Source organism: Jonesia quinghaiensis DSM 15701, assembly GCF_000423205.1.
Classification (GTDB): domain Bacteria; phylum Actinomycetota; class Actinomycetes; order Actinomycetales; family Cellulomonadaceae; genus Jonesia; species Jonesia quinghaiensis.
Genome location: NZ_AUHN01000004.1, coordinates 576,716 through 667,219, shown reverse-complemented (window position 1 = coordinate 667,219; position 90,504 = coordinate 576,716). Strand labels below are relative to the sequence as shown.

Sequence of the window (90,504 nt, the reverse complement as noted above, 5' to 3'; positions counted from 1 at the left end):
CCCGGCCAATCCCGCCGCTAAGGCAACTTCTCAACCCTACCAGAACCACCACCAGAAACAAACCCCGGCGGCGACCCCGTCGCGCTGACAAAAGAAAACATTACCCACCCCCACCACCGAAATCAAACCACAAACAGGTGACCCCGCACACAGAGTCGCAGGTCACGCTGGTGGATCACATTCAGCGGGGTGTCGCATCCGGAAGAGAAAGCAACACGGCATTACGCCGTAAGGGCCACGCTTTGCAGCGGCAACCAAAAGAACAATGACGTCTCGAACTGCTTGTTAAAGCCGTAAGGCTCCAGCGGGAGATACCCCGCCGAACGATAGAGCGCCACCGACTCAGGTTGCATCGTGCCGCTCACCAAAACCAGTTGTTCCATATCCGCAGCACGCGCCTCGTCATGAAGCGCATCAAGAAGCGCCCGCCCAAGACCATGCCCACGAAATTGCGGATCAACATAAACCCGACGCACCTCAGCAGTACGCCCCTCACCAAACTCAGGTTCCAGGCCAGTCACCTCAACCACCGCAGCACACCCAGCAGGCTGACCATCAACAGTCGCCACCAACATGGCAATGAGCCCCTCGGGCTCAGGGCCCGAACCAGTCACAGGCGCAGAGTACCTGCGGGCCACTTCAGCTTCTTGGGCATCGCGCAGTGCCGTTGCATCAGCATCGGACCAGGTGACCTTGTGGATCGTCATCGTCATACACATCCTCATGGGCAGGTGAGTGGGTCTCACTCAACCTGAAACGTCTCGGCGGGAAACCACTCCACCGTAAGAGATATATCGACGTGAACACCAGATTCTGTAGGTGTGATGTCAAGCGGTTGACCGTAAAACAATGGTGGGGGTGCGACCACTTAGCGTGATCGCACCCCCACCAAACAGTCCCGGACCACACCTCACGGTGTCGTCACGTAACCAACGTTATGCAGAAACCAAGGTGTTCAACACCGAGGTGAAGAAACCCAACCCGTCAGTGCCGTCACGGTGGGCAGTGCCATTATCGGGGCCAAAGCCCTTCTCTACAGCGTGCTCTGGGTGAGGCATCAACCCCACAACATTGCCACGCTCATTGCTGATACCAGCAATGTTGCGGCGTGAACCGTTCGGGTTCCACCCCTCATAGCGGAAGACAACCCTGCCCTCAGCCTCCAACATGTCCAGCGTGTGCTCATCAGCAACATACTGGCCATCTTGGTTTTTCAACGGAATGACGATGCGCTGATCCTGCTGGTAGGAGTTCGTCCACGCAGTGGCGTTGTTCTCCACAACAAGGGTTTGCTCCCGGCACACAAAGTGCAAGTGATCGTTTTTGATCATCGAGCCCGGAAGCAGGTGTGACTCCGTCAGCACCTGGAACCCATTACAGATTCCCAGCACCGGTAGACCGCCGTTCGCGGCATCCACAAGCTTGTCCATGACCGGAGCGAAACGGCTAATTGCACCAGCACGCAAGTAGTCGCCGTAGGAAAACCCACCCGGCAAGACCACAGCATCGACCCCGTGAAGGTCAGCGTCGCCGTGCCACAAAGAAACAGCTTCCCCACCAGCGAGACGCACCGCGCGCGCCGCATCACGGTCATCAAGGGTTCCGGGGAAAGTGATCACGCCAATGCGAGCGCCAGACATTCCTGACATCAGTGACCCTCACCTGACGCATCCGTGACTGCAACAACATCTTCGATGACAGGGTTCGACAGCAGAGTGAGGGCTGCTTCCCGAGCTTTTTCTAAGACTTCAGGGGTAACGTCCCCTTCAACCTCAAGTTCAAAGCGCTTACCTTGGCGGACAGAAACAAACCCGTCAAAACCCAAACGAGGAAGAGCGCCGGCAACGGCCTTTCCCTGTGGGTCAAGAATCTCGGGCTTGGGCATGACGTCGACGACTACGCGTCCCACGGGCACTCCTGAAGTAGAGGGGTTCGCACGGATTGCCTTCCCAGTCTACTGGGCACCGAGCGGATGGTAACCAACCGCCCGGCATGTGGCCCAGTGACTGTGCGGCGTTAGGTTAAAGCTCGATGACCTGACCAGTGAGGCGCGTATACGCCTCGATGTAACGTTCCTGGGTGGCTGTAATGACATGCTCGGGTAGCAGTGGTGGCTGTGCACCGCTGGCCCGGTCCCACCCGGATTCAGGTGAGGTCAACCAGTCGCGGATGAACTGCTTGTCGAAGCTTGGTTGTGCCCCGCCTGGACGCCACTGGCGGGCGTCCCAGAAACGGGAAGAGTCCGGTGTAAGGACCTCATCGCCGAGGAGGATTTCCCCGGTAGCTGGGTCGGTTCCAAATTCGAGTTTGGTGTCAGCCAAGATGACTCCGCGCGAACGGGCGATCTCCTCCGCGCGGGCATAAATAGTGATGGTGTGGTCACGCAGTAGTTCTGCGGCAGCTAAACCGACCTGCTGCGCCACATCAGAGTAGGTGATGTTCTCGTCGTGTTCCCCAACCTCCGCTTTCGCGGCAGGGGTGAAGATCGGCCCTTCTAGGCGGGAACCGTCTTCTAAGCCCTCGGGCAGGTAGACCCCACACACGGCGCCGTCTTGCTGGTACTCAACAAGGCCTGAACCAGTGAGGTACCCGCGCACAACACATTCGATGGGGAACATGTTCAGGCGTCGGCAAATCATGGCGCGGCCATGTACTTCTTCAGGGATCAGCCCGTCACCTGGAGTCGATGACATGTCCGTCGACACCACGTGGTTGCCGACAACATCATCTAGTTGGTCAAACCACCAGAGGCTGAGTTGGGTGAGAACTTTTCCTTTACCCGGGATTCCTGGGGACAGCACGTGGTCATACGCGCTCACACGGTCCGATGCGACCACCAGCACGACGTCACCGTGCGGGTGTGGGCCGCCGAGGGCATCGGTATCTGGCTCGTAAAGATCGCGGACCTTACCCGAATACACATGACGCCAGTCGGGTAGGTTTTGTGTGGGGATGTTTAGGCCGGTCATCGGGTCACCGTAATCTCGTTGCGTGCAGCTTTCAGGGCAATGTCCGTGCGGTAGTGCGAACCATCGAGGACGATGCGCACTATCGCTTCATAGGCGCGGGCTCGCGCTTCGTCGAGGTCGGCGCCGACAGCAACAACGGACAGGACCCGCCCACCGCTCGACACGATGGCCCCTGACTCATCACGGCGGGTACCGGCGTGCAGGACGTGGACGCCGGGCACTTTTTCTGCCTCGTCGACACCGGTGATTACATCGCCCACTGCTGGGGTGTTTGGGTAGTCACGAGCGGCGAGGACAACCGTCACTGAGGTTTCGTCTCGCCACTGGAGTTCAGGGAGTTGCGCTAACGTGCCGTGCGCTCCGGCCCACAGCACCTGTGACAGTGGTGTTTCTAGGCGGGCAAGAACGGATTGGGTTTCGGGGTCACCAAAGCGGACATTAAATTCCACGACACGCGTGCCCGCGGAGGTCAATGCCAACCCAACATAGAGGATGCCGACAAACGGTGTGCCGCGGCGAGCCATCTCGTCAATAGTGGGTTGAGCAATCGTGGTGATGACTTCTTCAGTGAGCCCTTGGGGTGCCCAGGTCAGCGGAGTGTAGGCACCCATGCCACCAGTGTTGGGGCCGGCATCGTCATTGCCGACTCGTTTGAAGTCTTGCGCTGGGCTGAGCGCGCGAACCGTTGTGCCGTCGCTGACAACAAAAACGGAAACCTCTGGGCCGTCGAGATACTCCTCGATAACAACTTTGGCGGCGTCTGGGGTGCGCGCTTCGAGGCACGCCTGGGCGTGGGCAAGGGCTTCGTCACGGTCGGTGGTGACTACCACGCCCTTTCCGGCAGCCAGCCCGTCGTCTTTAACAACATAAGGGTTGGTTTCCCCGACCGCTGCGAGCGCTTCTTCGACCTGGTCGAGGGTGGTGCACACGTATGGGCGTGCTGTGGGTACGCCGGCAGCTGCCATGATTTCTTTAGCGAACGCCTTGGACCCTTCGAGCCGTGCGGCCTGGGCTGATGGGCCGAATGTGGCGATGCCTGCGGCGCGGGCGGCGTCGGCGACGCCTGCTACGAGGGGTGCTTCGGGGCCGATCATCAGTAGATCAATGTCTAGTTGCTGGGCAAGGGTGACCACGGCGTCTGGGTCGTTCGCGTCCACTGCGTGGAGTTGCGCTAACGCGCCGATTCCGGGGTTTCCTGGCGCGACATGCAGTTCATGCTGCGCCTGACCAGACGATGCGTGTTCGTGGGCGAGGGAATGGACAATGGCGTGTTCGCGGGCACCTGAGCCAAGGACAAGGATCTTCACACCGCGATTCTAGTCGCTTGGCTCACACAGTTGCTGACCTGTCTTGCTTTGACTTATGTGCAGCGCTGACGTGCCGAATGTGAAGAAAACGAGACGGCCCTATCCCTCTAACCTACGGTACCGTAGGCTTGGGGAGGACAACACGTCGTGGTCGCCGTAGACCCCCGGCGATCCGCTCCCCACACATTGGAGTCCCCATTACTCTCTCACCAGCGCAGGACGTGCGCACTAAGCCAACCCGCCAACGCGGCACTGCCGGTTCAGCGAACTTTTCCCGTGTCCTTGGCACCGTCAAAGAAGCCGGATTACTAGGGCGCCAGCGTGGTTTTTACATCACGATGCTCGCTGTCCTTGGTGTGGCTCTTGGTGGCATCATCGTTGGGTCAATTTTTCTGGGCGAAAGCTGGTTCCAGCTGCTGCTCGCCGCTGCCCTCGGTGTTGTGCTCACACAAATTTCGTTCATCACCCATGAGGCTGCGCACCGGCAGATTTTCGTTTCCGGTCCCGCTAACGACCGCACCGGGCGGTTTCTCGCCAACGCGATCGTGGGCATCAGCTACCAGTGGTGGATGAACAAGCACACCCGCCACCACGCGAACCCCAACACCATTGGCAAGGACCCCGACATTGAGCGGGACACCATTTCCTTCACCCCTGAAGACGCAAGCGTGCAACGTGGCATCTCCGGGTGGATCACCCGCCGTCAAGGGTACCTTTTCTTCCCGCTGCTGACCCTGGAGGGTATTAACCTCCACTGGCTGTCGCTGCGTTACCTCTTCACTGCCCCCAAGGTGAAAAACCGGGTGTCAGAGATCGTCACTATTGCCCTGCGCATCAGCATCTACCTCACCGCAGTGTTTATGTTCCTGCCAGTGGGTATGGCATTTGCGTTTGTTGGCGTCCAGCTCGCCGTGTTTGGAGTGTACATGGGTGGCTCATTCGCCCCCAACCACAAGGGCATGCCACTCATTGACCGGGTAACAACCGTTGACTTCTTGTCCCGTCAGGTCTTGACCTCACGAAACATTATGGGTTCAACGCGCGCCGGTAACCTGTGGCTCACGATGTTCTACGGTGGTTTGAACTACCAGGTTGAGCACCACTTGTTCCCCAACATGCCGCGTCTGCACCTGATGAAGGCATCGGAAATTGTTCGCAAACACTGCGCTGAGATCGGTGTTCCTTACACTGTGGCTACAGTGCGTGAATCGTACTCCCAAGTCATTGCGTATCTGAACCGTGTGGGAATCTCAGGGCGCGACCCATTTGACTGCCCCATGGTCAGCCAGTTCCGGCCATCAGGCGTGTAATCGTCACCACGAGTTCTGCGCCGCGTAGGTCTACGTGCGGTGGGAGATAAAACAGTTCAGGGCTTGTGCCATGGTTTCCGTGGCACAAGCCCTGAGTCATATGCGTTCAGGAGAGCGCACGAGGTAGCAGCACAAGAATTCGTCATCGCAAGGGTGCCTGTCACAGATGCGCCACCGGCGGGGCTTAAGTTAGTTTCCACTCCCCGTGTAGCTGAAGTTCTGGAATGAGACCTCACCACTTTCGCAGTACACGCCAATGACCCGGCCAGTAAATGAGCAGGTGGACTCAGCACTGAGGAAACGGCCATCTACCACTGCCAGTTCGATAGGCCCGTGTGGCCCATCAACACCAAGAATGACCTCATCGCAGCTCATCGCCGCGAACCCGGGTGTCACAGCGCGAGTTGTCATCCACACTCGGGTAGTTCCCGCGGGACGCTCGATGCTCCATTCCTGGGACAAAGTTGCCACACAGGCTCGGGCGATCACCTGGTTGCCGCGCGCCTCCACACTGTAGTGGTGGGCTTCGTCGTAACGCATCGACAAACCCCCAATACCAGCTGAGGTGTCAACCTCGACGGAAGTGTGAGTGTCCAAGTGCATGAGGCGGATGCCCACAAAAGTTGCGTGTGCATCTGACATACCCGCTCCATCACCTCGCAAGGTGAGGTGCCCGGCACTTCGGTGCGCAAGGTCTGCGGGTAGTGCGCGCAACCCTAGCCACTGCAACGGGAATGTTGGGGACATAAAGTCATCACTGAAAGCCCCTGATTGGGGGTCGGTCAGTTCAACGGGGTCAACCTCAAGCCACCCGTCAACCCACCGGGCTGTTGTCACAAATGTTTCCCGTCCGCGAGGAGAAAATGACCGGGTGCCACCGTGCGTACGCATCCCCAACAAGTAGAACAACCATTGACCGTCAGGGCCAAGGACCAGATCACCATGACCTGTGTTCTGCACGGGACGGGCTGTGGAGCGCGCCGACAAAATGGGGTTAGTGGGCGCTCCCTCAAAAGGACCAGCGGGGCTGGTTCCACGAGAAATACTGACACTGTGGCCTCGTTCTGTCCCGCCCTCCGCGATGAGGAGATACCACCACCCCTCGTGCTGGTACAGGTGAGGGGCCTCGGGGAACATTAATCCGGTGCCGGACCATACGGGGTAGGGGTCGCATAGTGTTTCACCAGTTGTGGGGTTAATGCGTACCTGTTCAATGCCATCGTGGCTGCCCACCCCGTCACCGGTGAGGCGCAGCGCGGAATACGTCATATAGCATGTGCCGTCGCTGTCCCACGCAAGATCGGGGTCGATACCGTTAACCCCAGGAACTGGGGTTCCTGCACTCCACGGCCCGCTGGGGTGCCCGGCAGTGAAAATGAGTGTGCCGCGACCCATCGCATCAGTGACGGCAAGCCAAAACTGCTGGTTGTGGTAGCGCAGGGTCGGAGCCCAAGCACCGCCACCGGTAGGAACATCGTGCACTGCAAGGTGATCAGGCGTCACCGCCACATGCCCGATGAGGTTCCACTCAACCAGGTCAGTGGAATGGTAGATCGGCAACCCTGGAAGGTACTCAAATGTTGAGGTAGCCAGGTAGTAATCGTCCCCCACCCGCACGATGCTCGGGTCAGGGTTAAACCCAGACAAGACAGGGTTACGCAATTGTGCAGTCATGAGGTTCCTTCAGTGGGTGACGTGCAGGATGCGCACATCCCACGGTGTCAGGCGGATGGTGTCACCCGTGGTGTATGGTGCCTCGTCGCTGAGGTCTACACACGGGGTCGCGGCAGTGACAGTGGCGGGAGTGTCAGCCCAGTTATGCACAACAACAAGACCAGACCCATCAGGGCGGGTCATTGACGTTGCCCGCACTGAGGCTTGCGACCCTACCCACCCGTCGGTGCGAGGCACGGGAACAGCCCACCGCATCAGGTCTGCAGCGAGTTGCTGATCGGGGACTGTGCCAACTGTGGTAATACGGCCAGCCCCGTGACGTGCCGTGACCACCGCGGACCACTGGCCAAAATGTGGGTGATTGTATTCGGCGAGAGTGGTTGCTCCCTCCGGGCGCAGGAAATCAATCCACTCGTGGGCGGCGCTGTGACCACTCAGAGTGAACCCCTCCGCCTGGGTGGATGTCACCGGAACTGGCTGATGTAGGTTCGCTGATTCTTGGTAACTCACCCCTGCCGGGCGGGCAAGGAAAGCAGGTTTCACCTCGTGGCGGGCCCGACCTTCATGGTCAGCGTATGCGGTACGTGGCCCCACAATCAGGTGCCCACCAGCCTCCACATACTGGGTCAACCACTGCAGGTGCGCATCGGTAGCGGTGTACAGGGCCACCGCAATGAGCACCGGCCGGCGGCGGGCAAACTCAACCGGGTCCTCACCCGATGCGGCGGCATCGTGATGGGTGGCATCGTGATGGGCGGCATCACGGAGAGAGTCTGGTGTTGTTGCGCAGTGGTCCTCGCTCAGAGCCCCAAACAGTTGGTGCGGGCGCACTGTGTTGATCTGGACACCAGCGTCAAAGGCGCCACGGTAAAACGGCAATGCGATGCGCCGGTAAGAATCAGTGTCCCCCATGCCCTGCACGCCATTCGATGGCAATGGTGCTGTGATGGGGAAGCTCAGCGCCCACTTAGCATCGGAATCGTAGAGGAACGCAACGTCCGCATCAGGTGTGGCGCCACCTACGTGTGGTGAGAGTTTTTGGATTTCTTGGCCGAGTTCAGCGATGTTGTTATACGCCCGCCCGGGGATGCCGTCATGAGGAAGCACCCCACCCCAGAAGGTTTCTGTGCCGTAGTGCAACGTGTGCCAGTGCCAGTATTCGATCATGGTCGCCCCGCGAGACATCAACGCCCATGCCACTTGGCGCCACTGACCGTCAAAAGCAACAGAGTTGATGGACCCAAAGCCAATAGAGCCAGCGTTTGTTTCCGTGACAAGGAACGGTGCTTGTTTCGAGGAATACATCAGGTCAGCAAGTTGATACACCGCCCACGGGCCGCGCACAATCCACCCAGCTGACATGGGTTCAGTGAAGGGGTGAGCAAGGGTTTCGGCCATGTCATAGTAGGCGTTACCTGCTGCGACAGTTAACGCACGGCTAAGTTGCTCATCTTCTACCCCAACTTGGTCATAGGAAATACACGTCGTGATGGGCATCTCCTTATTGGCTGAAGAAAGCTTTGAGCGCACGACGTCGGTTTGCCACGCGATGTAGTCCGTGACGAGGCTGGCTTGGAAGCGCCGCCAGGCGAGGTCGTACTGGGGTTGAGTGTTGCCGTCGGGGAGCCAGAGATCTTCCCAGGTGGAGAGTCGATGCGACCAGTACACCAGCCCCCATTCTTCGTTGAGGCGTTCTACGGTGCCATAGGTGTGGCGTAGGTGGTCCAGGAACCGTTGGAAAACGCTGTGGTTGTAGAGCAGGCGGATTCCGGGTTCGTTATCCACTTGGTACCCGATGATTGCAGGGTGTTCTTGGTACCGGTCAACGATCTTGTGGATGATTCGTTCGGCATGGTGGAGAAAAGCTGGGTGGGTGAAATCTGCTTCTTGGCGCATTCCCCATGGCATGCGAACACCTGTGGCTGTTTCACCGGCGATTTCCGGGTGCTTGCGGGCGAGCCACGGCGGTACCGCGTATGTGGGGGTGCCGAGGATCACTCCGATTCCGCGGGCGTGGGCGCCGTCGAGGACGGGTTCTAGCCAGTCGAGGTTGAACACACCGTCTTGTGGTTCCCAGGTTGACCAGACTGATTCTCCGACCCTGATCACGGTGAAGCCAGCCTGTTTCATGAGGTCAAGGTCATGATCGAGGCGATCTCCGCGACCGTATTCGTGATAGTAGGCGGCACCGATGCGAAGTTGTGGTGGAGCGTTGTGCTCTGTGTCCCCCATAGCGGGTGTCCTTTTCATCCGTCTGGTTGTCCGCGGGATGTACCGCGCGCGTGTGGTGTCGATACCCTCTGCGTTGAGGGCGCCTGTGGAAGGCCTGACGGTGGCGGGGGGTGACCTGTCACCGCTGACGGGGTTTCCCAGACCGTTACTGATACGTTAAAGCAACCGTGATCGGAGCGCAATAGCCTATACCCCTCCTCTACGATGAATCCAGCAGGGGATACCGACGACAGGAGGGAGCGGTGTGAATATACAGAGACGTGTCACCGCTAAAGATGTCGCTAGGCTCGCCGGAGTCTCGCAAAGCACAGTGAGCTACGTGATCAACAATGCGACAAACCAGTCCATCTCTGAACGCACCAAAATTAAGGTCCGTCAAGCGGCAGAGGAACTGAACTACACCCCCTCAGCGGCGGCGAGGACCCTGCGCAAAGGCACCAGCGACACGATCCTCATTATTTTGCGCGACGCACAAATTGGCGAACTGACAGCCCAAGCTATTGAGGGGATTGTGCGAACCCTTGAACCGCATGGTTACTCCGTGGTGTACCGCAGGCAACGTGAAGGCGCCAGCGCATTAGAGTTGTGCCGCGAATTGATGCCTGCTGCTGTTGCCAGCATCACAGCGTTAACACGCCAAGAAGCGTACGACATTCAACGCACTGGAGTGCCAGTTGTCAGCACTGAGTTCGAAGACGACAATGGCGAAGCAGATAACTCCATTATCTTGTCGCAAACCGCTATTGGCCGTTTGCATATTAGTTACCTCCACAGCAAAGGCCACCAACATATCGCCTTTGCGGCACCGGACATTCCAAACGTTGAGGAATACTACGCACGCCGGTTAGCCGGAGCCCGCGATGAGTGCACAAAGTTGGGCATTGATGCACCACCTGTGGTGGATATTCCTTTCAACCTTGAGGGCGCCATAAGCGCAGCTCAAGAGATTCTTGCACTAACCCCTCGGGTGACCGCAGTGTCGGCATACAACGACGAGGTGGCTGCCATATTGCTCGCTGCATTGTTACGCCTTGACGTGAAGGTGCCAGCCGACATTGCCGTGATTGGGGTGGACAACCTTCCCCTCTCTCCCTTCACCTACCCAGCACTGACGACGGTCAATATTTATGCCTTTGAAGTGGGCAGCGGTATGGGGTCGCTCATTTTGCGCGCAATTCGCCCTGATTTGGACATCCCATTACCTGCGGCAACGAGTAGCATCGATCTCATTGAACGGGACTCCACATAAAGAAGCGATAACAACTGTTTTCGTATTAAGCGTTCTCAACTCCCCCAGCGTTCTGAGCATTGTCGCAGGTGACCCTCCTATGGCAGCGATCCCACCCCACCACAGACCTACGACGCGCACGTGGGGCGAATCCATCGCCCCCTCTTGCCAGCACAAACACAGCAGATGTACGTTACTGATACGTCACAGTACTGATTCGATTAAGTACAGCAGGCACAAAGGTTCCCGTGACTCACTGGACCCTGAGAGCAAGATTCATCAAAGGAGATGACATGCGACGACACATTGCTGCGCTCAGCATTCTGAGTGCACTACTTTTCACCGCAGCGTGCGGTGGAGGCGCCACAAACGAGAACACCCCTGGGACATCAGGAAGCGACACCCCAAACACCGAAGCACTCACCCTTGCCCAAACTGATATTCCCGCAGCATGGGACATTAGCGGGTACGCATCAGGCACGAAAACCCAATACTTTACCGCTGTGTACGACACCATCCTGCGGCAAGACGGCGACGGAAACATCGTTGCCGGAGTCGCCACCGACTGGTCATACAACGACGAACGCACCGAACTCACCCTCACCGTACGCGAAGGAATCACCTTCACCGACGGCGAACCACTCAACGCGCAAGCCATCGTTGACAACATTGAACACTTCCGCGCCTCGTCCACCCCAGACCTCTCCAACGCGCAATTCATCGACACAGCCACCGCACCAGACGCAACAACAGTCATCATCACCCTCACCGAACCAGACCCCATGATGCTGAACTGGCTCACCCAACCACTGGGATACCTCTCCTCCCCTGCTTCATGGGACAGCGAAGACGCCACCACAACCCCCGTTGGCTCAGGCCCATACATCCTTGACACCGGCGCCACCGTATCCGGCTCAACCTACGTCTTCACCAAAAATGACGAGTACTGGGACGACTCCATCCAACAATGGGACACCCTGACCTTCCAGTACTACGCCGACCAAACAGCGCTCCTCAACGCCCTCCAAGGTGGCCAAGTTGACGGCGCATCGTTCACCAACGTGTCCTCACTGCCACAAGTAGAAGCAGCAGGCTACACCGTGAACACCTCACAACTCGACTGGTCCGGCCTGATGCTCCTCGACCGCGACGGCGCCATCGACGAACCCCTCGCCGATGTCCGCGTGCGGCAAGCCATCAACTACGCACTGGACCGCGATGGCATGCTCAACGCCCTCCAACTGGGATACGGGTCAGTGACCAACCAAATCTTTGGTCCCGCAACCTCCGGATACGACGAAGCGCTGAACAGCCACTACAGCTACGACCCAGACAAAGCCCGCGAGCTTCTCACTGAAGCAGGCTACGGCGACGGCATCACACTCGACATGCCCTCAACAAGCGTCATCGACTCTGCGCTACTCACCCAAGTACAACAGCAGCTCTCTGACGTAGGCATCACCGTGAACTACACCGACGTCGGCACAAACTTCATCTCCGACCTCATGGGCGCCAAATACGGGTCCTCCTGGATGCAACTGGCAGCAGCAAGCGACTGGCAAATCGCTACCTTCGCGATCACCCCCACCGCACTGTTCAACCCATTCGGTACCGAAGACCCCCAAGTGTCCCAGTACCTCGACACAATCCAAACAGGAAGCGAAGCCGACGCCGCCCAGGCAGCGCAAGAACTCAACACGTACATCGTCGATCAAGCATGGTTCGCACCGTTCTACTTCATCGACAATCTGTACGTAGCCAAGCCCGGCATTGACGTCACCATGGCAGCCGACATGGTCGTGCCATACATGTACCTCATCCAACCAGCGCAATGACCCACCCCGGTGGGGGCGCAACCCACACCGCGCCCCCACCGGCACCACAGCTTGGATTCACGATGCCTGCCTTCCTCATCAGACGACTCCTCACCGGCCTCGCAATGCTCCTCATCATCAGCGCGTTGGCTTACCTCTTGCTCTACCTCACCGGCTCAGACATAGCCCGCAACCTCCTCGGAGACAATGCCTCCCAAGAAGCAGTGGACCTCCGCGCAGCCGAACTTGGACTCGACCAACCACTACACACCCGATACCTCAGTTGGCTTGGCGGGGCAATCACCGGCAACCTCGGCCGCTCCTGGTTCGGTGGTTCCGATGTCACCTCTTTGCTGATGTCACGCCTCGGCGTGACTCTGACACTCGTGGTGACCTCCACCGTCATTTCCGCCATCATCGCCATTGCCCTGGGTGTCTGGGCCGCAGTCCGCGGCGGTTGGATCGACAAAACCATCCAAGTGTTCTCCCTGACCGGTGCGGCAATCCCGAACTACCTCATCGCTCTGGGGCTAGTCGCCCTCTTCGCCATCAACCTCGCCTGGTTTGCCCCCACCGGCTACACCCAACCGGGCGCCTCGCTCGGCGGGTGGATAGCATCAGTGACACTCCCTGTTGCCGCGCTAACAATCGGGTGCATTGCAGGGACCGCACAACAAGTGCGTTCCTCCATGCTGGACGTTATGCGCCAGGACTACATTCGCACTCTGCGTAGCCGCGGGTTAGGCCCAGGACGCATCATCTACCGGCACGCACTACGCAACGCCGCCGGACCAGGACTATCCGTACTGGGCTTACAGTTTGTAGGCCTACTCGGTGGGGCAGTTGTGATTGAACAAATGTTTGCCATCCCAGGCCTTGGGTCACTGTCAGTGTCGAGCACCACCCAGGGTGACATTCCTGTGGTGATGGGGGTTGTCATCCTCATTGCCGCGATTGTGATCACCGTGAACCTCCTGATCGACATAGCCCAAGGCATCCTCAACCCAAAGGTGCGACTCTCATGACCGCCCCCGTACTCACCCCAGCACCAGGCGCCGTTGATGCCGCCGCCAATAATCACAGCGCATCGCTAGCCCGGCGTTTCGCCAAAGACCCCATTGGCATGGCGGCGCTCATATTCCTCAGTATCGTTGTTCTCGCCTGCGCTTTTGCCCCACTACTAACCACCAACGCCCCTGATAAAGCAGTACTTGGAAACATTCTCGCTGACCCTGGAAACGGTTTACTCCTCGGCGGCGATAGCGCGGGGCGTGACGTCTTTTCTCGACTGCTCTACGGCGGCCAATTTTCGCTCCTCGGGGCGCTGTTGGCTTTGTCCATCGCTGTTGTCCTCGGCGGAGTATCTGGACTAGTTGCCGGGTATTTTGGGAAATGGTTCGACACCCTCTCCTCCGCAGCGGCCGCAATCCTCATGGCATTGCCCGGCATGGTTGTGCTCCTCGCAGCGCGGTCAGTGTTAGGGAGCTCCGCATGGTGGGCTATGTCAATCTTCGGGGTCTTGCTCTCCGCGTCAGTGTTCCGGCTCGTGCGCCAAACCGTGCAAAACGTGCGCAACGAACTGTATGTTGATGCCGCCCGCGTCGCAGGGCTTTCCGATGCTCGCATCATTTTCCGCCACGTATTGCGGGTAGTGCGTGCCCCCTTCATCATCCAAGCGGCCTCCATTGGATCCGTAGCAATCGCCATTCAAGCTGGGCTAGAATTCCTCGGCCTTGGAGACATGACCATCCCCACCTGGGGCAGCATGCTCAACGACGGCTTCGCACGCATCTACCAGCAGCCCCTGCTTGTTATTTGGCCAGCGCTCATGATCGCCCTCGTGTGTTTGTCACTGACGTTGATCGCTAACTCCGTGCGCGACGCCCTCGAAAATACTGGTTCACGCCACCGCACCCGCCGTACCCGCACGGGGCGCGGAGCCGCCGCGAAAACAACAACACACAGCAGCAACCCAACTGTGGCCCCCGCCGCAGCCCAAAACACTGGCACACACAACAGTGAAACCCCGCTACTTTCCGTGAGAAACCTTCACGTCGGCTACCACCAAGCGGACGGGTCAACAACGCACATCGTCCACGGAATCAACCTCGACGTCCACGCCGGTGAAGTACTAGGACTCATCGGCGAATCAGGATCAGGGAAAACCCAAACCGCGTTCTCCATCATGCGCCTGCTCCCGGCAGGCGGAGCAATCACCGACGGACAAGTGCTCTGGGGCGGGCGTAACCTCGCAGAACTCAGCGAACGTGAACTCACCGCCCTACGTGGCAAAGAGATCGCTTACATCCCGCAAGAACCCATGAGCAACCTCGACCCCAGTTTCACCATTGGCTCCCAACTCGTTGAACCCATGCGCCTACACCTAGGACTCAACAAAGCCGATGCAAAAACCCGCGCCCTAGACCTCCTCACCCGGGTAGGCATCGTCAATCCAGAGCGGGTATACAGCTCCTACCCACACCAAGTATCTGGCGGGATGGCACAACGCGTACTGATCGCTGGGGCGATCAGTTGCAACCCCCGACTCCTGATCGCCGACGAACCAACCACCGCACTCGACGTCACCGTACAAGCTGAAATTCTTGACCTCCTGCGCAGCATCCAACAAGAACACGGCATGGGCGTCATCATGGTGACCCACAACTTTGGGGTTGTCGCAGATATTTGCGACCGTGTGGCAGTCATGCGCAACGGAGAAATCGTCGAAACCGGCCCAGCATCAACAATCTTCAGCGAACACACCCACCCCTACACCACGCAACTCTTCGACGCGATCCTCACCCCCGACAACATCCGTGAACCCTACCGCGCACCAAACACCATGAAAGGTGAGGTGACTACGCCATGAACACTCCCCTCCTCGACATCCGTAACCTTGTGGTCGACTACCCCGGCAAAGGCCTGCGAGCGCAACCTTTCCGTGCGTTGGACTCGGTCAGCATTGATGTGCGCCCTGGGGAATGTGTGGGGCTCGTCGGTGAGTCAGGTTCCGGGAAAACTACTCTGGGTCGCGCGGTTCTTGGGCTTGCGCCGGTCACGAGAGGAGCTATTGATTTTAAGGGGCAGAACATTTCTGTTCTGTCGACGCGGGAGCGTCGGCGGCTTAGTAGTGATATTCAGGTAGTTTTTCAGGACCCGTACACGTCGTTGAACCCGTCAATGACGATTGGGGAGATTCTTGCTGAGCCGCTTATTGCGCAGCACACTGCTCAGAGTGCAGCGCGCAAACGTATTGCCGAGTTGTTGGATCAGGTGAAGTTACCCAGTGACGCGGTGAAGCGGTTGCCACGGGACTTCAGTGGTGGGCAGCGTCAGCGTATTGCTATTGCTCGGGCTTTGGCGTTGCGCCCGCAACTGGTGATTTGTGATGAACCGGTTTCTGCTCTTGATTTGTCGACTCAGGCGCGTGTGCTTGATTTGTTCACTGAGATTCAGCGGGACACGGGGGTGGCGTACCTGTTTATTACCCACGATTTGGATGTGGTGCGGTATGTCAGTCACCGGGTTGCGGTGATGTATCACGGGAAAATTGTGGAGCGCGGTGACACTGCGCAAGTCACGACGGCACCTACACACCCCTACACTCAGCGTTTGTGGATGGCGGCCCCTATTGCTGAGCCTGTGGCTCAGCGTGAGCGCCGAGAACGCCGGTTAGCGATGGCGGCTGACTTGTAGGAGAGGCTCTATACGCCGCAGGGCGGTTCCCTCCGTGGTGATGCGGAGGGAACCGCCCTGCGTGTGTGCTGCCGGTGGCCCAGTTGTGTGGTGAGTGATCAACTGGTGACCGGTTGTGGTGCTGTGTTAGTCGACGAGTTCGTGACGCACGATAGTGTGTTCACGCCCTGGGCCGGTTCCGATGGAGGAGATCCGGCAGCCGGACATTTCTTCGAGCGCGAGCACATACTTTTGTGCGTTGAGTGGCAGTTCCTCAAAGGTTTGCACGCCGTAGATGTCTTCGGTCCACCCGTCAAAGTATTCCAAGATGGGTTTAGCGTGGTGGAATGCCGACTGGTCGGTGGGCATTTCGTCGTGGCGGACTCCGTCAACGTCGTAGGCCACGCAGACGGGGATTTTTTCGATGCCGGTGAGGACATCGAGTTTGGTCAGCACGAGGTCGGTGAGGCCATTGACGCGTGATGCGTACCGGGCGATGACGGCGTCGTACCAGCCACAGCGGCGGGCGCGGCCTGTGGTGACTCCGAACTCTCCACCCTTGGTTTGTAGGTAGATGCCCATGTCATCGAACAGTTCGGTGGGGAATGGGCCTTCACCTACACGGGTTGTGTAGGCCTTGATGACACCAATCACTCGGTCGATGCGGGTTGGGCCTACGCCTGATCCGGTGCACACTCCACCTGAGGTTGCGCTGGATGAGGTGACGAACGGGTAGGTGCCGTGGTCGATGTCGAGCATCGTGGCTTGTCCGCCTTCAAACAGCACGGTTTTCCCGGCGTCGAGTGCGTTGTTGAGTTCGAGGGAGGTGTCGCACACCATGGGGCGCAGACGTTCAGCCAGTGTGAGGAGTTCAGTGACGATGTCCTCGATGAGGACCTCGCGGCGGTTATACACCTTGACGAAGAGCTGGTTTTTTTGTTGCAGGGCGCCTTCGATTTTTGCGCGCAGGATCTTCTCGTCGAAGAGGTCCCACACTCGGATACCTACTCGGTTGATTTTGTCTGAGTAGGACGGTCCGATTCCGCGGCCGGTGGTCCCGATGCGCCGCTTACCTAAGAAGCGTTCGGTGACTTTGTCCATGGTGCGGTTGTAGGACGGGATGATGTGCGCAGACCCGGAAACAAGCAGTTTCGAGGTGTCGACGCCTCGTGATTCGAGGGCGTCTAGTTCTTGGTAGAGAACTTCGATGTCAATGACAACACCGTTACCGATGACTGGCGTGACCCCTGGTGACAGAATGCCGGAAGGCAGCAGGTGCAAGGCGTATTTCTCACCGTCAATCACCACGGTGTGCCCGGCGTTGTTTCCGCCGTTGAACTTCACAACGTAATCAACCTGCGATCCGAGTTGATCGGTGGCCTTGCCTTTGCCCTCGTCCCCCCATTGGGCTCCGACGACTACTACGGCTGGCATGGAATCCCCACTTTCAGCTGCCGGGTGTGAGCGTAAGCCGCATTTCAGCGACATGGCGGGAAGATGAGCGGCAGCCACCCGATCTCCCATAAGAGTTTACCGATCTTTTGCCTGAGTTCCAGTGCTTCTCACCGAGACATGTCACCGGTTCCGTCCAGCGACGATGCGTGTCGATGGATTGTGCACCCCATGCGTGTGGTTTCCAGGTGGGTAGTTTGCGGATGCGGCGGGTGAAGGACGGGCCTATGATCTAGCCATGTTTGAGATCGCCACCACCCCCATGGCCACAACCGTTGCGATCTCTGGCGACCTCGATTTATCTGCCCGTGACCAGTTCCTTGAGGTTGCGGCACGCTTAACGTCGTTGCGTAGGTCTTTGCTGACTATTGACCTGTGCGATGTTCGTTTTATGGATTCCACAGGTGCGGCTTTTCTGATTTCTTTGGCGGAGACAGGCCAGCGGCGGGGTTGGCTGACGGTGCTGCGCGGCTGCTCTGAAGCGAACCGTTTTGTCCTTGATGTTTGCGGGGCTACCCACCTCTTCCGGTTTGATAACGAGCACATCTGCCGTCACACCAAGTCACCGGCGTAACACCGCTGATGCGATAGGCACTGCAAGCCCTGCACGAGGTACCGGTCAGTCTTGCGCGTCGTCAAAGCGGACGCGCGCTTGGTTTACATCACTGGAATGCTGTGCTGTCCAGTCCAGTAGTGCGTCAATAGGTTCCCGAAGGGTTTTACCAAGCGAAGTTATCTGATATTGGATCGCAACAGGACGGGTTGATATGACGATCCGCTCGACGATGCCGTTGCGTTCTAGGCGTCTCAATGTCGTGGTGAGCGACTTTTGGGTGACGGCAGGTATGGCACGTCGCAATTCGTTGAAGCGCATCGGGCGTTCGCAGAGTAGTTCAAGTACCGGCACTGACCAGGTGTCCAGTAGTTGGCTGAGAAGGTCACGGTGCTGGTCCGTGATGCCTAGGGCGGTTGGCGTGGTCGGGGTTTCCACGCAGATACCTCGTTTCGTTGAAGTTACTTTTTAATACGTGGTATCAAATATATACCTTATTGATTCCAGAGAAAGAAGGGCCTTATGGCTGTGCACCTGCTCTCCCCCACCGGACTAGCTACCCCCGTTCCGTATCACCATGTCTCAGTAGCCACAGGGACAAAAACGATTTCCGTGGCCGGGCAAACTGGGGGAAGCATCGGTAACCGCACGCCCGAACCAGGCGACCTCGCGACACAGGTCGCCGAAGCACTGCGCAACGTTGCCATCGCTTTAGCAGGCGCAGGGGCAACATTCGCTGACACTACTCGACTAACCTTCTACGTCACTGCGTGGGAGCAGTCGAAGATGTCAGAGTTTCTAGAAGGCATCGAGGCGGTACGAAACGAACTTAAAATCCCCGACCTCCTTCCTCCAGCATCACTCATCGGCGTGCAAATACTCTTCGAACCGGGAGTTCTTGTCGAAATTGAGGCGACCGCCGTTGTGAACTAGATTCACGAGGGCAGCGTCAACACATGCGGTGCCACTACCCCACAGGAACGTGAGCCCACACAACCTTGCCGGCCCCCTTGGGGCTCCACCCCCACGTGGCGAGGCGGTCAATGATTTTCACGCCATACCCGCCATACCGATCGCTATGCCCATCAAGTTGGATGGGGCCTTCCGGGTTTTGATCCTCAACCTCAATACGAATGTCATCCCCCAGGTCAAACACGCGCAACGCAAATTGTCCGTATCCGTGCAGCACAGCGTTGGCTGCAAGCTCGGACATCACAAGTTCAGCGTAGGTGGCCTGGGGTTTGTCCCACTCTTGGCACAAACGCACCATGAGGTGGCGGGCCCGCGAAACCGACGATGCCTCACCGGGGAAAGTCGCCCGGTAGGAGCGGGTGGTATCAATACCCTGGACAGCAAGTTCGTCACGGACAGGAATGCGCACCACGACAAGAGCCACGTCATCCTCTGGTGCGTCGGCAAGCGCATGAAGGAGGAGTTCACCCCACTGTGATGCGGCACTGCGGGGCACTGTTTCTGCGAAGTCTTGAAGTTCTTGGAGTCCTGCCTGCATAGAACGGTCGCGGCGTTCAATGAGACCGTCGGTGTAGAACAACACAACATCCCCCGGGCGCAAGCGGACCGTTGCTGATTCACGTGCCCGCGGCACAAAACCGATCAGCCCACCACCTGCATCGTTAAGGAGCAGTGCTTTACCATCCCTGACAACAATAGGTGGCAGGTGACCGGCTCGAGCGTACTCCAAGGTCCAACTACCGTTATCCTTCCCTTCACGCAACCGTCCGTACACCATTGATGCTTGGCGGGAAATGTCGAGACCATCCACCAGACGGTCAACCCGTTCGAGCACTTTGGAGGCGCTGACCCGGTCGAACGCGTAGGAGCGGGTAATGGAGCGGAGTTGCCCCATGGCAGCGGCGGCTTCGAGGTCGTGACCAACAACGTCCCCCACCACCACGCCGACGGTGTGGTCATCAACGTAGAGAATGTCATACCAGTCACCGCCAACCCTGGCATGTTCATTGGAGGGCGCGTAGTAAGTCCACACGTCAAGGCCTGCAACATCTACCTGGGTGGGGACCATGGACTGCTGCAAGGCTTCAGCGAGTTCGTGTTCCCGCTCATAGAGGCGAGCATTGTCGAGGGTTGTGCCGATCCGGCGGGCAATGGCACTAATGACTTTGAGGTTCTCTGGACCAAGGTCCTGAACATCAAACGGTTCGCCCAACTCGTTATATTCAGGGCAAGCTAAAACAATTAATCCTAAAACACCTGAACGACCTGCTATTGCTTGCATGAGAACTGGGCCTTTGGGAGTGAACCCGTGAACATTCCAGATCTCTTCAAGGTGCTCACACAGCTCTCGGGTCCTGGTTCCGGGGTCATTAGTTGCTGCGAGATCCACGATGATCGGCGCACTATGTTGGCCAACAAGCATCTGCAAAACAGGGTCTTGCCCGCCGGTCATTTCTGCATCGAGCCCAGGGTACTCGGTGCGGTGACGACCCCTGCGCGGTGCACGAATGCTTTCGGAATACTCCAACCCCCGGTTCTCTAAAAAGAACCCAGCCCAATCAACTGGACATGTCTCTTCGATGATGGAAGCAATGGACGCAAGCGGGGATGGCTGATCTTCAATGGCCAAAAGTTCAGATATTTGCGACAGCGCATCAAGTGCCCGTTGCGCGGGCGGTGCAGCAAACCCAAAAGCCTCATCAAACCCGGTGAGGGGGAGAAATTGCACGATCCACACTGGCTTTGTACGCCCAGCAGGGTAGTGCGTTGCCACCACCGCTTGGAGGATCCCCCACGTGCCATCGTGGCGCACAAGATCGCACGTCCACGTCTCCCCGGTCAAGACACTGCAGGCGTCGATTTCCTCACCATGGCGCCAATTTCCGTGTGTTTGGCGCTCAGGCTGGTCCTGCAGTGGAGGCGTCCCCTGGGGGTTGGGGTCCCAAGTCTCTATGTTTCCTGAGGTTTTGTCTTGTCGACGCAGGGTGATTTTCACGTCATTGAATGTTTGACCAGTCAGATCTTCTAATACCCCGACCATGCGGTGAAACGCCTGGTTGCCGTACTCAATGACCGGGGGGTGAAAATCCCCAGTGAGCAGGACGAATGGTACAGGTGAATGCTCCATGACGTGCGAAGCCCAACTCATGTCTGCCTGAGGTTCACGAGTAGATTTGCGGGGCCCGGTCATATAGGTATTCTGCCTGAACTGCGCCGACGTAGCATTTCCTCACGCCAAACCCCTCCCGTCAGGAGCAGTGTTCAACGTACGATGGGCACACACCACCAGTGGTGAGATATCCGCTCACGTTGACTTAGGGGGAATACGTGACACAGATGCACAAGCACAACTCATTAAGAAGTTGTGACGAGGTGTCCTACACCGTGGATGGCGACCATGCCATCATCATGCTGCGGGGCGAGATCGACATAGAGATCCAACCTTGTTTTGCGCGAGCCGCAGAACTTTTACACACCCACACCAACGATATTTTCGTCGATGCGCAGCAAGTGGAGTTCATTGACTCTTCTGGCATCGCGGTATTGGGACAACTAGCTCACGACCACCCGGGGCGGGTCACACTCTTTAATGCCCCACCAACCATGCTTTTCATACTTGAAGTTACTCAACTGATCGATGTGATCCGCTTGGAATCTGGCCGACTCGATGAATACATTCCCGTCGCGGTGGCCACAGTAGCCTCCGAGTAACAACAATGAGGTGGCATCACTATCCAGCCACCAATCCACGACCTTAAGAACAACCTTGTGATAGTAAAAAGGCCGGTGGCCCATCCCGATAGGGACAGGCCACCGGCCTTAAGTTATGCCGTGCAATCAGCAGATGCTGATCACTTCATGGCGTTGCCAGCAGAACGCAGCTGCTGTGACGCCTCGATGATGCGGGCAGCCATACCAGCTTCAGCTGACTTGTACCATGCGCGTGGGTCGTAAGCCTTCTTGTTTCCGACCTCGCCGTCAACCTTCAGCACACCGTCGTAGTTCTTGAAGAAGTGGTCTGCTACTGGGCGCGAGTAGGCGTACTGGGTGTCGGTATCGATGTTCATCTTGATAACACCGTTGTCGACAGCCTCAGCAATTTCCTCAGCAGTTGACCCTGAACCACCGTGGAACACGAGGTCGAATGGGTTTTCCTTGCCAAGCTTTGCGCCAACCTCACGCTGAATGTCAGCAAGAAGTGATGGGCGCAACTTCACAGCACCTGGCTTGTACACACCGTGCACGTTACCGAAGGTCAGGGCGGTCAGGTAACGGCCCTTTTCACCTGCACCGAGAGCTTCGATGGTCTTGAAACCGTCTTCAGCGGTGGTGTAAAGCTTCTCGTTGATCTCTGCTTCGTGACCGTCTTCTTCACCACCGACAACACCAACCTCAATTTCGAGGAGGGTGCGTGCAGCCTGAGAAAGCTCAAGCAGTTCAGCGGCGATGATGAGGTTTTCCTCGAGAGGAATGTTCGAGCCATCGAACATGTGGGACTGGAATGTTGGGTTCTTGCCAGCCTTGACCTGCTCTGCTTCAAGAGCAAGAAGTGGGCGGACCCAAGAGTCAAGGTTCTGCTTGGTGCAGTGGTCAGTGTGGATCGCGATGTTCACGGAGTAGCTCTTCGCAACCTCAGCAGCGTATGCGGCAAGTGCGAGGGAACCGGAAACGCGGTCCTTGATGGTTGAGCCAGAAGCAAACTCTGCGCCACCAACGGAAACCTGGATGATGCCGTCAGACTCTGCCTCAGCGAAACCCTGAAGTGCAGCGGTGATGGTGGAAGAGGAGGTGATGTTGACCGCTGGGTAGGCAAATTTGCCTTCCTTGGCGCGGTCGATCATCTCTGCGTATACCTCTGGGGTTGCGATGGGCATCAAAAACTCCTGAAAGAGAGGGGATTGAAACGATGTTCGCCACTATTTTGTCACAAACAGTCGCTTCCCAGCGTAGGACGTTCGGACTGCGGGCACCACCCCGTGAGGATAGTGCCCGCAGTTACCGTGCTTTCAGGAGTGTTTTCCCCGTCAGTCGGCCAATGACATCATGCCTTGCAAGTCTTTAGAGGACCATAGTGATGGGTCGTCCAGTGAGAGATATTGGGTATCGATGTTGGCTACCTTGAAGTTCTTACCCACTTTGGAGATGTTGAACGTCATCATGTCGAGGTTGTCGTCGCTCAGATAACCGATGGTGCACACCCCACGGTTGGCTGTAACTGTCACACAGTTCGTCCACCTTTGGCCGCTACGATCTGCTTTCTTATTGAAAGCACGGACCTTTTTTTGAGCTGCTTTGGTCAACTTAGTGGACGTGAAAGTTTTACCTGTTCGCACCTGTTTCGCGAAGGTATCTACTGGCTTGACGTACCCTGGCACTGCTGCTTTCTTCAACGTGAATTTCTTAGCTGACTTGCTCCATTTAGCCGTGAACTTACGCTCGTAGTACGTAAAGTCACGGTGCGCTTGGGTCGAGTAGAAAGTAACTCCTTGGCGAGCGCTGGCGCCAACAACTTCACTATACAAATCGTACGATTGCGTCATGCGCTGGCTGTGAATAATGCTGCCCTTAGCGTTTGTTACAACGAGGTGCGTAAAGTACCGCCCGCCTGTTTCACAATCGACCGTGAAGACATATTCGCTACCGCTGCGAGGGTGGACGTTCGCTTTGACGATTGCTCCCACTTCACTGGCAGATACCTTTGTTGCGTCGTACGTACTCGCGCAAGCCTTTGGTAGTTGCACGGAACTCGGAGCGGCGGACGCTGGTGCGGCCACACCTCCGGCAACCATCAGCACGGAAGCCACCGCGGCAACAACGATCCGTCGAATATTCATTCCATCCCCCTAATTTGGCGTTCATCGGAAACGCACGTATGACGTGGAATAATCATCCCTTATTGCGGAAATACTCGCACTGATCTCACATAACAGTGTGATCACAGATCCACCCCACAAAGCCACATGGCTTAAACGTGCTGCACAATCCACGAGTGCATCGCAATGGCGGCGGCGGCGCCAGCATTAATGGACCTCGTTGACCCGTACTGCGTAATGTGCACGATGTCCGTCACCGCCTGCTGCATTTCAGGCGTCAGACCCGTCTTTTCCTGCCCAAAAACGAGCACACAATCGCGAGGAAACTCAAAACCCTCGATCGGAACAGAACCATCAATATTGTCAATCCCGATTACCCGAACGCCCTCAGAATGCGCCCACTGGGCAAAAGCCTGCGCATCCTCGTGATGCCGCACATGCTGGTAACGGTCCGTCACCATCGCACCACGCCGGTTCCACCTCCGGCGCCCCACAATGTGAACCTGCGCCACCGCAAACGCGTTCGCGGTGCGCACGACCGACCCAATATTGAGGTCATGGTGCCAATTCTCAATGGCAATATGCAACGGGTGACGCCGAGAATCAAGGTCGGCAACAATGGCTTCCATCGTCCAATACCGGTACTCATCCACCACATTGCGCCGATCCCCATGCTCAAGCAGCTGCGGATCAAACCGAGGATCAACGGCCCCACCCTCAACGCGGGGCCAACTCTGTGGCCCGCCAGGCCACGGACCGACCCCCACCTCCCCCTCATGCATCAAGTCAGCATCGTGCTGGGTTGTTGGCATCAGGTCACCATCAGTGTCACCGGTAGACGGTGAAAGCGGAACAGACATGGTCAATATTGTCCCCCACCAAGAACCAGCAAACTGTGCCAAGGAAGCCACCAACAATGAGAAATCTTCCGCGATATCGTGATGATCAGCAGGTTTCCTGTGATCATGGATACATGACGTCGATGCGTCTGACCCAGGGAGCGTGAAACACCGCTCCCCCTGTACCGAAGGAGTTTCCCGTGACACGAACGATTGAATCTTGGCTAACAGACATGGACGGCGTACTCGTCCACGAAGGGCACGCAATACCTGGAGCTGCAGAGTTCATCACCACATTGCGCGAGAAGGAACGCCCCTTCCTCATTCTCACCAACAACTCAATCTTCACACCACGCGACCTGCGGGCGCGCCTCTCCTTCGCAGGAATTGAGGTAGATGAAAAGAACATCTGGACTTCAGCGCTCGCGACCGCGAAGTTCTGCGCAGACCAAATCCCCGGCGGTTCCGCGTACACCATCGGTGAAGCAGGGCTCACCACCGCTCTCTACGAAGCCGGGTACACCCTCACCGACTCAAGCCCCGACTACGTGGTGCTCGGCGAAACCCGCTCCTACTCATTTGAAGCCATCACCAAAGCTGTGCGCCTCATCCTCGACGGTGCCCGTTTCATCTGCACCAACCCTGACCCAACAGGCCCCTCCCAAGAAGGCCCCCTGCCTGCAACCGGTGCCGTCGCTGCGATGATCACCAAAGCCACCAAACGCGAACCCTACTTTGTGGGTAAGCCCAACCCCATGATGTTCCGGTCAGCGCTCAACCGCATCGACGCGCACTCCGAAACCACAGCCATGATCGGCGACCGCATGGACACCGACGTTGTGGCAGGCATCGAAGCTGGTCTGCAAACCTACCTCGTACTCACCGGCTCCACCGCACCACACGAAGTAGACGGGTACCCCTTCCGCCCCTCCGAGGTGCGCAACTCGATCGCTGACCTGATCGAACTCATCTAACCAAACGGTCCACTCCGCGTCTGGCGAGGGCTGCACATGAGTGGGGTGAGAACCTGACATGGTTCTCACCCCACTCATGTGCTAAGACGCCCTCTTCTTACTGGTGCAATAAATGTCGCATTTGCGAGGGCGTTATGGCATTCTCAGTTCATGACAACAGGACAACCTCCCCGAGACAGGTCAAAAAACCGCCTCCTGCTCGTTGCCATCGTTGCTATCGCTGTGCTCACCGTCGCGGGCATCGTGTATGCATTCCTTCAAGGCCGTGACAATGCGCCTTCCGCCGAAGAAACACCCCCAACGGCATCCGAGCCGACCACTAGCCAAGCGGACGGCACAACAGCAACCTGCCCTCCCTCTGAGTCGTCCACCGACACAGAACTCACCCAAGCGCCTGACACCACATGGGTCGCGTACGACAACATCACCTACCCGTCCTCACCCATATACGGGCCCACGAGCATCGCCCCCGACGGATTCCGGTACTGCTTCCAGCAGTCGCCTGAAGGCGCGCTCTTCGCAGCAGCGAACATGCTGACCGAACTCCACACTGACAGCGACGAGGACCGGTGGTTCAACTACGTGCTCTCCCAAGAGATCTTTGGGCGACAGGGGATCCTTGATGCGATTTCTGCAGAGGCAAATGACCAGGTAACCGATCTGCCAACCCTGGAAATTCTTGGTTTTGCAATGAAGGACTACACGCCCGAACGGGCAACAGTCACTGTTGCTGCGCAAGCAACCTATGACGACATCTCCCCCACACATTCAGCCACCTTCACCCTGGTGTGGGAAAACAACGACTGGAAGTGGCTGGTCAACAACACCAGCAATGCCTTAGATATCACCGAAATCTCCAACACCGACGGGCTCATCGACTGGGCCCCATAAAATACAGAAGTGCCCCCAGGACGCGCATCCTGGGGGCACTTCATGTGACGCTGAGTGAGATTACTTCTTTTTCACCGTCACCGTGAGCCTGTCCATGACCTGGCCCTTTGTGTAAAAACCACCCAACGCTTTGGCCCCAGCAGCGGTCAACTTCACACCCTTCGCCGAGGACTTGATCGTTACCGTTTTTCCCTTGGTGGTGTAGTTCAGACCTGTGACCGTAGCGATCTTGATCTGCTTGTTTTTATACAACCACGTACCATCTGTCTTTTTGGTGCTTACCGTGGCGTACATCGTGCCTGTGGAGCCGTTGACAACAAGTTTTGGGGATTTCACGGTGAGGTCCAACTTGCCGCTGTGACCAGTGAATCGTGCAGACCCCGAGTAGCGAACAGTTCCCTTCCCGTTCTTCACTGACCCCGATGCCCCCGTGAAACGCAGCGTGCCATTGGACAGTTTCTTGGCCTTGCCACTCGCGGTGTACTTTCCCTTGGCAATTGGGCCAGTGACATAGTTACGGAACGAGCTTTTCACTCCCCACGTGTACGTCCCACCAGAGGCCACATAGGTGCCCTTTGGCGCGGACGCCGCATGCGCCGATGACGGTTGGGCCACAAACGCAAGCATGACGAGCAAAGCCGCGAGCGCAAGGCTCATAACGGCCCTCACGCTCAGTGTTGAGTATGGTTGGCGTGTTGTTGTCATTGTTCACTTCCTGATGAGGCTGGCTCCGAGCACCGTGCGGTACTCGGAGCCTTTGTGTTTAGTTACCTAGCGCGCTGCCTACAGGGTTGCGCTTTTACGGCGGCTGAAGACAGCGATTGCGCCGATGAGTAGCAACCCAAGGGCTGTTGGCAATGCCCACATCACAGCGTCGTCGGCGCCAGTTGCGGCAAGTGATCCCCCGGCTGCGCCTGCGAGTGTTCCCGATGCTTCATCACAGTTCGCGTCAGCGCCAAGGGGCACGGTCATAGACAGGGCGTCCATTGTTTGGCCAGCCTCGTAGAACCCACCAAATGCGCTGGCGCCGCTGGTGGTGAGGGTCACGGGTGCGTTGGTGACAGTGAGTGTGTTCCCGCTGATGGTGCTTGCGCCTGACAGGGCGATGGTGGCGAGGTTGACCCCGTTGCGTGATGAGCTCACACCGTCAGTGTCGTTTGCTGTGACGTCAGCGAATAGTGCCGCTGTGGTGGGGCTGGTGAAGCGGACGCGCAGGTTGGAGAACTGGGTGTCCATAATGTCTCCGTGCCCGGTGAATTGAACTGAACCGGTGTAGGACACTGTTCCTTGGCGGGCATCGGTGTTGTATTTGCCGGTGCCACCGCTCCATGTGAAGTTCCCGCCCGTAGACGACACCCCAGCGGTGTTGATGTTTCCGTCAGCGAGACGGTTGACATAGGTGACGAAGGAATCTTTCACGCCCCATGTCAGCTTTGCCCCGGACACGGCCTGCGCCACGCATTGTGCTGCTTCTTCAGTGATAGGCGCTGCACCCTCCGACACGGTGATCCCTACCTGCACTTTTACCCCGTTTGGGCCTTCCAGTGACAGGGTGTGGTTCCCGGCAGGGAGGTCTTGCGGGAGGCTCGCCGTTGCGGTTGCAACACCTTGGGCGTTTGCTGTGATGTCACTGGCCAACAGGTGGGGTTCAGAGTACACAAACAGTTCGATGCCCGTGGTGCCAGACCCAAACCCGGGGCCGCTGATGGTGAATTCGTCACCGGGGGTGAGTTCTGGTGAACTCACGGTGGCGTTGGTGTAGGTACCTGGGGTTTTTGGGGCAACTACTTGACCGTCGGTGCTGCCATCGCCTGCTGAGCCGTCAGAGCCATCTGTACCCCCGTCAGTACCGCTATTGGGTGGGGTGGTGACGTCTGCCCCAACGGTGAAGGTGATGTTGTCGAGTTTTTCACCAGCGGTGTAGAACTCACCGAAAGCTTTCACTCCCGCTGGGGTGAGTGTGACGGATGTGGATGTGTAGGTGACTGAACCGTCAACTGCAGTAGTTGCTTTCCCCAAGGCAAGGTCTGCGAAGTCAACTGTTTTGGCTTCAGTGGTGCCGTCCATTTGGAGGGAGCGGTAGGTCAGCGCCAAGGTGCCCTTTGTCGCTGAGGTGACGGTGACCTTTGGGTTGGAGAAGGTGATATCCAGAGCACCACTGTGGGCGGTGAAGTTCACGCTTCCACTGAACGCTGCAGTCCCTGTGCCGTCCTTGAAGGCGGAGGATTTTTGTGGGAATGCGTAGGCGTTACCACCATTGGCGTTGCTTGCCCCGTTGGACAGAGTTGTTTTACCGCCAGCCATGGAACCGCCAAGGTATGTGCGGAAGCTTTGCTTCACTCCCCACACGAGTGAACCATCTGTTGTGGGTGTGGTGGGGGCGGGTTCCTCGGAGTCGCCTGGGTCGGTTGTCCCGTCCCCTGGAGTGGCGCCACCATCGTCGGGTTCTTCGGTATTGTCGTCTGAGGGCACTGAAACGCTGACGGTTGTCGATGCGTCCAGCGTACGGTCTGTTTGCGATAGTGCTGCTGCGGAACTGGAAATGACTTGGTAGTCAGTGGATTCTTGGAGTTTTCCGGCTGGGACAGCAAGCGTGGTGGTAAATGAGCCGTTGTCCATTTGGTCGGTGCGCACCCAGGTGCTGGAAATCCACCCACGGCTGGGCAAAGCGCTGCTCCCTGGTGTCCACACGTCTTTGGTGCCGAGAGCTACATACACTCCGCTTGCTGCTCCGGCGCCTAGGTAGCCGGTGCCTGAGATTGTGAAGGTGTTGTCCACTGAGGGGTCGATGCCTGTGGCAGGTGACACTGTGAGTTGTGGGTCAGCGACCGGAGCGGGTTCGGGTTCCGGTTCCGGTTCCGGCTCGGGTTCCGGTTCCGGCTCGGGTTCCGGTTCGGGTGTCGCAAGGCTCAGAGCGGTTGCTGTTTCGAAGTCGGGAACAACAGCGCCACTCCCGGCGAATGTGTAGACACCAAGGTTCCGAGTGGCCGTTTCCGCGCCTTCTGGGATGGTGAATTGGATGCTGAAGGTTCCGTCTGGCCCAATGGCAACTGCGCCAGCGTTTGCTCCACCGATTGTTGCGGTGTCTTCCTCGTTGACAACCCACTTTTGCGACAGTGACGTGCGTGCGGCTGACGATGCGCCTGCGGATGGGCGCCACACGTCTGCGTAGTCACCGATGACCACGTAGGTTCCGCCGAATTTTCCAGCGAGTGGTGGGCGTGTGCCGTTGGTGGAGGTTGTTTCGGTGAAGCCTGTTCCGGTCACGGTGATGGTGTCACCAACGGCCAGGTCGGATGTTTTTGATACGGAGATAGCAGGGCTACCTGCCGCGTAGGCGGGGCTAATGGCACCGACGAGCGCCGTGCCGGCGATGAGGACCCCTGCAGTAAGCGCAGAGAGCGCCCTGCGGGTGGGGGTGGTGATGCGTCTGAGCACAAGTTCTCCAGTTATCGACGTTCGTGGGGCTGTGTGTGGTGCTCACAGCCCAATTGAAGATATGAGGAGAGGCTTACCTAAGCAAGAGTGAGTCCAGTCTTGCCGCTCAGTGATATGCCAGCTTTCGTTGATAAATCAACGATCTAAAGTTTATCTGACAAAGTGTTGTGATTAATATCGCCACAAAGGCGTTGCGTAAATGTCTTATGGACAACAAAAGGGTCTGCCCATCACGGGCAGACCCTCAGGTCACACAACGCAAAAGTTACTTAAGAAAGATCAAGGTCAGCCAATCCAAACAAGGACAGGTACTCCACACCCAACTCTTCGATCTTTTCTTGCGCACCAGTTGCTCGATCAACAATCGTCGCCACGGCAACAACCTCAGCACCCGCCGCGCGGCACGCCTCAATCGCGGCAATCGGCGAACCACCCGTGGTTGTTGTGTCTTCGACAACAACGACCCGGCGGCCCGCAATATCAGGCCCTTCAATCTGGCGCTGCATGCCATGAGCCTTCGCTGCCTTACGCACAACAAAAGCATCCACATCAAGACCACGTGACGCCGATGCGTGAAGAAGTGCCGTGGCAATAGGGTCCGCACCCAGCGTCAACCCACCAACAGCATCAATCTCACCAGGCCCATACCCGGCTTCTTCTAACGCATCAAGCAACACGTGGCCGATCAACGGCGCTGCACGGTGGTGCAACGTCACTCGCCGCAAATCTACGTAATAGTCTGCCTGCTTACCGGAGGACAACGTCACCGCACCGTGGACAACCGCAAGATCTTTAATGAGGTCTCGGAGTTGCTCACGGGGAGTTGGGGAAAAAGTCTCAGTCACCCTTCAAGGGTACGGGAGATTCTGCGTCCTGCGCTGGGCGCTGCGGAGAGCGTCGACCAGCAGCCGTACTGGCTGCCGCCCCGTTGGCCTGCAAAGCTCGCACTGCGAAGCGCGGCAAGGTTTGCAGCAAACCTGCCGCTGCCTTGTACCGCAAAGACGGGGTCGAAATGACTGCGCCACGGCGCGCATCGGCCAATGCTTGACGCACAACCTCCTCCGCCGACAACCACACAGCCTCCGGGAACCCCGAATAATCAATACCAGCGCGCTCGTGGAACTCTGTGTGCACAAACCCCGGGCACAGCGCCATTGCAGAGGCACCAGAACCACGCAACTCCACAGCAAGCCCCTCGGTAAAGGAACGCACCCACGCTTTATGCGCAGAATACGTACCCGATGCCGTCAAAGCAGCAACTGAGGAGACATTGATGATCATGCCGCGCCCACGTTGACGCATCGACCGTGCTGCCGCAAAGGACAAGCGCATCACCGAGTCAACCATGACCGTCAAAGCCGTTGCTTGCTCCTCAATATCAGAATCAAGGAATCGATCACTCACCGCATAACCAGCGTTGTTAATCAGCAGGTTAATCGGGTGGTCAGCGTCCTCAAGAAGCGCCGCAACTCGAGCGACGTGCTGTGCGACACCAAGATCAGCTTCCACTACCTCGACATGCACGCCAGCAACCGAACGAAGTTGCTGAGCGACTTCCCCCAGACGCTGCCCATTGCGTGCCACGAGGACAAGATTGTGTCTGCTTGCGGCGAGCTGCCAGGCGAACTCCAGCCCGATGCCCGCGGTTGCTCCTGTGATGAGTGCGGTTGCCATACCACCAGCCTAGTCGCAGAGCCTACCTTGCGGGTGAGGGTCGTGTGGGCAAACCACGAAAGAACCGCATGATTCGCTCACCATGCACCAAGAGTGCCCACGCAATACCCGAAATATGTCCCACAATCGTCATTCGGCGATTCACTGCCCCGGGAATAATGGTGTCCTCTGGCGGAACAATGGCATCACCTACCGCTCGCAGAGACAACACCCGAGCGAGGTCCCCCGCTGTCAACGACTCCACGTGGTCATCAATAGCTTCTAACGCTTCTTCAAACACCTCATTGATGTCCAATACAGGCCCAGGAATAATGTGCGGGCGGTGGATCTTTCCGCAGATCACAGCAACCCCAACAACGTCCTCGCGGCGGTGAGCAAACGCCCCCAGCACAGCGCTCGCCCCTGCCGAAGCACCCACAAGCACTACTTCACGGCCCTGCGAGCGGTGCGCATCGACTCGGGCAATGAGGCTATCCAACCGGTCCTCATATTCAGCGTCGTCAGCCCACCCCACCACAAAAAAATCCACCCGAGCACCCCACGGGCGCCAAAGCCGCAGCGCGGCACGTTGTAGTGCAAGTAACGCGCGTGTCCGGTCAAACAACCCAGGCACGTAAATCACCGTGAAACTGCGCATAGATGTGGTGCCTTGCTGTCTTCGAATGATGGATGTATCTCCGTGAGTATAGGCGTTCAGGTTAGGGTGGTTGTTATGCGATTGGCCTTTTGGAACATCAACTCGATCCGTGCCCGCCTCGACCGCGCTCTAGCCTTTTTGGAACGGGAGAACATTGACGTTCTCGCACTCCAGGAAACCAAATGCAAGGACGGACAGTTCCCCTTTTCCGCCTTTGAAGAAGCCGGCTACGAGGTAGCGCACTTTGGGTTAAGCCAGTGGAACGGCGTGGCGATCATCTCTCGCGTGGGCCTCGCCGATGTTGAACGTGGCTTCCCTGGGCAGCCTCAGTTTGGTGACGAGCCAGTCACCGAAGCGCGAGCTATCGCAGCAACGTGTGGCGGGGTGCGCGTGTGGTCGCTTTACGTGCCGAATGGTCGAGAAATTGATCACCCGCACTACACATACAAACTCGCTTGGCTTTCCACCTTGAAGGACAACGCCATCGGTTGGTCTGCCGCGAACCCGGATCAGCCCATCGCTCTTGTCGGCGACTGGAATGTTGTCCCGTTGGACACTGACGTGTGGGACATCGAATTCTTTGCTGGAAAAACCCACGTCACACCGCCGGAAAGGAAAGCGTTCGCCTCTTTCTCTGAGGCTGGGTTCACCGAGGTGTCTCGCACTTTCCTTCCCGCCGAGAACACCTACACCTACTGGGATTACCAGCAACTGCGTTTCCCAAAGAACCAGGGAATGCGCATTGACTACGCCTGGTGTTCCCCTGCACTCACTGATCGGGTTGCGGGCGTAACCATTGACCGCAATGAACGTAAAGGCAAAGGCGCTTCCGACCACGTACCCGTCATTCTCGACATCCGTGACTAGGAGTTCTTAACAGCCTTCCAGGTCATTCCCTTAAGCAAAAAAGTGGGTGAAGATTCCCCTGCGGGTGAAAACCGCCCAAGTGGAAACCTTAAAAGCTACGCCTTGATCTGCATAAACGCTAACTGATACGTTCCATCACCCAGAATGTGGCGTTACCCTCTCGTGACATTCGGGCAACCTCTGTTTAATGTTTTATTGTCTCGACACAGCAAAGCACGATTGACCGCGTCGAGATGCCAGATGAACGCCTAGCGCTGCCGGCATCTGGTTCCCTGGACTTACGGCAGCGGTGGGGGAACCACTTATGGTCAGGAAACTGACCTTGGGGTGAAGCCGCATAAAGCGGCCGGGGCATACCTCGCTCCGAATCCGACAGCTCACTTCATAGGCGTCCGAGGTAAAAAATATGACACGCACAGCTCGCGTGGCGCTCGAACGCGCCCACACAACCACACGCAGCACCCGGTCAGGACGTCGACCACGATTCGCCGCAGCCACACTCGCTGCCTCCGTCATCATGGCGGGTCTCGCAGTACCTTCAGTTGCCTCAGCAACACCACAGGCAACCACCACCGTTGCTTCTCCCGCTCTCACCACAGCGCACATCGGTGCAACAGCGCCTGCCGCCGCAACACTTGCCACCGCAAAGATCGCTAAAACCAAGCCCTCCGTGTCGGTGAAAATCACCAAAAAGAAGTGGACACGTGGGACGACCGCTGGCAAAGTCACCGCATCAGTAAAGGCTCAAGGCACTGCCGCCAAAGGCAAAGCAGTCTTCTACGTTGGCAAGAAAAAAGTTGCCACCAAGACGCTGAAAAACGGTAAGGCAACTTACCGCCTCTCCTCAAAGTTGTCCTCCAAAAAACACACCGTCAAGGTTGTGTTTCGCCCTTCCAAGGCTCAGGCAAAAACAGCAACCAGCGCACAGCGTTCATTCCGCGTCCTGGTCCGCAAATCTGAGTCCGAAAAGGTCTTGGCAATCGCCAAGAAGCAGGTCGGCGTCAAGTACCGTTCCGGTGGCACCAGCCCACGTGGCGGCTTCGACTGCTCAGGCTTCACCCAGTACGTCTACAAAAAAGCGGGCGTGAAAAAGCTCCCACGCACATCAAGCGCACAAAAGTCAGCTGGCAAACGGGTGTCCCGATCAAAGGCCCAGCCTGGTGACCTCGTGTGGTCACCTGGACACGTTGCCATCTACGCAGGCAACGGCAAGATCATTGACGCACCTCGCCCCGGCAAAAAGATCGCCGTACGCAAGATGTGGCAAAAGAACGCGGTCTTCATCCGCTTGTAAATCTCGGAGTAACGGCATGCCAACCCTGCGAAAACCATCCTTCATGGAGAGATCTCTCCATAACGGCGAAAACCGGCTTGAGACACAGCGGATTCACAGGATTATGGTGTTTACTCTGTAGTACCTGATGTCATCAAAAACATCAGGAGTTAGGGCAGAAGGTGCGCGCACACCTTCTGCCCTAAATTGTTTCTGGGATGACCTGCAACGTTGTTAAAAAACGGCGAACGATCTGTGGCATGTCCACTCTGCGATCCGGGTCACCCGACCGCCACGAGTACAACCACAGCACTTGCAAACCATCTAGCAATGCAACAAAAGTCTTAGCTGCTTCGGTCGGATCAACAGACGGTGACAGCAGGCCCTGCCGGTTCAACTCCATAAAATACAACGTGTAGCCTTCCAAGACCTTTTCATACCGCCGCGCAAAGTACTCATGCGCCGGGTGCTGTGGATCCGTAGCCTCTGCACTCAACTTGGAAAACAAACTCACCATTCCGGGGCGTTCCATGTTGTGCTCTACCAGTTTGACTACCGCATCAATGTAGTCGTGCCCGCTCTCCAGCATCGGCATGAGTATCGCCGTGTCCTCGGCGTCACGCGCATCAAGCACAGCCTGTAACAGGTGCCCTTTTGATGGGAAGTGATGCAGCAACCCGGGGTGAGATATTCCTACACGTGCTGAAATGTCGCGCAGTGATGCCTCGTAATACCCATGCTTGGCAAAGACGGCCATCGCCTCACGAACGATTTCATCTTTTTTTGCTTTGCCCCGTGCATACTGAGCCATCAGTGCACCTCACTTCGAATACCGCTCAGATGGAAAGATGCTCCTCCCATTTAAGCATGACGTTTTGTGATGCGCGCCACTTTGAATGTGGGGTGTGGGAATGCCACACCCCACTGCAGGTCACAGCCATACGGCGACATAGAGACAGTGCGCCACGGTTCTTACTGACCCACCGATACTGCCAACCCGTTGTCCCCCGCAGACACCACCACGCGCGAGCCTTCCACGGCATCGCCAGACAAAATGAGCCGAGCCAGCCGGTCACCAATCTCACGCTGCACCAACCGACGCAACGGTCGGGCACCATAGATGGGGTCAAACCCTGTCTCTGCGAGCCAGCGGCGCGCATCATCTGAGACCTCAACCGACATTCGCCGGTCCGCAACCCGTTGCGCGATCTCGGCAACCTGAAGATCCACAATCTCCGTGAGTTGTGGCAACGTCAACGGATCAAACATCACGACATCGTCCAGGCGGTTCAAAAACTCCGGCTTGAAATGGCCCCGCACAGCCGCCATCACCGAATCCCGCTTAGCAACACTGTCAGTGAGCGGGTCAATCAAAAACTGCGATCCGATGTTCGAGGTGAGCACCAAAATGGTGTTCCGGAAATCGACTGTGCGCCCCTGCCCATCAGTGAGCCGGCCATCATCAAGGACCTGGAGGAGGATGTCAAAAACCTCCGGGTGGGCCTTTTCCACCTCATCCAGCAGAATCACCGAGTAAGGCCTACGCCGCACCGCTTCAGTGAGTTGACCACCCTCGTCATAACCCACATAGCCTGGAGGAGACCCAACAAGCCGGGCAACAGAGTGCTTCTCTCCGTACTCCGACATGTCAATGCGGACCATCGAACGCTCATCATCGAAGAGAAACTCCGCGAGAGCCTTGGCCAACTCAGTTTTTCCCACACCTGTTGGACCAAGGAACAAGAACGATCCGGTGGGCCGGTTCGGGTCACTGACCCCAGCCCGGGAACGCCGCACAGCATCGGACACTGTTGCTACTGCTGGTTCTTGACCGATGAGACGTTCGCCAATGCGTGTCTCCATGTGCAAAAGCTTTTCCGATTCACCTTGCAAGAGACGCCCCACTGGGATACCCGTCCACGCCTCAACAACCTCAGCGATTTCGTGAGCATCAACGCGTTCACCCACAAGTTTCTCGTGAGCAGGCACGTTCGAAGAGGCCCCTTCCGCGTTGACAGCTTCCTCAAGCTCGCGCTGGGCAGCAGGGATCTCTCCGTACAGGAGGCGCGATGCCGTTTCCAGGTCACCCTCAAGTTGGGCTCGCTCCGCCTGGGCGTGGAGTTCTTCGAGGTGTTTCCTCAGGTCACCGGCACGATTGAGGCCGCCGCGTTCGCGTTCCCACCGTGCGTTGAGGGCCGCGAGGCGCTCACCGGCATCGGCAAGCAATGCCTGGACCTCTTCCAACCGGGACGGCGCGGAGGTTGCGTCAGACTCCCGCAACGCGATCTCTTCCATTTTGAGGCGCTCGATTGTGCGCTCAAGGGTGTCAATTTCCACTGGCGAGGAATCCATCTCCATCCGCAAGCGAGACGCAGCTTCGTCAATGAGGTCGATCGCTTTGTCGGGCATGCGGCGCCCTGTGATGTACCGGTGTGACAGTGTTGCGGCAGCAATAAGCGCACCGTCTGAAATTTCCACACCATGGTGTGCTTCGTAGCGCGGCTTGAGGCCACGCAAAATCGCCACAGTGTCATCCACGGAGGGCTCATCAACAAAAACCTGTTGGAAACGCCGTTCCAGGGCAGGATCTTTTTCGATGTTTTCGCGATACTCATCCAGTGTTGTCGCGCCGATGAGCCGCAGTTCCCCGCGGGCCAGCATGGGTTTGAGCATGTTACCCGCGTCCATTGCCCCCTCTGACCCGCCGCCTGCACCAACAACGGTGTGGATTTCGTCAATGAAGGTGATGACTTCCCCGTCTGATCCCTTGATTTCGTCAAGAACAGACTTGAGGCGTTCTTCAAAGTCGCCGCGGTATTTAGCTCCAGCAACCATGGCAGTGAGGTCAAGGGAGATGAGGCGTTTGTTGCGCAATGAAGCAGGCACATCATTCTTCACGATGCGCTGGGCAAGGCCCTCCACAACAGCGGTTTTTCCTACACCTGGTTCACCAATGAGTACCGGGTTGTTTTTGGTGCGCCGGGACAGCACTTGGATGACCCTGCGGATCTCGCTGTCTCGTCCGATAACGGGGTCGAGGGAGGATTCTCGGGCTGCCGCGGTGAGGTCGATACCGTATTTTTCGAGTGCTTTGTAGCTGCCCTCGGGATTAGCGGACTGGGAGTCTTTGGCTGCCCGGAGCTGCGGTAGGTGTTCGGTTAGGCGCTCATAGGTTGCCCCGGCGCGGGTGAGGATGTCTGCAGCGGATGACCCGGCTTGGACAATTCCGAGCAGAAGGTGCTCAGTGGAGACATAGGTGTCCCCTGCTTTGTCGGCTTCTTGGCGTGCACGCTGTAGTGCAATACCTAGGCTGTGTGCTGCGGTTGGTTCTGACACACTGGCGCCGCTGGCACTGGGCAAGTTGGTTAGTGCGCGTCGCGTCTCAGCACCAATTGCTTGCACGTCCACTCCGGCGAAACGCAAGAGTTCAACGGCGAATCCTTCTTGCTGTTGCAGGAGCGCGTTCAGCAAGTGGAGGGTTTCAACCTGTGGGTTGGTGGCAGCTGAGGCGCTCTGAATGGCGTCGCTCAGTGCTTGTTGGGACATTGATGTGTTTTTCGGTTCCATAGCTTTCTCTTTCCCTGCGGTGTTTCTGCATCTATAGAGAAGAACTGCTTCAAAGTTGAGTCTATTCCACTCAACTTTACGATGCCAAAGGTAGAGTCGCGGGAAATTCCGCACCCCTCAGCAGGTGAACTTCGGAGAAACACAGAATCGCACGCCCACCGGGCGGCACAACAGGAACAGTATCGCTAGCCTGAAAAGAGAACACCTCACCCCACAGCACCAGCCAGAAGATAGGCGTAGCCATGAAGAACACCCTGCGAATAGCACTAGTTGGCATACTCGCTTTTGCCCTATCAGGGTGCGTACGCATGCAGGTCAATATGGAAATCCACGAAGATGACACAGCATCAGGCAATGTTGTGTTCGCGGTGTCCGATCAACTCGCTGAAATGCTAGGCATGACCACGGAAGAACTCCTCGAAGCCATGGAACTTGAAGACGGTTCCAACGCAGACGGCAGTGGAAGCGGGGGTAACAACTTCAACAACGCCTCATCCCAAGAGGCCTACCAAGAAGACGGGTACACCGGCACTCGCTACTTTTACGATGCCACTCCGCTCAACGACACCCTCAACAACCCCACCATGTCGGTTATCCGTGACGGCGACACGTATGTGGTTGACGGCATCTTTGAAGACATCCTCCCAGACGCTGAAGCCCAAGGCCTGGACCAGGCAATCATTGACAGTGCAGACGTCAGCTTCACCTTCACCTTCCCCGGTGAAGTTGTAGAATCCAACGGAACCGTCAACGGCAACACTGTCACCTGGAACTACACACCAGGCGAAGATCTCATCATGACCGCGCGAGCAAGCGCACTGCCCAACGGCGCGGCCCCAGAGCCCACAGAAGAACCCACCGAAGAACCAGCAGAACCAACCGACGACCCCACCGAAGAACCAGCAACAACGCCCAACGCTGACATCGATGACACGACCGATGACGACAGTGGTGTCCCCACCTGGTTGATCGTTTTGTTAGTGACATTGCTGATTCTTCTCGCAGTGCTCATCGGGATTATTGTGGCAGTTGTATCACGCAGTCGTAAAAAAGACACTGAACAGCAGACTCGCAACTCCGAAACAGGACCACACCGCGGTTCCGGCCCCGGAACGCCCTTACCGTACGCACCTGCGCCACCGGCGCAGACTGGGCACAGTGCCCCGCCACCAGCACCTCAGCAACAACAATCTCCGTACCAGCCACCCGCACCCCCGCAAAACCCGCCCGCGCCACCAGCCCCACCTGAAGAAACAGGACGATGACCTCACCCAGCACATCTGACACCTCACCCAAAACGTGGCACCGCGACATCCTCGGTGATGCTTGGCAAGCACAAGACCTTGACCTCGGCCACGACGACGAAGGCCCAGTCACCGCAACACTGGTGCGCCGCTCTTCTGGGCCACAACATGGGCGAGCAGTGCTCTACATACACGGGTTTGTGGACTACTTCTTCCAAGAACACCAAGCCGAAGCTTTCGAAAATTTAGGCTTCGATTTCTACGCCATCGACCTGCGCAAATACGGTCGGTCCCTGCGCGAAGGGCAAACCCCAAACTACGTCACAGAACTCGCCCAACACCGCACAGAACTGGAGATGGCAAAAACCATCATCCGCGACGTCGACAACCATGACGAGCTCATCGTGCTGGGGCATTCAACTGGAGGACTTATCGCGGCGCTGTGGGCCAACGCAACCACCGGCATCGACGGTCTGATCCTCAACTCGCCCTGGTTCGACCTCAACAAACCGTGGTTCTTGCGCACCATTGGCACCACGCTTGTGAGCGCATTGGGGAAAATTGCGCCGCACCTGCCAGTCGGTTCTCTCGCACCGCACTACGGTGCTGCCCTGCACATCGACACCGGTGGCCAGTGGACCTACGATCTTGACCTCAAACCTCACGAGGGCTTTCCCGTACGCGCCGGATGGTTCAGTGCGATTCGGCGAGGCCACGCCGCAATACGGCACGGCCTTACCCTCCCGATGCCCGTGCTTGTGCTGTGCTCCACCCGCAGTGGGGACGCGACCCGGTTCCACAATGAACTACTCACCACAGATTCTGTGTTGAACATTGACCACATTGTCACCGGTGCTCAGCGTCTCGGAGAAGACGTCACTATCGCCCAAATAGAGGGTGGCACACACGATTTGTCGCTGTCCGGGCCAACCGCCAGAGCTGAATACTTTCACCACATCGGTGCGTGGCTCCGTGAAAAAGAACTAGCCGCCCCCACGGGAGAATAACGCTACGGCGAGGACTTTCTGTTCTGTACATCTTTCGATGCTTGCTGCAGATCATCATGTAACTCATCGCGTTCCAGCAGGTCACGGTTGTACTGGCCCGTGCGGTACCCCGCACGCCCCACCATGTGAGCAGCCACGGGCGCTGTGAACAACTGGAAAATGATGATCAGTGCAAGCAACCCCACTACTCCCCAACTCCTGACACGCAACGCCTCGGCGGTCAGCATAAGGATCAGCCCCAACACTTGAGGCTTCGTTGCTGCGTGCATTCTCATCAGAAGGTCTGGGAATCGGAGCACACCTATCCCCGCTGCGAAGGTCAAAAAGGCACCGAGTAAGAGGCACACAACTGCAAGAACATCAGCAACGAGTCCTAGCATCATGACTGCTCCTCCTGTTCTTGTCGTTTACGCCGCAATTCCTCATCACGAGCAATTTCCGCCGCGGTGAGGACCCGGCGTTCCTCCACTGGTTCACGTGATGCGAAACGAGCGATCGTCACGGACCCGACAAACCCGACGAGCGACAGCACCACAAGAATCGGCAACGTATCTGTACGGCGAGAATACGCCGCTTCCAACGCAATGCCCCCAATGATGACTGTGGCAAAAACATCCAAAGCAAGTGTTCGATTCAGCATCGTTGGGCCCTTTTCAGCCCGAAGCAACGCCATAATCCCTGCCGCCGCAAGCATCAGAGCGCACACAGCAAAAACAATGTTCATCACAAGTGTGATCATGACGCCTCCCCCTCATTCAACGCTGGATCAGCACCCCGACGCCGCCGAAGTGACACCCCAGCATCGGCAAGTTCCTGGTCTGAAGCCAAAGCTTTCAGTACGCGTTCCTCAAGAACCAACACGTGATCTCGCACAGCATCAGCCCCACCAGAATGATCAATATCAAGCACATGCAAGTACAGAGTCGACGTCAGACGGTGCGCTTCAATGACCAGGGACCCTGGGACAAGGCTGCTCATCTCAGCTGTGAGAGTCAGGTACAAATCAGAGGTAGACCGGAGCTTGACCCGCACCACCGCACTCCTGGGCTGGTGGTTCACCCGCAACGCCAACCACGCCACCTGAAAAGAAGCCACCACCAATTCCCGAAGGAACGACACAAACAACGCAATCACATAGACGGGACGGAACCGGCCCGCATAATCGATGCTCGGCAACGGGAAAACCACCATGATGAGGATCCCCAGTGCGGCACCACCCAACACATTGGCCGCCGAGAGGTCACCCCACAACAAGACCCACACAATCGTCAGCCAGAAAACCGCTGGCCATTGAATCGACCGGAATGATCGTTTCACCGGACCACCCCTTCCTGACCATCATCGCTGAGCTCAGAGTCATCAACCCGCTCCGGGCCATCCTTGTCCGTAGATTCTCCATCACCACGGCCCTCCCCAGAGAGCACCGCGTTCACGTAATTATCCGGCTCCATCATGGTTGTTGCTGCCCGGTTGGTGTAGTCATACAACGGACCAGCAAAAACTGTGATCGCCAACGTCAACACCATCAACGCAGTCGCCGGACCAACCATTGTGGCAGGAAGTTTTACATCGGGAACATCATCAGGGGCCGGCTGCCAAAAAGCCTTATTCCACGCTTTGACGATGGCATACAGAGTCAAAAGGGACGCAACAACCGACCCAATGACCAACACCCACGCCAACCAACGATCTTGGGCAACACCAGCCTCAAGAAGCCCCACTTTCCCCAAGAACCCCGAGAACGGTGGAATCCCAGCGAGATTCATCGCTGGGATAAAGAACAAAATCGACAGCCCTGGCGCAATTTTTGCCAAGCCACCGAGTTTCGCCAACGAGGTGGTACCACCACGGCGCTCAATCAACCCAACAATCAAGAACAACGTGGTTTGCACGGTGATGTGGTGGGCAACGTAGAAGATCGCAGCACCCAAACCAATGCGTGAGCCCAAAGCAATACCGAAAATCATGTACCCAATGTGGCTGACCAACGTAAAACTCAACAGACGTTTAATGTCGTTTTGAGCTACCGCACCCATAATGCCAATGAGCATAGTGGCGAGCGCCAGCCACATAAGAACATCGTTCAGCCTGCCATCTGGGAACAAAAGAGTCTGTGTGCGCATAATCGAGTACACACCAACTTTGGTCAGCAACCCAGCGAAGACAGCCGTCACCGGGGCGGGAGCCGTGGGGTAAGAGTCAGGGAGCCACGAAGACAACGGGAAAATAGCGGCCTTGATTGCGAAACCGAGAAGAAGCAAAATCTGCAGCACCAAGGCGGTACCCGGGTCTATCTCTTGCAAACGCACGCTTAACTGCGCCAGATTCACTGTGCCTGTCGCCGCATAAATCATCGCCACAGCGGTCAAGAAAATCAACGATGACAGCAGCCCAACCACGACATAAATTGCGCCAGCGCGAATACGCTCGAAGGTCCCTCCCAACGTCAACAACACGTAGGAAGCAACAAGCAGAATCTCAAACCCGACATACAGGTTGAACAAATCACCCGCGAGGAAAGCGTTGGACACACCGGCAGCCAACGCCAAATACGTCGGGTGATAAATAGACACCGGGGCTTTTTCCGAACCGTCGCTCACCCCCTGCCCCAGGGAGTAAAGCAACACGCACAGCAAAACAGCCGAGGACACCGTCAACATCAACGCCGATAACCGGTCACCGACTAAAGCCACCCCCACAGGGGCCGCCCATTCACCTGCATTAACCACAACAGGGCCGCTATCAACAACCACCATCAGCCACGCGGAGAACCCCAACATCAGAGTCAACGCCGTCACAGAAATACCCTGCTGAAGTCGCGGCCTGCGATACAACGCTAACGCAAGCCCAGCCGCAAACAGTGGGATCATCACTGGGAGGGGAACCAACCATGTGTATGAGCTCATGGGGTCCTCCCATCCGCAATGTCATCGCGAGCAGCAGACGCCTCATCATCCACAGATATGTCCGTCACATCCGAGGTGTCACTACCCTCAACAGTTGGCGCATTGCGAGCCGCAAGGCGCGCGATCCTGCGGTCTTCGAGGTCATCTTGGACCTCGTCATGCCCCAACATCTGCCACGACCGGTAAGCCATCGCCAAGATGAAAGCCGTCAACCCGAACGTAATCACAATGGCCGTGAGAATCATGAACTGAGCAAGCGGATCAGCCATGTCCTCGTCCGGGGTCACCCCCACAATTGGCGCGCCACCGGCTCTCCCGCCAGAAATAAGCAGCAACAGGTTCACCCCATTCGAGATGAGAATGACACCAAGAAGCACCCGGGTAAGGGTGCGTTCCAACACGAGGTACACACCAGAAATGAAGAAAGCACCCACAGCGATAACAAGCATGAGGGACGGTGTTGTATCAATCATCGTCGCGCCCCTTCCTCACCAAGTGAATCGATATGTGTGTCAATTTCCGCTCCCAGCGACCGCAGCACATCGAGCACCAACCCAATGACGAGAAGGAAAACCCCAATGTCGAAGAACAGGGTGGAAATGAACTTGATATCCCCCAAAATTGGCACAGTAAATTCGATGATGACCGACTGCAAAACTTCCCCGCCGAGCACAATTCCCAGCAAGCCCACGCCTGCTGACAAGAACAGGCCTAGGCCCAGCAAAACACCAGCATTGACGGGGGCTGCCTCACCTAGTTCGTAACGCCCACCGGCAAGATAGCGAACAATTAGTGCAATACCAACGACGAGACCAGCAGCGAAACCACCGCCAGGCGCGTTGTGTCCAGAGAACAACAGGAACAACGCGAAAATGATCATCGAGTGGAAGAGGAGCCTCGCCACAACCTCAAAAATGATGGAGCGGCGCTGAGGCGCAAGCGTCTGACCGGCACGAATCCACTTGCGGAATCGTGCGCCGCTGCGCAATTGGGTGGCACCCGTTGTTGTCACCAACTCAGAGAATGACTCCTGTGCAGCGTGGGCGGCAGGCCCTGGCACAGAACCCGAACTCCACACCTGCTGGCTTTCTATGACCTCGGGTGACTGATTCAGCCGGTAAATGTCCCCTGACCTACGAGACAAGAAGATCAACGACGCAACGCCTGTCGCGGCAACCAACAACACCGTAATCTCACCGACAGTGTCCCAGGCACGCATATCCACAAGGGCGACGTTCACAACGTTTTTGCCGCCACCAAACTCATACGCTTCCTGCGGATAATCCACAGTTACCGACTCATGGATGCGTGCGTTGGGGATAGTCACCGCGAGACCCATAGCAATCAAACCCACCACGCTGGCTAAAGCAAACCGCGCGAAACGCGAAGTTTTCAGTGGGCGATCGGAAAAGTACGGCGGAAGGCGACGCAACACCAAAACCATCACCACAATGCTGACTGTTTCCACCAGCACCTGAGTCAACGCAAGGTCTGGTGCACCATGCAGCAAAAACAGGGCGGCGACGGAGTAACCGGCGAAGCCCATCAAGACAATGGCCTTCAAACGACGGCGTGCCCGCGACACCATAATGACCGCAGGGATAATCACCAACACAGCCAGAGCTTGCGCTGGTGAATCCCACAGTTTGATGGCCACCATGTCACCTTGGGTGAACACTAAAGCCGACCCGACTGTCAGTACCATAAACAACAAGATGACCGACAAGTAGTACGGCAGCGAACCACGCTGCGTAAACGCAGTAATGTCAGCGGCCAGGTTGTCGAGCCCGCGCATGAAACGCCGATACGCACGTTCGGTGTCTTGAGCATTTGGTACCGCTGCTTGGAAGGATTCCACCGTCCGACGAGCGAAGAATAACCCCGCCCCAAGCCCCAAAATGGTAAGGGTCAGCCAGAACGGGATCCCAAACCCTGCCCACAACGTGAGGTGACCCGGGTCACCGACAGAACTTGTGGCTGCATATGACGCTAAATACTTCTCCACTGCGCTGGGCATAACCCCCACAACCAACCCCAAGACAGCCAGCACCAATCCCGGTGCTTTCAATGTCCACGTTGGGTGTGTGATGTCTTCACTACGAACCAGTGACGTGACCGCTGGACTGCCATCCGCAGTAGTAGCCGGAATAGGAATGACAGATTGTCGGGTCTTTGTGGCAAACGCACCCCACACAAACCGCGCGCCATAAGCCACGGTCAGAATAGACCCGCAAGTAATCAGGGCAATGACAAGAATCGCAACCCAACTAGGCTGCCCCGGCACCCCGTCATGGACCAGGCCTTCTAATGCGGCTTCTTTAGCCACATACCCAAGGAAGGGCGGGAAACCGATCATCGATGCAGTTGCCAACGCCCCGGTCACAGCCACGGTAGGCATAGCTCTACCTAACCCCGAGAGCCTACGCAGGTCACGAGTACCAGTAGCAGCATCGATAACACCAATGGTGAGGAACAAAGCAGCCTTAAACAGCGCATGTCCCAGGATCATCGTGACTCCCGCAAGCGCTGCGGCCTGAGTACCCAACCCGGTGATGAGAATAATGAGCCCCAACTGGGACACCGTGCCATACGCGAGGACAAGTTTGAGGTCGTGCTGACGCAGTGCGCGATACCCACCAAGCAGGAGTGTTCCCCCACCCAACACAATGACCAGCCACGTCCAGACTGTCAGCGTGGAGAAGATAGGTGTAAAACGCGCAATGAGATAAACACCAGCTTTCACCATGGCCGCCGCGTGCAAATACGCTGACACCGGGGTGGGCGCAGCCATCGCACCAGGCAACCAAAAGTGGGTAGGAATCAACGCAGATTTACTGGCAGCCCCCACAAAAAGGCACACCGCAGCGGCCGTTATGAGCCCACCAGATGGCGGATCAGCCAACAACGCAGAAATCCTGAAACCACCAGGCGACATCACGCCAAGGATCACGATGCCAACGAGCATCGTCAGGCCACCTGCAGTTGTCACCATGATCGCTTGCATTGCGGCGCGGCGAGACGTTTTGCGATCGAAGTAGTGCCCAATCAACACATACGAGAAGACTGTCGTCAGTTCCCAAAAAATAAACAGCAGCATCAGGTCGTCAGCCAAGACAAGGCCGACCATAGACCCGGCAAAACCAGTCAAGACCCCTGTGAACCGACTCAGACCACTAGCATCTCGTGAAAAATATGCACTGCAGTAGATGAAGACACCTACACCAACACCACTCACAATGAGCAGCATCAGCCACGACAGAGTGTCCATCCGCAACGCGATTTCCAACCCCAAAGCTGGAACCCACGGAATGACACTCTGTGGCCCGTTACCTGCCAGAACAGCGGGAGTTGACCACAGTGCATACACAAAGGCACTCGCCGGAGCGAGTGCCGCAACAAGAAATGCCTGACGACCGAATCGGTGAACAATGAGGGGCGCTATGACTGCAAGAACCGCATGAAAAATAAGCAGTTGCAGCATGTGCTCTCCGTCCTCGAGGTGGGCGGATATTGTTCAACCTCGAGGTCTAGGATAGCAAAGGGAGAACCCTTGACGCTTCATCTACCTGAACGTAGTTGTGTCGGATCCTTGAGAAAACCATCATGATCCACCACTTCACCAGCAACTGCAGCATAAAAATCACGAGCCAACGTAGCAATCACCCCAGCCATTCGAGTGCGATGTTTGCGCAACTCAAACGACGGGCTCTCACGCTGCCAATCAACGAGGTCATCTGGAGTCCACGCAAACCGATACTCAATGACACCACCCGTCACCCAGTCCAACCCATCAAGGACCGGCGGAACCACGTCAATACCCGCAACTTCCACCGTGACAAGGTTGCCACCAGGTGCCTCATAAACCATTCCGTACGCGGAACGCTCCTCCGGCTCCTGCATCGCCTGCATATCCGTTTGATCAGCATTACGGTGAATCAGCGCAATAAGATCGTCGCTTAACGGGCTGCCTTGCCGGATCACATCAGGGGCATCAACCGGCCCATCCCACGGCGCATCCGTGGGCATGTACACCATGGCGGGCACAGAAACCTGCGCAAGACGCAACGCCGCAGCCGGCTCAAGCCACACATCGGAATACAACGTGAGGTTCACATTCGCCTTGGCATCAGGTGCAACAGAGCGGTAACGCGACGCGTCATCCTCACGGCTAGGCACCCGACGCGCCGGAGGAGTCACAGCCTCACAGTGCGCAGTGCCCTCCAACAACCGAGCCAAAGCAATAAGGAGCGAAATTTGCCGGCCTTCCTCACGCATCGGCAAACCCTCAGCGAAAATCCGCGCAATACCATCTCGGTCGCCCACACCCTCTAACGGCACATCGCCACGCTCGCGCAACGTCGTCATGGCGTACACAAACTGGGCGGTGCTACCAAAAGCAGCCGGATGCGCCACAACAGTGCCATCCTCAGCGCCAGCAAGCGGAGCATAGGGGCCATGCACCACGGTGCGCGCAGAAATCCGCAAAACACCGGGACGCAACCGCACCCCTTGAGGTACTGCCTCTTCCTGTGGCAGAACCTCCCAAGCAGCCCTTGGCGCCCTAGACTGGATAAGGAACTCTAAGTCGGCGGGGTCAACAAAGTCCGGTAAAGCAAGGAAATGGGTGACTTCCTTTTGGCGTTCCCCGTGAGCAAGTAACGCGGGAAGTGGGGCGCAGTCCATGGCGATGTGAGCGGTCGATTCGGTCATGTGGAGAGTGAGTATCTTGTCTGTTGGTTTAGACGTCGGACTTATAGAAGTTCATGAAAGACCTCGAAGCAGTTGGCCCGCGCTGTCCGTGGTAGCGCGAACCATAAACTTCCGAACCATAGGGGTGTTCAGCTTCCGAAGACAATTCAAAGAAACACAACTGCCCGATCTTCATCCCAGGCCACAACAAAATGGGCAACGTCGCCACGTTGGAAAGTTCCAATGTGACATGGCCGGAAAACCCGGGATCAATGAAGCCTGCAGTTGAGTGCGTCAGCAACCCCAACCGGCCCAACGAGGACTTACCTTCGAGGCGAGCGGCAATGTCATTGGGGAGCGTCACCACTTCGAAGGTGGACGCCAACACAAACTCACCGGGGTGCAAGATGAATGGTTGGCCCTTTGCGACCTCAACAAGCCGAGTCAGTTCCGATTGTTCAGCGGCAGGATCAATGTAGGGGTACTTGTGGTTATCAAAGAGACGAAAATACCGGTCCAGGCGTACATCGATACTCGACGGTTGGATCATCGAGGGTTCATGGGGCTCCACCCCGACTCGACCATTGTGGATCTGGTCACGAATATCCCGGTCGGATAACAACACGCCGCTCACCGTCTCGTCTCGTTATGGTTGGCGAAAATGCAAGGTCTGACATCCCGCCGAGTGCTCCCTACGAGTAGGGTAGCGCACCTGAGCGCACGGTTGGACAGTGCCCTATGGGTTGCAGTGGCCCCTCCTGAACCAGCACGGTCACATGAACCACACACCACTCCAGCCACAACACGGCGCAGTTCGATTTCGCCTGCAGATAGTGGTAGAAATGGAGGGTGCACAACCGCCGGTGAAACAACCGAAGGTTAGCGCGCGGATGTAGTTCAATGGTAGAACTTCAGCTTCCCAAGCTGATAGCGCGGGTTCGATTCCCGTCATCCGCTCCATCTCATGAATATTGCGGCCATCTTGGCAATCCCGCTTATTCAAGCGTGACATTTCTCCACAGAGTGGAATCACACAGCGTAGCCATTGCTGTTGCGCCCAAGCAGCCGCACAATGACTCCATGCGCTCTTTCTTCTCCTTCCCCAACCCAGTGAACGAGCTCGCAGCTCGAACTGTCGCTGCGGGTGTCGTGACGATGAGCGTCATCGCTCTACTTTTTCGAGTCGAACCGCTCGTGTGGGTCCTTGCTGCAGGTTTCATCGGGCGGCTCCTCGCCGGCCCACGCCTATCACCACTGGGGTTCCTCGCCCAACGAGTGATCGCGCCGCGCCTCGGCATGCCGCGCTTTGTGCCCGGCCCACCCAAAAGGTTCGCCCAAGGCATTGGTGCGGTGCTCACCTCGGCGGCAGTGATCTGCCTTCTCCTTGGCGCTGATACCGCTGCCTGGGTTCTCCTCACGATGCTCGTAGTCGCCGCGAGCCTTGAAGCGTTCGTGGGCTTCTGCCTAGGTTGCTGGATTTTCGGGTACCTGCAGGCGTGGGGCGTCATCCCTGACGACATTTGCGAGGCCTGCAACAACGTTGCGTTGCGCTACCCACAGAATCAGGATGCCATCGCGCAAGACCCGCGCCCTCGCTCCAACTAGCCCCACGCACCCACGCACCCACGCACCCACGCACCCACGCACCCACGCCGAGATCCTAGATTTCGGCGTGAGTTCCTTACCCCCGCATAGGATGTCAGACCGAGATCTAGGATCTCGGGAGACAGGCGGGGGTGAGACGGGCTGAAGTAAGGCGGGGTCGGCACGGGTGGGGCGTCGCTTATCCACAGCGACTGAGCACCTGTGGGCATCTGTGGATAGCTCCAAACGCGTCACACATGTTTCACCCGTTAAGGATCTTGCGATTCTGGGAACTCGCTGAGCAACACAACATGTTGTGGTTAGCGTTTCCACAGCCACGACATCTGCTGTGGATAGGGTGTGGATAACCCTGTGCATAGCGCCCCGCACCCACCTACACAAGCGGTGGAAAACCCCAATGTTGTGGACAACACTGTGGACAAGTCATGGGGTGTTTGCCGCAGGAACTCAAGCTTTCCACGGTTTTGGCGTGGCTTTCCACAGAACCATCCCCATGTTGTCCACAGTTATCCCCACACAATCCACAGACTTGCGACAGGCCTGTGGATAACTCTGTGAATAACCGTCCCTTACTACTGGGAAGGTAGCCGAATAAAACCGTCTGCGCTCAGCACTGTGCCAGTGCAGGCTTCCGTGAGGCGGCTTGTGATGAGTTGGACCGTAGGCACAATCCTCTTGCGAGTCATCACGTACAACATGTCGTGGTCACCTTCTTGCCCGGCCCCCACTGCAAGGGTGGGCTCAGGAATCCACGTCAGTGTGTAAGCAAACGGTCCGTACTCTCGCCATTCCAGCGCACGAAGCGCCAAGGGTTCTTCAACAATTCGGGTCAGGGACAAACTGATGGAACCGTCGTACTGTGTATCACCCACCACGGTGTAGCTAATGCCGTCTTCCCAAGGCCGGGTTGGTGCCACACGTAACCCTGCGTGTTGAAGGAATGCGGCAGCTCGAGTGGCCTCCAGCAAGGTGGGCGAGTAAAGGGTCGAGGTGATTTTTTCTAGCGGGTCAGGCGTGAACCGCATATCGTCAGTTATCGCTTCATGCATTGCGGCTACCCAGGCGCCAATATCAGCATGCGGGGCATCAAAAGCTGGTGCTGCGACACGGACACAGCTTCCGCCCCAGTGCCGCGACACTGCGGTAACCCATGCTTCGATGACACTGTTATCAGCTTCTGGGTCTTGTGCAAGAACAACAAAGATGTGTTGTCGGGTGCTGTTGTGGATGGGGTATCCGCCAATGATTCGGTACCCTGAAATGGTCCATTCGCTCACCGTGTCGTGGCCATCAGATTTCTTGGTGACACCGCGGAAGCGTGCGCCCACGAGTTGGTTTGCCCCAGCAAATGCAGATGCGTCGCTGCGCACTGTTGCATCCTCGAACCAGGCCCGGGCAGCAGAGAACATGTCAGTGCGCTGCGGGAGGTACATGAGATACGCGGTCATCTGCGGCCCTTCCGTCGAGTTCACAGCGTGATGTGACCATATCTCCGCAATGATTCAACCGTGTTTCGACGATGCTTCCGTTTTGTTCTCATTGAGCAAACAGCAGGCGTCTCATAGGACGTAGGGCCCACCGTTAAGTGACGCTTCTATGGCATGATGTCAGAATGCCGAAGATTATTGGGGGATCTCTCCACGAACACCGCGAGCAGACACGCCAACGACTCTTCACAGCTCTCGCCACGCTCATGGAAGAGCGCGGCTTTGACGCCATATCGTTTGCGGAAATCGCCCAAGCTGCCGGGGTGGGTCGCACAGCTGTCTACAACCACTTTGCCGACAAAGAAGCGTTGCTTCTTGGCTATATCCAGCACGAAACCACAAGTTATGTTGAGAATCTCCAACGGTCAATCCGCGACATTCGCAACCCCGTTGACAGGCTACGGGCCTACATTCAAGCCCAAGCCCGGCTCACCCGAGTATTCCACGTGACACCAGGAGTAGAGCTACGCAGCGTCCTATCTCGCGGTGCCGCACAACGCCTCCGCGAGCATGTCACGATCATCGAAAACACCCTCAAAGAGATCATCACCTCAGGGATTGAACTCGGTGAATTCCCTGAACAAGACATCGACACGACCGTCACACTGGTGAACTCTTGCCTCTCCGGCAAACTTTTCCCCGAGGAACAACCCGCCCGTGACCGCGTCATCGCAGCCACAGAACTCTTTGTCCTCCGAGCAGTTGGGGCACGCATTCCCGCGCCAACCGGCTTCCCGAAGCGCGCTCCCAACTGGGGATAACCACTACCCACTAGGCGGGCATCGGCATCAAAGGAAAATCAGCACACAGCCGATGCTCGTCTACTGTGTGGCACCGCTGCCACCAGCCCAGCAACCTCAGCAGGCTTACGCGCAATAGCGACCGCGCCAGCGTTCTCAAGCTCTTCAGGCTCCGCATAACCCCAGCGCACACCAACGGTGGGCAGCCCATGTTCGGCTGCACCAAGAACATCATGCTCCCGATCCCCGATCATGGTGATGCGGGCATCCCCTGGCAGTCCCGCTTCACTGGTACGCAGCGTCTCCAAAGCATGAGCAATAACCTCAGCCTTCGTTGAGCGCACGCCATCCAACGAAGCACCGCACACGGCTTCACAGAACTGATCCAACCCAAAGTGTCGGATGATCTGGCGGGCAAACACCTCAGGTTTCGACGTGGCAATAACCAAACGGTACTGCTGAGACAGACCCTCAAGCATGTCTCGCACCCCGGCGTACACCGAGTTATTCAGCATGCCACCGTCAACAAAAGCCACCCGGTAGGCAGACAAAAACTCTGGCATCAATTCAGGTGGCACACCGTGGCGTGCCGCCGAATCGTGCAACGGTGGGCCCACAAAAGACCGCAACTCCTCCATGGAGGGCACGGGCAGGAACAGCGTCTGGTACGCAAAGGTGATCGATTCGATGATCCCTGGCGCAGAATCCGTCAGGGTCCCGTCCAGATCCACCAGCAGTACATCGCGGAATGAACTCATAACAGGAATGTATGTCACGTTCGCCCGACGACAACCCCGGTGCGACCAATGTCACCCTAGGAGCGCAAGGTTTAACTCCCCATCGCCGTCATCCGAAATGCGAAGTGGAACACCCCAATCCTGCTGGGCAAGGTGACAAGCCGGAAATTCAATCGCCGGGTCAGCATCACAACTCGCCGCTTGGGCTGTGACGTGAAGAACACCCTGTGAAACCTCAGGATTAATGGAAAGTGTCCGAAGGAGCTCCACCGAATCCCCTGCCCCCTCAAGAAGAAGGTTCGCTGGGGTCGCCGACACACTCAGCCGCGTTGAGGGACCGTAGCGGTCATCGTACTTTTTGCCCGGAGCGGGGGTAAACACCACTTCCAACTGCACAGTGCCCGAACGAATATCGGACCGTGGACGTTGGGTTTGGTGAGCACCGGTATTGAGGATCTCCCCCACTAACTTGCCCGGCAACGACAATGCCGTGAGCTGGTGCGCGGCGGACTCCACCACAAGCAACGTCAACGACTCACCGTCATGTTGCACCACAATCCCCGACGGCTCAGCTAATCCTGTGGCCAAGGTACTCACCGTCCCAGCAACCGGGTCGATGCGCCGCACCGCACCGTTATACGTGTCCGCAACCGCAACAGACCCATCTGGGAGTACTGCAACATCAAGAGGGTGCTGGAACAGAGCCTGCGCCGCATCACCATCACGCAACCCGAAATCAAACAGGCCCGCACCAACGGCGGTGTGCGTGACGTTATCTCCATCAATCCACCGCACAGCGGACGTTTCCGAATCGGCAACCCACAGCCGCTCATCGTCAGCGTCGCCGGTCACTGCCAACCCTGAAGGTTGCGCAAACCACGCCTCATCAGCAGCGCCATCCACAAGGCCCTCATTCATGGTCCCAGCCATGTGCTGGCACACACCGGTCACCGGGTCAAACGACCACAACGTGTGGTTCCCCGCCATCGCAACAACAAACACCTGCCGCACCGGGGACCACATCACATCCCACGGTGACGTCAAACGCCCCTCATTCTCAAACCCGCCCACCATAAACTGGCGGCCATTCCCCGCCAGAGTGCGCACCACCCCAGACTCCAGGTGGATCCCACGCAACGCATGATTCACGGTGTCTGCAACAACAACGTCATAACCCACCTGCTCACGCAACGCTTGCGGAACAAGAGCTAACCCGTTGGGTTCGCTGAACTGCGCGGTAGTGGCATCGCCATCGACCAAACCGCGCACCCCGCTGCCGATGCGGCGGATCAGGGTGTGCGCATCGGCGGCAAGTTCCACCACACTGTGGTGGCCAGCATCAGCAACAAGAAAATGCCCGTTATCCAGCGCAACAGCTTTAGCTGGGAACTTCAGCACCCCAGCCGTGGATTCCGGGGGAACATACGGGCCAGACCCGCGGTGCAACGTGCCCTTCGCATCGTGCTCAGCAATGAGTTTGGCAACGATCTTCTCAATATTGGGGGCGTGCCCCTCACCTGCCATATGAGCCACGATGTAACCCTCAGGGTCAATCATCACCAATGTGGGCCAAGCGCGAGCGGTATATGCCTGCCATGTTGTGAGGTCAGGGTCATCAAGCACCGGGTGGTGAACCTCGTAGCGCTCCACAGCCGCCCGGAGTGCCACTGGATCAGCTTCATGCACAAACTTTGGCGAGTGAACACCAATAATCACCAGCTCATCGCGGTGCGCAGCCTCAAGTTCACGCAACTCGTCAAGAACGTGAAGGCAGTTAATACAGCAGAACGTCCAAAAATCGAGGATCACGATTTTGCCGCGGAGTTGCGCAAGGGACAGATCATGTCCCCCGGTGTTTAACCACCCACGACCAACCAATTCGCTCGCCCGCACCCGCGGTAAATCAGTGCGTGCCAAAGACTGTGAAGAAGACACTGGAGAAGTCACGTACCTAAGTCAACACCCGCAACGGGTTTCTGCGCATCTTCGATCCTGTGATGTGCACATCACCTCGAGCAAAAGCAGCCGATGCACGCCCACAGTTGGGTGAGAATCTGGGCGCCTAATCGTTTCAGATAGTGCACATCACACAAATTCACGGCAGGCTAGCAAGTGCCAGACCCGCCCAAAGACGCGTGGGTTGTGGCACCTTCAGCCAAGCAGCCCGCGCTTGTGCAGACGGCACACACCAACGACACCTGCTGTCAGCACAGGTCACCAACGGGCACAACCGGCTCGAGGCAGTCCGCAGAGCCAGCGACACAACAGATCAGCAAGATTCACAACACACAGCTCAGGGGGAAATATGGAAACGTGGTGGGCTTCATGGAAGCAAAAGTGGAAGAAAATAGCAGCCGGAGGAGCCGTCGCCGGTCTCCTGGCAGTCGGGGCAGTCACAACAGCTACCGCTCCAGCCCAGTCACACGGCGGGATGGTGTTCCCCGCAACACGCACCTACAACTGCTACCTTGACGGTCTAGCTGGCGGAAACGCCATCGGCCAAGGCGGCAACATGGTGCCAAACAACCCCATATGCCAAGAAGCCCTCGCATATTCCAACTACCCGTTCTACACCTGGTACGGGAACCTCTTACCGCTCGTGGCAGGCCGACACCAAGAAACCATCCCTGACGGGAAACTCTGCGGCCCAGGTATCCAATTCGACAAGTTCAACACCCCATCACCACACTGGCCCACCACCGCGCTGGAATCAGGTGACGACATCACCTTCCGTTACGCAGCGACCGTGCCACATCCAGGCTGGTGGTACCAATACATCACTAAAGAAGGATGGGACCCCAGTCAACCACTCGCGTGGGATGACCTCGAACTGTTCGATGAAGTCCTTGACCCACCCATCGTGAACGGGCCAACCGGACCTGAATATCAATGGGATGCCACACTGCCCGAACGCAGCGGACAACACCTCATTTTCTCCATCTGGGAGCGCACTGACTCACCCGAATCGTTCTACAACTGCTCCGACGTTGTTTTCCCCGGTGGGGATGGGGACGGAAGTGACGGGTCAGGGTCTGATGGATCAGGCTCAGATGGTGATGGTAGCGACGGGTCAGGTTCAGACGGCTCCGATGGCGATGGCAGCGACGGCTCAGGATCTGACGGCGATGGCAGCGACGGATCTGGTTCAGACGGGTCAGGATCTGACGGTGACGGAAGTGACGGTTCAGGTTCCGACGGCGGCCCGGCTGACCCCGCAACATGCGCGGTGCAGTTTGATGTGAACTCTTGGGGCGCAGGACACACCGCTGAGGTGACTGTCGCAAACAACACGATGGATGCCGTATCTGGTTGGGAACTGGCAGTGCGCTATTCCGGGTCGGAAAACGTCCAGCAGGCGTGGAATGCCACTGTCACCCAGACCGCTCAAACTGCCACGTTCCGTAACGCTCAATGGAACTCCACCATTGCGCACCACGGCACAGTGCAGTTTGGTTACCTCGCGCAGGGAGCACCAAGCGAACCGGAATCGGTTCTGCTCAACGGTGAACCTTGCGACATTTGGGAGTAACCCACTAACCCCGTGCGGGGTGGTGCCGACCGCCCCCACCCCGCACGCGCATCGGGCGCACTGAACGGCAAAGACCGGCGAGTTACGAGCGCGCGTCGCGTTCGGACATTTTTTGGAGCATGGCGTTGTAGTCGTCCAGTTCAGCGTCGCCGTATTCGTCGACTTGCCGGTCGCGGCGGCGCGCGATTTTGTCTTCGCTGCGCCCCCAGAGCACCGCCACGGTGATTGCGAGCGCCACTGTTGGGACTTCCCCAATTCCCCATGCGATGCCAGCGCCTGCTTGTTGGTCCACGATCGCGGGGTCGCCCCAGGCGCGTCCCATGTTGCCGAACCAGTCGGGGACCAGCAGCGCATCGGACGCCATGAGACTGACCCCGAAGAATGCGTGGAACGCCATGGTTGCGAGCAGGAGGAGGAGGCGTTGCGCGTAGCCGGGGCGGTTGGGGCCGGGGTCGACCCCCACGACGGCGTTAACGAAGAAGTACCCCACGAGGGAGAAGTGCACCACCATGAGGATGTGTCCCAGGTGGGTGGTGATCGCTAGGTCAAAGAGTGGCGTGTAGTAGAACAAAATCATGGACCCGGCGAAGTTGATGGCTGCCACTATGGGGTGGGAGAAGAACCGTCCGTAGCGTGAGTGCACGATGCCGAGCACCCATTCGCGGGGGCCGCGTGAGTTGTCGGTGCGGGCGGGTACGGCGCGCATCAGGAGGGTGACGGGGGCGGCTAGTGCCACGAAGATGGGCACCACCATGGCCATGAGCATGTGCATGAGCATGTGGGAGGAGAAGAGGATTTTGCCGTAGACGGCGGGGCCACCTGAAGTGATCCAGAACATCAGGACCATTCCGGTGCACCATGATGCGGTGCGGAGCCAGGGCCAGGCGTCGCCGCGGGCGCGTAGCCGCCACACCCAGCTGAGGTAGACCCATAGTCCCGCTGCGCAGGCCACGGCGAAGAGTACGTCGAGGCTCCATTGGGTGAAGTAGCGGGCGACGGTTGGTTCTGGGGGGAGTTCTGCGCCGGTGAGGAGGTAGGCGGGGCTCGGTGATGCGGGTGCGGTTTCTCCGACGGGTGGTTCTGATGCGCCAAGCGCTACGGACACCCCTGATACTGCGCCCATGACGATGAGTTCTACGGCGACGAGCCGCCAGAACAGTGCGGGAATGGTGCGGCTTTTTGTGGTGAGTTGGGTGACTACGCGGCGGCGGTGGAGGGCCCCGAGTGTGCCGAGCACGAGGAACAGCACTATTTTCGCTATGACAAGTTGACCGTATGTGCTGGTGAGGGCATCGGGTCCGCCAAGTCGGACCACGGAGTTGACGATGCCTGACACGGCAACCAGCGCAAAGCACCATCCGGCTATTGCTGAGTAGCGGCGCACGGTGTGGGTGAGCCATTGTTCTTTGCTGGGGGCGGCGAGGATGAGGATCGCGATCGCGGCGAGTGCGCCTATCCACAGGGCTGCGCCCACAAGGTGGAGGAACATTGCTGAGACGGCTAGTTCGTGGTTGTCGGTGCCTGCTGCGTGCCCCATGAGGGAGAGCAGGGTGAGGGGGGCGAGGGTGGCTACGAGGAGCCACATGCTCAGTACCGGTCCGGGGATGAACAGGGTGATGGTGGTGATGATGGCTGCGATGAGGGTGATCGCTAGGTGTGATTGACCGGAGGGGATTTGGGTGAGGTACACCAGCCATTGGTCACCGAATGCTGGGTCGGTGAGGGGGGTTCCTACAGTGTTGGCGCCTTGGAAGAGGAGCCGTGCTAGGGAGCTGAGTGTCCAGGCGACACCGGCCCATCCGGCTATGGCGACGGTGGTGCGGTATAGGGCGGCGTCGGGCCCTGCTGTTCGGTGTTTGCGGCGTGGTGTGCCCCCGCCAGGGATGATGAACACTGCGAGGGTCAGTGCGCCGATGACCACGGCGATGCTGAGTTCGCTGGCTAGGGTCGCTGCGGACACTCCCCACCGGACGAGGGGGCCGGGGTCGAGGATGCCTCGCGGGGCGAACGCGGCGGTGTAGGTGCCGGCGATGACGAGAGCCGCCGTGGCGGCGATGAGCGCACCACCGAATGCTGTCAGGAGGGTGCGCGCGCGGGTGTTTGATTGTGCTGCCACTCCTTTACTCTAGGGTGCTGAGCGGGTGGTGGGCGGGGTTGTGAAGAAACACATGGTGTGTTGTTCCGCTATTTTGCTGCTGCGATCACTGGCATACTTGTGCTCGGTATCCAAGGGGAAGGTCGTTTTCTGTGGCACGCGGTCAGGGCAACATCAGTTCAGAGGAACTCGCGCATGCTGGTTCTGTCGTTGGCAGGATTAATGCAATCTTCGATGCGAAGGTAGTGGGCCAGGAGGATTTGCGGGTTTCGTTGGTGTCGTCGCTGTTGGCTGGCGGTCACATTTTGTTGGAATCAGTTCCTGGTCTTGCTAAGACAACGGCGGCGGAAACGCTAGCTGCGGCTGTGGGTGGAACGTTCCACCGTATTCAGTGCACACCTGACCTGATGCCCAACGACATTGTTGGTACCCAGATTTATAACTACGGTACGGGGTCGTTCACTACCCAGTTGGGGCCAGTGCACGCGAACGTTGTGTTGCTTGACGAGATCAACCGGTCCTCAGCGAAAACACAGTCCGCGATGCTTGAGGCAATGCAAGAAAAGCAGACGACCATTGGCGGGCAGGAGTACCCTCTGCCCAACCCGTTCATGGTGTTAGCTACCCAAAACCCCATCGAAGAAGAAGGCACGTATGTGTTGCCTGAGGCGCAGATGGACCGGTTCCTCATGAAGCAGGTACTGACTTACCCAGAAGCCAGCGATGAGGTGGAAATCTTGTCGCGTGTATCCACTGGCGCACAAGACGCTCCGATCGAGTTGCCGCCTGTTGGGCTGCCGGACATCAAGCACCTGCAGCAACTTGTTGACCGGGTTTACGTGGATGATTCCATCAAGAGGTATATCGTCGCGTTGATCAACACCACACGTGGCGGCGGGCCGACTCCTATCCCTGGTTTTGCTGGGCAAGTTCGGGTGGGCGCATCCCCTCGTGGGTCGATTGCGTTGATGAGGGTCGCTCAAGCGTTGGCAGTGGCTGCCGGGCGCGCCTATGTTGTGCCCGATGACATCAAACTGATTCGTCACCGCGTGTTGCGCCACCGTATTGTGCGCACCTTCGATGCGATTGCCAATAATGTGCAGGTTGAAGACCTCATTGATGCCGTGTTCAACGCTGTTCCAGCACCGTAAGGCGCCTTCATGAGCACCCCGCAGGGCCGCGATATCAACAACACCGCACGGTTGGCGCAGATCCGTGCGCACATTGATCTTCCAGTGCTGAAACGTGCCGCTGGGTTGCTGGAGGGATACCACCGGTCAATTTTCAAGGGCCACGGGCAAGACTTCGATGACTTGTCGCTGTACTCCCCTGGCGATGATGTGTCGGACATTGACTGGAAATCTTCAGCCCGCGCTGGGATTCCCATTATTCGACGCTTCCAACAGCAATCGAACCTGTCCGTGGTGCTAGTCACGGACATCGGGCGCAATATGGCTGCAGTGTCCTCGGGGGGTGTCCCCAAGGGGGACACTGCCGTGTTTTTGGCTTCGCTCGTTGCGTATGTGGCCCGTGACCGTGGTGACCGGGTTGCGTTAGTTGCCGGGGACAGTGAACGTCTTATTCACCGCCCACCGCGAGCATCAACTCAAGACCTTGAGGTGATGCTCGCCCAATTAACCACCCTGTTTTCGGTGGATGCTCCTGCCGGGGATATTTCGATTCCGATTAAGAGGACACTGTCGCTGTTTCACCGTCGGTGTTTAGTCATTCTTATTACGGATGAAACCAGGCCAGCTCCTGAGCATGAAGAGTTACTGCGTCACTTGAAGGTGCGCCACGAAGTGCTCGTGCTTCAGGTTTCCGATGCTTCTCCGTTTGTTGGGGCTCGGCTCGGCGACGGACACACCGTACGTGACGTAGATCGCAGTCTGAATTTGCCGCCTTTTCTGTCGAAGCGGCTCAACATTCAAAGCGAAGCTGCCGACTATGTACGTCAGAGGCGCGCTCAAAGCGTTGAACTGCTACAGCGCAACGGCATAGTCAACGTTGTTATTGACTCTTCCCAGGACGCTATCGTCCGATTCACCGCCGCTGTACGCCGCCAAAAACACCTCAGCTAACCCAATCAAAGAATACTGACGCTTTAACGTGTCAGTGTTCGCCTAAACTTGACCCCTCTTCTGGCCGATAAGGATGGTGACTTGTACCCAACCGCCAGGGGGAAGCCATGGCTTTCGCACGCCTCAAGAGGTCAATCACCGTCGCCGTCAGTGCAGCTCTCGTCATCGTCGCCGGAGCAGTCACAGCGCCATCTGCGAACGCAGCACCAAGCATTGACACCACCAGGTCCCTCGCTTCCCTCGACTCACTCAGTCGTGGAGTCGTCGAAGAAACCAACAGAATCCGGGCAGCACGCGGACTATCCAAGCTCGCCGTCGCAGAGTACGCCACACAGGGCAGTGCGAAATGGGCGGGATTCCTCGCCAAAAACAACCTGCGCTCCAAGATGTACCACGACCCCAACCTGTACAAAACCACCGCCCGATCAGCAGCATCGTCCGTTGGTGAAAATATTCTTTACACCTCAGGATCAGCTGACGCCAAGAGATTCTTGCAAATGTGGATGGACTCCCCCGGCCACAAAGCAAATATTGTGCGCGGCCAATGGACCCACATCGCCGTGGCCTGGCAACGCAGCCCAGACGGCAAATACCTCTACATGGTTCAGCGTTTTGCCACCTACCCCAAGAAAAAAGTCGCTAAAACCGTTGCTCTGAAGGGTTACAGCACTGCATCGCAAACAGTTGCACGTAACACCACGCCCAAAAAGAACGTTGTCACGGTGGCTCCCCGCGCAGGGAAAGTCCAACTCCAACGACTCACCAACGGCAAGTGGAAAACAGTACGAACCTTCACCGTCAGCTCCTCAAACGGTCGCGCCACCGTGACGTACCCCAAACACACCAAAGCCGGAACCTACCGTTACCGTGTTCGTCACAGTGGAACATCCACCCACAAGGCCACAGTCAGCAAAACCAAAACCATCAAGGTTGTTAAAAAAGCCCAGAAAATCACTGGGTACAACGCCAAGAAACGCACCACGGTAGCGAAACGTGTGGCCGCCGGTAAAGACGTCATTGCAGTATCCACCAAGCGCACTGTTGCCCTGCAACAGAAAAAAGGAAGCCGCTGGGTCACCATCAAACGGTACAAGCCAAGCTCAAAAACAGGGCGCGCAACCGTGAAATACCCGGTCGTGACAAAAAAAGGAACCTACCAGTTTCGCCTCAAAGTTGCCGGAACCACGACCTACAAACCAGCCACTAGCAAGGTCAAGACCGTTCGCGTGAAGTAATCCACAACTGAACCACCCATACCCCTCATGGGGGTAAGGCCAAGTAGCATGGGCTAGGTGCACGCGCACCTAGCCCATGCTCATCCATTGACAAGGACTCACTTGGCTCTCGAGGAAATCATCGACCCAACGGCCTACCCAGCAATATGGCTGGTGGTCGCTGTTGTCCTTGCCGCCGTAACAATCGTGTGGCTATCTCTGATCCCCTACCTCACAAAACGTCGCGTACTTGCCCGCCACGCAAACGTTGTTGATGATCACCGGCAGTTCATGGCAGACCGCAGCCCCACCATGCGCGAGGTGTACCGTGACCGGATCACAGAACTCGCACAACAACGGGACACCGGGGCCATCAGCGACCGCGACCTGCACCAGCAACTAAGCACCATACTGCGTGAGTACACCCGCATCAGATTAGGCATCAACGCTGACACCATGGTGTTGTCGGACCTACAACGCCACCCTGCCACTGGCCCAGTCGCGACAGTGATTGCCCGATGCTACGACCCGGCATTCTCGCGGGAAGGTACCGCACACCACGATGACGGACAAGAAGACCCCACCAGCATCACCGTGCACGACGCACTCAACGTGGTGGAGCGCATCTAATGACTGACGCACTCAACGCAACCCGCGAACTCACCTGGCCATGGGTGATCCCCGCCTTCCTCGGGATAGCTCTCGCCGTCATCGTCATCACCATCCTGGTGCAACGACGCCGCGAAGCTGATACCCGCAGCGATGACAAAACCATCTGGGTCGCAAACAGCGACTACCTCAGTTCACTGCCATCATTCGCGAAGGAACGCCGCCGCTACCGTTTCTTCCAAGCCACCGGCATCCTCGTGACCGTCGGGGCATTATGCGCCGCAGCCTTCGTCACCGCGAAGCCCGTCGAAATCAAACAGGTTGACCCGCGCCTAGCCAACCGAGACATCGTGCTATGCCTCGACGTGTCAGGGTCCATGATCGCCTACGACCAAGAAATCGTGGACTTCTTCTCCACCCTGGCCGACAGCTTCCAAGGGGAACGCATCGCCCTGTCAGTTTTCAACTCCACCTCACGCCTCGTCTTCCCCCTCACTGACGACTACGCACTAGTCAAAGAACAACTCGAAGAAGCGAAAACAGCGCTAGACCCTCGGGTACTCGCCACCAGCCGACAAGACATCATCGACAACTACCTGTACTTCACCGCCGGAGCCAACGGATCAGTTGATGGCATGTCATCCCTGATTGGTGACGGGCTCGCGAACTGTTCACTACTGTTCGACACCGACTCTTCAGAAGAACGATCACGGTCAATCATCTTCGCAACCGACAATGACCTCCAAGGCGAACCGATCTACTCTCTTCAAGACGCCACTGACCTTGCACTGTCCCGCAACATCTCGCTCATCGGGTTGTACGGCGCCGGTGGTGGAGACGCCACCTCCGAACAAGAGTTCCGAGAGACCTTCACCGAAGCAGGGGGCATGTACTTCTTCAGCGACGACCCCGACTCCATCGACGCAATAATCAGCGACGTACAAGCGCAACAAGCCGTGCTATTCGACGCCGCCCCAATCATCACCACCACCAACGTGCTTGGCCCGTGGTACCTATGGCTCATCGTCGGGCTCATCGGATTCTTTGTGGTGCAACGGAGGATCAACGAATGACCTTCCAACCCCTTGCCCCCCTGCCAGCGCTCCTAATCGCTGTAGCCCTAGTCATCACCGGATTTGGCTACCTCATGTTCCGTGACCTCACCGGACCTGGGGTCACTCGCGCTCAACGGACACTGTGGTTCCGACGGTCGGTGATGGTGGTTCTTGCATCTTTTATCGCATTCGGGCCCTCCCGCCTAGAACTTGGCACAGAAGCTGCCAGCACCAACCTTGACGTGTACTTTGTTGTTGACCGCACAGGGTCTATGGCCGCCGAAGACTACGACGGTTCCTCTCCACGCCTCGACGGGGTGCGTGAGGACATGGCCACCATCCTGGACGAGCTAGCCGGTGCGCGGTTCTCTATCATCAGTTTTGACTCATCCGCGTCACGGCAGATGCCTCTGACCACCGACACCACCGCGATCCGCAACTGGGTGACCTCCCTCAACCAAGAGATCACCTACTACTCCGCCGGGTCCTCCCTCGAACGGGTATATCGCGAACTGGAGCGCACACTCTCCCAAGGAGCCGAGCGCAACCCACAAAACCAGCGGATCCTGTACGTGTTCACCGATGGCGAGAACACCACGGACACCCCACGCCCCACCTTTGAACCACTAGCCTCATACATTGATGGCGGTGCAGTCTTGGGATACGGCACAGAAGATGGCGGGCGCATGAAAAGTTATGACCCCTCCGGCTTCCAAGCTGACGACGAATACATTGTGGACTGGAGCACTGGTGACCCAGCGATCTCCCAAGCAGACCCCGCAGATATTGCCGCACTGGCCACAGAACTTGGTGTCCCGCACGTGATGCTCAATGAACAACAAGACCTCACCGACTTCACAGAAGGTTTTGACCCTGAACTCATTGTGTCCGAAGGGCGCAGAGTCGTGGAAATCCCTCAACTGATGATCTGGCCATTCACCGCTGCAATGAGCCTCCTCCTCCTGTGGGAACTGGCTTACCAAACGAGCCGCGCCGCACGAAAGGTGGGCTGACATGAGCCAGCAACCTCCACCACCACACGGTTTACCCGTACCCCCACCACCACACGGTTTGCCCGTACCCCCACCACCACACGGTTTGCCCGTACCCCCACCACCAGCATCAATACGGCCAACAGACCGCCCGGAGATCCGCGCCGACCTGAAAAAAACTCGACGTCGGTGGCTGCTCACCACACTGCCAGCAGTGGTCGCCGTTCTCGTCATCATCGGGTACATCGGCTCAGTTCTTTTGCCCACCTCCCTGGCAAACAGCGCCTACGTGGAAGGTGCTTACGACGCATCATTGCGCGATCACACATCGCTCACTAGCAAGTGGCGACCAATGGATAAATGGGTTGATTGGTACAACGCCGGGACAGCGGGCCTGCGTGCAGGTGGCTACTCCAAAGCACTTGAAGACTTCACCCAAGCACGTGAACTCGCACCCGAACTCCCCAACGACGAGACTCTCGCCGGGATCACCGAAGCAAACAACCTACCCCCGCTGTGCAAAATCAACCACAACCTTGCACTGACCCACGAGCAACTGGCCGACATTTCATTCACCGAGGGAGAACCACTCTTCGAAGAGTTCCTCACTCTCATTGAGAAAATTGAACGCGTCGAGATCCGCGAATACGTTGAACTAGCCGAACGAATCAACGACCTGCGCACCTCGGCCACACCAGTCTTTGAAGAAGCCCTCGAATCATTCACAGCAGCCCGTGACATTCGCGCTGAAACTGCCTGCCCCGACCTCACCGGGGCAAGCGCGCGACTCGACGAACGCATCGCGCGCACAGAAGAGATCCTCGAGCAACTACGCACCACGGAAACGCCCCCTCCCCCCATGGACGAGGAACCCGAACCAGAAGAGCCTGAAGAAGAACCTGCCGACCCAGGCGACTCTGAGGGCGACGAGCCTGAACAACCAGAAGAAGAAGAACCTGCCGACCCAGGCGACTCTGATGGCAACAACGAGGAAGACCCGCAAGACGGCGAAGGCGATGCTGACCCCGGCGAGGGTGAAAGTGAAGAAGAGACACCATCACCTGCAGAAGGCGAAGAAGACCGGCAAGCTGAACTCGAAGAACGCAACCGAGCCGGTCAGCAAGAACGCGAAGAAACTGAAGGCTACCTCGGTGGCGGCTCCGGGGCGAACAACAAACCCTGGTGATCCCACACGTGGGCTTCACCAAGGAGCCGGAGAAACGCCCCATGCTCCTCCATGCCATAACCATCCAACGGGAGCGCCTCAAGCAGTGCGGGGCTATACACCACAAATGCTGAATGTTGCCCCCGCGAAATAGAAACATTCAAACGATTTCGGTTCCGGACAAACTCCAGACCACGAGGGGCATCATCCGCCGATGACGTCGTCAACGACAACACCGCGATAGGGGCCTCTTGGCCCTGAAACTTATCAACCGTCCCCACCCGCACATCAGACAAACCAGCGCGGTCAAAAACACTGCGCAGCAACTGCACCTGCGCGTTATATGGGGCCACAACAATGACATCACCGGGTTCCACCGGGCGCTGTGGCTCTCGCTCATCAGGCTGCCACGCCCGCCCAATGAGGTGGCGGATCAACGTAACAATCGCATCGGCCTCTTCCGCACTCGACCCCACATTCCCCTCATGCGGGAGCGCAACCCCATACAAGCCAGGGGCTACCCCTTCCACAAACCGCTGAGCTGTCTGCGGAACAGAACGCAACCGGCCGCTGTACGACAACTGCGACACCGGGGCGGTCAGGTCTGGGTGCATACGCCACGTCTCATCAAGGAAAAACCCGCGATCCGGCGGCAGAATCGCCGCACCATCCACCAGCCACGCAAGGGCAGACTCATCAATAGGTTCCGGGTGAACACCCTGACTGACCTGCGGCAACTGTTGCGGATCCCCCAACAAAAGCACCCGACGGGTCGCATGAGTCACCGCCAAAGAATTAGCTAACGAATACTGCCCGGCCTCATCAATAACAACAAGATCCCACCCATCTTGCGGCGCAAAATCATCACGCGACAACTGCCACGCAGTGCCCCCCACAATGACACCCTGCGTGGAGTTCTCCTGATAAAACCCCCCAATCTGGGCTGGCTCAACGGCAGTAATCCCCTGTGGCAGTTCCCCACCCGCCGGGGCTTTCTTCGCGATGCGCCCCTCAAGGTCAGGGCTGCGTTTCAGCACCGCTGACAACACATTCTCAATCACTGCGTGCGACTGAGCGACCACCGCAATATTCCATCCTCGACGCGCAAGAGAAGCAATAATGTGCGACGCCACATATGTTTTCCCCGCACCCGGTGGCCCTTGAACAGCGACCACCGCAGGGTCATCACGTTCAAGGCACGCCGTTATCGCGCTGGAACGTTCTGGGAAATCCGCGAGCGCAATGGTGCTTCCCTGGCGTAGCAGCAGCCGGGTGCGCGCGGTGTCCGGTAGCGTTTGGGCTTGGTCTAGGGCGTCGGCGATATTGACCGCGAACGCGTGGAGTTGGGCGTCAATAGCGGCAGTGCTGATGGGGGCTGGTGGGGCCAGCCCCACCGGAATATCTGTGAAGGGCTCGACGCCTTTGGGGAGTTTCTCGGTGATTGTCACGGCGGCTCGTGAGGGGCGCACCTGGTCTGGGGCGACATCGGTAATTTCTACGGAGGATGAGTTCCACGCCCGCATGGCCGTTTCTGAGGTTTTCAAACCGAGCGGGGCTGGGCTGTCATACACCGTGTACACCTTGGTGCCTTCGGTGAGTTTGTTACCTGGCTGTAAGTCACCCGTGAGGTGCAAGGTGCGGGTCAGCGCTGAGCGTGCAGTTGGCCGGTGCCAGTCATCTAGCACCTCACCTCGCGCAGCGACAAATGTGTCGCCACCGCTCCATTCGTCGACTGGGTCGGCGAGGCGCGCAAAGTGGGACCACCAGTACTGTTTGTTTTCCCGGCGGTTGTAGTCAATTCCTGCCCACGCCATGCGGGCGACCGTGAGTTCTGGTGGTTCGGGGGTGTTCGGGTTGGTTGCGAGGCTGCTGTGCCAGGCGTGTGTGAGGGTGTCGATGTGAGTGCGCAACCGGGCGGCGACGTGTGGGGCGCTGCCAGGTTCGGGGGCGTCGGCGGGGTTCAGTGAAGGCGTTGACAGGTCCAGCCCGTCAGGGTTGTCCCCCGCAGCGGTGAGGGTTTGGGGGCGGCGCCACGTGATGTTGTGTTCATCTGCGAGGTCTATGAGCCAGTGGTACAGGTGGTAAGTGGAGGCGCAGTCGTAGTGGTTGTAGTCCTCGATGAGGCGCAACCGGTTGGTGAAGGTGGTGTGGTCTCCGGCGTCGCGAGCTGATCTGGCTTCTGCGTATTCAACGATCGAGTCCCCGGCGTTGGTGACTCCTTCACGCAGTGCACCGAGGCGTTGCGCGTAGAAGGGTTCAAGTTTTTTGATCGAGAGCGATGTCCCGGAGGTGCGCAGCGCCCCGCGGACAACGGCGTACAGGTCAACAAAAACTCCTGCGCGTAGGAGTGCATCAAGTTCATCTTCGCGGGTGGCGTGCCGCACGGCGAGGCGTTTCAGTGCGGCGGTTTCGTAGGGGGCGTAATGGTAGACGTGCATGTGCGGGTGGGTGGTGACCCGGTTGGTGAGGTAGTCAATGAACTGTTCGAAAGCGTGGCGTTCTTCGGTGCGTGAGTGCGCCCATAAGGCCTGAAACTCGGGCTGGCCGTTGGCTCGGAGGGTGCGGGTTGTCCACCCGAAGAGGTATTCCAAACCCCAGTCGTGGGAACCGGGTTCAGTGTGGAGGGGGTCGCCTTCAAAGTCGAAGAAGATGTCACCCTCGTCTGGGTTTCGCAGCAGCGTGAAGGGCGCTGGGTCGATGATCCGTAATAACCCTGGTGGTGGCGTGTTTTCACCGTCGCGGTACAGTGCCGCTTGGGCTGCAAGGCGGGTCAGGGTGCGTTGGTTTATGCCGATGCGCGAGGCGTCTTGCGCTGACACGGTGAGGTGTGGGTTGGTGGGTTCTGGGTGCAGTGTCGCTAAAGCGTCCACGGTGGTGATTCCGGCCCGGTGCAGGCGGGCGCGGTGGGTGGTGGTCACCCCCATGGCGAGCAGCACATCGCGGGCGGGGTGCAGTTGTTGGTCGCATTCGGCGCATCGGCCACACGTTGTCACTCCGGGTGGAGGTTGGCCGGGTTCCCAAGTGACTGGCGCATCGGGAGTGCGGGTTTCCATGAGGTGTTGGTAGCGCTCACGCAGTCGCCGCCAAATTGGCGCAATATCTGTCACGGAGTGGCTGGTGGTGGTTCCTGACCCCAACATGAGGTGCCCGATGCGGGAGATGGGGAGGCCAGCACGGGTCAGGGCGTCAGCGTACGCGGTGATTTGGAGGATCGCGGTGGGTTGCGCTGTGCGTGAGAGTTTCGAGTCACACAGCGCATAAGTGCCGTCGGGTTGCCGGATGAGGAAGTCCGCGCGACCCCGTAACGGACCATCAACGACAGGCAGTTGGTAAATGACGTTCACACCGTCTGTGATGGCGCGTTCCACGATGTCAGGCAGGTCAACGGGGTCAAGAGTGTCGCAGTTCAGAAGCCCACCAGGGCTACCTGGGGTCCACGTGCCGTGTTGGGTGAGAAGTTCTTCAAGGGTGGTGCGTTCGAAAGTGTCACCCAGTGTGGTGAGCCGCTCCGAGAGGGCATCATGATGCGTTGGGCAATCGGGGGCCTCGCACTGTTGGGCTGTTCTTGCGCCGCAGGGCGGCAACCGCCACCCTTGCCGCAACTCGAAGCGGCGGATGGCCGCATACTCGCATCGGGCTGCCGTGACGAGGTCCGTCACCGTGTAGGTGAGGGGGTGGGTGGTCATACGGCGCTCCTGAGTGTGTTGCGTTACTTACGGCTATTCGGTACGGGGTGCTGTTAGGTACGTGCTGCTGTTTGATGCGTTGCGTGCGAGTGTGCGTTAGTGCGAGTTCTACCGTACGTCTCTGACATGGGCTGTGGCATTCTCCAGCGACACAACACTCCCTCACCACCACGTCTCCCCCGCGTCACACACCACGTCATGCCTACTTCCCACTCCCTCATGCCGAGATCCTAGATGTCGGCATGAGATCCTCACCGTGGACAAGGATCTCAGTGCGAGATCTAGGATCTCGGCGGAATAGGGGTATCGGGGGAATAGGGAACTCGGGGAGCGCTGGAAGGGTACAGGGATCAGGTGGGGAGTTGAGCCGCTACTCGCCCCGCAGCGCCCGTGAAATAATCGCGGCTGCACAGTTCACCCCACTGCGGGCATCAACCGTGCACCTGTTTTGCCCGTGACCGGCTCCTACACTGGTCAGGCACCACGTAGTGGTGCGTAAGGGCACAAGCATCGAAAGGGCCTTGTGACTGCTTTCCGCGCAGAACTCACCAACCGTTACGTTGTGGTGTGGTGCATCCTGATTACCGTGTTGTGGTGTGTCACCCCGCAATTACTATCCCAACGATCGTGGTCAGGCCTACTCGTCTTTACTGAACTCTTCGGCGCCGTACCGGCAAGTATCGCTGCAGCGTGGGCGTCAGCGACCGTTATGGGCGAACGCACCACTCGCACAATGGCCATACACCAGGTGCTTAGTGTGCGCAGCCACCGCGAACAGTTTGTCCCCATATTTTTGGCGCACGTTTTACTCTTCGCCATCACGCCGATGCTCGTCGCCGTGACAGCGACAGTGGCAACTCAGCCTTTTTCCACAGCAGCCGTACACCCGGACATGTGGATCTTCTACACCATTGCGTTGATATTTATGATCACGGCAGTTGCGATTGGCCACCTTGCCAGTGGTCTCACCGCACTATCCGCTTTCGCTGGGGTGCTGTCATTTTGGGCGATGTTCCCTCTCGCCCTATACCACCGCATGCCCGTGTTAGCTCTCGCACCGTATACAACCGTGAACCCGTGGTTCTACGCCATCACGAGCTGCGGAATTGTGTGCGTCATCGTTGGGGCGTACTTTTCCTCACGCCTGCGGTATGAACGGCACAGCCCGACACTCGCGTCCCGCGCCCGGTCAATCACCGTGACTCTGATCATCATTGCGGCGATTTCCTTCACTGTCGCGGCTCTCGCACAACCGCAAACAGTGTCCATTACCCGCACCGCTGAGCAGGCACACACCAGCATTTCCACTTTTTCCACCAAGGACATCCCCGCGTGAGTAACTACCTTGCTATCCCAACACACAGCGCACCACTTGGGCGCGACATTCACCTGCGTGACATTGTTCATGTAGAAAATGGTGACGTCGTCCTCGACATCGAAGAGGCGACTATTACCCCCGGTGTGACCGCAATTGTGGGGCCACACCACACACACGCATCGGCGCTATTACGGGTGCTATCCACCCTCGAAGAACCCACCATGGGCACCGTCACTGTAGGTGGCGTGCCCTTCGGCGGCCGCTCAACAGCGACATCCCACCTCACCAGTGGCACCCCCGCCCTAGGCGGGGCGCTGACCGGCGGGCAAACGAGCAGTGAACCGGGCGGTTCAGCAGCGTTGGCGCGGCTACGGTCACGGATCGGATATGTTCCCACTGACGTGTCCATCGACCACACCACCTCCATCGCTTCGCTCGTCACCAACGCGGCCTGGTTACGTGGACTCAACGGACACGATGCCCGCGAAGCCGCACGCACAACCCTTGACACGATGGGGCTCACCTCAGTCCACAACAAGCGGGTGCGCTCAATAGCTCGGATACGCAAAAGCAGAATTCGTGACAACCCGGCACGCCGACACGGGGCAAACGCCGACCGACGCGCCCGCACCGCACTCGCCATGGCGTGTGTTGCGCAACCAGCTTTCGTTTTCCTCGACCAACCAACCCGGTGGCTGCTCAACCCAAGCGAACAGGACAACTACCTGCAACTGATTCGCCACACCGGTGCAGGCACCGTCCTCATCAGCACGAACAACATTCACGAAGCTGCCCAATTCGCCGACCACATCATGGTGCTCAACGAAGGTCGCATTCTCGCCCATGACACCGTGCAAGGTTTCGTTGACAGTGCACCAGTAGGTTACGAAGAAGACACCCCACTCGACGCCGCATACCAAGCAGCCCTAGCGAGCGCCTACTAACCGCCCAAACGCTCAACCTTTTGCCGCGCCTACGACAACGCATCAGGATGCACTAGGCCGCTGACGTCACAAGTTAGTCGACGCCGTCACCCCAAGAAACGCCAACACGGCAAGCACCCGGCGGTGATCATCATGCCCAGGATGCAAATCAAGGCGCGAAAAAATCGCTGTCACATACTTTTCAACCGTTCCCAACGACACACACAGTTGATGAGCAATCGCGGTATTAGTGCGCCCCTGCGCCATCAGTTCAAGCACCTCGCGCTCCCGAGGAGTCAACGTTGACATGACATCGCGCTTAGTTGACGCCCCAATGAATCGCCGCAACACCTCCGGGTCCAACACGGTGTCCCCCGCCGCAACCCGCTCCAACGCACCCAAAAACTGGTCCGCCTCAGCCACCCGATCCTTCAAGAGATACCCCAACCCGTCCGGCTGCCCAGCAAACAACTGCGACGCATAAAACGCCTCAATGTACTGAGACAACACCAAAACGCCGATGCCCGGGGTGCGTTGACGCAACTCAAGGGCCGCAATAATTCCCTCATTGGTGAAGGTGGGTGGCATGCGAACATCCATAATGACCACATCCACCGGGGTGCTCTTCAGCCCTGCCATAAGTGTTGGCACATCAGCGGCACTGACATCCACGGTGTGCCCCCGCCCAGTCAAAAATTCTGTGAGGGTCAACCGCAAGATCGCTGAATCTTCAGCCAGGGCAAGCCTCATTGAGCCACCGGCGAATGGCGAGGAAGTCGCACCGTCACAACAGTTGGACCACCAGCAGGCGAATCAAGGTCAAGAGTGCCATTCATACGTGACACCCGGCGAGCCAACCCCACCAACCCCGTCCCTGTGCCGTCAACGCCACCAATATGGGCACCCCCACAACCGGAATCACTGACCTTCACCACCACATCGTCATCGTGTGTGTAAGCAATCACCCGAGCACGGGTAACACCAGAATGCTTCGCCACATTCGTCAGCAACTCCGCGACACAATGATAAATCGTTGCCTCCACAACAGGAGCAATACCATCCGGAATATCATGGTCAAGATCCACCGCAACAGCACTATTCGACGCCAACGACAACAACGCTGGGCCAAGCCCAGCATCAAGAGCCGACGGGTGAATCCCCTGCACAAGTCCCCGCAAATCCGTCAACGCACTCTTCGACGTAGCGTGAGCCGACGCAATAATGTGCTCCACCGCCTGCCCCTGCTCCCCCGCAGCCAACCGATCTTTTGCATCGCCAAGCTTCATCGCAATAGCAACCAACTGCGCCTGCGTGACATCATGCAAATCACGTTCAATAGAACGCATCTGATCACTCGTTTCCTCCATCGCGCCAAACTGTTCCTCCTGGAACTGCTGCTGTTGACGGCTCACCGCAGTAGGCCCAAGCAACCCGGCAGCAAGCGCAGCCTGGCCGCGCGCCAACCCGTTATTCACAGCAGGCCACACAAACACCGTGAGCAACACGCCAACAACTGTCATCACAGCAACCCGCTCCGGGGTGTCCATGAAGAAAGTTCCATTGAATTGCGCACCGCGATGAAAAGACCCATCCGATGCTTGTTGCAGAGGCAGAAAGCGGTACCACAACGCGTAAGTCGCCCCACCAAAACCCAACGCCATCACTGTGACAGTGGCAATAAACGTGAACATCGACGTAATGAACGTCAAAAACATGAACAACAATGCACGCCAACCGGCACTATCCATCAAACCGGATTTCAAAAACCCGCCAAAACCCCTCCTGCGGCGCAGTGGCGCCGGGGCCGGGATATCCGTGCCAACCAGGTTGTTAGTGAGTTGGCGGTAAAACTCACCAATTCCGCGTGCACCCAAAATCATGCCCGCGGCGATGATGAGCCCCAACGTAAGAATCGCCAGAGAAAGCCCCAACGACACTGCTGTCACGACGTAAACAAACGCGAGCGGCCCAAGAAATAGCAACACCGTGTGATAAGCCAACGCTTTCCACGTGGCAGGATCAAACAACGCTCCCACCCCACCGCGCGGAGAAACCGCGCGCTGTGGCTGTGGTTGTGGTTGTGTTTGGGAATGCGGCGGCAGTTGCGGCTGCGGTTGTGTTAGCGGTTGCGTTTGCGGCTGGGACCCAGTCGCGGATGTCGACGGCTGCGTGGGCGTGCTCGCGGGCGGCCTCTGCTGTGGATTGCGCACAGTTGGCGCCTTAGCGCCAGCAGGTGAAGCCTGGGGATCTATTGTGGTCATGAGTTCATCCTGTCAGCAGGCTACCAGCCGCCACTATCCGGTAAACGCCCGACCCGTATGGGGGTTATCCCCCACATTTGTTACGTCCGCCGATAGCGCAGGGCGTTCCACAGCGCGACGCCACCGCAGTAGGACGCTGTCGCGATGGTAAGTGTGAGGGCGCTTGGTTCCAAGACTGCGATGTTCCAAGCATATGGAACAGATGGTTCCAAGTAGTTCCCCTCCGTTTGCCCAACAAGTGTGACAATAAGGAAAACACCGGGCACAATCCACGCCAAGCGTGGTGAGAACACGATGGAACTCAGCAACGCCAATCCAGCGGACGTCATCATAGTGAGGACAAACATCGCATACATACTGGTCGGTAAGGGTAATTCCTGTACGGCTGTTGAGAATACAATCCCTGCAAACAGCACCGCCGACCACAGCACAGTTTGCCCCAAGATCGCTAGATTTGTTGCAACTGTTAGCCGCGTGCCAGCAAGTTGTTCAAGGCTCGGTTGTGATGAGGTTGCACTCATCCCAATCAGAATGCCCAATACGATCGGTAGCAAATGAGAAATTGGGGTGGGCTCACCAACGATTCCGCCAACGCCATAACCAACATCAAAGGTGGCAACGATTCCCACACACAGGACTACACCGGTAAGGCCTAGTGTTACCGCTCGACGGCTAAGCAAAAATAAACTGGAAACCCTTTTGATGACAACCATGATTCACTGACTCGTTGCAACAAGGTATGCGGCCTCAAGATCAGAATGCGCACTGTGCTGCGCTGGGGCAAGTTCTTTGAGCGTTTCCAATGTGTCGTTGAAACGAACTTCGCCGTCTTCTAGAAGCACAACCCGGTCAGCAAGAGCGTCGACGTCATCAATGAGGTGAGTGCTGACAAGAACAGCTGCATTGGAGATGCCTCTAATGACCTCACGGAACAAGGCCCGTTGGCGGGGGTCAAGACCTACAGTCGGTTCGTCAAGAATGACTAATCGTGGCTCACCCACAATTGCTGTGGCAATTCCAACCCGTTGCAACATCCCACCGGACAGTTTCTTGATCCTGTCACGACTGCGATCAATGAGATCAACTTTTTCTAACGCTTTTTTTGTAGCGTCTGGGATCTCCTCACCAGGGATACCTCTTAACCAGGCAGCATAGGCAACAAGATCCGCGACACGGAAGCTGGTGTCAACGCTGAAACCTTGCGGCAGGTAACCGATGACACGCCGCGCATCAACAATGTGGGACCTTGTCGTAGTAGGGATGCCGTCTATGGTGACGTGTCCACTTGTGGGACGACGAGCCGTGGACAGGATACTCATGAGAGTTGACTTCCCCGCACCATTGGGGCCGACGAGGGCAGTGATCCCCTTGAGTAAAGTCAGTGAGTCAATATTTAGAGCAGTTCGGTTCCGGTACTTCTGTGTGACCCCGTCAAGTTCTGCGGCGGCTTTGACAGTGCGCTGTTGAATGGTCATCGTGTGCACATCTCGTTTCGTTCTACCAACGCTTGTTGAATCCAATCGACTTGCTCCGCGTCGCTCTTCGTCAACAACTCCCGGACCGCGATATCAGCCTGTTCGAAATATGGTGCGTTTGGGTCAGCGACAAATGGAGGAGGAGGGAGCTTAGACATGTAGCTCGTTGCTGCGTCAAGAACAGCTATGGTCAGGAAAGATAACCGTTCATCTTCATCTTCATCTTCTGTCATTGATGTCATCGCTGTGCAGTCCTCGATGAGGGAAAACGCCAGCGACTGACTTACCATATATGCCCCATCATTACCTTTTTCAAGTGGCTCAACGACAATTACTTGGGCGCCTTCATCAGAAAGATCAAGTTGTGGTTCTGTTAGCGTAAATTTCTGGTTGACACCATGAACGTCAGCGATGAGATTTTCGTAGCGCTCGCTTAACTGAACCCATTCTTCAAGCAAATGGTCATCGTCTACCCAAGCGCACACATAATTGTTTTTCACAGTGGTAATACAAGCACCATCTCCTGGCGATGGGCGTAATTTTTCTGGCGGCGTCACTTGCATCAATGCCACGCAACTCAAGGCGACACCTAAAGCAAGCGCCGACCCAACGACAGCACCGACACGTGAATTGCGTTCACGCTTCTTCCTACGCACTGCCAGTAATAAGTCCCCAAAAACAACTAAAGCGAAGACCATCACGCCGAACAATGCAACATAGGCCGGGTTAGGCATGAGCCACGTTTTGATCGTCACCGGCACCACTTGAATGTACTGACTCAAGGCTAGTGCAAAGATGAACGCCAAGATCGGAGCTGTGATGCGTGAGCCTGTTAACCCCGCCATCGCGCGGCCGACACCCATCAGCGCCAGCCCCATAGCAAGAGTTGTTAGGTGATATGTCCACACGCTGGACTGATCAGGTGACTGTATGAGCGCGATAGTTGTGAGGAGAACTGTTGTGATCACCATAGGGACAATGAGCAGTGCTGTAACCCGAGCAAGCCATGTCACTCCATTAATCCACGTGAACCTATGCACACTGATGGACATCACCGTGGGAAGTGTCCCACGGCTACGCTCAAGGGTGAGGTCAGCACTAGCCGCAGCAATAATAGGGCCGGCGAAATATAGGGCGACGTTACTCCAGATGGACACCCCGTACAGCGTGTCATTCCACCTCTCGTAGAACCCAAGAAAAGGTAAGGCCACCCATAGGCCAGTTACGAGAATCGTCCACAGTAAAAGCCTGCGGTTACGTAGTTCCAGTGCAAACGCAATCATAAAAAATTCCTTTAACGCATGGGAACTAAACCGCCTCCACCTTCAACGCCACCCTGCAAAGTCCACAAAGGTGCGCGAATGCGATTTATGCCTTCCCTTAAATTCGGTCATCGGTTACATAACCGGGAGTAGATAAGTGTCTGAATAGGTTGACGAACTACCTTTTGGACATAAAGCGAGAATTCGTCTTATTGAAGCCACTTGGATGGTAGCAGGTAACGCACCTGAAACGGAAGAGTCATCTCGAACATCTCTGCACGTCAGGCCCTTTCAACACGCCCCTGACGCAGGGCGTTCTACGGCACGCCGGGCGCACATCGAGAAGCGGCTTGAGAGCCACCCCTGTGTGGCATGTTTTGGGCTTGTGTGTGCTGTTCAGAACGTGCCACACAAGTCCAAAACATGCCGCATGCGAGTGAGTGCTGCTGGGCAGGGTGTCAATTGGGAGAAAGCGGGTTAGCAAACGAAGCACACACCGCCCCCATCACGCCCCCATCACGGATTCCGATACCGCTGGAGGGTAAAGCGCATAACGTCTTGAAAACAGTGAGCCGTAGTACCTCCCCAAAAGGGTGTGCGCCGTCGTACAGTTAAGGGCACATTCTCAAGGAGGAACACATGAACTGGTTGGATGTACTCGGGTGGGTCGGCTCGGGAATCGTCGTGGTCTCGCTATTGCAGACCCGGATCCTACGGCTGCGGGTGCTCAACCTGACCGGTTGCACCATTTCCGTGGTGTACGCGCTCATGGGCGCAGTGTGGCCAATCCTCGGCTTAAACGCCGTACTAGCCATTATCAACATTTATCACCTGCGGAAACTTCTCGCAGCGAAAGAAAACGAGCGCGCCTACACGGTTGTAACCGTCAGCCCCGATGACGCCTACGTCGCGTTTCTGCTCACCAAGCACGCCACAGACATCGCCGCTACGCACCCTGACTTCACGGCGAACAACACCCCCGCCACTGAAGCTCACCTCGTGCTCCACGATGACGAAACGGTCGGGCTGGTTCTGCTCAACACAGACGCTGACGGAACCGCGCACATCCTCCTGGACTACGTCACCCCACGTTTCCGGGACTTCTCCCCCGGGCGTTACCTGTTCCAAGACTCTGGGTTACTCACCTCACGCGGCCTCACCCGCGTCATGGCACCCACAAACGTCGATGCGCCAACCCGCAAATACTACGAAGCAGTCGGGTTCACCCCAGCTGATGGGCGCCTCGCACTAACAGTTGCAGCCTAAACCCGCCGCACGTTAGCCGCGCCGGCGTAGCGTCATCGCACAACCACAAAGGGGCCGGGGCCACTACTCCCAACGAGTAGTCGCCCCGGCCCCTTTTGCGCCGCCCGCCCACAACGGGCAGGATGAAAGAAACCCTGACCAGTGGAGAAGCAATGACGCACCTCATCCCCGGCATGCCGGACCCCTCACCAGCAACTGGACACACCATGCGGAAAAACTGGGCAGGCAACCTCACCTACACAGCCCGCGACGTTATCGCCCCACGGTCGGTTGAAGAACTGCAACGCGCATTCACTCACACCACCGGACCCATCACACTCCTTGGCTCAACCCACTGCTTTAACGACATTGCCAACACCACCGGCACGCACATCCTCACCTCACGGCTTGAACCCCTCCCCGAGAACCCGCTCACCGTTGATGCGCAATCAGATGGCACGGGCATCGTGCGAGTACCAGGCGGCGCCACCTACGGTGCAGTTGCCCAAAAACTTGCCGCCGATGGCTGGTCGCTTAGCAACTTTGCGTCCCTTCCGCACATCACCATTGCGGGGGCTATCGCCACCGGGACGCACGGTTCTGGGGACACCAACCAAGCTCTCGTTGGCGCCGTAGACGGGTTCACTCTTGTGACGCCGCGCGGCGATGTGCTGCACGCGCGCCGGGATGGCACCGATGACCTTCCGTGGGAATCAGCCGTTCATTTGGGGGCGCTTGGGGCTGTTGTCTTTGTGGACTTGCGGGTTCACCCCGCTTTCCTCGTGCGTCAAGACCTTATGACCAACCTGTCGTGGGGTGCGCTCGACGCCCAGTTTGATGCCGTGACCTCGGCGGCTTACTCCGTGTCTATGTTTACCCGCTGGGATGGCGAAGGCGTCGACCAAGTGTGGCTAAAATCTGCGGTGCACAGCGCGCGCACCGAATCAGGTTCCGCCGATGCGCGACAGGCTGGCGCGGCGGCTGCTTCAGCCGATGCGCCCCCACCTGGCATCGAGCTCCTCACCGCACTGGGTGCGATGCCAGCCACCGAAAAACTCCACCCCCTACCCCACACAGACCCTGTTCACTGCACAGACCAACTCGGCGTACCGGGAGCGCCGTTAGACCGGCTCCCTCACTTCAAGATGGGGTTCACCCCGTCCAAAGGTGAAGAACTCCAATCCGAATACCTCATCCCCCGCCGCCACGCGCTGGCAGCGATCGCGGCGGTGAGGGAACTTGGGCCGCGCATCGTGCCGCTGCTGTTTGTGTCAGAAATTCGTACCATGGCGCCAGATGGCGCCTGGTTGAGCCCGTCCGGTGTTGAACCAACCGTCGGATTGCACTTCACGTGGCGGCCCATGGAACGCGACGTGCTGCGGTTCCTTCCCGACCTTGAAGCCGCCCTTGCACCGTTCGATGCCCGCCCCCACTGGGGAAAACTGCACCGGTTTGGGCGCGACCGTTTGGAAAGCCTGTACCCGAAGATTGGTGAGTTCCGGGTGCTAGCTGCTGAACTTGACCCGGAACGCCGGTTGGTGAACCGTCACCTTGCTGAGGTTGTTGGGCTGTAGCTGACCGGGTTGTAGGCGCCAACCACGAACTCGCCCTTGGCGCAAGCTTCCCTATTCCATTCAACGCCACTGTTATTCATCCTTAGCGACCTGACAGGGACAGTGCAGTGGGTGGCATTCCCAACAGCCGGCGCCGCTGAGTCCGCTCGGTGTAGGTGCGCTGGATGTAGGTGCGCTGGGAGTGGTGGTCACATCGTGACTGTAACTGCCTCTCGGGTTGCTGCCACTACTTGCGAACGCTCTCTCCCCGCCCGTCACATCCGCCCTAATTCGGCCGCGTAGCACTCCTCACCCATTCATTCATTCATTCACTCACTCACTCACTCACTCACTCACTCACTCACTCACTCATCGAAAGTGGGATTGTGCCCACTTTCGAAAGGGAAAGTGGGCACAATCCCACTTTCGACGGGAGGGGTGCCCAGGTAGTGGGGAATCGGTAGGTCAGAAGAACCCAGTGGTGGTTGAGGTGGACTTGGCAAGGAAGGGGCGGCTAGGGCTACTGGGATGCCGTGGCACGATTGCGGGCGGCGAGCAGCGCAAACGCATCGGCCAGTTGAGGTGGGTTTAAGACATCAATATCGGCGTCAAAACTGTTCAGTGTCGCCGCAAGCGCCACCCATGACCACGCCCCCAGGGTAAGGCTGCACCGCTGACTATCGAGGGCCTCAACAATGCCATCACCAGCAAACGGGGCCACCTCAGACGCTGAACGATGCACAATAACCCGCCCAACACACGGCCATTCATTGCGGCGGTCAGCCCCTTTAAAACGGGCAGCAACAAACTCAGCAGCGTCACCACCAGGTAGTTCACGCGGCATAAACCGCGGGCCAGTGGGGGTGCGCGGTGAAATGCGGTCAGCGCGGAAAATTCGCCACCCATCACGCTGAAGATCCCACGCAACGAGGTACCACCTCCCCTGCGTTGTCACCAGGTGGTGCGGTTCCACTCTTCGTGGCGCATCGGTTGGGACAGCAGGCTCACCAATCCGTTGGTCGGTATGGCGCTGCGCGTAGTCGAATCGCATCACTTCACGCGAGCGAATGGCTGCAGATAACGCAACAAGGACATCGGGCTGCGCTTTGTCCGTGTTGCCGCCGGTTGGGCCGGTCAGTGCGGTGAAAGTGAGGGCCGCGAGCCGATGCCGCACGCGCGAGGGCATGACCTGTCGCACCGTCGCCAGAGCGCGGACAGCAGCCTCCTCGATATTCGCACCGGAGAGGGTCGCCGTCTGCAAAGCGACCGCGAGGGCGATTGCTTGGTCATCATCGAAAAGCAGTGGAGGTAATTCGTTGCCGGCGTCCAGGTGGTACCCACCGTCGGGGCCCATCGTCGCGCTGATGTTGTAGCCCATGTCGCGGAGCCGGTCGACATCACGGCGAACGGTTCGGTGACTGACATTGAGCCGTTCGGCGAGCAGGGCTCCGGGCCAATCCCGCCGGGTTTGCAGGAGGGACAGCAAGCTCAAGAGACGCGACGTGGTCGTGGCCATACTGTTGAGCCTAATTCATGTTGAGGACAAAACCTGACCTATACCCCTGTGAGAGTGGTGATTGCACGGCACGTTTCAACACTGTTCCGCAAGGAGAAAACATGAGCATCACAACGACCACCCACCTCAATTTCCGTGGCACCGCTCGTTCTGCGTTGGAGTTTTACCAGTCTGTATTTGGTGGAGAGCTAATGATTGCCACGTATGGTGACTTCGGTATGCCGCAGGACGCACCCGGGGCCAACTCAGTGGTTTTCGGGCAGGTTGTCGCCGACAACGGTTTCCGCGTTATGGCGTATGACATCCCCGGTCCACGTGACGCCGGGCAAGGCGGCGCCGGGCAAGGCGGCGCCGGGCAAGGCGGCGTCGGGCAAGGCGGCGTCGGGCAAGGCGGCGTCGGGCAAGGCGGCGTCGGGCAAGGCGGCGTCGGGCAAGACCCAACTCACTCAACTCAGCGTGACAATGGGGTGACCATCACCAATCAACCATTCTTCGTGTCGGTGCGGGGCGACTCTCTTGAGGAAGTCCAGGCCTACTGGTCAGCGTTGAGCGCCGGCGCTGAAACGATCGAACCACTTGCCGCATCGGCGTGGAGCCCCGGGTTCGGGATGCTCACCGACAGGTTTGGGGTGACGTGGATTCTCGATGTCGCACCCAGCAATCCTGTGGGCTGAGGGATCGGTTGGTTGGCTCTTCGAGACGCTAGGGCCAACCAACCATTGATGGAGCTTCTCAGACTGCTCGACCGTAGCGTTCTTGGACTACATCGAGAATCACGTTGACGGCAACAAACCACGGGGTGACCCCGTCAATGTCGCTGATTTCTTGCAGCGTGCAGCCGTCGCAAAACCGAAACTGTTCAGACACGTCGCTGTAGAGTTCGTGGCGCGTTTCGAAAGCTATCTCCTCGAGAGCTTTCTCCAAAGTCTTGCCTTCTTGATCTGCATAGTCTTGGACTTCGACAAGGAGATCTTTCTCGGAGAGGCCTTCGTTGAAATCGAGAATGCGGTCAATGTCGTCTTGAACCTCCGGCGAAAACTCGCTGTGCGCCTGAGTGTTTGTAGAGTCGCCGTAATGCAGTGCGATAGCGCCTGCTGAGAGGGCCAAGGCGACAACAACTCCGCACAACACTGCGAGGGCTCGCTTTGTCGAAAGCTGAAGGAAACGCGCAGCTTGCACTGAATCATCCTTACATCGATAGAATCGGCTCTTTCGTTAAGAGCGATGATCAAAGAGTAAGTCCGTGCAGGTTGAAATATGCGATTTTCGAAGTTCGGCACAGTGTGGTTATTGTGAAGACCCTGTTGACGCTCGTGCAGCGTACTGGCTAAGTGCGGGCACTCCGGAGGCTGGGTAGATCATGCGGGCGCACTAGGTCAAGCATGCGCGGTTGCAGACCCATGTGGCATGTTCCGGGACAGAGAATGCTGTTCAGAACATGCCACATGAGCCTAAAACATGCCACACAGCGGAAGAGGTGGAGGGGATGTGGCAGGCGCGGGCGGGGGGTGAGGTAGGCGCGGCGGCGGGGGGTGAGGTAGGCGCGGCGGCGGGGGGTGACGGCAGAATTGGAAGTGCTGTGGCGGCCCAAACTGCACCGCCACAGCACCGCCGCACCTCCAACCGCGACTTATTCCGCACCGCCGCCTAGCGCTTCAATCTGCCCGTTGAGGAACTCGATTTGGTCCATTCCTTCCTCGTAGCAGTCGCGTGCCGCTTCGAGGTTTTCGCGGGCTTGGGTGGTGTTCCCTGCGTCGCGGTGTGCGAGCCCAGCGATGGTGAGCGCGTCAGCTAGTGCAGGGGTGAGGTCGATGTCTCGGGCCATCCCGGCAACGGTGGTCGCTGCTGCTGCGGCTTCCTCGTTGTGGTCCATGCGCCACAGGAGGCGGGCACGGTGCATCCTTAGTTCGATGAGTGCAATGGCCCGGTCTTGTGGGTCTACGCCGTCAGCGTTGAGGGCTTCTTCGCCGCGTTCGAGTGCGCTGAGGTCTGTTGTTTGTGCAACAACAACCTGTGCAATCGCGACGCGTTTCGCCGCTTCTGCTTGGGCGAGTGGTTGCTCTTGGGTGGTGGCGAGGTTCCAGGCGCGCTCTGCATAGTCAACGGCTTCTTCGTGTCCTACCTCGGTGAGGAAGTCTGTGAGGCGCAGGGCGATGGTGAATTCGCGGTCTGGTTGTTTGTTGTCTTCGGCGTAGCCGAGCGCGTACACCCAGGCGGAGAATGCTTGCTGGTAGTCGCCGCTTGCGTACCCTGCTTCACCGACTGCTTGCAGGTGTTCGAGGATGAGTTCTGGTTCTCCGTCGTTTTCGAATTGCCAGTCTAGTGATTCGGTGAGGTTGGCGAGGGCGTCGTGTGGCAGGCCTGCGTCGAGGAGGTAGCGCCCGAGCGTGTAGGTGAGGTTCATGCGGCGCTGCTCGTCGATGTCCGCTGTGGTTGCGTAGCGTACGGCGCGGCGCATGGCGCGTGCGGCGTCGGGCAGCATGCCTAGGCTGGCGTGGACTGATGCTTTGCGGGCGAAGAGTTGCCACGCTACTGCGTGGTCTGCGCTGCTGAGCGCTTGGTGTGCGGCTTGGTCGAAGAGGGATAGCGCGGTGTCCCAGTTTTCTTGCTGCGTTGCGATGGATGCTCGCAGGAACGTTGCGTGGGTTTCGAGGCGTGCGCTGCCGTGTGCGAGTGCGTCGGCGGTATCAAGTGCCGCCGATGCGTCTTCCACGTTCCCTAGGCTCAGTGCGGTGCCAGCGACCATGAGTGCTGTTTTGTATTGTCCGGCTTGGCCGCGCATGAGGGTTTGGGCTTGGGTGGCGTAGGTCAGTGCTTGTTCTGGGTTTGTGGGCGCGGTGAGGTCGGATAGTTCGAGGTAGAGGTATGCGGCATCTACAGGGTGCTGTGGCGCTAGTTCTGCGGCTTTTGCGGTGAGTGCTGGGGCGTCCTCATTGGTGAGGTCTTTGAGGAATCGTGGCCCGTATTCACTCATCGTTGCGGCCAGGGCGGGTAGCCCTGTTTCCCCGAGTGTCGCCACGAGGGCGTCGAAGGTTGGGGCTGTGTCTGGTAGGACTCCGTCTGGGGCGTGCAGGACCGCGAGCACCAGCTCTGGGGTGTTGTCGTCTGCGGGTAGTGCCAGGCCAGCCTGGTAGAGGTTCACGGCTTCTTGGGGGTTGGTGAGCATGGTGTTGCGAACTGCCGCCACATAGTCGAGCACTGTGGTGGGTTGGGCAACGGGTGCGTTGTCGACGGGGGTTTCGTACTCTTCGATGCCGAGTGGAAGGTCGTAGCGTTCGGCGAGGAGGTTCTGTTTGGATTCGTACAGGGCGGTGTAGTGGGTGTTGCCGTTTCGGGTGTTGAAGGAATCGGCGATTGCCCGGGCTCGCGCCCATGCGGTGTCTTCGATGTCGCGTGGGGTGCGGTCACCGGTTACCTCGCTGCCTAGCAGGGTGGCGAAGTATGGTGCGTTGGTGCCACGGATAGGGAGTTGACCTTGCCCTTCGCTGGTCATGGCGTTCGAGAGCACAGCGAGTGTGGTGAGGCAGTCGAATTGGCGGGTGACGCTCAGTGGTGACACATCGAATACGCGGGGGAATTGTTCGAGCAGGCTGAGCGCACGGGGGGTGTTGCCTGTGATGACGCAGAATTCGATGTGTCGCAGCAGCATGGAGCCGGGGTCTGGGTTGACGCGTACGGCGGTCAAGCTCTTGTGGTGCAGGGCGCGGGCGGCGTCGAGGTTACCGGCTCGCAGGTGGAGGAACATTGCTTGCGCTTCAGAGTATTCTGGTTCGTCACCGCAGGTCAGGTGCCCGGAGAAGATTTCTTCGAAGAGTTCGAGGGCTCGTTCTGGTTGGCCTTTGTCGCGGTGGTACATCGCTGCGGTGGAGCGGTAGCACGCTTCGCAGTGGGAGAGGTCGTCGCGGGGTGCGGCTTGGAGTTGGGTGAAGATCTCTTCGGCTTCTGCCCATTCACCGCGGTCTGTTGCGCCACCGAAGCGGGTTTGGAGGTAACCCGATGGTGATGCGCCTGCTTCTTGGAAGCGGCGTTCCATGTCGGCGTAGATACCTTGGATTTGGCCTAGTGAGTATGCGGGTGATTCGTTGAGCATTTCTGCTACCCACTTGTATTGGAACAGCAGGTGGGTGTCTTCGTCGACTTCGAGCGGGAAGCGTTCTGGGTCGGAGTCGTGGATGGCGAGGGACCGGGTGAAGCTGGTCAGCAAAGCGTCGGTGTCACCCATGCGGAATGCGGAACGGTTGTGCCACAGGCGTAGTTTGTACGCCCACCCGTCGAGGGTTAGTTCTTCGGCGAGGTTCATTGCCGAGCGGACGACTTGGAGTTCTTCGTCACCCATGGGCATGTATTCGGCACGCTCGATGAGTTCTTGGAGCTGTGGTGGGGCTGTTTCGAGGTGCATGGTCAGATCTCCGGGAAGTCGGTGTCGGATAGGCCGATTGAGAGGGTGATGAGGTCGTCGAGGGCCTCAGTAAGCATGGTGCGGTCGGCAACGGTCAGTGGGTGGTGACCGGACAGTTTCGCTTGGGCGAAAAGCAACCGCACACTGCGGGTAAAGATGATGGGGTCGGTGACTGCGGCGAGGGAACGTACCGCCCGGTTGGACCAGTTCAGGCAGAGTTGCGCTGTGGCTTTGGTGCCGAGTGAGTCGTACACCTCTTGGGTTTGCGCGAGGATTTCTGCCCAGGGGCCTTGCACGACATCACGGGTGGCGTCGCGTTCAATCCACTGGATGACCTGCGGGTCAGCGACATACAGTGCTGGCAGGTTTGCGGGTTCGTAGGTTCGTGTGATGACGGTGACGTACTTGTTCCCCAACGCTTCTGTCGCACGTTTTTCGAGGTCTTTGGCGCGCGTGGCGTCGTCAAAGGGGACGGGTGAGAGGTTGTTGAGTTCTTGGGTGACTTCAACTTTTTCCACCGTGACATCCGTGTGGTGGGTTGGCAGCCGCAACAGCAGGTCTTCGATGAAGGAGTACCCGGCGTTTATGACGGGGCGTTCCGGTGACACGATGGAGGACACTTGACGGAATTCATCAACCGTTGAGGCGTACCGCACGGTGGTGGTGGTGTCTAAATATTCGCCGATGCTCATGGTCCCGGCACTGGTTTCCACCGGGAGCAGCGGAATAATCGCTTTGCCGAGGTCGTCATAGTGGGCGGCCATTTGCCGTAGCGCCACGTGGTGAACGTTCACAAGTTCGGCCAGTGTTTCTGGGGAATGCAGTGCCTGTTCTTGCACCCAGTAGGTGATGGCCCGCCCAATGGCTTCTTGGGTGTCAGTCAGCGCCTCGTTGGCGATGAGTTGTTCTCGGGACGCGGTGGGGGTCAAGTGGTCTGTGGAGATCACGGCGTGAACGAATGATGCCCACGCTGGCAGGACGTCGGGCATCCGTTCCGCGAGGAGCATCCGGGAGAGGTACACACGAGCCGATGCGGCGGCGCCAGGTGGCGGCGCAAACGGCAGAATGTAGCCAACACCGCTGGTTCCGGTGCCTAAAGCGTCCAGAGGGATAGCGGCGAGGGGTTCTTGCCCAATGACTTCACGTCCGTAGGACAGCGCAACGGGGGTGTCGCGGTGTGGCGGTAAAAAGGGTGCTTCTCGGCCGATGAGGCGTGCGCCCGTGGCGAGGTTCAGTTCGAGCTCTATGGGTAAAAACTCGGCGAACGTTGTGGCGAGTTCTGCGACGAGGGCGTCAGTGAGTAGGTCGTCACCGTCGTGGCGGGCGGTCAGTGACACGGTGGTGCCGTAGGGCACTACGTCGCTGTGGTTGGCGTCGAGTTCGGTGACGGTAAAGGTTCCGTCGATGCGCCCCACCCATTCGATGGCTGCCGGTGCCTGCCCGTCAGCACTGACGCGCCGGGAGCGGGACAGGATGGTGATGTTGTCGGACACCATGAAGCACGAGAGCAAGCCGATGCCGAATTGCCCGAGGTAGTCGTCGCGGCGGAACCCTAGTTCGGGGTCGCGTTTGGAGGATTTACCCACTGTTGCGAGGAGTTCTGCTGCCTCGTCTGCGGTGAGTCCGATGCCGTTGTCCCGGAAGGTGAAGGGTGTGCCGTCGCGTGCTGGTGTGATGGTGATGCGCGGGGATTCTAGGGGGGCCGCGAGCGCGTCGTGTGTGGTTGCTGCGTTGATGGCGTCGACGCCGTTTTGGATGAGTTCTCGCAGGTAGACGCGTGGGCTGGAGTAGATGTGTCGCGAGAGTAGTTCGATAACGCCAGACAGGTCCACCTGAAATGGGCGGGACATGAGGCTCCTTCATGGTTTGGACGTTCTGTGGGCGGGTGCGGTTCTCCTCCCCCCAGAAGAGTCCGCGTGTGTGTTCCACACGGTGGGTTGGTGATGTGTGCGGGCGCGGGTCACCAACCTGAATGATGTTAATGGTTTGTTCTGACATTGGGCGAGGGGTACTTATCCCTCACCCGTTGATCTGCGGTGATGGTGGTGTGGGGTGGTGGTGTGTGCCCGTATGGCGGACGGAGGGCCTAGTGGTGGCCGCAAACAGGGCGATATGATGATTTCATCATGTCACTAGATGAATTTCAGCGTCCCTTGTATGAGGTCAAAGCGGGTCTGTTTAAAGGCCTGTCCCATCCGTTGCGTATTCGCATTCTTGAATTGCTGGCTGACGGTCACGAACATACTGTTTCTGAGTTGCAGGAAGCCACCGGGTTGGAGGCTTCGCATTTGTCGCAGCATCTTGCGGTGTTGCGTAAGCACCAGTTGGTGGAGTCCACGCGCCGTGCTAGCCACGTGTATTACCGGATCGCTTTCCCTGAGGTTGCTGATTTGTTGACTGTTGCTCGCAGGTTGTTGGGCAATATTGTTGCCTCGGCGTCGACTCAGGTTGATGCTCTCCCCCATTTGCCTGCGTTGGTACGCGAGGCGCAGGACAGCGCCTCATGAGTGGTTTACCTGTGGGGTCGTGGCAGCATTCTCGGGTGCGCCGTTTGTTGCCGAGCGCTGGTGACTATCGGGATCTGCGTTCTACGTGGCGTCGTGATCTTCTTGCCGGTGTCACGGTGGGGATTGTGGCGTTGCCGTTGGCGTTGGGGTTTGGTATTTCCTCGGGTGCTGGTGCGGAAGCTGGCATTGTCACGGCGATTATTGCTGGGTTTATTGCCGCTGTTTTTGGTGGTTCCCACGTGCAGGTTTCTGGCCCTACGGGTGCGATGGTGGTGGTGATTGCCCCCGTCATTGCTGTGCATGGGGTTGCTGCTTTACCTCTTGTCACGTTGATGGCTGGGGTCGTTGTGGTGGCGGCTGGGGTGTTGCGGTTGGGGCGTTTGGTTGCGTTCATTCCGTGGCCGGTTATTGAGGGGTTCACTGTTGGCATTGGGGTGATTATTTTCCTGCAGCAGGTCCCTGCGATCACGGGTGGTGGTGACAGTGTCACGAGTAGTCATGCCGTGGTTGGTGCCGCGCAGGCTGTTATGCATCTTGATGCCTCGCACCTGGCCTGGTCAGTGGTGATGGTGGCGATTGTGGCTGGTTGTATGTTGTGGTTACCCCGGTTGCACCCGGGTATCCCTGGGTCGCTGGTTGGGATTTTGGTTGCCACTCTTGTGACGGTTGTTGTTCCAACGCCGTTGGCGAGCATCGGGCAGCTCCCTCATTCTTTACCTACTCCGACGATGCCCGCCCTGGATGGGTCGCTCATTGTTGCGTTGGCCCCGGCAGCGTTGACGATCGCGGCGCTTGCCGCGATTGAGTCGTTGTTGTCGGCGCGGGTAGCCTCGGCGATGTCTCCCACTGGGGCGTATGACCCTGATCGGGAACTTGTGGGGCAGGGGTTGGCGTCTCTTGGGTCAGCGTTTTTTGGTGGCATGCCGGCCACTGGTGCGATTGCCCGCACAGCAGTTAACGTGCGTGCTGGTGGGCGCACCCGGCTTGCTGCGATCACCCACGCGGTGGTGTTGTTGGGGATTATTGCTGTGGTTGCTGCCCCGGTTGGTTTTGTTCCGCTCGCCGCATTGGCGGGTGTCCTCATGGTCACTGCTCTGCGCATGATTGATGTGGCAACCGCTGGGGTGATTCTGCGCTCTACCCGCTCAGATGCTTTAGCGTTTGTGGTCACAGCGCTGGTGACCGTGTCGGTGGACCTCATTGTTGCTGTGCTCATAGGTATTACTGTGGCTGGGTTCCTGCTGTTGCGCACGTTGTCACGCACCACAACCGTGACGTTTGAGGACCTTCCCGGTGTGGCGGAACACGGCGATGAGCGCATCGCTACGGTGCGCATCGACGGGCCACTGTTTTTTGCCGCAGCGGACCGGGTTTTGGATGCGGTGACAGCCGTTGATGACGTGACCGTGGTGATTTTGCGCATGTCACGGTTGGGGGTCGTTGATGCCACCGGCGCCCACGTGCTCACACAGGTTGTGCAACAACTCGAAGCGCGCGGCATCACCGTGTTGATGAAAGGCATCCAAGCCAGTCACCATGAACTTTTCCGCCGTGTTGGGGTGCTCAATGCGCTGCGCGATGCAGAGCACCAGTTCGATTCGCTGGAGCAGGCTGCCGCTTACGCACGAACCCGCGCCCGCCACACATAACGTGGCGAACGCGGGTTACGAGGTAATGCTATTTAGCCCCACACCAACCCGCGGGATGGGTCTTCCAACACCTTCGCGACGTCGGCAAGCACCCGGGCACCCAACTCGCCGTCAACAAGACGGTGATCAAAACTCAACGCCAACTGCGTCACCCAACGCTTCTTGATCTTGCCCTTGTGGACCCACGGCTGCTGGCGAATCGCACCAAACGCCAAAATCGCGGACTCCCCCGGGTTCAAAATGGGGGTCCCTGTGTCAATGCCAAACACCCCCACGTTGGTGATGGTGATTGTGCCATCTGACATGTCACGTGGCGTGGTTTTCCCTGCACGTGCGGTCGCCGTTAAATCGGCGATGCCCTGCGCTAGGCCCTTCAAAGACAGGCGGTGCGCATCTTTAATGTTGGGCACCACCAGGCCGCGCGGTGTTGCCGCCGCGATACCAAGGTTCACGTAGTGCTTGTACACAATGGTTTGGTCTTCATCCACCCACGACGCGTTGATCTCAGGGTGGCGTGACACGGCCAGCATGAGCGCTTTCGCGGTGATAAGCAAAGGAGTTACCCGAACATCGGTGAACTCTTTGTCCGCACGCAACCGCTCCACAAGCTTCATCGTCTTGGTGACATCAACAGTGTGGAACACCGTGACATGCGGGGCCGTGAACGCACTAGCGACCATGGCTTCAGCGGTCCGGCGGCGCACAGAACGCACCGGAACAGCCGTTTGACGGCCATCGTCACTCACTGTGCCTGAGTTCAACCATGACGGGTCTTCCAACGCGTCACCAGCAACAGGCCCAGCAGCGGAGGCGCCACTTGCAGTGACCCCACCCGTACGGGCAGGCGCAGCCGATGCACCCCCACGTGGTGAACTAGCTTTCGTTCCCTGCGCATCGGCATTGGAACCTGCCCCAGTACCAGCTGAGGTGTCAGACCCAGAAGAAGCAGCCGACCCAGCTGACTGCGCCGAATACGTTGCCAACTTCGAGGCGTCAGTTTTCTCCTGCGCGGCAAGAACATCCTCACGGGTAACAATCCCACCGGGGCCCGTTGGGGCAATGGCGGTGAGGTCGACACCGAGGTCTTTAGCGAGCTTACGCACTGGAGGTTTCGCGCGCACGGCTTCCCCCGCACCAGGGCGGTTCACCGTCAACACGTCACGGCTTGGCTCCAACGCGGCAATTGTAGGGCGCACAGCGGAACGGCGTGCCCGGCGTGTTGTTGCACCATGGACCGTTCCATAACCCACCAACACAGAGCCGCTATCCGACGCATCGTCGGTTTTTGCTGGAGTATCAGTAGGCGCGGCGGCTGGCGCGGTGTCAGGTTCGTCAACAGCGGCAACCGGAGCATCGGCCGATGCTTCTGGTTGCGCAGGTGTATCAGTCACCACA

General features: G+C 57.9%; 77 protein-coding genes, 1 tRNA gene and 1 riboswitch (1 of these 79 running past the window's edge). Of the genes, 34 read left to right on the top strand and 44 right to left on the bottom strand.

Features of this window, described 5'->3' with window-relative positions; translation table 11 throughout:
• Window positions 1–221: 221 nt before the first annotated feature.
• The 5 genes from G538_RS14855 to purD form a co-directional block, all read right to left on the bottom strand.
• The gene (locus tag G538_RS14855; protein WP_051196511.1) at window positions 222–713 is read right to left on the bottom strand and encodes a GNAT family N-acetyltransferase; all 492 of its coding nucleotides are present in this window, start codon (window positions 711–713) and stop codon (window positions 222–224) included.
• A gap of 222 nt (window positions 714–935) precedes the next feature.
• Complete coding sequence (purQ, locus tag G538_RS0103180; protein WP_029068169.1) at window positions 936–1,649, bottom strand: phosphoribosylformylglycinamidine synthase subunit PurQ; 714 nt, start codon at window positions 1,647–1,649, stop codon at window positions 936–938.
• Window positions 1,649–1,909: a phosphoribosylformylglycinamidine synthase subunit PurS gene (gene purS / locus G538_RS0103175; protein WP_029068168.1), complete on the bottom strand. Its 261-nt coding sequence runs from the start codon at window positions 1,907–1,909 to the stop codon at window positions 1,649–1,651. The genes purQ and purS overlap by 1 nt, the downstream gene beginning before the upstream one ends.
• A 112-nt stretch (window positions 1,910–2,021) precedes the next feature.
• Window positions 2,022–2,969, bottom strand: coding sequence for a phosphoribosylaminoimidazolesuccinocarboxamide synthase (locus tag G538_RS0103170; RefSeq protein ID WP_029068167.1), 948 nt, complete (start codon window positions 2,967–2,969; stop codon window positions 2,022–2,024).
• Complete coding sequence (purD, locus tag G538_RS0103165; RefSeq protein ID WP_029068166.1) at window positions 2,966–4,276, bottom strand: phosphoribosylamine--glycine ligase; 1,311 nt, start codon at window positions 4,274–4,276, stop codon at window positions 2,966–2,968. Before purD ends, G538_RS0103170 begins: the two co-directional genes overlap by 4 nt.
• Window positions 4,277–4,497: 221 nt before the next feature.
• On the opposite strand from purD, the gene G538_RS0103160 reads away from it, so the two are divergent.
• Window positions 4,498–5,586: a fatty acid desaturase family protein gene (locus tag G538_RS0103160; protein WP_035832807.1), complete on the top strand. Its 1,089-nt coding sequence runs from the start codon at window positions 4,498–4,500 to the stop codon at window positions 5,584–5,586.
• Between the two features lie 189 nt (window positions 5,587–5,775).
• Here the strand turns inward: G538_RS0103160 and G538_RS0103155 are convergent, their stop codons facing one another.
• Both G538_RS0103155 and G538_RS0103150 read right to left on the bottom strand, forming a co-directional pair.
• Window positions 5,776–7,260, bottom strand: coding sequence for a glycoside hydrolase family 43 protein (locus tag G538_RS0103155; RefSeq protein ID WP_029068164.1), 1,485 nt, complete (start codon window positions 7,258–7,260; stop codon window positions 5,776–5,778).
• Window positions 7,261–7,269: 9 nt separating this feature from the next.
• A complete protein-coding gene (locus tag G538_RS0103150; RefSeq protein ID WP_245566773.1) occupies window positions 7,270–9,510 on the bottom strand; it encodes a beta-galactosidase in 2,241 nt (746 codons plus the stop codon).
• Window positions 9,511–9,736: 226 nt separating this feature from the next.
• Between G538_RS0103150 and G538_RS14850 the strand changes: the two genes are divergently transcribed.
• From G538_RS14850 to G538_RS0103125, 5 genes are all read left to right on the top strand, one after another.
• The gene (locus tag G538_RS14850) at window positions 9,737–10,741 is read left to right on the top strand and encodes a LacI family DNA-binding transcriptional regulator (RefSeq protein ID WP_084618013.1); all 1,005 of its coding nucleotides are present in this window, start codon (window positions 9,737–9,739) and stop codon (window positions 10,739–10,741) included.
• A gap of 272 nt (window positions 10,742–11,013) precedes the next feature.
• A complete protein-coding gene (locus G538_RS14845) occupies window positions 11,014–12,555 on the top strand; it encodes an ABC transporter substrate-binding protein (protein ID WP_051196509.1) in 1,542 nt (513 codons plus the stop codon).
• A gap of 62 nt (window positions 12,556–12,617) precedes the next feature.
• The gene (locus G538_RS0103135) at window positions 12,618–13,559 is read left to right on the top strand and encodes an ABC transporter permease (RefSeq protein WP_029068162.1); all 942 of its coding nucleotides are present in this window, start codon (window positions 12,618–12,620) and stop codon (window positions 13,557–13,559) included.
• A complete protein-coding gene (locus tag G538_RS14840; RefSeq protein WP_051196508.1) occupies window positions 13,556–15,403 on the top strand; it encodes a dipeptide/oligopeptide/nickel ABC transporter permease/ATP-binding protein in 1,848 nt (615 codons plus the stop codon). Before G538_RS0103135 ends, G538_RS14840 begins: the two co-directional genes overlap by 4 nt.
• Window positions 15,400–16,230: an ATP-binding cassette domain-containing protein gene (locus G538_RS0103125; protein WP_029068161.1), complete on the top strand. Its 831-nt coding sequence runs from the start codon at window positions 15,400–15,402 to the stop codon at window positions 16,228–16,230. Before G538_RS14840 ends, G538_RS0103125 begins: the two co-directional genes overlap by 4 nt.
• Before the next feature lie 126 nt (window positions 16,231–16,356).
• Here the strand turns inward: G538_RS0103125 and G538_RS0103120 are convergent, their stop codons facing one another.
• Complete coding sequence (locus G538_RS0103120; RefSeq protein ID WP_029068160.1) at window positions 16,357–17,643, bottom strand: adenylosuccinate synthase; 1,287 nt, start codon at window positions 17,641–17,643, stop codon at window positions 16,357–16,359.
• Between the two features lie 256 nt (window positions 17,644–17,899).
• On the opposite strand from G538_RS0103120, the gene G538_RS0103115 reads away from it, so the two are divergent.
• Complete coding sequence (locus tag G538_RS0103115; RefSeq protein WP_029068159.1) at window positions 17,900–18,235, top strand: STAS domain-containing protein; 336 nt, start codon at window positions 17,900–17,902, stop codon at window positions 18,233–18,235.
• A 45-nt stretch (window positions 18,236–18,280) separates the two neighbouring features.
• Here the strand turns inward: G538_RS0103115 and G538_RS0103110 are convergent, their stop codons facing one another.
• Window positions 18,281–18,652 carry a winged helix-turn-helix transcriptional regulator gene (locus tag G538_RS0103110; RefSeq protein WP_051196507.1) on the bottom strand — a complete coding sequence of 124 codons (372 nt, stop codon included), beginning with the start codon at window positions 18,650–18,652 and terminating at the stop codon, window positions 18,281–18,283.
• Window positions 18,653–18,736: 84 nt separating this feature from the next.
• Between G538_RS0103110 and G538_RS0103105 the strand changes: the two genes are divergently transcribed.
• A complete protein-coding gene (locus G538_RS0103105) occupies window positions 18,737–19,147 on the top strand; it encodes a RidA family protein (RefSeq protein ID WP_029068157.1) in 411 nt (136 codons plus the stop codon).
• Window positions 19,148–19,181: 34 nt separating this feature from the next.
• Here the strand turns inward: G538_RS0103105 and G538_RS14835 are convergent, their stop codons facing one another.
• On the bottom strand, window positions 19,182–21,377 hold the full coding sequence (locus G538_RS14835; RefSeq protein ID WP_084618011.1) for an ATP-binding SpoIIE family protein phosphatase: 2,196 nt from the start codon (window positions 21,375–21,377) through the stop codon (window positions 19,182–19,184).
• Between the two features lie 146 nt (window positions 21,378–21,523).
• On the opposite strand from G538_RS14835, the gene G538_RS14830 reads away from it, so the two are divergent.
• Window positions 21,524–21,898 carry an STAS domain-containing protein gene (locus G538_RS14830; protein ID WP_245566779.1) on the top strand — a complete coding sequence of 125 codons (375 nt, stop codon included), beginning with the start codon at window positions 21,524–21,526 and terminating at the stop codon, window positions 21,896–21,898.
• Between the two features lie 140 nt (window positions 21,899–22,038).
• Here the strand turns inward: G538_RS14830 and fbaA are convergent, their stop codons facing one another.
• Both fbaA and G538_RS17905 read right to left on the bottom strand, forming a co-directional pair.
• Entirely contained in the window at window positions 22,039–23,064 is a 1,026-nt protein-coding gene (gene fbaA, locus G538_RS0103085) for a class II fructose-bisphosphate aldolase (protein ID WP_281170247.1), read from the bottom strand.
• Window positions 23,065–23,211: 147 nt separating this feature from the next.
• Window positions 23,212–23,727: a hypothetical protein gene (locus G538_RS17905; protein ID WP_157544280.1), complete on the bottom strand. Its 516-nt coding sequence runs from the start codon at window positions 23,725–23,727 to the stop codon at window positions 23,212–23,214.
• A gap of 82 nt (window positions 23,728–23,809) precedes the next feature.
• Between G538_RS17905 and G538_RS17900 the strand changes: the two genes are divergently transcribed.
• Window positions 23,810–24,034, top strand: coding sequence for a hypothetical protein (locus G538_RS17900; protein WP_157544279.1), 225 nt, complete (start codon window positions 23,810–23,812; stop codon window positions 24,032–24,034).
• 118 nt (window positions 24,035–24,152) lie between these two features.
• Here G538_RS17900 and G538_RS0103075 read toward each other — a convergent pair whose 3' ends face one another.
• The gene (locus G538_RS0103075; RefSeq protein WP_029068154.1) at window positions 24,153–24,812 is read right to left on the bottom strand and encodes a TrmH family RNA methyltransferase; all 660 of its coding nucleotides are present in this window, start codon (window positions 24,810–24,812) and stop codon (window positions 24,153–24,155) included.
• Between the two features lie 227 nt (window positions 24,813–25,039).
• Between G538_RS0103075 and G538_RS0103070 the strand changes: the two genes are divergently transcribed.
• Complete coding sequence (locus G538_RS0103070; protein WP_029068153.1) at window positions 25,040–25,813, top strand: HAD-IIA family hydrolase; 774 nt, start codon at window positions 25,040–25,042, stop codon at window positions 25,811–25,813.
• A gap of 150 nt (window positions 25,814–25,963) precedes the next feature.
• The gene (locus G538_RS0103065) at window positions 25,964–26,704 is read left to right on the top strand and encodes a DUF8175 domain-containg protein (RefSeq protein ID WP_029068152.1); all 741 of its coding nucleotides are present in this window, start codon (window positions 25,964–25,966) and stop codon (window positions 26,702–26,704) included.
• 60 nt (window positions 26,705–26,764) lie between these two features.
• Here G538_RS0103065 and G538_RS0103060 read toward each other — a convergent pair whose 3' ends face one another.
• From G538_RS0103060 to G538_RS0103040, 5 genes are all read right to left on the bottom strand, one after another.
• On the bottom strand, window positions 26,765–27,409 hold the full coding sequence (locus G538_RS0103060; protein ID WP_029068151.1) for an HtaA domain-containing protein: 645 nt from the start codon (window positions 27,407–27,409) through the stop codon (window positions 26,765–26,767).
• A gap of 78 nt (window positions 27,410–27,487) precedes the next feature.
• A complete protein-coding gene (locus G538_RS0103055) occupies window positions 27,488–30,142 on the bottom strand; it encodes an HtaA domain-containing protein (protein WP_029068150.1) in 2,655 nt (884 codons plus the stop codon).
• Window positions 30,143–30,411: 269 nt separating this feature from the next.
• Window positions 30,412–30,987 (bottom strand): orotate phosphoribosyltransferase, encoded by a 576-nt coding sequence (gene pyrE / locus G538_RS0103050; RefSeq protein ID WP_029068149.1) that lies wholly within the window; start codon window positions 30,985–30,987, stop codon window positions 30,412–30,414.
• Window positions 30,980–31,816, bottom strand: a complete 837-nt coding sequence (locus tag G538_RS14825) for an SDR family NAD(P)-dependent oxidoreductase (protein WP_051196504.1) — start codon at window positions 31,814–31,816, stop codon at window positions 30,980–30,982. Before G538_RS14825 ends, pyrE begins: the two co-directional genes overlap by 8 nt.
• Window positions 31,817–31,838: 22 nt before the next feature.
• Entirely contained in the window at window positions 31,839–32,453 is a 615-nt protein-coding gene (locus G538_RS0103040; protein WP_029068148.1) for a hypothetical protein, read from the bottom strand.
• 75 nt (window positions 32,454–32,528) lie between these two features.
• Here G538_RS0103040 and G538_RS0103035 point away from each other — a divergent pair, with 75 nt between their 5' ends.
• Together G538_RS0103035 and G538_RS17195 are read left to right on the top strand one after the other, a co-directional pair.
• A complete protein-coding gene (locus G538_RS0103035) occupies window positions 32,529–33,320 on the top strand; it encodes an exodeoxyribonuclease III (protein WP_029068147.1) in 792 nt (263 codons plus the stop codon).
• Window positions 33,321–33,562: 242 nt separating this feature from the next.
• Window positions 33,563–33,726, top strand: a riboswitch (cyclic di-AMP (ydaO/yuaA leader).
• Window positions 33,727–34,614, top strand: a complete 888-nt coding sequence (locus G538_RS17195) for a C40 family peptidase (RefSeq protein WP_051196503.1) — start codon at window positions 33,727–33,729, stop codon at window positions 34,612–34,614.
• 181 nt (window positions 34,615–34,795) lie between these two features.
• Here G538_RS17195 and G538_RS14815 read toward each other — a convergent pair whose 3' ends face one another.
• The 3 genes from G538_RS14815 to G538_RS17890 form a co-directional block, all read right to left on the bottom strand.
• Window positions 34,796–35,404 (bottom strand): TetR/AcrR family transcriptional regulator, encoded by a 609-nt coding sequence (locus tag G538_RS14815; RefSeq protein WP_035832803.1) that lies wholly within the window; start codon window positions 35,402–35,404, stop codon window positions 34,796–34,798.
• Between the two features lie 161 nt (window positions 35,405–35,565).
• The gene (gene clpB, locus G538_RS0103020; RefSeq protein WP_029068146.1) at window positions 35,566–38,160 is read right to left on the bottom strand and encodes an ATP-dependent chaperone ClpB; all 2,595 of its coding nucleotides are present in this window, start codon (window positions 38,158–38,160) and stop codon (window positions 35,566–35,568) included.
• Between the two features lie 76 nt (window positions 38,161–38,236).
• Window positions 38,237–38,404 carry a hypothetical protein gene (locus tag G538_RS17890; RefSeq protein WP_157544276.1) on the bottom strand — a complete coding sequence of 56 codons (168 nt, stop codon included), beginning with the start codon at window positions 38,402–38,404 and terminating at the stop codon, window positions 38,237–38,239.
• On the opposite strand from G538_RS17890, the gene G538_RS0103015 reads away from it, so the two are divergent.
• Together G538_RS0103015 and G538_RS0103010 are read left to right on the top strand one after the other, a co-directional pair.
• Window positions 38,403–39,425: an LppM family (lipo)protein gene (locus tag G538_RS0103015; RefSeq protein ID WP_157544275.1), complete on the top strand. Its 1,023-nt coding sequence runs from the start codon at window positions 38,403–38,405 to the stop codon at window positions 39,423–39,425. The two genes, G538_RS17890 and G538_RS0103015, sit on opposite strands and share 2 nt — an antisense overlap.
• Window positions 39,422–40,411 (top strand): alpha/beta hydrolase, encoded by a 990-nt coding sequence (locus tag G538_RS0103010; RefSeq protein ID WP_029068144.1) that lies wholly within the window; start codon window positions 39,422–39,424, stop codon window positions 40,409–40,411. Before G538_RS0103015 ends, G538_RS0103010 begins: the two co-directional genes overlap by 4 nt.
• A 2-nt stretch (window positions 40,412–40,413) precedes the next feature.
• On the opposite strand, the gene mnhG is transcribed toward G538_RS0103010, so the two are convergent.
• The 8 genes from mnhG to dcd all read right to left on the bottom strand — a co-directional run bounded on the left by mnhG (window position 40,414) and on the right by dcd (window position 48,631).
• Complete coding sequence (mnhG, locus tag G538_RS14810; RefSeq protein WP_035832799.1) at window positions 40,414–40,794, bottom strand: monovalent cation/H(+) antiporter subunit G; 381 nt, start codon at window positions 40,792–40,794, stop codon at window positions 40,414–40,416.
• On the bottom strand, window positions 40,791–41,150 hold the full coding sequence (locus G538_RS0103000) for an MrpF/PhaF family protein (protein WP_245566772.1): 360 nt from the start codon (window positions 41,148–41,150) through the stop codon (window positions 40,791–40,793). Before G538_RS0103000 ends, mnhG begins: the two co-directional genes overlap by 4 nt.
• On the bottom strand, window positions 41,147–41,728 hold the full coding sequence (locus tag G538_RS14805; protein WP_051196502.1) for a Na+/H+ antiporter subunit E: 582 nt from the start codon (window positions 41,726–41,728) through the stop codon (window positions 41,147–41,149). Before G538_RS14805 ends, G538_RS0103000 begins: the two co-directional genes overlap by 4 nt.
• Window positions 41,725–43,317, bottom strand: coding sequence for a Na+/H+ antiporter subunit D (locus G538_RS0102990; RefSeq protein WP_029068142.1), 1,593 nt, complete (start codon window positions 43,315–43,317; stop codon window positions 41,725–41,727). Before G538_RS0102990 ends, G538_RS14805 begins: the two co-directional genes overlap by 4 nt.
• Complete coding sequence (locus G538_RS0102985; RefSeq protein WP_029068141.1) at window positions 43,314–43,790, bottom strand: Na(+)/H(+) antiporter subunit C; 477 nt, start codon at window positions 43,788–43,790, stop codon at window positions 43,314–43,316. Before G538_RS0102985 ends, G538_RS0102990 begins: the two co-directional genes overlap by 4 nt.
• The gene (locus G538_RS0102980; protein ID WP_029068140.1) at window positions 43,787–46,798 is read right to left on the bottom strand and encodes a Na+/H+ antiporter subunit A; all 3,012 of its coding nucleotides are present in this window, start codon (window positions 46,796–46,798) and stop codon (window positions 43,787–43,789) included. The genes G538_RS0102985 and G538_RS0102980 overlap by 4 nt, the downstream gene beginning before the upstream one ends.
• A 77-nt stretch (window positions 46,799–46,875) precedes the next feature.
• A complete protein-coding gene (locus tag G538_RS0102975) occupies window positions 46,876–48,027 on the bottom strand; it encodes a hypothetical protein (protein WP_029068139.1) in 1,152 nt (383 codons plus the stop codon).
• Between the two features lie 28 nt (window positions 48,028–48,055).
• Window positions 48,056–48,631, bottom strand: coding sequence for a dCTP deaminase (dcd, locus tag G538_RS0102970; RefSeq protein ID WP_029068138.1), 576 nt, complete (start codon window positions 48,629–48,631; stop codon window positions 48,056–48,058).
• Between the two features lie 261 nt (window positions 48,632–48,892).
• Here dcd and G538_RS0102965 point away from each other — a divergent pair.
• Both G538_RS0102965 and G538_RS0102960 read left to right on the top strand, forming a co-directional pair.
• Window positions 48,893–48,966 (top strand) — tRNA-Gly (locus G538_RS0102965).
• A 120-nt stretch (window positions 48,967–49,086) separates the two neighbouring features.
• Window positions 49,087–49,611 (top strand): DUF4395 domain-containing protein, encoded by a 525-nt coding sequence (locus G538_RS0102960; RefSeq protein ID WP_029068137.1) that lies wholly within the window; start codon window positions 49,087–49,089, stop codon window positions 49,609–49,611.
• A 572-nt stretch (window positions 49,612–50,183) separates the two neighbouring features.
• Here G538_RS0102960 and G538_RS0102950 read toward each other — a convergent pair.
• The gene (locus G538_RS0102950; protein WP_029068136.1) at window positions 50,184–51,059 is read right to left on the bottom strand and encodes a hypothetical protein; all 876 of its coding nucleotides are present in this window, start codon (window positions 51,057–51,059) and stop codon (window positions 50,184–50,186) included.
• Between the two features lie 164 nt (window positions 51,060–51,223).
• Here G538_RS0102950 and G538_RS0102945 point away from each other — a divergent pair, with 164 nt between their 5' ends.
• Window positions 51,224–51,859 carry a TetR/AcrR family transcriptional regulator gene (locus tag G538_RS0102945; protein ID WP_029068135.1) on the top strand — a complete coding sequence of 212 codons (636 nt, stop codon included), beginning with the start codon at window positions 51,224–51,226 and terminating at the stop codon, window positions 51,857–51,859.
• 38 nt (window positions 51,860–51,897) lie between these two features.
• Here G538_RS0102945 and G538_RS0102940 read toward each other — a convergent pair whose 3' ends face one another.
• Both G538_RS0102940 and G538_RS0102935 read right to left on the bottom strand, forming a co-directional pair.
• Window positions 51,898–52,596 (bottom strand): HAD hydrolase-like protein, encoded by a 699-nt coding sequence (locus G538_RS0102940; RefSeq protein WP_029068134.1) that lies wholly within the window; start codon window positions 52,594–52,596, stop codon window positions 51,898–51,900.
• 51 nt (window positions 52,597–52,647) lie between these two features.
• A complete protein-coding gene (locus tag G538_RS0102935) occupies window positions 52,648–54,522 on the bottom strand; it encodes an NHL domain-containing thioredoxin family protein (protein WP_245566771.1) in 1,875 nt (624 codons plus the stop codon).
• A gap of 358 nt (window positions 54,523–54,880) precedes the next feature.
• Here G538_RS0102935 and G538_RS17670 point away from each other — a divergent pair, with 358 nt between their 5' ends.
• Complete coding sequence (locus tag G538_RS17670) at window positions 54,881–56,104, top strand: lytic polysaccharide monooxygenase (protein WP_084618005.1); 1,224 nt, start codon at window positions 54,881–54,883, stop codon at window positions 56,102–56,104.
• 82 nt (window positions 56,105–56,186) lie between these two features.
• Here the strand turns inward: G538_RS17670 and G538_RS14800 are convergent, their stop codons facing one another.
• On the bottom strand, window positions 56,187–58,220 hold the full coding sequence (locus G538_RS14800) for a bifunctional copper resistance protein CopD/cytochrome c oxidase assembly protein (protein ID WP_051196501.1): 2,034 nt from the start codon (window positions 58,218–58,220) through the stop codon (window positions 56,187–56,189).
• A gap of 131 nt (window positions 58,221–58,351) precedes the next feature.
• Here G538_RS14800 and G538_RS0102920 point away from each other — a divergent pair, with 131 nt between their 5' ends.
• The 7 genes from G538_RS0102920 (at window position 58,352) to G538_RS18200 (ending at window position 65,336) form a co-directional block, all read left to right on the top strand.
• Window positions 58,352–59,350 (top strand): AAA family ATPase, encoded by a 999-nt coding sequence (locus G538_RS0102920; RefSeq protein WP_029068131.1) that lies wholly within the window; start codon window positions 58,352–58,354, stop codon window positions 59,348–59,350.
• Between the two features lie 9 nt (window positions 59,351–59,359).
• Complete coding sequence (locus tag G538_RS0102915) at window positions 59,360–60,280, top strand: DUF58 domain-containing protein (protein ID WP_245566770.1); 921 nt, start codon at window positions 59,360–59,362, stop codon at window positions 60,278–60,280.
• A 107-nt stretch (window positions 60,281–60,387) separates the two neighbouring features.
• Window positions 60,388–61,515 carry a CAP domain-containing protein gene (locus tag G538_RS0102910; protein WP_029068129.1) on the top strand — a complete coding sequence of 376 codons (1,128 nt, stop codon included), beginning with the start codon at window positions 60,388–60,390 and terminating at the stop codon, window positions 61,513–61,515.
• An 87-nt stretch (window positions 61,516–61,602) separates the two neighbouring features.
• Entirely contained in the window at window positions 61,603–62,124 is a 522-nt protein-coding gene (locus tag G538_RS0102905; RefSeq protein WP_157544274.1) for a hypothetical protein, read from the top strand.
• Window positions 62,124–63,176: a vWA domain-containing protein gene (locus tag G538_RS14795; protein WP_051196500.1), complete on the top strand. Its 1,053-nt coding sequence runs from the start codon at window positions 62,124–62,126 to the stop codon at window positions 63,174–63,176. The genes G538_RS0102905 and G538_RS14795 overlap by 1 nt, the downstream gene beginning before the upstream one ends.
• On the top strand, window positions 63,173–64,171 hold the full coding sequence (locus G538_RS14790; protein WP_051196499.1) for a vWA domain-containing protein: 999 nt from the start codon (window positions 63,173–63,175) through the stop codon (window positions 64,169–64,171). The genes G538_RS14795 and G538_RS14790 overlap by 4 nt, the downstream gene beginning before the upstream one ends.
• 1 nt (window position 64,172) lies before the next feature.
• On the top strand, window positions 64,173–65,336 hold the full coding sequence (locus G538_RS18200; protein WP_029068127.1) for a hypothetical protein: 1,164 nt from the start codon (window positions 64,173–64,175) through the stop codon (window positions 65,334–65,336).
• Here G538_RS18200 and G538_RS14785 read toward each other — a convergent pair.
• Window positions 65,294–69,001 (bottom strand): TM0106 family RecB-like putative nuclease, encoded by a 3,708-nt coding sequence (locus G538_RS14785; RefSeq protein ID WP_051196498.1) that lies wholly within the window; start codon window positions 68,999–69,001, stop codon window positions 65,294–65,296. The genes G538_RS18200 and G538_RS14785 overlap by 43 nt on opposite strands.
• Before the next feature lie 523 nt (window positions 69,002–69,524).
• Between G538_RS14785 and G538_RS0102880 the strand changes: the two genes are divergently transcribed.
• Together G538_RS0102880 and G538_RS0102875 are read left to right on the top strand one after the other, a co-directional pair.
• Window positions 69,525–70,337, top strand: coding sequence for a hypothetical protein (locus tag G538_RS0102880; RefSeq protein WP_029068126.1), 813 nt, complete (start codon window positions 69,525–69,527; stop codon window positions 70,335–70,337).
• Entirely contained in the window at window positions 70,334–71,263 is a 930-nt protein-coding gene (locus G538_RS0102875) for an ATP-binding cassette domain-containing protein (RefSeq protein ID WP_029068125.1), read from the top strand. The genes G538_RS0102880 and G538_RS0102875 overlap by 4 nt, the downstream gene beginning before the upstream one ends.
• 66 nt (window positions 71,264–71,329) lie before the next feature.
• On the opposite strand, the gene G538_RS0102870 is transcribed toward G538_RS0102875, so the two are convergent.
• The 5 genes from G538_RS0102870 to G538_RS0102845 form a co-directional block, all read right to left on the bottom strand.
• Window positions 71,330–71,992, bottom strand: coding sequence for a response regulator transcription factor (locus tag G538_RS0102870; RefSeq protein WP_029068124.1), 663 nt, complete (start codon window positions 71,990–71,992; stop codon window positions 71,330–71,332).
• Window positions 71,989–73,503 (bottom strand): sensor histidine kinase, encoded by a 1,515-nt coding sequence (locus G538_RS14780; RefSeq protein WP_084618002.1) that lies wholly within the window; start codon window positions 73,501–73,503, stop codon window positions 71,989–71,991. The genes G538_RS0102870 and G538_RS14780 overlap by 4 nt, the downstream gene beginning before the upstream one ends.
• 80 nt (window positions 73,504–73,583) lie before the next feature.
• Window positions 73,584–74,216, bottom strand: coding sequence for a hypothetical protein (locus tag G538_RS0102855; protein ID WP_169514082.1), 633 nt, complete (start codon window positions 74,214–74,216; stop codon window positions 73,584–73,586).
• 3 nt (window positions 74,217–74,219) lie between these two features.
• On the bottom strand, window positions 74,220–74,978 hold the full coding sequence (locus G538_RS14775) for an ABC transporter ATP-binding protein (protein ID WP_051196497.1): 759 nt from the start codon (window positions 74,976–74,978) through the stop codon (window positions 74,220–74,222).
• Window positions 74,975–76,261: an ABC transporter permease gene (locus tag G538_RS0102845; protein WP_029068122.1), complete on the bottom strand. Its 1,287-nt coding sequence runs from the start codon at window positions 76,259–76,261 to the stop codon at window positions 74,975–74,977. The genes G538_RS14775 and G538_RS0102845 overlap by 4 nt, the downstream gene beginning before the upstream one ends.
• Before the next feature lie 618 nt (window positions 76,262–76,879).
• On the opposite strand from G538_RS0102845, the gene G538_RS0102840 reads away from it, so the two are divergent.
• Both G538_RS0102840 and G538_RS0102835 read left to right on the top strand, forming a co-directional pair.
• Window positions 76,880–77,506: a hypothetical protein gene (locus G538_RS0102840; protein WP_029068121.1), complete on the top strand. Its 627-nt coding sequence runs from the start codon at window positions 76,880–76,882 to the stop codon at window positions 77,504–77,506.
• 122 nt (window positions 77,507–77,628) lie between these two features.
• A complete protein-coding gene (locus G538_RS0102835) occupies window positions 77,629–79,059 on the top strand; it encodes a D-arabinono-1,4-lactone oxidase (protein ID WP_245566769.1) in 1,431 nt (476 codons plus the stop codon).
• A 499-nt stretch (window positions 79,060–79,558) separates the two neighbouring features.
• On the opposite strand, the gene G538_RS0102830 is transcribed toward G538_RS0102835, so the two are convergent.
• Complete coding sequence (locus G538_RS0102830; RefSeq protein ID WP_029068119.1) at window positions 79,559–80,554, bottom strand: helix-turn-helix transcriptional regulator; 996 nt, start codon at window positions 80,552–80,554, stop codon at window positions 79,559–79,561.
• Window positions 80,555–80,655: 101 nt separating this feature from the next.
• Here G538_RS0102830 and G538_RS0102825 point away from each other — a divergent pair, with 101 nt between their 5' ends.
• On the top strand, window positions 80,656–81,228 hold the full coding sequence (locus G538_RS0102825; RefSeq protein WP_029068118.1) for a VOC family protein: 573 nt from the start codon (window positions 80,656–80,658) through the stop codon (window positions 81,226–81,228).
• Between the two features lie 58 nt (window positions 81,229–81,286).
• On the opposite strand, the gene G538_RS0102820 is transcribed toward G538_RS0102825, so the two are convergent.
• The 3 genes from G538_RS0102820 to G538_RS0102805 all read right to left on the bottom strand — a co-directional run bounded on the left by G538_RS0102820 (window position 81,287) and on the right by G538_RS0102805 (window position 86,803).
• Window positions 81,287–81,733 carry a hypothetical protein gene (locus tag G538_RS0102820; RefSeq protein ID WP_029068117.1) on the bottom strand — a complete coding sequence of 149 codons (447 nt, stop codon included), beginning with the start codon at window positions 81,731–81,733 and terminating at the stop codon, window positions 81,287–81,289.
• 451 nt (window positions 81,734–82,184) lie between these two features.
• Window positions 82,185–84,953 (bottom strand): hypothetical protein, encoded by a 2,769-nt coding sequence (locus G538_RS0102810; RefSeq protein ID WP_029068116.1) that lies wholly within the window; start codon window positions 84,951–84,953, stop codon window positions 82,185–82,187.
• 2 nt (window positions 84,954–84,955) lie between these two features.
• Window positions 84,956–86,803 carry an HSP90 family protein gene (locus tag G538_RS0102805; RefSeq protein WP_029068115.1) on the bottom strand — a complete coding sequence of 616 codons (1,848 nt, stop codon included), beginning with the start codon at window positions 86,801–86,803 and terminating at the stop codon, window positions 84,956–84,958.
• Window positions 86,804–87,079: 276 nt separating this feature from the next.
• Between G538_RS0102805 and G538_RS0102800 the strand changes: the two genes are divergently transcribed.
• Both G538_RS0102800 and G538_RS0102795 read left to right on the top strand, forming a co-directional pair.
• The gene (locus G538_RS0102800) at window positions 87,080–87,460 is read left to right on the top strand and encodes an ArsR/SmtB family transcription factor (protein WP_029068114.1); all 381 of its coding nucleotides are present in this window, start codon (window positions 87,080–87,082) and stop codon (window positions 87,458–87,460) included.
• Window positions 87,457–89,109, top strand: coding sequence for a SulP family inorganic anion transporter (locus G538_RS0102795; RefSeq protein WP_035832792.1), 1,653 nt, complete (start codon window positions 87,457–87,459; stop codon window positions 89,107–89,109). Before G538_RS0102800 ends, G538_RS0102795 begins: the two co-directional genes overlap by 4 nt.
• 32 nt (window positions 89,110–89,141) lie before the next feature.
• On the opposite strand, the gene G538_RS0102790 is transcribed toward G538_RS0102795, so the two are convergent.
• Window positions 89,142–90,504: the 3' portion of a 2-oxo acid dehydrogenase subunit E2 gene (locus G538_RS0102790; protein WP_029068112.1), read on the bottom strand. The gene runs 323 nt beyond the window's last position; 1,363 of the gene's 1,686 nt are visible here — the last part of the coding sequence; its start codon lies beyond the right edge, outside the window; it ends in the stop codon at window positions 89,142–89,144.

What these genes read in the sequence shown, in the direction of transcription:
- G538_RS14855 (WP_051196511.1), bottom strand. Translation starts at nt 713, where the DNA reads ATGACGATGACGATCCACAAGGTCACCTGGTCCGATGCTGATGCAACG.
- purQ (WP_029068169.1), bottom strand. Translation starts at nt 1,649, where the DNA reads ATGTCAGGAATGTCTGGCGCTCGCATTGGCGTGATCACTTTCCCCGGA.
- G538_RS0103170 (WP_029068167.1), bottom strand. Translation starts at nt 2,969, where the DNA reads ATGACCGGCCTAAACATCCCCACACAAAACCTACCCGACTGGCGTCAT.
- G538_RS0103155 (WP_029068164.1), bottom strand. Translation starts at nt 7,260, where the DNA reads ATGACTGCACAATTGCGTAACCCTGTCTTGTCTGGGTTTAACCCTGAC.
- G538_RS0103150 (WP_245566773.1), bottom strand. Translation starts at nt 9,510, where the DNA reads ATGAAAAGGACACCCGCTATGGGGGACACAGAGCACAACGCTCCACCA.
- G538_RS14845 (WP_051196509.1), top strand. Translation starts at nt 11,014, where the DNA reads ATGCGACGACACATTGCTGCGCTCAGCATTCTGAGTGCACTACTTTTC.
- G538_RS0103135 (WP_029068162.1), top strand. Translation starts at nt 12,618, where the DNA reads ATGCCTGCCTTCCTCATCAGACGACTCCTCACCGGCCTCGCAATGCTC.
- G538_RS14840 (WP_051196508.1), top strand. Translation starts at nt 13,556, where the DNA reads ATGACCGCCCCCGTACTCACCCCAGCACCAGGCGCCGTTGATGCCGCC.
- G538_RS0103125 (WP_029068161.1), top strand. Translation starts at nt 15,400, where the DNA reads ATGAACACTCCCCTCCTCGACATCCGTAACCTTGTGGTCGACTACCCC.
- G538_RS0103120 (WP_029068160.1), bottom strand. Translation starts at nt 17,643, where the DNA reads ATGCCAGCCGTAGTAGTCGTCGGAGCCCAATGGGGGGACGAGGGCAAA.
- G538_RS0103115 (WP_029068159.1), top strand. Translation starts at nt 17,900, where the DNA reads ATGTTTGAGATCGCCACCACCCCCATGGCCACAACCGTTGCGATCTCT.
- G538_RS0103105 (WP_029068157.1), top strand. Translation starts at nt 18,737, where the DNA reads ATGGCTGTGCACCTGCTCTCCCCCACCGGACTAGCTACCCCCGTTCCG.
- G538_RS14835 (WP_084618011.1), bottom strand. Translation starts at nt 21,377, where the DNA reads ATGACCGGGCCCCGCAAATCTACTCGTGAACCTCAGGCAGACATGAGT.
- G538_RS14830 (WP_245566779.1), top strand. Translation starts at nt 21,524, where the DNA reads ATGCACAAGCACAACTCATTAAGAAGTTGTGACGAGGTGTCCTACACC.
- G538_RS17905 (WP_157544280.1), bottom strand. Translation starts at nt 23,727, where the DNA reads ATGACGCAATCGTACGATTTGTATAGTGAAGTTGTTGGCGCCAGCGCT.
- G538_RS0103075 (WP_029068154.1), bottom strand. Translation starts at nt 24,812, where the DNA reads ATGCCAACAACCCAGCACGATGCTGACTTGATGCATGAGGGGGAGGTG.
- G538_RS0103065 (WP_029068152.1), top strand. Translation starts at nt 25,964, where the DNA reads ATGACAACAGGACAACCTCCCCGAGACAGGTCAAAAAACCGCCTCCTG.
- G538_RS0103060 (WP_029068151.1), bottom strand. Translation starts at nt 27,409, where the DNA reads ATGACAACAACACGCCAACCATACTCAACACTGAGCGTGAGGGCCGTT.
- G538_RS14825 (WP_051196504.1), bottom strand. Translation starts at nt 31,816, where the DNA reads ATGGCAACCGCACTCATCACAGGAGCAACCGCGGGCATCGGGCTGGAG.
- G538_RS0103040 (WP_029068148.1), bottom strand. Translation starts at nt 32,453, where the DNA reads ATGCGCAGTTTCACGGTGATTTACGTGCCTGGGTTGTTTGACCGGACA.
- G538_RS0103035 (WP_029068147.1), top strand. Translation starts at nt 32,529, where the DNA reads ATGCGATTGGCCTTTTGGAACATCAACTCGATCCGTGCCCGCCTCGAC.
- G538_RS17195 (WP_051196503.1), top strand. Translation starts at nt 33,727, where the DNA reads ATGACACGCACAGCTCGCGTGGCGCTCGAACGCGCCCACACAACCACA.
- G538_RS14815 (WP_035832803.1), bottom strand. Translation starts at nt 35,404, where the DNA reads ATGGCTCAGTATGCACGGGGCAAAGCAAAAAAAGATGAAATCGTTCGT.
- clpB (WP_029068146.1), bottom strand. Translation starts at nt 38,160, where the DNA reads ATGGAACCGAAAAACACATCAATGTCCCAACAAGCACTGAGCGACGCC.
- G538_RS0103015 (WP_157544275.1), top strand. Translation starts at nt 38,403, where the DNA reads ATGAAGAACACCCTGCGAATAGCACTAGTTGGCATACTCGCTTTTGCC.
- G538_RS17890 (WP_157544276.1), bottom strand. Translation starts at nt 38,404, where the DNA reads ATGGCTACGCCTATCTTCTGGCTGGTGCTGTGGGGTGAGGTGTTCTCT.
- G538_RS0103010 (WP_029068144.1), top strand. Translation starts at nt 39,422, where the DNA reads ATGACCTCACCCAGCACATCTGACACCTCACCCAAAACGTGGCACCGC.
- mnhG (WP_035832799.1), bottom strand. Translation starts at nt 40,794, where the DNA reads ATGATGCTAGGACTCGTTGCTGATGTTCTTGCAGTTGTGTGCCTCTTA.
- G538_RS0103000 (WP_245566772.1), bottom strand. Translation starts at nt 41,150, where the DNA reads ATGATCACACTTGTGATGAACATTGTTTTTGCTGTGTGCGCTCTGATG.
- G538_RS0102990 (WP_029068142.1), bottom strand. Translation starts at nt 43,317, where the DNA reads ATGAGCTCATACACATGGTTGGTTCCCCTCCCAGTGATGATCCCACTG.
- G538_RS0102985 (WP_029068141.1), bottom strand. Translation starts at nt 43,790, where the DNA reads ATGATTGATACAACACCGTCCCTCATGCTTGTTATCGCTGTGGGTGCT.
- G538_RS0102980 (WP_029068140.1), bottom strand. Translation starts at nt 46,798, where the DNA reads ATGCTGCAACTGCTTATTTTTCATGCGGTTCTTGCAGTCATAGCGCCC.
- G538_RS0102975 (WP_029068139.1), bottom strand. Translation starts at nt 48,027, where the DNA reads ATGACCGAATCGACCGCTCACATCGCCATGGACTGCGCCCCACTTCCC.
- G538_RS0102960 (WP_029068137.1), top strand. Translation starts at nt 49,087, where the DNA reads ATGCGCTCTTTCTTCTCCTTCCCCAACCCAGTGAACGAGCTCGCAGCT.
- G538_RS0102950 (WP_029068136.1), bottom strand. Translation starts at nt 51,059, where the DNA reads ATGACCGCGTATCTCATGTACCTCCCGCAGCGCACTGACATGTTCTCT.
- G538_RS0102945 (WP_029068135.1), top strand. Translation starts at nt 51,224, where the DNA reads ATGCCGAAGATTATTGGGGGATCTCTCCACGAACACCGCGAGCAGACA.
- G538_RS0102940 (WP_029068134.1), bottom strand. Translation starts at nt 52,596, where the DNA reads ATGAGTTCATTCCGCGATGTACTGCTGGTGGATCTGGACGGGACCCTG.
- G538_RS17670 (WP_084618005.1), top strand. Translation starts at nt 54,881, where the DNA reads ATGGAAACGTGGTGGGCTTCATGGAAGCAAAAGTGGAAGAAAATAGCA.
- G538_RS0102915 (WP_245566770.1), top strand. Translation starts at nt 59,360, where the DNA reads ATGAGCACCCCGCAGGGCCGCGATATCAACAACACCGCACGGTTGGCG.
- G538_RS0102910 (WP_029068129.1), top strand. Translation starts at nt 60,388, where the DNA reads ATGGCTTTCGCACGCCTCAAGAGGTCAATCACCGTCGCCGTCAGTGCA.
- G538_RS14795 (WP_051196500.1), top strand. Translation starts at nt 62,124, where the DNA reads ATGACTGACGCACTCAACGCAACCCGCGAACTCACCTGGCCATGGGTG.
- G538_RS14790 (WP_051196499.1), top strand. Translation starts at nt 63,173, where the DNA reads ATGACCTTCCAACCCCTTGCCCCCCTGCCAGCGCTCCTAATCGCTGTA.
- G538_RS18200 (WP_029068127.1), top strand. Translation starts at nt 64,173, where the DNA reads ATGAGCCAGCAACCTCCACCACCACACGGTTTACCCGTACCCCCACCA.
- G538_RS14785 (WP_051196498.1), bottom strand. Translation starts at nt 69,001, where the DNA reads ATGACCACCCACCCCCTCACCTACACGGTGACGGACCTCGTCACGGCA.
- G538_RS0102870 (WP_029068124.1), bottom strand. Translation starts at nt 71,992, where the DNA reads ATGAGGCTTGCCCTGGCTGAAGATTCAGCGATCTTGCGGTTGACCCTC.
- G538_RS14780 (WP_084618002.1), bottom strand. Translation starts at nt 73,503, where the DNA reads ATGACCACAATAGATCCCCAGGCTTCACCTGCTGGCGCTAAGGCGCCA.
- G538_RS0102855 (WP_169514082.1), bottom strand. Translation starts at nt 74,216, where the DNA reads ATGGTTGTCATCAAAAGGGTTTCCAGTTTATTTTTGCTTAGCCGTCGA.
- G538_RS14775 (WP_051196497.1), bottom strand. Translation starts at nt 74,978, where the DNA reads ATGACCATTCAACAGCGCACTGTCAAAGCCGCCGCAGAACTTGACGGG.
- G538_RS0102845 (WP_029068122.1), bottom strand. Translation starts at nt 76,261, where the DNA reads ATGATTGCGTTTGCACTGGAACTACGTAACCGCAGGCTTTTACTGTGG.
- G538_RS0102840 (WP_029068121.1), top strand. Translation starts at nt 76,880, where the DNA reads ATGAACTGGTTGGATGTACTCGGGTGGGTCGGCTCGGGAATCGTCGTG.
- G538_RS0102835 (WP_245566769.1), top strand. Translation starts at nt 77,629, where the DNA reads ATGAAAGAAACCCTGACCAGTGGAGAAGCAATGACGCACCTCATCCCC.
- G538_RS0102830 (WP_029068119.1), bottom strand. Translation starts at nt 80,554, where the DNA reads ATGGCCACGACCACGTCGCGTCTCTTGAGCTTGCTGTCCCTCCTGCAA.
- G538_RS0102825 (WP_029068118.1), top strand. Translation starts at nt 80,656, where the DNA reads ATGAGCATCACAACGACCACCCACCTCAATTTCCGTGGCACCGCTCGT.
- G538_RS0102810 (WP_029068116.1), bottom strand. Translation starts at nt 84,953, where the DNA reads ATGCACCTCGAAACAGCCCCACCACAGCTCCAAGAACTCATCGAGCGT.
- G538_RS0102805 (WP_029068115.1), bottom strand. Translation starts at nt 86,803, where the DNA reads ATGTCCCGCCCATTTCAGGTGGACCTGTCTGGCGTTATCGAACTACTC.
- G538_RS0102800 (WP_029068114.1), top strand. Translation starts at nt 87,080, where the DNA reads ATGTCACTAGATGAATTTCAGCGTCCCTTGTATGAGGTCAAAGCGGGT.
- G538_RS0102795 (WP_035832792.1), top strand. Translation starts at nt 87,457, where the DNA reads ATGAGTGGTTTACCTGTGGGGTCGTGGCAGCATTCTCGGGTGCGCCGT.